Raw genomic sequence first — 115,343 nt, forward strand, 5'->3', positions numbered from 1 at the left:
ATCAGTTAAGACACACCTGGCATGAGGCGTCTTATATATTGGAAGCCAGTTGTATGTTGGTAGCAGATAAGACTTCCCGTTCTTATGCCGCCGAAATCTGGATAGACCGTGTCGGCAAAGGATGCATAGACAGTAAGCGCATAGGTAAAATCTTAGGTTCACATCAACATACCGGCTGGGGACCGCTGAAAAGACTCACCGACCTGATACAGCAACAAATGATGAATGTCAGCCCCCTACACAACCGGGAGCTGGAGAAACTAATCGTGGCAATGCTGGCCGGACTTCCGGAAAAGCCAATCAAAGATTTAAAGAAGTTGTTGGAGATCTATGCGGAACTGTTATCAATCAACCACAGCAAAGCCAAAGATGAACAGGTTTTGCACTTGCTGGACGTTTGGAAAGGAGTTGCCAATCTGAAGAAAGCAGTGGCTAATATCCAATATTAAGAGAGGCGGCTGGAACTACTTAATCTCTTACGTTGTGCCAACATAGTGGCATTACTGTGCCAATACGGTGGCACGACCTGATTACTTAAACAATCAGGATTTAAAAGGTAGCTTATTGGAGCTAAAGCCAAAAAGAAGTATCTTTGGCACACTAAAAACAAAAGGTTGAATGATTATTCTAAAATATAGTTTAGCTATCCTCTGTTTACTGCTGACAGGATGCTCCTTCCTTTCCAGCCAAAAGGAAAAGGAGAGTCCCACCCTGACGGAATACGAACATACGCCGGACGATATGCAATCCGGCAAGGAATGTTCCACCGTCTCACCGCCACCACCAAAGCGAAGCGCAATGGCTCTCTACATGGATTCACTGGGACTCGTCAACGTAACCGATCTGGATAGCAGCCTCGTTGTTAAATTAATGTATACGCAGGCTGATAATTTCACTGGCGAAGTGCTTTACGACAACTTAACGGAAGCCTATCTGCATCCGGATGCGGCATACGCTCTTATAGAAGCGCAAAAAGCCTTGAAAGAGCTACACCCCTCTTATAGTCTTATCATTTACGATGCAGCCCGCCCCATGTCGGTACAAAAGAAAATGTGGAACGTAGTGAAAGGAACGTCCAAATATAAATATGTCTCCAACCCAAACCGTGGAGGCGGACTACACAACTACGGGCTGGCAGTAGATATCAGTATTCAGGACTCTTTAGGGCAGCCTTTGCCTATGGGAACCCAAGTAGACCATTTAGGTGTGGAAGCCCACATCACAGATGAAAACGAACTGGTACATAACGGAAAAATGAGTGAAACAGAACGTCAGAACCGGATATTACTGCGAAAAGTAATGAAAGAAGCCGGATTCCGTGCATTACCCAGTGAGTGGTGGCATTTCAATTTTTGCAGCCGGGACGTAGCCAAACAGAAGTATAAGTTAATACCCTAAACCGGTACCCGGCAAGACCATAACCGGTGCCCGACGATTCATTGTAATATCCTATAACACCATAACGCCATGATACAAATCTCCTCCGAAACTCAACTTTTTATCCGCGAACATTCATCGGACAATGTACGCGCATTGGCTTTACAAGCTAAAAAGTATCCGGATATAGATATGCCGACTGCCATCACCCAAATTGCAGGAAGACAAGTTGCCGCCGAAAAGATTCCCTCATGGCGGGAAATGGAAGAGATATGGTATCCGAAACATCTGTCTCTGGAGCAATGCTCTTCTGAAATCACCGCCCGCTACAAAGCCCGTCTTTCGCAGGGAGATTCACTGACCGACCTCACCGGAGGCTTCGGCATAGACTGTTCTTTTCTTGCCACCGGATTCAAGTCCGCCACCTACGTAGAACGCCAGGAAGAGCTTTGCGAAATAGCGGCACACAACTTCCCCATACTGCATCTAAACCATATAAACGTAAGAAATGAGGATGGAGTAGCCTATCTGCAAACAATGTCCCCCGTAGATTGTATCTTCCTCGACCCTGCCCGCCGCAATGAACACGGCGGAAAAACGGTCTCCATCGCCGACTGCGAACCGAACGTAGCCGAGCTTGAAGATCTTCTGCTTAGCAAAGCCAGCCGGATAATGATAAAACTCTCTCCCATGCTCGATCTTTCATTGGCACTGAAAGAGCTGAAACATACACAGGAAGTTCATATCCTATCCGTCAACAACGAATGTAAGGAACTACTCATCCTACTCGGACAAACATCACCGGCGGAAATCACCATTCATTGTGTAAACCTCTTCACGAAAGGGACTCAAGAAGAACAGCACTTCGTATTCACCCGCGAACAGGAGCAGCGTAGCCAATGTACTTATACCGATTCTTTAGGCGATTACCTTTACGAACCGAATGCATCTCTTCTGAAAGCCGGTGCCTTCCGCAGCATTGCCGCAGCCTACCCCGTCCGGAAACTGCATCCCAACAGTCATCTTTATACCTCCGATACTTTTATTGAAAACTTCCCCGGAAGAATCTTCCGGATTGTCAACCAGTGCAGTTTCAATAAAAAAGAAGTAAAAGAGAATCTGGCAGACCTGAAAAAAGCAAATGTGACTGTCCGCAACTTTCCCGCCACAGTAGCCGAACTTCGCAAACGGCTCCATCTGACAGAGGGAGGAGATACCTACTTATTTGCCAGCACATTAAATAATGGACAAAAAGTTATCATCCGCTGTGAGAAAGTCTGAACTATTTGCTATTTTTGCGAAAAGAAACACAATCTAAACTAATTCAGATGAATCAAACACCCATAAAAGCGATTCTATTATTAATCGTATTCACTCTGTCCTGTCACACTCCACTTTTCTCACAGAGAGATTTTGAGCGACATGAGTTCTCGTTCCATGCCGGCTACGGTGTGATGTTTCATAATCCTCCCACACTAACGTTAAGTACCCACAGCTACCAACGTACACTTGCACAAGGCGTAAGCTGGGATGGACAATACCATTTCCGTCCTCTCAAACGCTTTATCTTCGGAGGAATCTACACCGGATTTTCTTCCAAAGGAAGCCATCCTGAAGGAAAAGACCATTTATGGGTTCATTTCATCGGCACGCAAATCGGAATGTGTAATGCCAATACCAAACATTGGCAAATCCGGGTGACAACCGGTCCCGGCGGAGTCATTCTGCGGAACAACAGCGAGGTATTCGGCAACACACGAAAAGTGAGAGCCTTCACTATCGGTCTCCTCACCAATGCCAATCTTACCTATAAGCTGAATTCCAACCTGGGAGTCAGTTTAGGAGTACAATATATGTATAGTGAGCTACTTAGAATAAGGACTTACTATCACGAAGAAAAGGTTACTGTAAAACTCAATTCAAATGATGATGTCAACCTCACGCGACTAAACATCACTACGGGATTATCCTATTATTTCTAACATCCACTAAAAAAAGCACTATGAAGAAATATATACTCATTCTCTTTTCCATCATCAGCCTCTGGAGCTGTAAAGAAACGGAAGATGAATCGATCGACATCACCGTTTTGCCTTCTGCCACCACTACAGGAGCCAACACATTCGGTTGCCTGATGGACGGCTGGATTTATGTGGGAGGGCGATACCTGAATTGGGGACACTCGTATGTATGGACGTATGATTCATTCCACTATTACACAGAAGAAGACAAACTCTCTGTTAGTGTTTCCGTAAAGCCCGGTATCAATCTATCTTTCACTATTTTATCGCCCCAAGAAGGCAAAGAATCAACGATTACCGATATAGAGTTCGGAAGAGAAGAGCTGGAAGACGGAACAGCTTTCATAAGCCGTTTCGACACAGAAATGAAAATTATCAGTGTCACATTCGGTAACGGCAAACGGCTGACTAACGGACGTTTTGATATTCATTATACGGAACACAACAGTAATACCGGAGCCCAATCCTGATATAATCTGATACAGCCTATGCATTTCCGCAAAATCCATAGTTTCCCAGGATAGAAAACCCGTCAATCACCGGTTCCGGAAGCTGTAATACAAACGTAGCATATTTGTTACGCGTTCTTCAACCAACTGTAAAAAGTAAGAAACGTCAACCCTCTACTTTTGCAGCAAATAATTAACGCACGCTAACATTTATGAAACGATTTTTGAAATTTGTCTCATTTGTTCTTTTGGTCATGAGCACAAGCGGTAACACTTTCGCAGAAGAAAAAGTGAACGTAGTCAAACAAGGCACTATCCGCGGACGCATCGTAGATACTTCCAAACAGACCCTTCCGGGAGCATCCATCTATATCGAAAAGCTACATACCGGGGTGACCAGTGATGTCAACGGTTATTATACTTTCGCCAATCTTACTCCGGGCACATACACCGTAAAAGTAAGCTACGTAGGCTACTCACCCGTTGAAATGAAAATCACCATTCCGGCCGGAAAGACACTCGAAAAAGACGTAATCCTGAATGAAGGACTCGAACTGCAAGAGGTAGTAGTAGGCGGAGCTTTTCAGGGGCAACGCCGCGCCATCAACTCGCAGAAGAACACACTAGGGATCACCAATGTCGTTTCAGCCGATCAGGTGGGTAAATTCCCTGACTCCAATATCGGAGACGCACTGAAGCGTATCAATGGTATTAACGTACAATACGATCAGGGAGAAGCCCGCTTCGGACAAGTACGCGGAACTTCGGCCGATCTTAGTTCTGTAACAATCAACGGCAACCGTCTCCCTTCTGCCGAAGGCGACACACGTAATGTGCAGCTCGACCTTATTCCTGCCGATATGATACAAACCATCGAAGTAAGCAAGGTAGTCACCTCGGATATGGATGGAGATGCCATTGGCGGTTCTATCAATCTGATTACTAAAAGTACTCCTTATAAACGAACCATCAGTGCCACAGCAGGAACCGGATACAACTGGATTAGCCAGAAAGCCCAACTGAACCTGGGTTTCACTTATGGCGACCGCTTCTTCAACGACAAATTGGGAATGATGGCAGCCGTTTCTTATCAAAATGCTCCGGTAGGTTCGGATGATGTAGAATTTGAATACGATGTGAATAAGAAAGGAGAAGTAGTAATGGTAGAAGCACAAAAACGCCAGTACTACGTGACACGTGAACGCCAAAGCTACTCACTGGCTTTCGATTACGAAATAAACCCGAATCACCGACTGACACTGCAAGGCATCTACAACCGCCGTCACGACTGGGAAAACCGCTATCGCGTCACCTACAAAGACCTCGACAAAACAGGACCGGACGATGAAGGCGAAATGCAGCAATCTGCCCAAATAGAGACTAAGGGAGGTACTCCCAACAACAAAAACGCCCGCTTGGAACTGCAACAGACAATGGATTTCAGCCTGGGCGGAGAACATCAGTTCGGCAAACTGTCAATGAACTGGGGAGCTTCTTACGCAGGTGCCAGCGAAGACCGTCCGAACGAAAGATACTTCAATCTGAAACAAGACTTTCTCGGATTTGACATCGTGGATGCAGGCGGCCGTTTTCCGTATGTGACAACCGATGTAAACCTGCACAACGGAGAAGTGGACGGTGAAAGAGGAAAATGGAAAGTGAAAGAACTAACCGAAAGCAACCAGGAAATCTACGAAAAAGACCTGAAGTTCAAAGTAGATTTCGAACTGCCGCTGGCCAACGGAATCTATGGAAACAGCCTGAAATTCGGAGCCAAATATGCATCCAAGACTAAAAATCGCGATGTAACCGTCTACGACTACGCAGACGCCTACAAGGATGCATACAAAACAGCGTATATGGACAACCTCACGAGTGAGATTCGCGACGGCTTCATGCCCGGCAATCAGTATAAAGCCACCGATTTCGTATCCAAAGAATATCTGGGTTCGCTCGACCTGAAAAACATGGAGGGTGAACAGGTGCTCGAAGAATCTTCCGGCAACTATCATGCTAAAGAGAATGTGACTTCCGCTTTTTTCCGCTTCGACCAAAACCTGGGAAAGAAACTAAAAATGATGCTGGGTCTCCGCATGGAAGCCACTCATATCAAATACGACGGCTGGAACTGGATGGTGGATGAAGAGGAAAACGAAACGCTTGAACCGACCGGAGATCATAAAAACAACTATGTCAACTGGCTCCCCAGCGTATTATTGAAATACGATGTGACCGATGATTTCAAAGTTCGCGCCTCTTTCACAGAAACATTGAGCCGCCCCAAATATTCCGCATTAATTCCATGTGTCAATATCAACCGCAGCGACAATGAACTCGTGATGGGTAATTCTGACCTGACTCCCACCCTCTCATACAACTTCGATTTAAGTGCCGATTACTATTTCAAGAGCGTCGGTCTGGTCAGTGCAGGTATCTTCTATAAGAAAATCAACGATTTCATTGTCGATCAGGTGATTGGTGACTATACCTACCAAAACAATGAATACAAGAAGTTCACCCAACCCAAAAACGCAGGTGATGCCGACTTGCTTGGTGTGGAACTGGCTTATCAACGTGATTTCAGCTTCATCGCTCCGGCATTGAAATGCATCGGATTTTACGGTACATACACCTACACTCACACCAAAGTGAACAACTTCAATTTCGAAGGGCGCGAAAATGAGAAAGACCTCTCCTTACCCGGTTCTCCCGAACATACGGCAAACGCCTCACTCTACTTCGAAAAGAAAGGTTTTAACGTACGTCTCTCCTACAACTTTGCATCCAGCTTTATCGACGAAATGGGAGAAGTTGCCGCACTAGACCGTTACTATGATGCCGTGAACTATATGGACCTGAACGCAAGCTATACATTCGGCAAGAAGTTCAAAACAACATTCTACGCAGATGCTACCAACTTATTGAACCAACCATTGCGTTATTATCAGGGCACTAAAGACCGTACCATGCAGTCTGAACACTACGGTGTAAAGATAAACGCCGGCGTAAAAGTGAACTTCTGATGCGAGCCAAACAACGATATTCATTCCTTTAAAAGGAAGCCCCCGTTGGTTTAAAAGGAACAGAGCATTGGTTTAAAAGAAACGTTCTCTTCCTTTTAAACCAACAAGCCAAAAGATTCAGAATAACTATCTATATATAAACAACTAATATACAACAGAATATGAATATGAAAATTAAGAGTTTATTGATTCTCGCATTAGTCTCCGTCTGTACATTCGTTCAGGCACAGTTGACGGACTACTCTATATTTGACAAGAAGTTTAACTTCTACGTAGCGAATGATTTAGGCCGCAACGGATATTACGACCAAAAGCCAATAGCCGAATTAATGGGTACGATGGGCGAAGAGATCGGTCCTGAATTTGTTCTGGCCACCGGAGATGTCCATCACTTCGAAGGAGTTCGCAGCGTGAACGACCCTTTGTGGATGACCAACTACGAATTAATCTACTCCCATCCGGAACTAATGATCGACTGGTTCCCTATCCTGGGAAACCATGAATATCGCGGAAACACGCAAGCCGTATTGGATTACACCCATATCAGCCGCCGCTGGACAATGCCCGCCCGTTATTACACCCAAACATTCGAAGAGAAAGGTGCCACCATCCGCATCGTCTGGATTGACACGACTCCTCTGATTGAGAAATACCGCCAGGAAAGTGATAAATATCCCGATGCCTGCAAACAGGATGTCAACAAGCAACTATCCTGGCTGGAATCTGTGCTTGCCAATGCAAAAGAAGACTGGGTTATCGTAGCCGGACACCATCCCATCTACGCTTATACTCCCAAAGAGGAAAGCGAACGACTGGACATGCAGAAACGGGTTGACACCATCTTACGCAAGCACAAGGTAGATATGTACATCTGCGGACACATCCATAACTTCCAGCATATCCGGGTTCCGGGAAGTGACATCGATTATGTCGTTAACTCCTCCGGCTCACTGGCACGCAAAGTGGAACCTATCGAAGGTACAAAGTTCTGCAGCCCCGAACCGGGTTTCTCTGTCTGCTCTATCGACAAAAAAGAGCTCAACCTTCGTATGATAGATAAAAAAGGGAATATACTTTATACGGTGACCCGAAAGAAATAAATTCTCTTGATGATATAAATTCTACTCTCAGTGAAAAAACACACAACCCGAGGCGTTCCTTTCGCGATGAAAGGGACGCTTCTTTATATAATTACCCTTGAACCTATTTTGTGGGATAATATACGTTTGCAGCCAACCAATAGTCAGCTACTTACTTCATCTTATTAGTGTTCTCCGGATGCGCAATCATCATCGGGACGTAACTCTATGCCTTTTCCGATACATCACCCTGCTCCGCTGTCTTCGCAGGACCGCTGTTTTTCACAGCGCCTTTCTGAATTGTCGATTCATTCCCATCCCGAACTGCCATATAGTGCGGTGACATAATTTCAATGCCGGCCTCATTAAATTTATCCTGAATGTTCTGATGCAAATCCGAATAAATCTGTGCCATCTTATCTGCCTGTTTGATATAAGCATTAATTTGATAGACCGGATACCAGTCGCTCAACGAAGTTTCCAACACAAACGGACGCGGATCATCCACCACTCCGGGAGTGTTCAACGCAGCGTCAATCAGTATCTGATTAACCCGCCGCCAGGGAATATCATAACCGATAGATACTTCCGAGTGAATAATCAGTCCATATTCGCGTGCCGAAGTACTATAGTTTACCGTATGAGACGACATGATAAATGAATTGGGAACAGTCACAACCTCATTTTTAGGAGTCCGGATGCGGGTGACAAGAGGAGTTTTTTCGATGATATCTCCGGTGGTATCATTCAATTTGATCCGGTCGCCCATCTTGAACGGACGCATATAAGTAATCACCAGTCCGGCAATAATATTACCGATAACCGTACTTGATCCGAGCGAAACGATCAATCCGACAAATACCGAAATCCCTTGGAACACACCGGAATCGGAGCCCGGAAGATAAGGATAAATCATCGCAATCATAAATGCATAGAGCAGGAAACGGGCGATATGGAAAGTCGGCATCGCCCAGTCCGGATAGAAGCCGTTGATTTTGAGTCGTCCTGCTTCCACTTCACGTGCCAGATACAAGACGAGACGTACCAAATACTTCACGGCATACCAGATGACGATGATGGTAAACAGTTTGGGCACATAATCGATAATACCCACAAAGATACCGCGAATCGGATTCCATATATAGCCCAACAGTTGATATGCCAGTCCTTCTGTCTGCGGGAAGATGATAAAAATCAACGGTACGGTAAACAGTAGCTGCAATCCCATCAGTATATACCGCCCGATACTGGACAGGAATACTAACAGATTCGCCTGTTTCTGCGCATCCAGCAATTCATATCCCTGGATGGCTACCGGTTTTATCTTCGTGTCTTTCAGGCGCAGGATACGCGCTTTCAGTTTACGGAACAACCAGTTGGTCAAGCGGAACAGGAAATACTGTCCTGTAATTACCAACACAAAATAGAGCACACGCTTTGCCATTCGCCAAAGTCCGTGCTCGGCTTTCATCTCATGCAGTTTGGTAATGACACTCTGCTGTCTTTCCTTAGCTAGCGAATCACGGGAAACTCCTTCCCATAAGGCATCCTGATCGGTAAGAGAAAGCAATACTTTGCTGCCGTACATCAAATCGGAAACTATGTCCGAATGGTCGATAGCCACAGAATCGGGTTGTAGATTGAAGCGTCTTCCTATTTCTTCAATTGCCGCACCGGTCATTTGGGCACGTTGCTGGGGAGTATATCCACCCCGTTTGGTGAAAAGGTAAAATAAGGTATCACCGTCCGCCACTACCGGTATTCCTTTTGTGAACTGCCGCAGGGAGTCGATACGCTGTCGTTGCTGTGCATATTTTACGGAGTCGGCGGTAGCCATCTGGAGTTTCATCTGCTCCATTTCCATCCTCATATTCGCCTCATTGAGCCGGGCTTCTTCCAATGATTTCTGCATATTTACCAGATGGATAGAGTCCGAATCCCGTTTCAAAGGAACATGTCCGCCCGTTATTGTATCTCCGGCAAATATCTTCTTAACCGCCTGTTCCAACTGTGCTTGCGCCCCGATTGCCAGGAAAGAAAAGAACAACACCAGTAACGACCGTTTTATTTTATTTATTTCCATACCTTATATTCCTTGATTATAATTAAGGTTAATCTAACATTTCATTAAAAACAGAGCAAACATACGGATTGTTTTTGACATTACCATTTCCAAATTGATTATCTTTGCCACTAAAAGAGAAAAAAGCATGAATATATTATTACTTATCGGGGGATTAATCCTCATTCTTCTAGGAGCCAACGGATTAACAGACGGTGCCGCCTCGGTAGCCAAGCGTTTTCATATCCCTCCCATCGTGATCGGACTTACCATCGTTGCATTCGGCACTTCTGCCCCGGAACTGACGGTCAGTGTATCTTCTGCCATCAAAGGCAGCGCGGATATTGCCATAGGCAACGTGGTGGGAAGTAACATTTTCAATACGTTGATGATTGTGGGCTGCACGGCCTTATTCGCCCCGATTGTCATCACCCGCAATACACTTAGAAAAGAGATACCACTCTGCATACTTTCTTCTATTGTCTTGCTGATTTGTGCCAATGATGTATTCCTGGATAAAGCTCCGGAGAATATCCTGAACAGAGTAGACGGCTTATTATTGCTTTGTTTTTTTGTTATCTTCATGGGTTACACCTTTGCCATCGCCTCCAAGCCGAGCACAACAGAACAGGCGGGACAGATAGAAGCTCCGACCATAGAAGAGGAGACAGAAATCAAATCACTCCCCTGGTGGAAATCCATTCTTTATATCATCGGAGGTTTGGCTGCCCTCATTTTTGGAGGTCAGTTGTTTGTTGACGGCGCCACAGGCATCGCCCGCAACCTGGGTGTCAGCGAATCGATTATCGGACTGACACTGGTCGCAGGAGGTACTTCCCTTCCTGAACTGGCTACGTCTATCGTTGCCGCATTAAAGAAGAATCCGGAAATTGCCATTGGAAATGTGATCGGTAGTAACCTCTTCAATATATTCTTTGTACTGGGATGTAGCGCCAGCATCACTCCTCTCCGTCTTAGCGGAATTACCAACTTCGACCTGTTTACGTTGGTAGGTTCCGGTATTCTGCTCTGGTTATTCGGGCTGTTCTTTGCCAAAAGAACTATCACGAGAATTGAAGGAGGGATTATGATACTTTGTTATGTGGCGTACACGGTGATATTGATTTATAACACTTGAGAATAATAAAGAGGCTGTGTCAAAACTCTCCTTTCATTCATACTGGTAAATTAAAACTAATCGTTATTTCACCTCAACAGTTGTCAATACGTTAACACCATATTTCCCGTCTTCAGATACCCACCAGGTGGTATTGCCATTCGCACAGCGAAGGGCGTAACGAGGATTATATTTCAACCGTTCCGAACCGTCGGGTATCCACAGACCCAGTCTGTATTCTCCGGCAGGCATTGAGCCTTGTAATTGAAGAGACTGATTTACAGAATGTACCAATGGCGTATATGCCGTGTCTCCCGGTTGGAACGGTTGCCAATCCAACGGGTTGGCTTCCGTCAGGAATTCGGAGACTTTCCCTTTGTCGTCAATCAACACAAAGTAGACAGGATGCTCCCCAAAGACAGTGGCAAAACCTCTGTTTACCAAGCCTAATTTCAGTTGGTTTTCCTTACCAGACTGTAATTTTTCCGGCAGTTGAAGTGACTGCAATTCAATCCGATAGCCAAGATGGTCGCGTATATAATCGAACATATTACGTTGTACCTTCGTTCCGTCCTGCTTCTGAAAATAACTGTCGGATACAGGCATATGATGCTGACGAAGTGAATCTTCCGTTATCATTGTTTTCTTCCACACAATCATGGAGTATTCGGGAGGATTGTTCTCATCAAACCTGTTATTAGGATGCTGCTCTTTATAATTATGGATAATACTCAATGAAGTATAATGCTGGAGAAACAGGCGTCTCGCCGTTTGCATACCATCGATAATCCATCCTGCCGAAGGGCTGTCCGGATCGGCACCTACACTCCAAAATCCCCAGGGAAGTTCACCGTCTACCACCAAATAAGGAGACTCTCTTACAATCTGGTCGAATTTGACAGTTCCTTCGTGCATATCAGCATCCCACCTGTCAGGCCGTATGACAATAAAGTCATCGTGGAACGAGAGTCTTTTATACAGTTCCGGTTTATCTTTCAACAGGTTCTTAAATTCCGGTAATCTCACTTGTACATTTCTCTCTACGGGAACCACCGAAAGCAATTTTTCCAACACGGCTGCTTTTGTTTCTTCCGAGTTCTCCAAACCCTGAATAGAACTATGCCATTCTCCCCATGCACCGATCATTCCGGCTTGCACTACCAAAATCAGGTCTTTATTTTTCTCCAGGAAAGGTTTCAACTGGTCCAAATGTTCCAAAATCTGTTCCCCGGTAGGACCGACGGCGGCTCTCCCCATAAAGTCCCGCTCATAAGCAAAACGCAACACCGCCTTCTTACCCAACTTCTGTAGTTCATCAAAATAGGTTTGCATAGTTTGGAAGTTTTCCTCCGATAGTTTTTCACCTATTAAATAGGTAAGATAGAAATAGCTTTGAGCGAGCGACACACTGTCTGCTACATACTTTTCCGACAGTTCCAACAATTCCGTTGTCGGACGATCTTTCTCGTGCAACACATCTACCGCCGTCTCCAAACGGAATCCTCTTCCGGGATTATAGAGTCCATTTTCACCATGCAGATCATCCACACAAATTCCGCGAAACTCAAGAGTCCGTTGAGAATCACCACAGCCGCTTACCAGCAGGGCCAATAAGGCAGCCATCACACTGCCATACATCCAATTCTTCTTCATAGTAATATTTTGTTTGCAGGCAAATATATAACAAATCAAAACACGGGCACAGATTACAACCCATTTCGCACAGGAAAGTATCAGTTTGGGATAAAAAAAGCAAAAGTATTGATTAATGCTAAGATTGTATTTGTCTCGCAAGTGGAATAACCCTACCTTTGTCACAGCAGTCAGTAACAGTTAACTGACCATTAAAATAATCCTTAAACAGTAAATAATACATGAATAGATTAAATTGGTTCTTCTTACTAATAGTTACCGTTCTGTTGATTCCGACAGAAAAGGCCACCGCAAAAAAGAAAACAGAAAAGTGTGACAGAGAAATATGGTGCGAAGTGATGTACCGGATGGCTGCTCCCGTATTAAGTAATATGAGCGAAGGAGCGCTAAAACAAAATATGCTTGTCGAATTAAGCCCGACATGGGACGGCCGCAACAAAGATGTCACTTATATGGAATGTTTCGGACGACTGATGGCAGGACTGGCTCCCTGGTTGTCACTGCCGGATGATAACACCACAGAGGGAACCCACCGTAAACAGCTCCGCGAATGGGCACTGAAAAGCTACGTCAATGCCGTAGACCCGAAAAGCCCGGACTATCTGTTATGGCGCCAGGAGGGTCAGACACTGGTAGACGCAGCCTATATCGCCGAAAGTTTTCTACGAGGCTATGATGCTCTATGGACGCCATTGGACAGCCTCACCAAACAACGTTACATCAATGAATTCACTCAACTCAGACGAGTTGATCCGTCATATAGCAACTGGTTATTGTTCAGTGCAACTGTCGAATCGTTTCTTCGAAAAGCAGGAGCACCCAGCGACACCTACCGTATCAGTTCTTCCTTACGGAAGATAGAAGAATGGTACGTAGGTGACGGCTGGTATTCGGACGGCCCCAACTTCGCATTCGATTATTACAATAGTTTCGTGATACATCCTATGTATATAGAATCACTGGAAATAATCACCGAAGCCGGCAAACACAAAAATATATGGAATATGCCCGGCTGCGATTATCAGAAAGCAATCACACGGGCACAACGATTCGGCATGATTCTCGAACGGCTTATTTCTCCGGAAGGCACACTGCCTGTTGTCGGACGTTCCATCACTTACCGCACCGGTTCCCTACAAACACTGGCATTACTCGCCTGGCGCAAATGGCTTCCCGAAGAATTGACAAACGGACAAGTACGTGCCGGCATGACTGCTGTTATCGAGCGTATGTTTGGCAACGACCGCAACTTCAATGAAAAAGGTTTTCTAACACTAGGCTTCAATGGTTCACAACCCGGCATCTCCGATTATTACACCAATAACGGCAGCTTATATATGGCGTCACTTGCCTTCCTGCCGTTAGGTCTTCCTGCCGACGATCCCTTTTGGACAGATGCTTCACAGCCCTGGACTTCGAAAAAGGCATGGGATGGAGAGGATTTTCCAAGAGATCATTCTTATCATGAGGAATAATTGATAATCAGCATTATATAATAGTTTCCAGTTGTACAGGAAACTATTATCCATTCACACTGAAAAAACAAATAAAAAGCAATTTGTATAAAAGTATTGGTATATGCTAATATTATATTTGTCTCCTTTTCACAATAGCCCTACCTTTGCTTATCATCAATGATGACGTCTTATTAAACAACGAATAAAACATTAACCATTTAAATAAAAGTATCATGAATAGACAAAACCTTTTAACATTACTCGCTACATTCGCATTACTCTTCAGCTTCACATATTCTTGTAATGCCAAAGGAAAAGACAAGGCCAAACACGTTGTTTTCATTGGTTTAGATGGCTGGGGCGCATATAGCCTACCCAAAGCAGATATGCCTAATGTCAAACAATTAATGGAGAACGGAGCTTATACATTAAAGAAACGTTCCGCACTTCCTTCGTCCAGCGCTATCAACTGGGCCTCCATGTTTATGGGAGCGGGTCCGGAACTGCACGGATACACCGAATGGGGATCCAAAACTCCGGAACTTCCCTCACGAGTATTAAATCAACACGGCATTTTCCCTACTGTATTCCAATTGCTGCGCGACGCCCGCCCGGAAGCAGAAATCGGTTGCCTCTACGAATGGGAAGGTATCAAATATTTAGTGGACACCCTTTCTCTGAACTATCATTATCATGTTGCCGATTGCAACAAAACTCCCAAAGAATTAGGCAATATGGCATCAGCCTATATAAAAGAGAAACATCCGGCCCTTGTTGCCATCTGCTACGACGGCCCCGACCATACCGGACATACTGAAGGACATGATACTCCCGCCTATTATGAAAAACTCAAAGAGTTGGATATATATGTCGGTCAAATTGTCCAGGCTGTAAAAGACGCAGGAATCCTTGATGATACTATTTTTATATTAACTTCCGACCACGGCGGCATTGACAAAGGACACGGCGGCAAGACAATGCAAGAAATGGAAACAGCTTTCATCATTTCCGGCAAGAATATTAAAAAAGGACTTCGTTTTGATGACGTAAGCATGATGCAATATGATGTAGCTTCTACCATAGCATCTATTTTCAATCTCGAACAACCACAAGTCTGGATAGGCAGACCGATGAAGATGGTTTTCAAATAATCACTCTTTTCTCCATACTCATCTTATTTGCTGAAATATAGTCATTATATAAAACATCCAATATTCAATGGACCCAATTTCTATATCGGACTCACGTTAATTTGCTACTTTCATTTTAGAATTCTTTTTTAGGCTATTACATTATGAAATATAAATCGGAATGCCTATATTTGCACATAGCCAAAAATAACGGCCGTTATTATTACCGTGGTGGAATTTAAAAAGAAAGAGCTATGAAATTTTATAATCGAGAGAAAGAATTGCAGAGATTAAATAAAACTAGAGAAGTAGCTTTTAATAATCATTCTCAAATGACTGTCCTTACAGGTCGTAGGCGTATCGGTAAAACAAGTTTAATTTTAAAGTCTTGCGAAAATACACCTACAGTCTATCTCTTTGTAAGCCGGGGAAATGAAACAATGCTTTGCAACCAGTTTGCACAAGTTGCGAGCAGAGAGCTTAATACCTTTATTTCACCGGATATCTCATCATTTTCAAATCTCTTTGAAACACTAATGGGTATAGGACGAAATATGTCCTATAACTTAATTATAGACGAATTTCAAGAGTTCTTTTACATCAATGAAACAATATACAGTCAAATGCAAGACATTTGGGATAGATATAAGGATACTACCCACGTGAATTTAATTGCCAGTGGTTCTGTCTACACCCTTATGCATCGTATTTTCATGGATTATAAAGAGCCCCTTTACGGACGTTGTGATAGCGTAATGAAATTACGACCGTTTGAAACTACTATTCTGAAAGAAATATTATCGGATCATAAACCTAACTACACAAATGAAGACTTACTAGCTTTGTACACGTTTACAGGTGGAGTTCCCAAATATATAGAGAATTTCATCGATAATGGCTGTATGAGTGTTGATGAAATGATTGATTTTATGATGCTCCCAGACTCCATGTTCCAAAACGAAGGAAAGACGCTATTGATTCAAGAGTTTGGAAAAAAATACGGAAATTACTTTGCTATTTTATCAGCAATAGCGAATGGCGACAATACGATTCCAAAACTCAACGACACGACCGGGGAAACAACGGTTACCGGACATTTAAAGCGGTTGGAAGAGGATTATGAATTGATTACAAAGAAACGACCTATTTTTGCAAAAGACGGAACGCAAACTGTCCGTTTTGAGATATCTGATTTGTTTTTGCGCTTTTGGTTTCGTTATTTCACAAAATATAACGATCTCATTGAAACAGGAAACCTTGAACTGTTAGGAAAAATAATAAAAGATGATTACCCAACCTATTCAGGGTTAACGCTTGAAATGTATTTCCGTCAAAAGATGGCTGAAAGTAAAGAATTCCGGAATATCGGTTCCTGGTGGCAGACAAAAAAGGAAAAGATCCCTTGTGAAATTGATTTTGTAGGGATTTATGCAGATGACAAGCATGCATTAGTAGCCGAAGTGAAACGACAACGCAAAAACTTTAAGCCAACAGAATTTAGAGAGAAAGTAGAAACAATCCGTACTAAAATCCTCTCTAAATATGAGATAGACAGTCGTTGCTTAAGTATGGATGATATGTAGTAAATATTTTTTCGCAGGTTATAAAAATTAAAAGAATGGTTTCATTCAAGGTATATTTCAGCAATAATCTTTCAATATACTGAAAGATTATTGCTGAAATATAGTCATTATATAAAAAGTCTACTCACTGAAAAAATGACTCTTCTTAAAAAAAGAATATCTAAACAGTCTGGAAAGGCATTAATTACATCCACCGTTTGAAAAGAATAGAAAAGCGCCGGCATTTACAAGTACAAAAATCTTTTTTATTATTATTTAAATGATTCCCCAATCAAATCGCAACATTTTTCCTTCTTTATCTACCATTTAAAAGGTATAAATTCAAATATTACACATTCCTATCACTGTCTTGTTTTCAATATTTATAATAAACCAGAGGGAAAACAAGCACCTAATAGCCCCTTCACATCTTCCTCACCGAGAAACAATAGCTTCTCCGGTGAGAAACAAATCGATGCACACCGAGGAACACCTCATTGGTTTTAAAGTAATAAGTGCTTTACAAACAGGAAAAAATGCATATTCCGTATAGCTTTATACAATATCAGCTTATATTTTCGTATATACATACAGTTATTTATGCAATATCTTCTATAGTTCATCAATTTTAGCATAATCACTTTTCAACAAAATCTTAAAAATAGCACATTAATAGAGAAAAGATATGCAACTTTCAACTATGGTATCAGCCAAATTCCGGAATTATTAAAACGAGAAAAAGGCACAACCATTTGCTGCCTGCAAACAGCAAATGATTATATACCCAATTTTGAAGATGAAATCGCAGATCCAATGGAACCAAATAGTAAATCAAAGCCATTCATTCTTTATTTCATTTATCTTCTGCCGGAAATTTTTATATATCCCAGAGGGCATTATATAAATCAGGCTTTAATATTCATACCAATAAATTCGTCAATTAATGGTATTTCAGTATCACATTAAAGAAATTATATTGTCTTTTTTACTCATATTTATGCTTTTTGTTAATATTGTATTAGTATTTGATAAAATTATATTTGTCCCTCGTACTAAACCACCCTACCTTTGCTCCCAGATTCAAACAATATAAAATTATATATGCAATGAAAAACAAATTATTTTATCTTATTGGAGTAGCACATCTATTAAGTTACATCAGTAAATAGACTTCCAGTGTAAGCAATGTTGATGGAAAATATTCCCTATTGCCACTCACAATTAACAAAACGAATTATATGTCTAAGAGTTTATAAATCTAATGCAATAAATCATGAGTAAAAAAATTCATTTCTTACTTTTCTTCTTTCTCTGCCTAGCCAGTATTCCATTGGTAGCCCAGAATATTGAAGTTAAAGGAGTCGTAACAGAAGCTACGACTAACGAGCCCTTACCAGGAGTCACAGTAAAAGTTAAAGGAAAAGACACTGGTACAGTTACAAATATGGACGGTAAATATACCGTTAAAGCCAATAAAGGCGATATACTGGTATTCTCTACAATAGGTATGAAAAGTATAGAGCATACAATATCATCTAACGCTCCGATTAATGTCAGTATGGAAGAAGACAATGTGGCTCTCGAACAAGTAGTTGTCATCGGATATGGTACAGCAAAGAAAAGTCACCTTTCCGGAGCTGTAAGTTCAGTAGGCGCAAAAGAACTGAATGGTGCCGTTGCCACAAATGCAGGTACAGCACTCCAAGGTAAAATTGCAGGTGTATCCGTAACAAGTACTAGCGGTGACCCGAATGAAGGAATGACCATTAACGTACGTGGTATCAGTTCTCTCTCTAGCAATGATCCACTTTACGTCATTGACGGTTCTTTCGGAGACCTTAGCATGGTAGATCCATCAGATATTGCTTCCATTGAAGTGTTGAAAGATGCGGCTGCCGCCGCTATTTATGGTTCTCGTGCAGCCGGTGGCGTTGTATTAGTAACTACTAAAAGCGGTCGTAAAGACATGCCTACAAAGCTTGAGGTAAACTTTTTCACAGGTTTCAGCCAGACACCGAAAAAACTGAAAGTATTTAATGGTGAAGAATACAGCCGCTTCGCACGTTATTATAAACTGTCTGCTGATGGTTACGGTAACGAGGTCGGTGCTGTTCCCTTTGTAGGTGAAGGTACTGATTGGCAAGAGGTAATGCTTCGCACCGCAATGACATACAAAGCAAACGCAAACATCAGCGGAGGTTCCAAGACAGGTTCATATAGTGCGTCCGCAAGCTATTTAAATAAGGAAGGAATTCTCCGTAACACTAGCCACGAATCTTATAATATTCGTTTGAAAAGTGACTATTCTTTTCTGGATAATAGGTTGGTTATCGGTGAGTCGCTGATTGTTCGCTTATCTAAAGGAGAAGGAAACATCAATCAAGATACAATGGGAGAAATCTTGCGTTTTCCCTCAGTCGTACCGGTATTTGATCCGACAAACTCTACAGGATGGGGAACTTCGGCCGATATCAATCTTCCGAACCCGTATGCATATTACTCAACGGTGAACAAAAACAATGAGAAAACTCAAATTTTCCTCAACGCTTATTTACAAGCTGAAATAATTAAAGGTTTAAAGTATAAGTTGAATCTCGGACTTAGAAAGGATCATAACAGGAGCCGCACATATACAGGCATTTACGATTTGGGGTCTGCTGGTAAAAACGATGCTCCAGACCTAAATGAGGGATCATCCGATTACGAATCGTGGGTTTTGGAGAATACGTTGAACTATGACAAGGTATTCGGTAAGCATAATATTTCTGCATTGGTTGGTTATTCTGCACAAAAAGACAAGAGCTATGGATTGAACGGTAGCAACACGGATATTCCAGAGTTCATCTACACTATGACAGGTAACGTTAAGACAATGACAGCCTCTAGTTCATTGAAAGAATTAACTCTCGTATCGCTCTTCGGACGTGTGATGTATACTTATGACGACCGCTACCTGTTTTCAGCGTCTATCCGTCGTGACGGTTCTTCACGCTTCCAAAAAAGACATCGATTCGGCAGCTTCCCTTCAGCATCCATCGGGTGGAATATCAATCGTGAAAAATTCTTCAAACCGCTGGAAAATATATTTGACCAATTCAAATTCCGTTTCAGCTATGGTAAACTAGGCAATCAGCAAATGGACAACTACTATCCCACTATTAGCATAGTATCCGATGGCATGAATTACCTTCAAGGAAATAATATATGGTTCGGTCAGTTACCCAACGTTACCGCAGTCTCACCTACCAACCTGACTTGGGAAAGTACGGAAACTTTTAACGTGGGACTTGATTTAAGCATGCTGAACGGTAAATTGACATTGACCGCCGATGCTTATGTAAAAAACACAAATGACGTATTACTACCCGTTCCTGTTTCAGGTTCAGCTGGTATCAGCGGACTTCCTATCCTAAACGCTGGACAAGTACGCAATAAAGGATTTGAACTATCTGTAAACTGGCGCAGCAATATCGGCGATAATTTCAACTATTATATAGGTGCAAACGTCACTACAGAGAAAAATAAAGTAACGAAGATTACGGCTGGAGGCGACGATATGGGTATTTCAGGTTATTCCGCTCACGCCGCTGCCAAAAATGGTATCAACAGATTTGAAAAAGGGCATCCTATGTCTTACTTCTATCTAGTTGAAAGTGATGGAATTTTCCGCACTCAAGAAGAAATTGACAATTACAAGAATAAGGATGGCAGACAAATACAACCGGGTGCACAACCGGGAGACGTTCGTTACAAAGACTGGAATGGTGATGGTATGATTGATGAAAATGACCAACATGATGTAGGTAATCCGTTCCCGGATTTCTCATTCGGTCTACGCATGGGAGGCGAATGGAAAGGATTTGACTTCAATCTTTTCTTTGATGGTATGACTGGTAACAAAATATATAATTATCAACGTTATTGCCTCGAATCTGGCAAGTTCAATGGCAACTACAGCACGAAGTTGGCTAACTCATGGAGACCGGACAATCAGAACACAGACATTCCTCGTTTCTCTAAAACAGATGGGATAGACAATGGCCTAGCCTTTACCGACAGATGGCTGGAAGATGGTTCTTACTTCCGACTGAAAACACTAGATATCGGTTATTCCCTTCCTAAGAGCCTGTTAAAGAAGGTAAAACTGGAAAATGTAAGAATCTATACATCAATGGAAAACCTGTTCACATTAAGTAAATATTCCGGCTATTCCCCTGACCTCGGTGAAAGTGGCAGCGTAGATATCGGAGTGGGTTACAACGTATTCTCAAGAGGAGTAGACCAAGGACGCTATCCACTCCCGCGTACTATCTCATTTGGTATTCAGGTTAGTTTATGATACAATGATAAAATCCACTAATTGAATTAATAACATGAAAAAGAATTGGTTATCATATATATGCATGGCAACTCTCTTATCCGGAGCACTGACTTCATGCAACGAAAATAAATTTCTGGATCTGAAAGATCCTAATCATTTCACGGAAGAAAACTTCTGGAGAAATAAAGCGGATGCAGAAAGCGGTCTTGCCGCTGCTTATTCCCCCATAAAATATCAAATGTACGGTTATTACGGAGCATTTGACGGATGGTTAAATTTAAATAGTCGTGGTGATGATATTTTTACGGTTCTGAATGAAGAACCTTCTATGTGGACCATCGCAACATTTCAAAACTCAACTACTACCGGATATGATCCGTATGGAGCGCTTTATGCTGGTATCCAACGTGCCAATCTTGTAATAAAAAACATCGATAAAATTCCAGCGGCAGGAATTAGTGAGGAAGACCGATCCATGATTAAAGGAGAGGCACTCTTTTTAAGAGGATTCCAATATTTCCTATTAGTTCATAATTATAAAGAAGTTCCTCTACGTTTAATTCCGTCTAACGAAGACGAAAGCAATAAACCCGCGGCTAAAGAAGAACAAATTTGGAAGCAAGCAGAGGATGATTTAAAAAATGCTATAAATAGCAATATTCCCGTCACTCGTTCCGGTGACGAGAAAGGACGTATTGAGAAAGGAGCAGCCATCGCTATGCTTGGAAAAGTATATTTATACCAGCACAAGTATCCAGAAGCAAAAGCTCAACTGGAACTATTGACGAAAGCCCCTTATTATCCAGGACGTTACGACTTAATTGAAAACTTTGCCGAGAATTTTACTACAGCGAATGAGAACAATAAGGAATCTGTTTTCGAATTGCAATATAGTAGTGATGGTGAATTGACATGGGGTAACGAAAGCGGTATCAACCTAGGTAACTCACTTCCAACATTTGTAGGTCCGGTTGCCGCCGGTGGTTGGGCTAAGCTGATGCCTTCCAGCTTTGCCGTCGGCCAGTTTGTGCAAGAAGAACGTCCTGCCGGTTCGGATACGAAGTATGACAAACGCATGTATGCAAGCTTATTTTTCAATCCCGAAGCTATGGGAGATGTAGTGAAGAACGAGAAATGGTATGGAGGAAGCCGTTCTATGGAGCAACTTTGGGATGGCAATAGCGGTAAAATGAGTGGTGGTGCTCCATCTTACAGTCAAGGTGACGGTAAGTTTTTGCTAAAAAAATACACTGCATATTTTGTAAATGCTTCTGATGCTGATATTATGGGTCATAAGGAAGGGAAAGCAAACAATTTACGAGCTATGCGATTCTCAGAAGTGCTGTTAATGTACGCCGAAGCTTGTGCCAAAACAAACGATGTAAACGGGGCAAACACCGCATTGAAGCTCGTTCGCAAAAGAGCAGGATTAGCTGATAAGACATTTGCCCAATCGGACTTGATGTTAGAAATAGAGCACCAATGCTTGCTCGAGTTTTTTGGTGAAGGACATCGTTTTGACGACCTAAAACGCTGGTATACCACTGAAGAGATTAAAAATATTTTCACTGAAAATGAAAAACAGGGAGCAGAATACTTTCAAGAAAAACATAAATATTACCCTATTCCTTCTGGAGAGTTGAACAACAATGATGCCATGGTACAAACTGAACTATGGAGATAATATTTTTACAACCAATTTATACTTAGAATATATGAAGAAGATATACTCATTATTATTTGTAGCATTATTCCTATTCTTAGGATATTCATGTGACGATGGAAGTTTAGACCATAGTGATGTTTTTATCCCGGAACCAGTTGAAGAAAATTTTGACGATGACGGGATTGCACCGGAACCTACAACTACCGCTGTTGTAAGAATGAAAATCGGAGAAGAAAACAAACATCAAGTAATTGATGGCTTCGGCTGTGCCTTCTGCGGGTGGTCACATCGTATTTGGAATACGATGCAGCGTGACGCAGTGATAGAAGACCTGTTTAGTGAAAACGGTTTGGATTTAAATATTTTCCGGGGCGAAATATTCCCGTCTTACGGTAATCCAACTACAGGAGACATTGAATTCAAGATGGATCGCAATTTTATGTTGCAGCCCGATGATCCTTCTATGATTAATAACTACTGGCGAAACTACAATGGTGAAGAGTGCGGAGAACAATGTCAACTTGGCCAAATGTGGTTAGTTGACCTTATAAGTAGAAAATATAAAGATGTCAATTTCTTCTTTTCAGTTTGGTGTCCTCCTATCAAATGGAAAAGCAATAACAAACTTAATGGTGGAAGCCTCAAGTCGGAATATTACGATGAATATGCCCAATATCTATTGGATTTCGTCGATGCATATGAACAAAAATTCGGCATTGACATATATGCATTATCAGGATGGAATGAACCGGACAAACTTGCTAGTTTAGGTGGTTGGGCAACCTGTGCATGGTCTGAAGAAGAAATGGCTAAATTTGTCCTCGAAAAACTTCGTCCAGCGATGGAGAAAAGAGGCCACAGTGATATGAAACTTGTTTATGCAGAAAATGCCCAGTGGAAATGGGCGGTCGATTTTATCAATAATAGTTTAAAAAAATATCCGGAACTGGTAGATCCAAATTTCATTGTAGCCGGTCATGGATATTCTACAAGAGATGAAAATGTCATTCCTTTTGAAGAGGCAGAAAAGCGCAATGTCCACATGTGGCAAACAGAGCTTAGTGATGATAAAGGTCGCCAAGAGACATGGCCGGATGCAATGAAATGGGCTAAAACTTTTCATGCTTATATGGCAAATGCCAATATGAGTGCCTTTGTATGGTGGTCAGGTGCACGTCCTTGCAGCACTACGGGCGAAAACCTAATTCAATTAGAAGAGGCATTACCTAGTACATACTATTACAGAGTTCCACGCTACTATACTTTTGGACAGTTCAGCAAATTTATTGAGCAAAATGCCGTACGTGTAGACGTAGAAGCTATTTCTTCAGAAACAGATAAACTCCCCGAAGACTTGTTGGTTTCTGCTTATGTGAAAGATGACACCTACACTATTGTACTAATCAATTTATCTCAAAAAGAATCATTCTCTACATTGATTGAGATTGAAGGAGTGGAATTCCAAAATATGAGAACATATACTTCCAGTGAATATGTGAAGTGGAAACACAAAAAGATCAATCCGTCTCAAAGCGGTTTACGTTCTATTACCGTTCCCAAATATAGTGTTGTAACTGTGACTGGTAAAATGAAAAACCATGAAGTTGAATAACGAATTATAAATTAGAGAATATCATGAAAAGAAATATAATACACTTAACAGGAATCGCACTTTGTGCAATCGGATTATTTTCCGGTTGTAATGAAGACTTACCTAGTTACACAAGTCTGACTGTGGATGCAGAGACATTGACAATTAATTTAGATGAGACAACCGAAGGGAGTTTTAATATTACTGGGGGCAATAGCGGATACAAAGTGTCTAGTTCAAATGCTGCAGTAGCGACAGCAGTTATTTCGGGCAATGAAGTGATTGTAACAGGTTTGAAATATGGCACTGCAACGTTAACCGTTATCGACTGGACTAAGAATTCGGCAAATGTGAAAGTAGTGGTAGCTCAAGAACAGGAGCTAGCAGTAAAAACAAGTTCCACGACTATGTTCTTTGAAGAACACAAAACGCTCGAAATATATACTGGAAATGGAGGATATAGCATAACATCTTCCAATGAGTCAGTAGCAACAGCAAAAATCAGTGAAGATGGAAAAATAGAAATCACTTCTTCTATCGTTCCGGGGACTGCGATACTAACCGTGAAAGACAGTCACAACAAAACAGCCGAGATTGCTGTGAAAGTAATAAAGAGGCTGGTAGTAGATAATAGTGAAGATATTACTTATCTAATAACAAGCGAACCCGTTACGATTAAAATTTTGGATGGAAATGGTGATTATACCTGCAGTCTCCCAAAATACTCCGAATCTTATATCAAATGTACGGTAGCAGAAAATGGAACAGAAGTTATTATTGAAGGATTGAAAAGAAACTATTTCAATAAAGCAATCACCATCAAGGACAAAGAAGGACAATCCATTGACATTCATATCAAGACTATTGATGAACCTTATTGGGAAAATCCAAGTTATCGTTACTTAATAGCTGGTTCTTATGCTTATCAGTATCCTTCTACAGCAAAAGTTGGTGAAGCTATTTATTCTGAAGAACTTAATATTTCGCTATTAACAATAAAGAGTACAGGAAGTTATGCTTCCGGATTTGCAGTCCAATTTACCGGTAATCTTGAAGAAGGAGTAAAGACCAATGCTGTACTTTATAAAGTTGCTAAAAATGCAGTAGATAAAAATGTTGCCTATTCAATAGAAGACTGTAAAATAGATAAAGTAGAAGATGGCTGGTATTGGGTTAGCTTCTTGGAACCCGGTTACACCGTTCGTTCTTACTTTATCACTAAGCAATAATTTATAAACTTGACATATCCGTTTAAAAGCACCCCCATACTTTTAGAATGATAAAACATAAAAAGAAACTGTTCGTACAACACAGCATGCATTTCATGTCTATCTGCATTGTGAACAGTTTCTTTTTATCTTGTCAAGAAGATGCAAGGGAAATGGACTGCAAATCTTTATCTCTTAATATGTTGAATTGATATGAATAGATACAATAATAGACTTCATATTCTAAAAAAAGAACATGAGTCACTTATCTCACGTAAAAATAAGATGATATTTTCCGAAAATGGAATATTCGAGCGTTATAAATATCCTATCCTGACAGCTGCTCATACTCCTCTGGAATGGCGTTATGATTTGAATCCGGAAACAAATCCATACCTAATGGAACGAATCGGAGTAAATGCCACCATGAATTCGGGAGCTATCAAATGGAATGGAAAGTATCTAATAATAGTACGTGTAGAAGGAAACGACCGAAAATCATTCTTCGCCATTGCCGAAAGTCCGAATGGCATAGACAACTTCCGTTTTTGGGAGTACCCGATACATTTGCCGGACACAGACCCAAGTGAAACAAACGTCTACGACATACGTCTGACGACCCATGAAGATGGCTGGATTTATGGAATCTTCTGTAGCGAGAGTCTTGACCCGAACGCTGCACCAGGCGACCTGTCTTCCGCCATAGCCAAAGCAGGCATCGTGCGTACTAAAGACCTAAAAAGCTGGGAACGGCTGCCAAACCTGATTTCCCAAAGTCAGCAACGCAATGTTGTATTGCATCCGGAATTTGTTAATGGCAAATATGCACTGTACACCCGTCCACAGGATAACTTTATCGACGCCGGCAACGGAGGAGGTATTGGCTGGGCGCTTATAGATGACATTACCCATGCAGAAGTGAAAGAAGAAATCATTATAAACCACCGTCATTACCATACAATAAAAGAGGTAAAGAATGGCGAAGGTCCCCATCCTATCAAAACCCCCAAAGGATGGTTGCACCTCGCCCATGGAGTTCGTGCATGTGCTGCCGGTCTGCGTTATGTACTCTATCTGTATATGACATCTTTGGAAGATCCGACAAAAGTCATTGCCGAACCGGGTGGTTTCTTATTGGCACCTATGGGAGAAGAGAGAATTGGAGATGTCTCCAATGTGCTCTTCTCAAATGGGTGGATTGCAGACGAGGACGGAACAGTGTATATCTATTACGCATCTTCCGATACCCGCATGCACGTAGCAACTTCCACCGTAGACAGGCTGATAGATTATTGTCTTCACACCCCGGCAGACGGTTTACGCTCTGCTGCTTCTGTAGAAAACATTTGCAAGCTCATAGAAGCTAACAAATATGTAATGGCAGAACAGGTTTATTTTTAATGTAATGTGAGCTCAATACTTGAGCAGTATTAGTTGCCCTCCATTGACCAATTCCACGTCAATGGAGGGCTTTTCTATAAAGCAGGACAATAGCTGATACAAAAGTGCGTATTGCAGGTAAAATAGCACTTATCAAAAGTGCGCATTGCAGGGCATAAATAAGAAATTAAATTTGCGTATTGCAGAAGATATCATTAAATTTGCGTATTAATAAGATGATAAATAGAGAATTACATGATATTTAAACGCAAAATGTATAACAAGCTGCTTGCTTGGAAACAACAGGCGGCAGGAACCAAGGCACTTCTGATAGAAGGCGCCCGGCGAATAGGTAAATCCACTCTTGTGGAAGAGTTCGCAAAAAATGAATACCGAAGCTATCTTTTGATGGATTTCAACAAGGTAAGTGACTCGGTTACTTCAGCCTTTAACAATTATATGAATGATCTCGATACCTTTTTCCTGATTCTTTCTTCGGAATATGGTGTAAAACTTTACCCAAAGGAATCCATCATCATATTTGATGAGATACAACAGTTTCCGAAAGCCCGGCAAGCAATAAAGTATCTGGTTGCGGATGGGCGGTTCGACTATATTGAGACAGGCTCGCTCATTTCCATAAAAGAAAATGTACAAGATATAACCATTCCCTCAGAAGAGAGAACACAGCTTATGTACCCCATGGACTTCGAAGAGTTTGCTTGGGCAATGAATGAAGAGCCATTGATAACATATATCCGCCAATGCTTTGACAAAAAGGAACCTTTGGAGCAAGGACTTCACGCCAAAGCTATGTTATTGTTCCGTCAATACATGATTGTGGGCGGTATGCCGAAAAGCCTGTCAGCGTATTTGGAGAACAACCGGAGCTTCGAAATGGCCGATGTGGAAAAAAGGGATATACTGACACTGTATCGGAATGACATAATGAAGATAAGGTCAGGTTACAGGTCGAACGTATTGAGCATCTTTGACCAAATTCCCGCTTTTCTTTCACGTTCGGAAAGACGGGTAGTAATGAATCGTATTGAAAAGGGAGCAAGCTTCCCAAAGTATCATGATACTTTCTTTTGGCTCTCTGATTCAATGATTGCCAATGAATGCTTTAATTGTTCAGATCCTAATGTGGGCCTCTCGCTGAATGAAGACAGAACCTATGTGAAATGCTATATGGGTGATACCGGACTACTTATCAGCCATACATTCGATGAGAATGAAATCTCTGACGGAGAACTTTACCGGGAAATCCTGTTGGGAAAACTGTCGGTGAACGAGGGTATGTTCTACGAGAACGTAATCGCACAGATGCTTGTGGCTGCCGGACACAAGCTTTACTTTTACACCCGATACAATGAAGAAAAGCATCGCAACGACATGGAAATTGATTTTATCCTGTCGAACCAAAGCAAACTAAAATATAAGATTTTTCCGATAGAGGTAAAATCGAATGACAAGTATACTATTCGTTCACTCATCAAATTCAAAGAGAGTTTTCATCAGCGCATAGGAGAATGCTATGTGATTCATCCGAAGAACCTGTACGTAAAGGAAGGAGTAGTGTATCTGCCTGCCTATATGACCTTCTGCTTGTAAAGAGAGAGTATTCCTGCAGGAATTTTCTCTCTTTTTCCTTAAATCCGCAACAGTTATCATGAAGGACGCTTTCATGATAACTGTTGCGGATTTAAGGAAAAAGTATCAGAATGAGTTAAAATAATATTTGTTTCCCTACTACTTTCGCCCTACTTTTGCATCAAATAAAATAAACCTAATCGAAATAACGATATGAAACTACACGAAATCGATATTCTCATCATTTGTGCCTATCTCATCGCCATGATTGTCATCGGACTTATCCTGAAGAAACGGGCTGCCCAAAATATGGATTCTTATTTCCTGGGAGGGAAATCATTGCCATTTTATATGCTCGGACTCTCCAATGCTTCCGGCATGTTTGATATCACAGGAACGATGCTGATGGTATATTGGGCATTTGCCTACGGATTCAAAAGCCTTTGGATTCCCTGGTTGTGGCCAGTATTCAACCAAATCTTTCTAATGGTTTATCTGTCCGTGTGGTTACGTCGTTCCAATGTACTTACCGGAGCGGAATGGATTAAGACACGTTTCGGTAAAGGCAAAGGATCGACTCTTTCACATACGATTGTTATCATCTTTGCATTACTTAGCGTACTCGGTTTTTTAAGTTATGGATTCATAGGTATTGGTAAATTTATGGAGATATTCATCCCCTGGGAAGTAGTATCTCCATTCATTCCTTTCAATGTGCCTGTAGAATATGTTCCTCATGTATATGGTATTTTCTTTACCGCAATCGCTACTTTCTATGTAATGCTCGGAGGAATGTTGAGTATTGTATGGACAGACGTTGTGCAGTTCCTGATTATGACAGTGGCAGGTATCGTAATTGTTGTTATCGGAATGCAAATGGTAGCGCCGGACATGATTCATTCTTTCGTTCCGGCCGGCTGGGACTCTCCTTTCTTCGGATGGACGCTGGATATCGACTGGAGCAGTCGGATGAGCCTCTTGACGGAACGGATGGCGAATGAACCATATAGCCTGATTAGCATCTTCGTCATGATGGCCTTGCTCAAAGGAATATTTATGAGTATGGCAGGACCGGCGCCCAACTATGATATGCAGAAAATTCTATCTTGCAAATCCCCCAAAGAAGCGGCTATGATGAGCGGTTCCGTATCAGTCGTACTATTAATCCCCCGCTACCTGATGATTATGGGATTTGCTCTGCTGGCTATCTACTTCTTTAAAGAAGATGGCGGTCTGACACAAATGGAAGTGACACGAACGGATTTTGAAACTATCCTCCCCCATCTAATCACACGTTATGTGCCTGCAGGATTAGCCGGAATCCTACTAGCCGGACTACTGGCAGCTTTCATGTCGACTTTTGCGTCCACTGTTAATGCCGCACCGGCTTATATCGTGAATGATATTTATCTGAAATATATCAATCCGAAAGCGAGTGTGAAAACACAAATACGCAGTAGCTATATTATTTCTGTCGCAGTAGTAGTTATCAGCACTGTCATCGGATTCTTCCTGAAAGACATCAATGAAATATTCCAATGGATTGTAGGAGCACTCTTCGGAGGATACATCGCGGCCAACGTACTGAAATGGCATTGGTGGCGCTTCAATGGTGAAGGCTATTTCTGGGGAATGACCGCCGGAGTAATAGCAGCCATCGTCATGAAGTTCACTGTTCCCGACGCATGGGTACTCTATTTCTTCCCCGTACTGTTCGGAGTTTCCCTGATAGGATGCATCGCAGGAACCTATAGCGCACCTCCAACAGACGAAGAGACGCTCATCAACTTCTACACCCGTGTACGCCCATGGGGATGGTGGAAGCCGATTGAAGAAAAAGCATTGGCCCGTTACCCTCATATCCAGCCAAACCGCAACTTCAAAAGAGACGCATTCAACGTGGCAATCGGTATTGTGTGGCAATGCAGCCTTACCATTATCCCAATGTATCTTGTGGTCCGCCAACAACTGGGACTCTGGAGCTCTATCGCATTGCTTCTGGTTACGACCTTGATACTAAGAAAGACTTGGTATAAGCCTCTGTGTAAAGAAGAAATCAGGTACAACGAAGAAATAAAACAACTAAAACAAGAGAAGGAATAATTAGCTTAACACACTAAAATTTGAGAACCGACCATGAAAAGACTATCTGTAATTCTGGTATCATTTTTACTATATCTGCCTCTATGCGCTCAATTTAAGGGAACAGTTTCTGTCGACACTAATCAATCGGGCATAGTTGATAAAGGCGATAAGCCGCTGGCGGGAGTTATGGTAACAGATGGATTGAACGTAGTAAAAACAGATAAGAAAGGTCGGTTCTCTTTGCCCGGATTCGAGAAAACAAGATTCATAAGTATTACAACTCCTGCGGGATTTGAAACACAACAATTCTACCTTTCTACCAAAGAGAACAGAAAAAGCTACGATTTTATCTTAACCGAAAGCGAGCGGACAAAACCCAGAAAACATTCTTTCGTGCAAATCACCGACACCGAAGTAACGGGTGGAATGGGGCGTTGGGTAACCGATCTCCAGCAATACATTGACAATGAGAAGCCTGCCTTCCTCATTCACACCGGAGATATCTGCTACGAACCGGGACTCACCATCCACAATCAAGTGGTAAATGCACAAACAATGGATTGTCCTGTTTATTATTGTATCGGTAATCATGACTTAGTGAAAGGCAACTATGGCGAAGAGCTTTACGAATCTCTCTATGGTCCGACATGGTATTCATTTGATATAGGTAACGTTCATTATGTAGTCACTCCAATCGACCACGGAGATAACCCGACCAACTATACCCAAAGAGATGTATACAACTGGCTAAAAAACGATCTTGCTCTCATAAAAAAAGACCAGGCACTTATCCTTTTCAATCACGACTTATTTACTCCAAATGACTCTTTCGTCTTTAAAGCAGATGACGATCATCTGCTTGATTTTCGTTCTTTCAATACCAAAGCCCAAATCTACGGACACATGCATTACAACTATGTCCGCAACCAAAATGGGATTTATACAATCTGTACCGGCACATTGGATAAAGGAGGCATTGACCATTCCCCTTCTTCTTTTAGAGAAATAAAAGTAGACGCAAACGACAATATCACCACCCAACTGCGATATGCTTTCATCGAGCCACAAATCGCAATAGTCTCTCCGATGAATAATCAGACGGCCGCAGCCTGCACCATCACTAAAGATCAGCTTCCTGTTTCCGTCAATACATATTATTCGCAGGCCAAAACGTCTCACGTTTCTTATATCCTAAGCGATTCGGAAAATAATCAAGAAATAGCTAAAGGCGATCTAGCCTCCCGTACAGAATGGAACTGGGGTGGAAACATTCAAATGCCGGCTAATGAAATGGGGAAAAAACTAAATCTCACAGTGACTTCATTCTTCAGCAACGGAAAGAAAGCGACTGCTACCAGCCAGTTTATCTACCAAAAGGACTTCAAATTATCCACTATTGCAGGTGAAGACTGGAATACATTACTTCAAAACGCAGCACACTCCGGCGGAGTCAACAACTCTCAAATCAAGCTCCCCCTGCAATTACAATGGACAGCTAATACAGGCAGTAACATTTTTATGTGTTCTCCCATTATCGCCGGACAGAAAGTATTTATCGCTACCACCGACGATAATGTATCACTGAACACATTTATCTGCGCATTTAATTTTAATTCAGGCAAACTGTTGTGGAAATTCCGTACTGCAAATTCTGTTAAGAACACAATAGCCTATGAAAATGGAATTGTAGTAGCTCAAGATGCCTCCTGCAACCTCTATGCCTTAGACAGTGAATCAGGGAAATTACTCTGGAAACAATCTATTAATTTGGACAGCTATCCCTATCTGACTGAAGGCTTGACAGTAGACAAAGGAGTGGTCTATGCCGGAATCGGCGCCGGACTATCTGCCTACAACCTAAAAACAGGACAAACGATATGGACTAACAAGGACTGGAAACAGCGGGAAGGTTCTACTACAACACTCACTATTGCCGGAGATGTATTAGTCAGCGGAACCCAATGGGGAGGTTTATACGGCAATGATATCCACACAGGAAAGCAACTCTGGAAACTATCTGACAACGGACTTGGCAACCGGGGAGCCTCTCCTGTCTATAAAAACGGGAAATTATGGATTATCTCTTCCAAGAGCTTCTTCACAATAGAGCCACAGACCGGAAAAGTATTGCAACAAAAAGAGTTATCAGCCAATCTGGATGTTACATCCACCCCACTCATCACCGAACAGGAAATCATTTTCGGTACTGCCGACCGGGGAGTTTTCGCATTGGACAAATCTACACTTTTCAATAAATGGAAAGCAGAAACGTCACCTTCACTTGTATATACTGCTCCTTATTCCACCACTCCGCAAGCCGGAGTTGAAACAAGTCCTGTTGCATCACAAGGAATTGTCTACATCGGAGCTTCCGACGGTTATCTATATGCCATCGACCAAACTACAGGAATTATAAAAGATAAACGACACATTGGAGCGCCTATATTTTCAACCGTAGCCGTATCCGGGAATAAGATGATTGTTTGTGGTTTTGCGGGTAATGTTTATTGCTTTTCATCGAAGTAAACTCCCTCTTCACTATCATAATGCATAAACTCAAATGGTACATAAGCACTAAAATTATATAGATACAGTTTTTGCCACCCCACACGTTGTAATTTAAAGATTATCACGTATCTTTGCCTGCTCAAATCATAAATACGAGATATGGCTATTACAATCAAGAAAGTCTCCACAAAGAGAGAACTTAAGAAATTTATCCGTTTCAATTACAGAATGTACAAGGGTAACCCTTACTCTGTGCCTGACCTCTATGACGACATGCTCAACACCTTCAACAAGAAGAAAAACGCAGCATTCGAATTCTGTGAAGCAGATTATTTCCTCGCATACCGGGACGATAAAATAGTAGGACGTGTAGCTGCAATCATCAACAATCAGGCGAACGAGAAGTGGGAATGTAAAAACGTTCGTTTCGGATGGATAGACTTCATCGACGATCCCGAAGTATCATCCGCACTCATCAAAACGGTGGAAGAATGGGGAAAAGAACGAGGCATGACTCACATTGCCGGTCCTCTCGGATTTACTGATTTCGATGCGGAAGGTATGTTAGTTGAAGGATTCGACCAGCTTAGTACCATGGCTACTATCTACAACCACCCATACTATCCTGTACACATGGAAAAGTTAGGCTTCGAGAAAGACGCCGACTGGGTGGAATACAAAATCTACATACCGGATGCCATTCCCGACAAGCATAAACGTATCTCCGAACTGATCCAACGAAAATATAACCTCAAGATAAAGAAATATACTTCCGGAAGAAAAATAGCCAAAGACTACGGACAGAAGATTTTCGAGCTGATGAATGAAGCATACAGTCCTCTTTATGGCTATTCTCCGTTGACACAGCGGCAAATCGACCAATACGTGAAAATGTATCTGCCGATCCTTGACTTACGGATGGTTACACTGATTACTGATGCCAATGACGAACTGGTCTGTGTAGGTATCTCCATGCCATCTCTCGCCGAAGCTTTACAGAAATCACACGGGCGTCTGTTGCCACTCGGATGGTTCTATCTGTTAAAGGCACTATTTATGAAACGCCGTGCCAAAATGCTTGATCTGCTACTCGTTGCAGTGAAACCGGAATATCAAAACAAAGGTGTTAACGCTTTGTTATTTTCCGATTTAATTCCAGTTTATCAAAAATTAGGTTTTATCTTTGCGGAAAGCAACCCCGAACTGGAACTGAACGGAAAAGTTCAGGCACAATGGGATTACTTTGAGACTCAACAACATAAGCGCCGCCGTGCGTTCATTAAAGAAATTAATAATTAAGAATGAAGAATGAAGAATTTGGCTGCGCTACTACTTAATGCCGCATGGCAATTCTTCATTCTTTATTCTTCATTCTTCATTTATAACAGCTATGGAAGAGAACGAATTGATACCTGTAGACAACAACAATGCAGTAGAGTACACTGACGACAACATCCGTCACCTAAGTGACATGGAACATGTACGCACACGCCCCGGTATGTATATCGGAAGGCTGGGCGACGGTGCACATGCCGAAGACGGAATCTATGTCCTCCTGAAAGAAGTAATTGACAACAGTATTGACGAGTTCAAAATGCAAGCCGGTAAGAAAATCGAGATTACCGTTGAAGAAAACCTCCGTGTCAGCGTACGCGACTACGGACGAGGCATCCCGCAGGGAAAACTCATCGAAGCCGTCAGCATGCTGAACACCGGTGGTAAGTACGACAGCAAGGCATTTAAGAAAAGTGTCGGACTAAACGGTGTCGGTGTGAAAGCCGTCAATGCCTTGAGCTCCCGTTTTGAGGTACGCAGTTACCGTGACGGTAAAGTACGTACCGCTATTTTCTCGAAAGGAAACCTGCTGAGTGACAATACGCAAGATACCGAAGAGGAAAACGGAACTTACATCTTCTTCGAACCGGACAATACATTATTCCTGAATTACTGTTTCAAGCCTGAATTTATTGAGACAATGCTACGTAATTACACGTACCTCAATACCGGGCTTGCCATTATCTATAACGGACACCGTATCCTGTCGCGTAATGGTCTGGTAGACCTTTTGAACGACAATATGACGGCAACCGGACTTTACCCGATCATCCACCTGAAAGGGGAAGACATCGAAATCGCCTTCACGCATACCGGACAATACGGAGAAGAATATTACTCCTTCGTCAACGGTCAGCATACCACCCAAGGAGGTACACATCAGAGTGCTTTCAAGGAACACATCGCCCGCACTATCAAGGAGTTCTTCAACAAGAATATGGACTATACCGACATTCGTAACGGACTGGTTGCTGCCATTGCCGTCAATGTGGAAGAGCCTATCTTTGAGAGTCAGACGAAAACGAAGCTGGGTTCTACCAATATGGTTCCCGGCGGAGTGACAGTCAATAAATATGTAGGCGACTTTATCAAACAGGAAGTGGACAACTTCTTGCACAAAAATGCGGATGTAGCCGAAGCGATACAACAAAAGATCCAAGAATCCGAGAAAGAGCGTAAAGCCATTGCAGGTGTAACCAAACTTGCCCGTGAACGTGCAAAGAAGGCAAACCTGCACAACCGCAAATTGCGCGACTGCCGTATTCACCTCAACGACCCGAAAGGAAAAGGACTGGAAGAAGACTCCTGCATCTTTATCACCGAGGGGGACTCTGCAAGTGGTTCCATCACCAAAAGCCGTGATGTGAACACGCAAGCAGTGTTCAGTCTACGTGGTAAACCGCTGAATTCTTTCGGGTTAACCAAGAAAGTGGTCTACGAGAACGAAGAATTTAATCTGCTTCAGGCAGCCCTGAATATAGAAGATGGCTTGGACGGACTACGCTACAACAAAGTCATCGTAGCAACCGATGCCGATGTGGACGGTATGCATATCCGCCTGCTGCTAATTACTTTCTTCCTGCAATTCTTCCCTGACCTTATAAAAAAAGGCCACGTATATATTCTGCAAACGCCTTTGTTCCGTGTACGCAATAAGAAAAAAACAATCTATTGTTATAGTGAAGAAGAGCGTGTCAATGCAATTAACGAACTAAGCCCGAATCCGGAGATCACGCGATTTAAAGGTTTAGGAGAGATTTCACCGGACGAGTTCAAGCATTTCATCGGTAAAGACATGCGTCTGGAGCAAGTTTCTTTACGAAAGACGGACGCAGTGAAAGAACTACTTGAATTCTACATGGGTAAAAATACCATGGAACGACAGAACTTTATTATAGATAATCTGGTTATAGAAGAAGATTTGGCATCATGAGAAAAGCAATATTCCCGGGTACTTTTGACCCCTTCACCATCGGACATTATTCGGTAGTGGAACGTGCACTCACCTTTATGGACGAAATCGTGATAGGAATCGGTATCAATGAGAACAAGAATACATACTTTCCCATTGAGAAAAGAGAGGAAATGATTCGGGAGCTTTACAAGGATGAGCCTCGTATAAAAGTGATGTCCTACGACTGTCTGACCATTGATTTTGCGCAGGAAGTAGGGGCCAGGTTTATTGTCCGCGGTATCCGTACAGTGAAAGATTTCGAGTATGAAGAAACGATTGCGGACATCAACCGCAAACTGGCAGGCATTGAAACCATCCTGCTCTTCACAGAACCGGAACTGACTTGCGTCAGCTCGACGATTGTACGCGAATTATTGACTTATAATAAAGATATCAGCCAGTTTATTCCCAAAGGAATGAGGATAAGTTGAAAGTTGAGAATGGAGAGTTGAGAAGGATGCAGGCGTATCTGTACCCGGTTGTTAATACTCGGCTATTAATATAAAGTAAGATTATGAATAAGATTAAAATATACGTCCTTTTGGCTTGCCTGTGGGCAGTATCAGCCTTACAGGCCCAAAATTTCGGTTCTGAAGCCATGCGCAAGCTACAAATGGCAGAGTTCGCAATCTCCCATTTCTATGTAGACAAAGTAGATGAAGACAAGTTGGTGGAAGAAGCCATCATCAAGATGCTGGCACAACTCGACCCGCACTCTACTTACTCGGACGCAGAAGAAGTGAAGAAAATGAACGAACCTCTTCAAGGTAACTTCGAAGGTATTGGAGTTCAGTTTCAGATGATTGAAGATACCCTGTTAGTAGTGCAACCCGTCAGCAACGGACCTTCCGAAAAAGTCGGCATCCTTGCCGGTGACCGTATTGTTGCGGTCAATGACAGCGCCATTGCCGGAGTGAAAATGAGTACGGAAGATATTATGAAGCGTCTTCGTGGTCCGAAAGGTTCTAAAGTCAACCTGACTATCGTTCGTCGTGGCGTGCAAGATCCTTTATTGTTCACAGTGAAAAGAGATAAAATACCTATCCTTAGCCTCGATGCTTCTTACATGATTCAGCCTAAAACAGGTTATATCCGCATCAACCGCTTCGGAGCAACCACTGCCGAAGAATTCAAGAAAGCAATGACAAGCCTTCAGAAACAAGGTATGAAGGACCTGATTCTCGACCTGCAAGGAAACGGAGGAGGTTACCTGAATGCAGCCATCGACCTTGCCAACGAATTCCTGGGGCAAAAAGAATTGATTGTCTACACGGAAGGACGGACTGCCAAACGCAGTGATTTCTACGCCAAAGGAAACGGAGATTTCCGTAATGGACGCCTTATCATCCTGGTAGATGAATATACGGCTTCCGCCAGCGAAATTGTCAGCGGTGCAGTGCAGGATTGGGATAGAGGAATTATCGTAGGACGCCGTTCTTTCGGCAAAGGATTGGTGCAACGTCCTATCGACCTGCCGGACGGTTCCATGATTCGTTTGACTATTGCGCGCTATTATACTCCATCGGGACGTTCCATCCAGAAACCGTACGACAGTACTGTCGATTACAACAAGGATCTGATAGAACGTTTCAACCACGGTGAACTGATGAATGCTGACAGTATTCACTTCCCGGATTCACTGAAAGTACAAACCAAGAAGCTAGGACGCACTGTTTATGGCGGAGGGGGTATCATGCCGGATTATTTCGTACCTATCGATACTACTCTTTATACGGATTATCACCGTAATCTGGTGGCTAAAGGAGCTGTGATTAAATTCACCATGCAGTTTATCGAAGGGCACCGGAAAGAGTTGAAAAACAAATACAAGAAATTCGAATCGTTTGATGAGAAGTTCGTCGTTGATGATAATATGCTCGCCACTTTAAAAGAAATAGGAGAGAAAGAAGGAGTGAAATTTAATGAAGAACAATATCAGAAGTCGCTCCCTCTCATCAAAACACAGCTTAAAGCACTGATAGCCCGTGACCTTTGGGATATGAACGAATATTTCCGGGTAATGAATACCACCAATGAGAGTATACAAAAGGCGCTGGAGATACTGAATTCGGATGAGTATCAGAAGAAGCTGAAATAAGGTATTCAGTAAACAATCATAAGACATCATTTTTCAGTTCGGTGGACATATATACTCACTATAGTGAAAAAATATCTATCATAAGTATCATTCATTTTGATACTCTTCTCATTATCAAAGAAATAAGTATGACAGATAGCTTTTAAAAAAGGTATCTATCATACTTTTACCAGCAAAAACAGGTTATCTATCATCTACAAAATAGCCGAATAAAGGCCCTATATGCATAAGATAGCTTGTTTTTGTTGAATAGTTTAATTCTCCCCTGCCCTATATCTATCAGATAGAACAAGGCGTATAAATACCTCAAACAAGCAGAGATAGTTTGCTTTTCTCCCTGATATAGTTTATCTTTGTTACCGATATAGTTCATTCTTCATGGCCGTGGCGAATTCCTACCACGGCCGTGGAAAGATACTACCACAGCCATGAAGAGATCTCTCCACGGCCGTGGGAAACTAATGATAAAGGCACCGGAAGACAACTATCCCTATGCCTTAGTCCAAGAATAAAGGCAGGATAACTTATAAAAGCCGCTTGATAACAAACAAACAACAGCTATATAACACCCTCCCCCTAAGTCCGAAGATGATCGATTAGCTTTGCAACAACAGAAAACAATGTCCTTATAGGCTTGCAACGGTAAATTAAAGGTACGTAGTAATGTATAAGGCAAAAAACAAATAAATAATGGCAATACAATTTGAATTGTACAAGACTCCCCGTCCCAAGGATGAGGAAGACAAAGAAGTGTATCACGCACGTGTAGTCAACTTCCAACACATTGACACAGACTATTTGGCAAAAGAAATCCAGATAGCAACTTCTCTAACTGAAGGGGATGTAAAGTCAGTTCTCGAATCCCTAAGTCATTTTATGGGGGATCGTCTTCGGGAAGGACAAAGCGTCCATCTGGATGGCATCGGTTATTTCCAGATAAAGCTGAATAGTCAAGAACCTATCACTTCGCCCAAACTAAAAGCGAATCAGATAAAACTCAAAGCCAATATCAGCTTTAAAGCGGATGCCAAACTAAAAAGGTCAGTCAGTGTTGTTCATGTGGAGCGAAGTAAACTGAAACCCCATTCGGCTGTCCTTTCAAATGACGAGATAGACAAATTGCTGACAAACTACTTCAAGAGCAACCCTGTATTAACCCGTCGCGACTTTCAAGGATTGTGCGGCTTTGCCCCTACCACTGCCGCACGGCAAATCAAACGGCTGAAAGAGGAGGAGAAGAAGTTGAAGAATATCAATACTTATTATAATCCGATTTATGTGCCGATGCCAGGATATTATGGCAAGGCGGAGATAAAGACAGATGAATAAAAGGAACCAACATAATACAGAAATAAAATGAAATCAGAAGAAATAAAAGAGCTATTTAAGCAGTTTGAGAGCATTGTTTGCGAATACAACAAAGTGGAATGTTGGAGTGCGAGAGAACTTTATCCATTGTTAGGATATTCTCAATGGCGTAACTTCCTGTCTATCATATAGAAAGCAAAAGATACATGTAAAAATGCCGGAGAAAATATTGCATACCATTTTGCTGACGTCAGCAAAATGGTTATATTAGGTTCAGGCGCTGAAAGAGAAGTAGATAACATCTTTCTGACCCGTTATGCCTGCTATCTGGTAGCACAAAATGGAGATTCTCGAAAGCAAGAAATTGCCTTTGCTCAAAACTACTTTGCAATACAAACGCGCCGTGCAGAATTAGTAGAGCAACGTTTAATAGAATATGAACGTGTCCAAGCACGTACCAAACTAGCCGAGACAGAGAAACTTCTCTCGGGTGTTTTATATGAAAGAGGAGTTGACAATCAAGGATTCGCCATTATACGTTCCAAAGGAGATAAAGCACTGTTTCACATGGACACCAAAATGCTAAAACGTAAACTTGACGTACCTGATAGTCGACCATTGGCTGATTTTCTTCCGACCATCAGCATAAAAGCCAAAGACTTTGCCGCAGAAATGACCTCTGTGAATGTTCAGCAAAAAGACCTATACGGACAAACTGCCATTGAAAATGAACATGTTGACAATAATGTCGCAGTCAGAGATATGCTTGTTGGTAGAGGCATATTTCCTGAACAAATTCCTGCAAATGAAGATATTGCGGCAGGGGTATTTCTCTAAAGAAAAACGTTTTAACACATTCTTTATAAATCTGATTTATAATAAAGGAGGGGAGGAACCTATTAAAACAGAGCCTGTTAGGCAGCATCTATAAAAAGGATTTACAAGCAGCAGTCGTGCAAACTAAGTCATTCCCTCAATTCTTCAGTCATTGTTTTTAGTAATGACCTGCTGTCACTTAACGGCAAATCCGTAGCTAAATCCCAACTCATCATACCTTTCAGCTTCTGTTCCTTTGCATAACGGGTTTTGATACGAATGTTATCCTGACCGTCAAACACATAAGTATCTCCCTGATAGATCACTTCATTCTGTGCAGGACTCGTAACCAATCCATTCTGTACAAAATTGAAATAAGCCTCTGTCTTCTTTGAATTATCTTTGGTCACCCCATAAAAAGGAACTCCTGCCACCAGTTTTTCCTTCGGAATACCATACTCCAATACCATCTGTATATCCGAACAATATTTCTCTATCGGAAAGCGAACCGGTGAAGGACCATAGCACTGAAGTGAAATAAAATCAACTGCTTCAATAGCTTCCTTACTAATCTTATAACAAACAGGATGCAGAGATACACTGAAAAGATACTTGTCTCCCAACACTTCACGCATCTTCAGGATAGCCAAACTATAATCTTTATATTCTTTCTCATTTTCCGCCCACTCAAAATCAAGATCAATGCCATCCAGTTTATTCTTTTCCAGTACAGTCTTTATGTTCTTTGCAAACGTCGTACGAGCGGCCTCATCGGCCACCATCGCTTTCCATTCGCCACTGGAAGCACCCAAACGTATTTTCACTTTTGTACCTTTTACTTTTGCACGAACCGATTTAATCAAACCTTCCCAAGTGGTCACCCCTTTTCCCTGAAATACACGTGGATTCTCAAATGACAATGATCCGTCTTTATTAGGATGAACATTCAAGAAAATAAGGTCGTTACTTGCCCGCAAGCTTTCTGTAGAAATACGACCACGGTTGTAAAAATTACCCCGCACATAAGAACTGACCATATAGTCTTGTTGTGCAAACAATGATAATCCAACAAACACAAAAAGGAAGAATACAATTTTTCTTAGCATTAGCATAATGATTGATAATTAAAACGTTTAGATCGCAAAAATACGCATATCAAAAGCAAACAGATGTTCAAAAACAACTATAATACTTCCAAAAATCAACATAAAGTTTTCTATTCAGAAATTTAAAACAGATAAATATTGAATTCTTTAACATCATCCAAAGGGATAAGAATAATATTTGCAGGTTTCTACTAAAACATAAATAAAAGAAAGAGTTCCATTTTCCGCAAAAAAAGCCTATCTTTGTTCCGTTAAGATAATAAATCACGCATAAAACTCATGCCAGGAGATTCATTTTGCATACAATATACCAACTGTACGGGATGTCCAAAAAATGTTGAGAATATCCTTGTATATAGAAACTTACCTAAAGGAGAGCATATCCCCAAGGATAAGTGTACGCAGAATTGTATGCTTTTTATGATAAAGGGCGAATTACTTATCAATAGCGAAGAGCATCCCGGAATAACGTTACGCGAGAGACAAATTGTTTTGCAAGCTATTGGCTCCAAGGTCGAAATACTGGCACTGACAGATGTTGAATACGTTGTCTACTGGTTCAACGAACTGCCTTTGCTTTGCGAAGACCGATATAGGGAAATGATGGAACAGGCGGAAGCTCCTTTGACCTACACTCCACTGATTATGAGCGAAAGGCTTTACCACCTTGTCACCAGTATGCCCGAATTCCTCGCTGAGGAAAACCCTTGCAGCAAGTATATCGACTTAAAATGCAAAGAACTGGTTTTCTTGATTACCAACTTTTATCCGCTGCCCCAACTGAGTTCATTCTTCTATCCGATCAGCACTTATACGGAAAGTTTCCACTATTTCGTCATGCAGAATTACAGCAAGGTGAAGAACGTGGAAGAATTTGCGCATCTGGGAGGATATACGACCACTACTTTCCGCCGACTATTCAAAAACCTCTATGGTGTGCCCGTATACGAATGGATACTGGAAAAGAAACGGGAAGGAATCCTGGAAGACCTACAGCACACCAAAATGCGAATCACTGAAATCTGTAACAGATACGGATTCGACTCCCTGTCGCATTTCGCCCACTTTTGTAAAGACTCTTTCGGAGATACCCCACGCGCTTTACGCAAGAAAGCAGCCGGCGGTGAGAAAATCGGGAAAGTACAATAAACAGCCTCATCCTACTAATGTGCCAATCAGTTGCACCATGCGCGCATACTGGCTGGCATATTGATACATTAGCGCATTGATTCATTATTAAAGAATTATTTCTTTAATTCCTTGCTCAATCAATCTATTTCCCCTATTTTTGCAGTCTGTAAGAGGTGTAAAACGTCGAAATTTTAGTTCTAACAATTAAATAATTTAAATTCAATCATTTATGTGGTTAAGTAATTCATCTGTAGGAAGGAAAGTGGTGATGAGCGTTACCGGTATCGCCCTTGTCCTGTTTCTAACATTTCACATGGCGATGAACTTGGTTGCAATCATCTCGGCTGATGGTTACAACATGATTTGTGAGTTCCTGGGAGCAAACTGGTATGCGTTAGTGGCTACCGCAGGACTAGCCGCTCTTTTTGTGATTCACATCATCTACGCATTCTGGCTGACAATGCAGAATCGCAAAGCGCGTGGTAGCGAACGCTATGCAGTGGTTGACAAACCAAAAACTGTAGAATGGGCATCTCAAAACATGTTGGTGCTGGGTCTGATCGTTATCGTAGGTCTTGGTTTGCACCTCTTCAACTTCTGGGCAAAAATGCAGTTGCCGGAACTGATGCACAACATGGGCATGCACGCTGATACACTGACGCTGGCTTATGCCGCTAACGGTGCTTATCACATCCAGCAGACTTTCTCTAGCCCGGTTTACGTAGTTCTTTACCTCGTTTGGCTGTTTGCTTTGTGGTTCCACCTGACTCACGGTTTCTGGAGCTCTATGCAATCACTGGGATGGAACAACAAAGTATGGATCAATCGTTGGAAATGTATTTCTAACATCTATTCTACGATTGTTGTACTCGGTTTCGCACTGGTAGTAGTGGTATTCTTCGTGAAAACACTGATTTGTGGCGGTGCTTGCTAAATAGTAAATTGTAAATGATTAAATTGTAAATAATATTATGATCAAGATAGATTCAAAAATTCCAGAAGGCCCGGTGGCTGAGAAATGGACCAACTATAAAGCTCACCAGAAATTGGTGAACCCCGCTAATAAACGTCGTTTGGACATCATCGTTGTGGGTACGGGTCTGGCAGGTGCTTCTGCCGCTGCTTCACTTGGTGAAATGGGTTTCAGAGTATTCAATTTCTGTATTCAGGATTCTCCCCGTCGTGCACACTCTATCGCTGCACAGGGTGGTATCAATGCTGCAAAGAATTATCAAAATGACGGTGACTCCGTTTACCGTCTGTTCTACGATACTGTAAAAGGTGGCGACTATCGTGCCCGTGAAGCTAACGTATATCGTCTGGCTGAAGTGTCTAACGCTATCATCGACCAATGTGTAGCGCAAGGTGTTCCTTTCGCTCGCGAATATGGCGGTACACTGGATAACCGTTCTTTCGGTGGCGCACAGGTATCCCGTACTTTCTACGCTAAAGGCCAGACTGGTCAGCAGTTGCTGCTGGGTGCTTACTCTGCATTGAGCCGTCAGGTAAACGTAGGTACTGTTAAACTGTATACCCGCTACGAAATGCAGGATGTTGTCATCGTTGACGGACGTGCCCGCGGTATCATCGCAAAAAATCTTGTAACAGGCGAATTGGAACGTTTCGCCGCTCACGCTGTAGTAATCGCTACTGGTGGTTATGGTAACGCTTACTTCCTGTCTACTAACGCTATGGGTTGTAACTGTACAGCTGCTATCTCTTGCTACCGCAAGGGTGCTGTATTCGCAAATCCTGCATACGTTCAGATTCACCCGACTTGTATTCCGGTACATGGCGACAAGCAGTCTAAGCTGACTTTGATGTCTGAATCTCTCCGTAACGACGGTCGTATCTGGGTTCCGAAGAAGAAAGAAGATGCTGTAAAACTCCAGAAAGGCGAAATCAAAGGAAGTGATATTCCGGAAGAAGACCGCGACTATTATTTGGAACGCCGCTATCCGGCATTCGGTAACCTGGTTCCGCGTGACGTTGCCAGCCGTGCCGCTAAAGAACGTTGCGACGCTGGTTTCGGTGTAAACAACACAGGTTTGGCCGTATTCCTCGACTTCTCTGAAGCTATCAACCGTTTGGGTATCGACGTTGTTCTTCAACGTTATGGTAACCTCTTCGATATGTACGAAGAAATCACTGACGTTAATCCGGGCGAACTGGCTAAAGAAATCAGTGGTGTGAAATATTATAACCCGATGATGATTTATCCGGCTATCCACTATACAATGGGTGGTATCTGGGTAGACTACGAACTGCAAACCACTATCAAGGGTCTGTTCGCTATCGGTGAATGTAACTTCTCCGACCACGGTGCAAACCGCCTCGGTGCTTCTGCATTGATGCAAGGTTTGGCTGACGGTTACTTCGTATTGCCTTACACTATCCAGAACTATCTGGCAGACCAGATCACTGTTCCTCGTTTCTCTACCGATCTTCCTGAATTCGCTGAAGCTGAAAAAGCTGTTCAAGCTAAGATCGACAAGTTCATGAGCATCCAGGGTAAAGAATCTGTTGATTCTATCCACAAGAAACTGGGTCATGTCATGTGGGAATATGTAGGTATGGGACGTACGGCAGAAGGCCTGAAGAAAGGTATCGCCGAACTGAAAGAAATCCGCAAGGAATTCGAAACGAACTTGTTTATCCCCGGTTCTAAGGAAGGTATGAACGTAGAGCTTGACAAAGCAATCCGTCTGTACGACTTCATCACTATGGGTGAGCTTGTTGCTTACGACGCATTGAACCGTAACGAAAGTTGTGGTGGTCACTTCCGTGAAGAATACCAGACTGAAGAAGGAGAAGCAAAACGTGATGACGAAAACTTCTTCTATGTAGCATGCTGGGAATATCAAGGTGATGATGAAAAGGCTCCGGTATTGCACAAAGAACCGCTGGTATACGAAGCTATCAAGGTTCAGACTCGTAACTACAAGAGCTAATCGGTGAAGTTAAACATTTAAAAGAATTAGAAGAAAATGGATAAAAATATATCATTTACACTGAAGGTATGGCGCCAAGCTGGTCCGAAAGCTAAAGGTGCTTTTGAAACCTACCAAATGAAAGATATCCCCGGTGATACTTCCTTCCTCGAAATGCTGGATATTCTGAACGAACAGCTCATCAGCGAAAGAAAAGAACCGGTAGTATTCGATCATGACTGCCGCGAAGGTATCTGCGGTATGTGTTCTCTTTACATCAACGGACACCCGCACGGTCCTGCAACAGGTGCTACTACTTGCCAGATCTATATGCGTCGTTTCAACGACGGTGACACCATCACTGTTGAACCTTGGCGCTCGGCTGGTTTCCCTGTCATCAAAGACTTGATGGTAGACCGTACTGCATACGACAAGATTATGCAAGCTGGTGGTTATGTAAGCGTACGCACAGGTGCTCCGCAGGATGCTAACGCTATCCTGATCGCGAAACCTATCGCTGACGAAGCTATGGATGCTGCTTCTTGTATCGGTTGCGGTGCTTGTGTAGCTGCATGTAAGAATGGTTCTGCTATGTTGTTCGTTTCTGCCAAAGTCAGCCAGTTGAACTTGCTGCCGCAAGGTAAACCGGAAGCTTTGCGTCGTGCAAAAGCTATGTTGTCAAAGATGGATGAACTGGGATTCGGTAACTGTACAAACACTCGTGCTTGTGAAGCTGAATGTCCGAAGAATATTTCTATCAGCAACATCGCTCGCTTGAACCGCGACTTCATCATCGCAAAATTAAAAGACTAGAAATTGCTAGATTTCAATAGCGAGAGCTTAATTTGATTAATGACAGAATCCCCTGCCGGCTAGTCCGACAGGGGATTTCTTTATGTATGAGTAGACCACAATTATTATTAATACGGATCAGTAACATGAACTTTTAATTCATAAGTTTCACCGATTTCACCTTATAGCCAAAACTGTTATGAATGAGAGAATTACGGGTGAAAGCGAGGATTGAAATAAGGTAAAATCATTCGTTACCGCGTAAGCGTCTCCGCGATTCTATATTGCTGTCCGTTTTTAGCTCTCATATCTTTGCGAGGTATAAAAATGAAGCATTATGGATTTAGAAAATAGATTTAGAAGAACTTGGAAACGTTTCCAAGAAGTCTTAAAAACAGACTACAATTGTTCTTTAGCGGATGTTTGCCGCGAGCAGCATACCACTTTTGGAGGTATGAGTTCCTGGATGTCCCGACGGGGCTATAGCGTTAAACAAGCTAAGGCAGATGTGGTTCGTGATTATTATGGCGGCGTTGAGCCGTCCCCACTGAGCACTACCTCTCCTGCGTTCACTCAAATAGCACCCGCCATGTCGTCGGAAGAAGAGTTTAGTCTTGCCGGGATCACAATCACGTTTAACAGTGGAACCACCATTTCGGTCAAACGGGCCACACTCGGTGGTGTTATTAAAATGTTGCTCGATTACGAAAGAAAGGAGGGAGATCCATGTATTCTCTAACATCAGCCAATCGATACTATCTGTACCAGGGCTTTGTTCGTATGAACCTTGGCATCGACGGTTTATTCAAAATTATACGCTTGGAAATGAAGGACTTGTCTCCCGTTTCCGGAGATATATTTTTATTCTTTGGCAAAAACCGACAAAGTGTAAAAATACTGCGTTGGGATGGCGATGGCTTTCTTCTGTACTACAAGCGCCTCGAGGGTGGAAGTTTTGAGTTACCAACATTTAACCCCCATACAGGCAATTACGAGATTTCTTATCAGGTTTTGTCTTTTATCTTAAATGGAGTGTCATTGAAGTCTGTACGGTTGCGAAAACGTTTCAGGATTTAATATAATATGTTGATTGTTAATTATTTGTACTAAGTATATCATCCGATTTATTTGGTCAACTCGTTGATTTTTTATATCTTTATACCATGAAAAAGGATGAGATCATAGAGTTATTGAAGGAACAGATCAAGAGATTACGAGATGACAACAACAGACTCTTGGGGCAAGTAGATGCTTTGATAAAAGAGGTTTCTTCCCTTAAAGAAGCACTCCTTCAAAAAGGCGAATCTCTTAGCAAACAACAGCGCCTTGCTAAGGGGCTCGCCAAACTTGTATCCAACACATCCGAACAGCAACAAGCTCCCCAACCTGCCATGTCCGAAGAAGAGCGGCAGAAGAGAGAAGCTGAAAAAGCAGATAAGCGTAAAGCCAGAAAGAACAATGGTGCCAAACGTGACATGCATTATGAGATGGAGGAAGAAGAACATGTCGTTTATCCTGATGATCCCGATTTTGACATCAATAAAGCCCGGTTGTTTACTACCGCTCCCAGAATATGCGTCCGCTATGAATGTGTACCCATGCGCTTCATCAAGCACGTCTACAAGATACACACCTATACGCAAGACGGTCGCCTGTTTGAGGGAAAAACCCCGGTCGCGGCTTTCTTAAATTCCAGCTATGACGGCTCATTTATTGCCGGATTGATGGAATTACGTTATATACAATCGCTACCTGTTGAAAGAATCATCAACTACTTCGAAGGTCATGGCTTTACGCTGAAGAAACCTACGGCTCATAAGTTGATAGAAAAAGCCTCAGGCCTCTTCGAAAATCTTTATAAGTGTATCCGGCAGACAGCTTTGAGTGATCCTTATAAGGCAGCCGACGAAACCTATTACAAAATACTCGTCCCGGAAAAGAACAGTAAGGGAAAAGGAGTTAGAAAGGGATACCTTTGGGTGGTTGTCGGCATAAACACCAGGATGATATACCTGCTCTATGATGACGGCTCCCGGTCTGAAAGAGTTATTCTTAACGAATTAGGCAGTTGCAAAGGTATCATACAAAGCGATGGCTACTCACCTTACCGGAAGCTCGAAAGCGATGCTTATCCCAATATCACACGCATCCCGTGCTTGCAACATATAAAACGGAAATTTATAGATTGCGGTGAGAATGACCCGGATGCAAAAAGAATCGTGGAGCTGATAAACACTCTTTATCAAAACGAGCATAAGCATAAAGTTGGGGTTGATGGATGGACAGTAGAACAGAATCTTATGCATCGAAAAAAGTATGCGCCGGACATACTCGGAGAAATAAAAGATGTGTTTGATGAAATAGAAGAGCGGGGGGATTTATTACCAAAGAGCGAACTACAAGAAGCTATCACCTATCTTCGCAATGAGTGGAATGCAGTGGTGGACATCTTTAATTATGGTGACACTTACCTGGACAACAATATAGTTGAACGGATGAACCGGTACATATCCTTATCAAGAAAAAACTCATTGTTCTTCGGCAGCCATAAGGGAGCCGAACGAGGCGCCATACTCTACACGATAGCACTCACCTGTAGGATGCATAAAGTGAATCTATTTGAGTATCTCACGGATGTGATAAACAGAACAGCTGAATGGCAACCAAACACACCACTTGAAAAATACAGGGAACTGCTTCCTGACAGATGGGAAAAGGCTAATGGATAAAAAGGGAGCATTAGCCTTTTTATTTTAGCAAACTATATAGAATCGCGGAGACGCTTACGTTACCGCTTTCACCTGTCTTATTAAAATATCCCTTGAGCTAAAACAATTATCATTATAGCTAATCCGGATATGCTTATAGCAAATCCGCTTTCAGGTGTTAATGAGTGAACTGTGCGGATGTAATACTTTGGCCGCCAAGTCTTAACACCTTAGTTCTCATGTGTTAATACTTGAGTTGTTGCATCTATATATCCAGCATCTTGAAGCTATATATCCAACACCTTGGATCTATATGTCCAACAGTCGGTATGAATAAACTCAATAGGTGAAACCGGGAAGGTTCAGTTTCACCTGAATTTCTCCCTTGCTTTCACCCGCTGTTACCTTATTCATCGGCATTTAGAGAATTGGGTGAAACCGGTGAACCGCAGTTATTTTACATAGTTGCATTTATGAAATGTCTTGCCTACGTAAATTACGTGGAGAGGCACCAAAAGATTTCTTGCAGAAATTAGAAAAATGGGGTAAAGATTCAAAACCATATTTATAGCATATCTCCGAGATGCTACATTTAGAGTTATTCAAATCGTCCAGAATGCCCTCTTTACGTCTCGCCAGCATCCATTCATAAACAGGTTCATGAAAGACGTTATTGAAGATACGACGGAATGTACTAAGGGTATATCCACCCAATTGTGCCAGTTCTTCCACAGTCTTTACTTTCTTATAGTTTTGAATAATGAAATATTGGAAACTGTTTACATATTTAGAGAGTGGATGCACCAAGCTCGAAAGATCATAATCGGAATAATAGTATCCCAATACAAACGCCAATTCTTTTCGTTTCAGAGATAGCAAATCCCGACAGACTTTATCCCCTTTCAGATAAGTGATAGACCCATTGAGGAAATATTGCAGTTCTGGAATTATTTTTAATGGAGTATAAATAAGTGGAGGAGATACTTCCTTCATGATATGATTGAAACGGAAATCACAAAACAGTTCGGGCTGGATAAAACGATAATAAATGCACTCACATTCAGTCATAGCAAGCATCTCAAACATAGAACCAATGGCCTGAAGGATAAATTCACCTTCCTTAAGCATTGTCCCCGCATATTCCTTACTATTGACCAGTATTTCTCCCTTCATCAAAAAAAGGATAAGATTTTCTTCACACTTTTGAGCCGGTTTATGAAAACCACGCTGATAAATCACATGAGTAATGGCATTACTCACCGCTTTTGGACATATTTGACAATCCCAGGTTCCTTGACAAATAGATGGCATACGCTGACTGTGTTTGTTTTTGTTTATGCTGCCAGCAAAAATATATGAAATCTTTCATATTGCCATAAAAAAAAAGAGAAAAGTGAAAAAGAGGTTAGATAAGAGATACTCACTTGAACATCTTGAAGCCTAGTTTTTCTGATTTGAAAAACTAGGCTTCAAGATTCTTAAATTAAGATATGTTCAAGCATTCTACATTCCTATGCAACTAGTTATTACACTGCAGGAGCCACAGGATCTTTTTCCTGATTATCCTCATCAGCCCATTTATCTACATCAGTAACATCCCACCCAATAGTTGCAGCATCATTTGTTAGAGACAATGTATAACGTATACTTTTACCTACTCCCCATATAGCATCCTTCAAATCAACTTCTTTAGGAGTAGCTCCTGTTGTATACACTTCATCACCATTCTTATCAGTAACATTATAGCTTACTAACATTTTCCTTGTTGTCAATGTTTGAGGCAATAACATTAAAGATTCAGTACCAATATTTTTACTCGTTGTTCCCTGAACTGCATTATTTGTAGTAGTAATATCATCCAAAGGATAAATATATGTTGCAGATCCCTCCAAAGAAGTCCAAACATTATCAGCATATTTATATGTTCCTTTATCATTCACTCCATTTATTTCTATTTTAGATACAGTATATGTTAACTTATCATCAAGCTTTGATTTTATAGCAAATTGAATCTGTGTAAGTACATGTGAGAACGTGAAATTAACACTCAAATCTGCTTTTGTCTTATCCGTAACTTTAGCCACAAGCAAATCTTCCTGATTAGGTGCCGTATCAGCAATTTGATAATTAACCAATGTAGGATACTGATCTGTATCAGTAGCTGTTAGTGTTAATGACCGAGAAGAAGAATATGCAAAAAATTGGATTTTTCCCTGAGAAGGCCAGTAATATGCATTATTAGATGTCCATTTATTGTCACCCGAATTCCATGAAACAGGTTCATTCTCCATTATCGACTTATTTAAAGTTCCAGTTCCAACAACAGCATCACCTGTATTATATGCATAAACATGAAAACCTTGAGTTTTTAATTCATCGAGCTTCATCTCCGTGGCTCTTGTAGCATTACTGACTATGCTCTCAAAGTTTATGACTGCATTCTGTCCAGCATTCTCAAATTCTTCATTCTGTGAGCAACCCGTAATTGCCAAAGCAGCTGTAACTGCCAATAAAATCTTCTTCATAACTGTATTTTTTTAAGTTTATAATATTGTTATATTTTGTTTATAGCTTCTATTTCAATTCACGGGTAACTCAACATTATCTTCGGGTCCCCATCCATCAACATTGCCGCCCATTCCTCCACCTCCATCAGGATTCGGTGGTGTTTCCGGCTTATCAACCTCAATCTTATCATCAGGCGGTAACTCAATCTCCGGTGGTGGGGTTGGTTTTCCATCTTCCCCTGTTCCAGCATTTTCAAGTGTACCTATTATTTCAGTAACATCAATTGTTGCTTCCTGAACTGTATTATCTGTTTTGATAAATTTCAATATTAATATTATAGCATCTTTCTCACTAGAAGTTTCTCTCTCTGATGTTGACATTCGCGTCGGCATTGTCATTTCCTTTACTTGTTTGAAAGCGGTGAAAGATGCCGTTACCTTATTGTCTCCCTTCCTTACCTCAAAGTAGATAGGTTGTGAGCTACATACTCCACGACCTTTGCCTATACAGTAACAATCGGATAATCCATCAATGCTTCCTACCACTGTTGCAACATACTCCAAACCTTTAGCCTCTACTGCAAAAGAATATTTCTTCACCACAGATTCCAACTTCCAGTCTAAGCGAAGCACTTCTTCACTCTTCTCTATTTCCAGCTCATCTATATTCAACACATACAATGAATCCGGTGACCAAACCATCTTTTCCGTTCCTTCAATCCCTAAACCATTACAGTTTCCCGTATAGGCTTCTATCGTTTCATAAGACTCTTCGCCCCTGATTCGTATAGATTCCGTGTTATAGTTGTAGACTACTACCGAATACCTCCCCGGAGGAACTTTCATTTCTCCACCTCGTACCGAAAGGTATTTATCTACTTTCCTGCCATCTCCGTTCTTCGGATAAAAAATCACCCGAACTCCCTCCGGCAGTTGATCTGTCACTCCATCCCAATCCAGCTTTATATCTACCCCACTTACGGGATAATCATCCAATATATCGCGACGGCTACATCCAGTTAGCATCAGCAGCGAGGACAAAAGCACAAGAAACCCATATCTTGTATTTCGCATTACGCCCTCCTATTTCTTTGTTGTTATCAACCATACCAAAGAAACTTTCGCCTTGGTAGGACCAATAAAGTTATAACGCCCACTATTTGTCCATATAATATCTCCCTCATAAGGAGTATATTTTTTATATTCTGTTGTCAAATACCCTATGCCAAGACTGAATTCAAGGGAAAAATGCCGTGCCAATTGCCGTGCATATCCATAAGTCACTCCCGCAGCTCCGTAATACTTACCTTGATAGCCGTCTCCACGCAGCTGGAAGTCATATATCCCGCCTTCAGCATAAAGTCCGATAAAATGTCCGGTCAATCGGTCGCGTTTCTGACGGTTTCCCAGCCAACAACGTCCTTCCATCCCTCCCGAAAGGAGCTGATAGCAGAAATCATGTTTGCTATTCAGCCACCACGGACATTTATATTCAGTATTCAAAGACCACCTCTTGCCTATCGGAATTTCCACTTCTATATTTGGCGCCAATGCCAAATCATATAACAGATTATTCTTCACTGCAAGTACAGTTTGGCTTTTCACCGGCCCTTCTGCCTCCGATATATCGACCTCACAGGCCTGTTTTTCTTCACTTTCTCCCACAGGCTTATCAGGTTGATCTTTCGGAAGCGCCTCTTCCTGCTTTGAAACAAACAACCCGGAGACAGAAGATACCGGTTCAAAAGCCTCTTTACCTAATTTCGAAGTTTCTCCGACAATCGTAATAACCGATCTTCGCAGCTCCGGAAAGATATTGCGAACAATGTATCGGTAAGCAATTCCCCGATTCAATTTTCGCAACAGTTGTTCCCGTTTATTGACATCATTCTTATGATAATCAATCAATATCAGCACTTCTTCCCGATCTGGCAAGTTGGAGTCGGATGCCACCAACTTACGAAACTCCGACCAATCCTCTCCCTCTGAAAAAAAATGAATCTTATCAACACTAACATCCGAATTATACCGTTGTAAGAATTCCTTTATCGAATCATTTCTCCGAGCAGCCAAACTTCTATTATAAGATTCATCACCATCAGGAGAAACAAAAGTTTTCACATTCAGCGCTGTTATATATTTCGTATTCAAATTTCCGAGAAGCAAAGAATCTAAAATTGTAATTGCCTGATTATTATCTTTATAACTAAGATCCACCTTCGCTTCATTCGCATCAAAATATATCACTGCCCGCCGGATTGTATCATTCGCAACAGCGAAAAATGGAATCGAAGCATACCCACTTTCTGGAAGGCTTAATAAAGCCATAAGAATAGTCAATATATAGATACCATGTTTCATTGTCGTTCGTTTCTGATGACAAATATAGAAGTTAGAAAACAAATCGAATCATACTTTTAGAACAAAAACAAAGGCATGAAAGGTTCTGTGAAACGATTGGAACGATTTTGCAAGTTTGGGTAACTAAAGTCAGTCATAAATAAAAAAAGATACACAGATTATCGACTATAAATCGATTCTCTGTGTATCTACTAGTCAAAAGCTTGTCTTGTCAGTCAACAACTATTGGGAAAACTATAGTTTCGACCTATTTGTAGATAATCAGTTTAGGTTTATGGCAAGAGTTGTAGTGGTCATCAAGTATTGCCCCATTTGAGAAAATGATGTGCTCATCCTTGAATGTACCATATCCTTCGTGAGCGTGACCGAACAAATGATAATGTGGCTTTACCTCGTAAACCTTGTTTCGAAGTAATACATTTCCCCAGTGAATTCCTGCTGATTCATCAAGTATCATGATAGGAGGTTCATGGGTAATGAGCACGTCAACATCATTTGATATCAAAGTCTCAGGATGGTTATATGCCAAACCAAAGAACTTAATACCATCAATCTCACATTCACAATCTTGAAGGAAGTATACATTGTTAGGCAAATCTTCAATGCCTTCAGCCTCCCAAAGGCAGAGGTCATGATTACCAGTTATGAAGATTTTGTGAGGATAGGATAATTCGATGAACCAGTTGAGAAAGTTAAGCACTTCTCCCTCTGTACCATTGTCCGTAAAATCGCCACAGTGTACAATGACATCAGCAGCTGGAAGATCGGTCAACTGCCGATGCTGATTATGTGTATCAGAAATTTGAAGTATTTTCATTTTACAGAAATATGAATGTCATGTATGTCAACATCACCTTCGTCGAATATAAAGTATGAAGAAATTCCACTAATGCTATCATATCGTGAGTTCTCATCTTTATGTATAGGTATGACTCCAATACGAGGATGAACAGTTTGACAGACTTCTTTTAATGTTTCAACATCAGCGTGTCCACTTGTGTGAACACCATCCATTGTTCCATCTAATATTCTATCGCCAAACAGATTACGGATATTTATAACATCGCTGTTTGTGTAGTCTTTACCCTCTTTTGCATAGCCACTCCACATAGAATATATCAACCACGGTTTTTCATCATTATATATATCGAGCATTCCCTTAAGCAAATAGCCACTACTCATTCGAATTGGCATTAAGAACCCTTCCTTCTGTAGCTTGTTTCTAACATTGACAGTTCTATAATTGATTAGCTTGAAAGCATTAAACTGGAATAAATCAGATTTGCATCCTGCATATTTCGTGAATACATTAAGGACCCTATTTTGATACTCATCAACTAAGAATATACGTCCAGTCTTTTTACACGCCGCATGGAATGTTGCAAGCCGGTCAAGGTCAGTTGACGAACACAAGGCAAAGACATACTTGTGTTCACGCAATGCCTTTATAATATTCTTCTGTATTTCGCTCTCTGAAATCACACATTCTTGACTTCTTCCTAACATTGTTCCTTCTGTTATAAGTATGTCAACTTCTCCCACATTCTTCTTCAAAGTAGGAAAAAGACCTTTGCCAATATAGCCATGTCTGCGAAAATCTCCTGTGTGCAATATCTTCTTTCCCTCACATTCTATTAAGAACATATATGCATCAAAAGCAGAATGACTAACAAAATAGGGAGTAACGAAAATCTTCCCTTTCTTACTGACATCAATACGTTTTGCCGCACAATAGGTTTCCATACGCTCTATTGCTTCAATCTGTTTGGAGTAATCTCCGTGCCCCCTCAAAGCGTCATATTTGCAGAGCATAACTTCTTTTGCTCCTACTCCTATATATTGAAGGACATTTGTTGGTATCAGATGGTGCAAACCAACATGATCACTATGATAATGTGTATAGAATACGGCATCAGCATTTCCTATGATTGATTTTACTTGTTCTTCTGTCAGTTCTTCTTTTTTGCAACCAGGAAGATTGCTACCGAAGTCTATAAGAATTTTACAATTCTCAGTCGATATTTCTGTAATACAACCACCTATCTGGTCAGCCCCACGATGAATAATAAGATTCATTCTGCTTCTAATTTTTCTGATGTAACGAGAGTACCCTCCTCGCGTATGTATGTGTATGCTTTCATTTCCGGCAAAAATAAATCACGAATAAATCTATATCTTTCGCAGATTGTTTCAGATAGTCTATTGTCTTCTCCTACAATTACACACGGTATTATTCTTCCGGAAAGCTTTAATGGTATTTTATTTTTGTAACTGGAATCGATAAGTCCATAATCTATTTTTTGCTCGATCATTGCTTTTATTCGTTGGTACAACTTATCATCTTCTCTAGCTAATTTTTGAAACTGTAGATAGTAATATGAAGTTTGAATGGGCGACAATGCAGTCTTAGCAGGATCATTTTGTTTAAGTTCCATTATCAATATATCTCCATTAGTATTTAGACCAAGGAAGTCAAATTCACCATACTCAGGTTTTATTTCTTCAGGGAGTGTTCCATTGTACGTCTTTCTTAATTGTTCAATTTTCAATGTTTGTTGGTCTACGATTTCCTTATTCCATTCATCTTTTATGTCTTTTGTTTTAAAACCGATAACTAGTTCCTTGTCAAAAAGAATAAAATCATCAGTATCTTTAACTTCGAACGTATAACGACGTCCTATTAATGTCTGATAAAATCCTTCATTGCGAACTCCTTTTGTATCCTCATAGTATCTTTTGAATTTTTCCGTGGAAGCGATTTTCGTTAAATATGTGTCAAACTGATCCGGTGTTGGATTTCTAAAAAAATCTGGTTGCATTAATTCTTTGTAAGCCTCGGCTACATCACATAATTCATTAACTTTACCCGAATGACTACGAAAGGTTAGTATACGTCCAGTACCTCTATATATAGAAAACCAAGAACGATTAGTTTTAGGATCATTTCCAGTCTGGAAATCTAAACAATTATGTGATTTAACATAACTGATGATCCAAGGAAACCGCTCGTTTATTTGGGTTAGCAACTTTTCATCCATTTTCCTATCGTAATAGGTTGTTCTTATTGTGTAATTATTAACCATTTTCAATTTCTCCATTTTAGAGTTTATAACTGTGTATTATTGATCTCTGCTAAGACTCTGCACGCCATTATTTTTCTATTTATATCTATTTATGGCAGCAAAAAGTCGTTTTCTAATTTCTTCACGCAGCCCTATTGGTTCCATAACTTCGATCTTTTCCCCCATAGCAAGTAACTGACTTGTTAGCTCTGGAGTTAAGCAAAGTTGGTATTCAAAGTCGCTGTACTCTTTGTGTTCTGTCCTTATCTCTTGTTGAGAGAAATGCAGTGGCAGAGAACGCATATACTCCACATGAACACCGAATGCCCGAACAACTACTTTCTGTGGCTTCAATTTGTCATTGACAAATATGCCAACTGTATGAGCATAATATTCTTCTGCATCAAAATCATTGGGGAGTATAAATGAGTCATCTGTCAATTCCATTTCCAAAGTACGATCAAGGGCAATATTCCTTATTCCTTCCTGCTCTTTGAGATAACCGACTACATACCAACGCTGATGGTAAACCTTCATAGCGTATGGCTGCAAGTGAAATATTGACTGATGACCATTGAAAGGTTTATAATCAATCTTCAATTCCTTTTTTCGTTGCATTGCATCTATGACTGTTTGGAGATATTCAGTTCCTTCAGGAATTTCCTCAAACAAAATTCGATCTTTCATGTTGCGCCCTGCTTCTATCATATTAGACACAGTGAAGGAGTTAAGCAACCACTGACGAGTCTTGTCATTTTTCAGTTGACTGGAAGAAGAAATATAATACTCATAGCTGGAGGTATCACATTCGACCTCTACACCAAAAAGTTCTGCAATAGCTTCTCTATGCATGTGGAATGTACGTAATGCAAGCGGTCTACCATCACCGAGACAACTATCTTTCCATCGACAGCTTATCTCTTCAAAAGTTAATCTGCGATGCTGAAGCAGCGTGTTGAGCAACCAGATATAGCGGTTGAAGGTTTTACTTATCATTTTCTAAACTTCCGTGATTTTCAAAATATTATTACTATTTTCTATTATTCAATTGCTTAAACCCTTTTTGTATATCTCATCTAATTGTTTTTCCTACTTTAGATATCTTGATAGCATGTTTTATAGGGTAGAATTCATAATCTTATTTAGTACAAAGTTAACTTTTTTGTATGCAAAAATACTGCATACCACCTAAATATATTAATTTATAGCAATTTTTTTTATGTGTGCAACGTTTCTGCATACTTCACCATTATTTTTGCACACTCATTTTAACATTCTATTCGTCATGGCATACAAAAAAAATCCAAAGAAAAAAGATGCTCTCAATATAAAGAGAGCTGTAGAATCTCTGCGTTTCCAAATTGATTGGGGTTTAAAACTACTTGGCGCAAAGAAAGGAGATCTATTTCATCAATTAGCAAAAGTAGAGGTTGATCTCATCTCAGAGCTCAACCTCACCCAAGATATTCTTGCTATCAAGAGCCTCGTGGATGGAGTGAAACAGAATTTACAGATAGAACCTACACCCGAAAGTGGAGACTTCACCCATAGTATCGTTGCTCTCGCTCTTGGCATTGCCTCAATTAGCCACCTTAACAACATAAGTTTACCAGAATCATGGAGAGACCAGATAGAGAAAAAGTTGCTTACAATCTATTATCCAGAAAAGCTGCGTAACAAAATCGTAGATTGGGCAAAAGCGAACGGTTACAGCACCTCCAATTACCTTGGCCGTCCAATCGTGAAATTCAACCAATTATACTTAATTATAGAAAGAACAAGATAAATCAGCCTTTTTTGCTCTGATCTTCGCATTTTTTACAAAATACGCTCATTCCATATTAAACATTCCATTCTACTACCGATAAATATCCATCCAGTTACAACAAATAAGAACTTTCATGATCATCTTTACATTGAATTTATACGCAAAAGAAAGGGGCTGTCTAACAAATCCCTAAAACTGGAAATCACCTCTGTCAGAGTTCAAACTCTGACAGAGATGAAATCGTTAAAAAGAGACTTGTTAGACAGTCCCCTAAAATCTTTATTAGGTGTAGCTTATGCCCTAACTTTTATAAAAGGCTTACGCAAAAATATCACTCCGTAAAATATAACCGATCACATCTCCCTTATGCACATTAGCACCTTGCTGCGCACATACTTCCACCACTCGTCCGGTAAATCCGGTCAGAATCTTTTCATATTCTCCCCACGGGGTAGAAAGATAACAAAAGACTTCGTCATGCTGATATTTACGTCCGATGAATGGAGCAATGGATGGTCCCTCTACGGAAACTTCCCAAAGTACCTGTCCGTTATCAGGAGCAATGACCGGGTCCGCCTTGGCACGCTTCAATTTCTTAATTTCCTCTTCCGAATATCCGTTCTTTGCCATTGCCGCATCTTTAGCATGTTGTAACTCTTCCTCAAAACGCTTTTTGGCAACCCCGGACTTATAATCACGATACTGGCGATCGTGCATGGCCAGTTCGAAAAGTTCCTCGTCATCCTCTCCATATTCCCAGCCATTTTCATCCATTTCCTTTCGATATTCATCCAAAGCATCCGGATAATTCAACTGCGGGTCGGTATCGACAAATTCATATCCTTTAGATTTCGCCAACTCTACAATCTCCGGTGCGAGCTTACCCGGAAGACGGCCACTTTTACCCAGAATCATATCCCAAGTATGGTTATCTATCATTGTCCAGCGATCTTCCCCTTTTACCTGCTGCATAAGATTCATTAATGCAACATTCTTCACATACTGGCTGAAAGGAGTCACCAAAGGAGGATACCCCAGCTTAGGCCATACATATTCCACTTCATCAAAAAGCATCACAAGCAAATCATCCAGACTAAGTTCCGGCTCATTCTTACTCCTTAATATCATATTGATACCGGAATGTACTCCTTTCAAGTCTGCCATCATGGAACCCATCATACCACCCGGCAAACCACACTTCAGTAGAAGTGAAGACATGTATTTATTGGTAGGATCCATAAAATAACCCAGAAAATCATCAATGAATTCTTGCGTCATAGCACGAGCTTTCATATATGCTTTCATATTTATGTCGGGAACCTGGAAACCTAAATCTTTCAACATAGCCTGCACAGAGATTACGTCCGGATGCACTTTGCCCCAAGACATCGGTTCCATAGCCACATCAATGATGTCCGCACCATTTTCGCAAACCTCAAGGATAGAAGCCATAGACAATCCCGGTCCGCTATGACCATGATATTGAATCAATATATCCGGATGTTTCTCCTTGATAGTTCTGACCAATTCTCCTAACATACCCGGACGACCGATACCCGCCATATCCTTCAAGCATATTTCAGGTGCACCGGCCTCAATCAGTTGATCGGCAATTCGGGCATAATACTCAACAGTGTGTACGGGAGAATAGGTGATACAAAGAGTTGCCTGCGGAATCATACCTGCTTCCAGAGCATATTTAATAGAAGGAATGATATTTCTTGTTTCGTTCAGTCCACAGAAAATGCGTGTGATGTCCACACCTTGCGCATGCTTGACTTTATACATCAACTTACGCACGTCTGCCGGAACCGGATACATGCGCAACGCATTCAATCCGCGATCGAGCATATGCGTTTGAATACCCGCTTCTCTAAAAGGTGCGGTAAAAGCACGGACGGCCTTATTGGGATTTTCGCCGTACAACAGATTCACTTGCTCAAAAGCACCGCCATTCGTTTCAACTCTGGCAAAACAGCCCATCTCAATAATCAAAGGAGCGATACGAACAAGCTGATCAACCCGAGGTTGATATTTACCGGAAGATTGCCACATGTCCCGATAAACAAGACTGAATTTAATTTCCTTTTTCATCATAGCCAATAATAAGTGATTTTTTCTTCGGTTAACTTCACATATACAAATATAAAGGTTTAAACTGACATATAGTCAAACAAGCACCTTAAAAAATAGATATAAAGAGATGTTTAATATCATAATGAAAGAAAGCCACCTCTAAATAGATCCATTTACTATAAATAACAAATCAAATTGTTTTATGTTCGCATTTATTCTTTTAAGAATACTAACAAGTCTATTAGTAACAACATTGTTAGTAACAAACTTGTTAGTATTTCAAAGAATCACTATATTTGCCCAATAAGAATAATAAAGAATAGTTATGGAAAAGCCGTTTGTTTTTGGTGTAGCCACTTCCGGAGATAACTTTACAGATCGCGAAAAAGAGACTCAACGTTTACTCCTAAACTTTGCACATGGTGTAAATACAGTGCTTATTTCTCCTAGAAGATGGGGAAAAACATCACTAGTTAAGAAAGTAGCCCAGCTATCACAAGATAGCAAGAGAAAAGTGGTCTACATAGACATTTTTTCCTGTCGCACCGAAAATGAGTTTTATCGTCTCTTTGCCACTTCTATCTTAAAACAAACTTCTTCCAAATGGGAGGAATGGATAGAGAATACTAAACAATTCCTCTCACACATCAATCCCAAAATCTCTATCGGAGCAGATCCGATGAACGATTTCTCTATATCATTCGAGTACAACATGCAAAATAATACGGAGAATGACATCTTACAGTTACCCGAAAAAATTGCAATAGAGAAAGGAATACAGATAGTCATTTGCATTGATGAGTTCCAACAAATTTCGGATTTCGAAGATTCCAAAACGTTTCAGAAAAAGCTACGTAGCGTATGGCAATTACAACAACATGTCTCATATTGTCTTTTCGGAAGTAAAAAGCATTTAATGAACGAACTCTTTGAAAAGAAGAATTTACCATTCTATAAATTTGGAGATGCTATCTATCTCGCAAAAATAGAAACAAAATACTGGATTGAATATATATGCAAACGATTTGAAAATACAGGAAAACACATTTCTCCCGAACTTGCAGAAGAAATCTGCCGCCTTGTAGACAACCATTCGTCTTATGTACAGCAACTTTCCTGGCTACTTTGGATACGTACCATTAATACGGCAACCACAGAACAACTTTCTTATGCATTGGAAGACCTACTCGACCAAAACAATATTCTATTCCAAAGTGAAACAGAAAACCTTTCTGCCTATCAAATGAATTTTCTAAAAGCAATTGTTGATGGAATACACACTAAATTCAGCAGCAAAGAAGTCATTTCAAAATACAATTTAGGAACATCGGCCAATATTGTCCGCTTAAAAAATGCATTACTACAAAAGGAGCTCATAGAGACAAATGGAAAAGAGATAGTTCTTGCAGATCCAGTATTTGGAGTATGGTTTAAAAAAGAAATGCTTTACTGACATATATACAATAAAAGATGCACAGATTGCCGATCATAAATCGATTCTCTGTGCATCACTACTACTCTAAAGACACTTTTAAGACAAAACTAACTAAATTATGGAAGAATATATAATACCGCGCAGAAAACGTATCCCATACGGCATGATGAACTTCGCAGTAATCCGCCGCGACGACTGTTACTATGTGGACAAAATCCGGTTTATCCCCATGATAGAAGAGGCAGACAAGTTTTTCTTCTTTATTCGCCCGTGCCGTTTCGGCAAAAGTCTTACAGTAAATATGTTGCAACATTATTATGATATACTTGCCAAGAATAAGTTCGATGCCCTGTTTGACGACCTTTACATCGGAAAACACCCTACCCCCTGACCGGAACAGGTATTTGGTGCTGTATCTCAACTTCTCCGGAATAGTCGGTGAACTGCACAACTACCGAAAGAGGCTGGATGCGCATTGTGGCACCACCTTTGAGAACTTCTGCAAAATATATGCCGACTATCTGCCACAAGATACGGTGGACGAATTGATAGAAATAATAAAACCCTGGTATGACAACTACTGCTTTACGGAAGAATGTTATGGCGAAACCACCATGCACAACTCAAATATGGTGCTCTACTTCGTCAAGAATTATATTCAACGAGGCAAAGCACCCAGGGATCACCAACCCCGACAACTTTGTGAGCCTGCTCTATTATTTCGGCATGCTTACTATCAGTGGTATGTATGAAGGAAAGACTAAACTTACCATCCCCAATCAGGTAGTCCGCGAACAAATCTACACCTATCTGCTGAGTACTTATGACGAAGCCGATCTCAGTTTCAGCGGTTACGAGAAGAACGAACTGCCAGCACCCTTGCCTACCACGCTAACTGGAAAGCCTATTTCGGTTATATTGCCGACTGCCTGAAACGTTACACTTCCCAACGCGACAAACAGAAAGGTGAACTTTTTGTCCACGGCTTTACGCTTGCCATGACGGCACAGAACCGCTTCTACCGTCCCATTTCCGAACAGGATACACAGGCAGGATATGTCGATATTTTCCTCTGTCCGCTACTGGATATCTATTCTGGCATGAAGCACAGCTACATTGTAGAACTGAAATACGCCAAATATAAAGACCCCGAAAGCCGTGTGGAAGAACTGCGTCTGGAAGGGATTACACAAGCTAACCGCTATGCAGAAACCGAGACGGTGAAGAATGCGGTCGATGCCACACAACTTCATAAGATTGTGGTGGTGTATAAGGGAATGGATATGCCGGTATGTGAAGAAATTTAGGCTCACCCGATAATCATTGGGGGTATGCATAAATCTTAGCCAGTCTAAAGAGGAAGAATTTCTCATCCACTACTCCTCTTAATGCGGTTCTGAATTGTTTGATTTTCGCATTAAAGGATTCAGCCGCCGCATTAGAGGATCTTTTATTATAAAAGTTAAGAATATCATCATAATGTTCATAGAAGGTTGCTGCAATTACATTGAAAGCATGAAAGCCTGCCTCTTCCACTTTATTATACCATTTAGCCATACTCAATCTTGCCGCATCTTTGATTGTATTTTTGGCAAGAATCATTCTGAGTGAATGACATAATCCATACGCCTGTCCCAATTCCGGATATTCCTTAAAAAGAATTTTGGCTCTTTGTTTTTGTGCTGGGGTCCATTTTTCGGAGGATTTAAACAGCAGATAGCGGCTTCTTGCCAACAGTTCTTTCTTTGAATCTCCATTTTCATATCTCATAGGCACATATGATTCCCCTTTCTGCTTTGCTTCTTCCATCTCATCATTGGCTTCCTGGATTGCGTCCCAGCGGAGTTTGATACGCATTTCCTGCACTGCATCGCAAGCTAATTTCTGGATGTGGAACCGGTCTATTACACGAGATGCCTTGCGGAAACAGAAGCGGACTATTTTACGCATTGAGTCCGATAAATCAAGTGTCACTTCTTCTACACTGTCCAACAGGTGTTCGGGAATATGGCGTAAAGCCGCTATGACCGTCTCTGACTTCGTCCCTGCAACAATGGCGACAAGGCACATCTCACGACCATGCCTGTCCCTGTTGGTTACTATTGTATAAAGGTCGCCATTCGACAGGGAAGTCTCGTCAATAGCCAGATTAGGTCCAATGTTCTCAGGAAAGACAAGCCACTCTTCCGCATGGCTCAACTCTTCCCAATTACGATAACCGCTTAGCACATCCTTGTATTGCTTCTCAAAGGTAGATGCGTCAATATGATAGAAATCATCAAGCGTACGGCAGGTCACCGGGGATGTGTCCATACGTTTCTTTTAAAAAAGCCGCAAACTCCTTGGAGTAGCAGGTGCCTTCGGCGGCTATTTTAAGAGGTAGAATAAAACTCTTGCCGGTACGAATATCAACCCATTTACGGCGTCGGAGCAAAAGGATTACTTTGTGGTCGCGGATGGGGAAATCGGTGATGGAAACCGCAGGAATAAAACCTTTGGATTCAAAGTGAACATCATTACGTAAAGTATCGTACATCTTTTCATCAAGATGAATGTTAATCTCGGTATCGGTACTTTCTACCTTAGTTATATCAAACGAGGAAAGGACTTCGCTTGGTAGTACTATTTGAGCTAAAGATATTAATGCTGCTTCTGTCATATTACAAAAGTAATCACTTTAAAGAAAGCTACAAATAGTTACCCCCAAGAAATTTCGGGTGAGCCGAAATTTAAAGCAAACTCAGCAATAAAGCTATACAGAATCTCGAACATCACTGGGAATGGAAGCATATTGTGCCCGTTAACAGTGAAAATCCGTAAAAGAATTCAAAAGAGAAACAAATACAACAAAATTATTTGGAAAGGGCAAGAAGAAGGCTTATATTTGTCATGTGATTTTTTTCATAGTATTAGATTTAAGGTTAACAAAGGTTGGAGCAAGGCGTTGCTCCTTTTTTTATGTCTTATTCCCTGCCGCCAACAGCTTCCCGAACAAATTCAGAATCCCCACTACACTCTCTTTATCAGATACAGGTATCCGAATACTAGTCCGACCTGTCTCCTTATCTTCCTCTACAATAGAATCAACCAATCTCTGAGTAGCTTCTGGCGAACTAAGCGTACGTGCCAGTCCGCTAAGGAAAGAAAATCCCTGCTGAAGCAATTGCTCCGGATTATTATCTGCCGCAGATACAGAAGACTTCTTTTCCGTACTCACCTCTGTTACTCCTTCTTCAGGTGTTTCTTCCTCAAGCAATGCCAATGAATCCGTGTCCGTCGTTTGCAAAACAGCCGTTTCCTCCACAACTTTCTCTTCATTATCATTCAAATCAATACTGCAGCCCGCCATACGATTATGCGCTCCGTCCACTTCTTCAGACGGTTCGGCCACCACCTTGAGACTATCCATCATCTTGTCGAACTTGCTGTTTTCCAAGAAGATGGTATCTTCACCATTATCAAGGATACCCTCAAAAAGAGAAGTTTTGAAGTTGAGGGTAGACAACATCCTCTCTTCAATAGTCTGGCTGGCAACAAGATTGATAACCTGGATATTCTTTTTCTGACCGATACGATAAATACGGGCAATACGCTGCTCGAGAACGGCCGGATTCCAAGGCAAATCGAGATTGATAAGTATAGACGCAACTTGCAGATTCAGCCCTGTACTTCCGGCATCAGTTGACAGAAAGACGCGGCTTTCCGGCAGTTCGGTAAAGTTATCCGTCAGATTTTTACGGGCTTCGGAAGGAATCCCCCCATGAAGATACTCATACCGGACACCTAAAACGTCCAGTTCTTTCGCTATCAGACGAGTCATCCTCTCCCATTGGCTGAAAATAACCACCTTCTCATCTCCACTCTCAAAGACATTCCTGAGAATATTCAGCGTTTCCTCCACCTTCGTATCATAACGGGTTTTCTGGTCAAGAATATAAGTGCTGTCGCAAAGCATACGCATCTGGCTAAGCATCAACAATAGCCGCTTCCGGTCTTTCTCACTCAGGAAACGGGTTTTCGTCCATTTGAATACTAGTTGCGACACGATAGACTGATATTCATCATGCATATTCCTCTGTTGCTCAGTCATCGGCACAAACAGAACTTTATCCATCCGCCCGGGCAACTGGAGAGCTACATCTTTTTTCCGGCGGCGAATCAGTACGTTCTTCATCTGCTCGCCAATGGCATTCAGATTCTTGTAAGAAACCACCTTACCCGTATCCGACCGGACAACAGTCTGGTCAAGAAACTGATAATAAGGTCCCAAACAAAACTGGTCGACAAACTGCATGATGGAATAAAGTTCCTCCAACTTATTCTCCAATGGAGTACCGGATAAAATAACCGAATAATCCGACTCAATATGACGGGCTGCTTTGGATATTTGAGTATTCCAGTTCTTCAGACGCTGCACTTCATCCATGATAAGGAAATCAGTATGAAGAGACTTCAAGATTTTAATATCATTGCACACACTGTTGTAAGACACTATCTTATAAAATTCTTCCGCTCCATATAGCACTTTCCTGGTCAGGTGATTTCCTTCTACCACAATAGCCTTGGCATCGGTAAAACGCTCTATTTCCTTTTTCCATTGATATTTCAATGATGTAGGGCATATAATCAGAGCGGAAGATATAAACTGATGCTTCCTCATCAGTTCAGCCGTTCCAATAGCCTGGATAGTTTTGCCCAGTCCCATTTCATCCGCGATGATAGATTTTCCGGCACGAAAAGCAAAACGGATTCCTTCTTTCTGATAAGGGTAAAGTTTTGTTTTCAGCAATGTGTCCAATGCTGTGTCCGAAGCATAGTCCGGTAGCAATTGCGACCGCCGCCGCAAATCACGCTGTTCAAGTATAAATCCCAGTGCGTCGGGATACCAACGGAATGTGTTATTCAGGCGGGTAGCAGCCCTCAAGAATTCAGTTATCGAGTCAATGGCGGCAGGGCGCATCACTCCGTCGGGAGTAAAATAAGGACTTGCCAGTTTGCGGAACTCCTCCTCATTGTCCGTACCGATTCGCAAGCAAACTTTACGCTCTCCCTGATAAGACAGGTATACGGAAGAATACGGTGGCGTGACACGGCAAACTTTACGTCTTTTCTCTCTAATCCATAGTTTGACTCCTTCCAAATGTTTGCAAGTACCCAATTGGCTTGCCTTAAAATCCATACACGAACAATAATTCCAAGGACTCTGATGTCCTCTATATACCACATTATATTCATTGCCGGATGTAGGATTTATCACCGTATAATAACCGGGATATTCTTTTTTGTCTCTCTCAAATATTACAAACTTCTCTTTCATTGCCGCCTGCCTCCGCAAAGCAATCTGCCAGTCTTGCAAAGTCATATTGTCCGGTCGATAATGATAAGAAACTTTATTCACTGTGCTTTTCGTCTTTTTATCTGCTTTTGTCTTTTTTGCCATGCTCATTGTACCTTCGAAATTTTGCCAAAAATACGAAAAGGTTTCTGTTTCTCCACAATATAAAGTATACAAATTATCAGGAAATTACTATAATAACTGGTACATTCCCCCTACCAACACACGAACTACACCTTTCATTTCAAGCTCGAAAAGAATCGTATTCATTTTCTGCACGGGAATATCCGCTTCAACTACTAATGTATTAATCTGTAAATCGCCTCGTTTCTCAAGAATTTCAATAACCTTTTGCTCCTCTTCAGACAAATCAAGAAAAAGACTACGCTGCACATTTGCCACTTTTGCCGAATGAGCACTAACCTCCCAGCCCATAGCCTTCACAAAATCTTCGGCTGATAATAACAAAGAAGCTCTGTTTTCTCTGATTAACAGGTTGCATCCTTTTGAATATTCATCATTCACGCGACCGGGGAAAGCGAAACAGTCGCGATGATAACCTTCGGCAAGTTCGGCTGTAATCAGTGAACCGCCTTTCTCTGCTGATTCAATGACAATTGTAGCATCACACACACCGGCGACAATACGGTTACGGCTGACAAAGTTATGCCGGTCGGGATTGGTGCCGGACAGAAATTCGGTCAGTAATCCCCCTTTTTCAAGCATGTCAACAGCTGTTTTCCGGTGGACATGAGGATAAATACGATCCAGCCCATGAGCTAAAACACCTACTGTAGGTAATTCATTGGCCAAAGCTTCACGATGCGCATGAATATCGATTCCATAAGCAAGACCGCTGACTACAAGCACTTCAGGACAAAGTGCTTTCAGATCCCGCAGAAAAGAGGCGCAGATTTGTGTCCCATAATCAGTAGCATTACGGGTTCCTACCATATTCAGGATATGAAGGGAATTTAGATCGGCATTTCCTTTAAAGAAAAGAACGACAGGGGCATCTTCACATTCCCGCAAACGGGAAGGATAAGCCTCATCATGAAAAGACAGACAAGAGATCCGATTCTTCCGGATAAATTCATATTCTTGTTCGGCGCGGAGCACAGCTTGCGGACAATCCAATGCCTCTATCACCCGTTGACTTACTTCTGGAATACGTTCCGGTATTTCTTTGCGCAGACGGAAGACATCAACGGCATTACCCATTCCATCTATCAAATGTTTTGCTCCTATGTGCCCGATACCGGGCACCATTGTCAGAGCAATACTATAAATTTGTTCTTCTTCCGAGCTGTTCATTTCAGGTAGGGCGCAAAGACATTATCGAACAATTCGCTGTCACTTAAACGTCCGTTTACCACACATACCGTCTCAACAGTGGATTTCACTACTACTTTATTATCATTCTTACGGAAGATATCCTGATAAAACACATATTTGATACCTTCCTTTTTCATATATAGTTTCGAGACAAACTCATCTCCGCTTTTCAATGGAGTCTTGAATGCCATACTAATACGTGCCACTACCGGATCGACTCCTTGCTCATGAAGTGCAGCAAAACTGACACCCACCGAAGTCAGAAACTCGTGGCGGGTATGTTCCAGATAGTGCTGATAATTGGCATTATTGACAATACCTTGAAGGTCACATTCGTAATCGCGAACCTTCATTTCCAATTCATAGATATAGTTCATTTAAATTGAGAATTAAAAGTTGAGAAATAACAGTTAGCCTCTTTTTTGCTCAATGTCGAGTCCTTTGAACTTCCTCAATTCTTCGGTCGATACCAGTTTATACAGCTTGTCACTGGGACGTATCTTATCCGATTTCATGGAGAAATGCTGTCCCTTCTTCACTGTTTGCACAGATTCCAAGTCAACACGAGCTTCTTCCAAAGTCATAAATAGGGCACCGGTAGTCGGCCCTGTAATGAGAAGCTTATCGCCTACACTTACTTCAGCCGCTTCTACCAGGAATTCGGAAACTCCGATATTAGAGAAGTATTTGATACCTTTACCTACATAAATCTTACGTTCCGTAGCTGCCGAACCATAATTCCTGGTCCATTCGCCCAAACGCTGTCCCAAGTAATATCCATCCCAGAAGCCACGGTTGAATACGGTTTTCAGGCGTTCATCCCAAGCCGCAATCTTTTCATCGGTGAATGTTCCATCCAAATAAGCCTTGATAGCTTCTTTGTAACATTCAACCACCGTACGTACATATTCAGGTCCACGGGCACGGCCTTCAATCTTGAATACACGTACACCGGCATCCAACATTTTATTCATAAAATGGATGGTCTTCAAGTCTTTGGGAGACATGATATATTCGTTATCAATATCCAGTTCCACATCCGTTTCCTTATCACGAACCGTGTAAGAACGACGACATACCTGCATACAAGCACCGCGATTGGCCGAATGATTCATCTCATGTAAAGAGAGATAGCATTTACCCGATACTGCCATACAAAGCGCGCCGTGGCAGAACATTTCGATACGAAGTTGTTCACCGCTCGGACCACAGATATGTTCTTCCTGTATCTGACGATAAATCTCGGCCACCTGTTCCAGATTCAACTCACGGGCCAATACTACCACATCTGCAAATTGCGCGTAGAATTTCAAAGACTCCGCATTGGAGATATTCAACTGGGTGGAAAGATGTACCTCCTGCCCTATCTGACGGGCATAATTCATCACTGCCACATCAGCTGCAATTACCGCAGAAATTCCCGCTTCCTTGGCCGCATCGACAATGGTATGCATCAGAGGGATATCTTTATCATAGATAATCGTATTGACCGTCAGGTAGCTCTTCATCCCGTACTCGTCACACGTACGGGCTATTTCCCGCAAATCATCAATCGTAAATGTATTAGCCGAACGGGCACGCATATTCAGGTTTTCTATACCGAAATAGATAGAATCGGCACCTGCCTGAATGGCCGCAGCAAGAGATTCGCGCGAACCCACAGGAGCCATTATTTCAAAATCTTTTATATTCATTTTACTGTCCAATAATCATTAATATGATAGAAGTGTGCAAAGGTACGAATTTATCCGTATTTTTGCAGAGAATAAAGCAGAAAGAAGAAATGGAAAATAAGAAACCAATCGTACTCAACAATCTGGAAGAGTGGGATTTCACCGACTATATAGACTCGTTGATACAAAAAGAGGAAGCTGTAGATTTGGAATTCAAGATTGCCAAAGATGGTCTTCCCAACAGTTTATGGGACACTTATTCTTCTTTTGCCAATACAGATGGAGGAGTTATTATACTTGGTGTGAAAGAGTATAAACAGCAATTCATTATTGAAGGACTGACAAAAGAACAAATCAGCCAGTACAAAAAAGACTTTTGGAATCAGATTAATAATCCGGATTGTGTAAATGAGAATCTGCTTTCTGATAACGACCTGTATGAAGGTTGTTATAAAGGAAAAAATCTGCTCCTCATTTATGTTCCTCGTGCAACCCGTATACAACGTCCTATCTACAGAACAAGAAATCCTTTTGGCGGACATACATTTAAACGTAACCATGAAGGCGATTATAAATGTACAGATGCTGAAGTGAAACGCTTGATTGCAGATTCGGACGAAAACCACCCACGTGATTCCAGAATCCTGTGCAATTATTCCATAGAAGATATTGATAAGGAAACCCTGACACAATACAGGCAACTATTTGCCAATCTGAAACCATCTCATCCATGGCTTAGCCTGAATGACCTGGAATTTCTGACAAAATTGGAAGCGTATCGTAAAGACCGGCATACTAAAGAGGAAGGTTTCACTTTAGCCGGAATACTTATGTTCGGCAAAACAGAAAGTATCACAGATCCTGAATGCGCTCCTAATTATTTTCCAGATTATAGGGAACATTTAGGAGCAGACGATTCTATCAGATGGTCAGATCGTATCTGCCCGGACGGAACTTGGGAAGCAAATCTCTTCCAATTTTATCGCAAAGTATACCCTAAACTGACTGTCATACTCCCTAAACCTTTCCAAATAAGAAATGGTATACGAATTGATGAGACTCCCACACATATTGCAATACGTGAAGCATTTATCAACACACTTATTCATTGTGATTTCTCGGAAGAAGGAAACATTGTTGTTGAACAGTGGGTAGATAAATACCGCTTCAAGAATCCCGGAACAATGTTGGTCAGCAAAACACAATATTATTCAGGGGGAGACAGCGTATGCCGTAATAAAGCATTACAAAAAATGTTCATGCTAATCGGTTTCTCGGAGAAAGCTGGTAGCGGTGTAAATAAGATTATAAAAGGTTGGAGAGAAGCTAACTGGCAAAAACCGTATGTTGAAGAATTGAACCGTCCGGACAAGGTGGAACTAACTTTACCTATGATAAGTTTATTACCGGATGATGCTGTAATCAAACTAAAAGAACTATTTGATGGAAAGATTGAAAAACTAACCCAAGATGAGTTAACGGCTTTGGTTACTTGTTATAGTGAAAATGAGATTAATAACACTCAACTACAATACGTTGTTCCTCAACATCGTTCAGATATCACAAAGATGCTAAAAAAACTCTGTAATGAAGGATTTTTGATTGCAGAAGGAAATGGCAGAGGAACGAAATACCATATTAATGAATCTGAGGGAAAGTTTGAAACTTTGGAAGATAAGGTTGAAAGTTCAGAGAATAATATGGAAAGCTCGGAAAGTAATATGGAGAGCTCGGAAAGTAATATGGAGAGTCTGAAGAGTAACATGGAGAGTCTGAAGAGTAACATGGAGAGTTCAAAGCAAAATAAACAAAGAATGACTTTTGAAGAATTGCAAGCACTCATCATTTCGCTATCACAAGACTATATTAGTATTGAAGAAATAGCAACAAAAGTTCATAAAACACTTAAATATCTTATCAATTTTATTATCCCCAGAATGCTTCAAAACGGTACAATAGAGAGACTATACCCCGGAATTCCCAACCATCCGAAACAGAAATATAAAGCAACCAATAAAAACTTTAATAAGCAGTAATATTATATATGAAAATAGCCCATATAGATTTAGGAAAACACCCCATCTTACTTGCCCCGATGGAGGATGTAACCGATCCGGCTTTCCGCCTGATATGCAAGAAATTCGGAGCAGACATGGTGTACACCGAGTTTGTATCGAGTGACGCACTGATACGCGCTGTCAGCAAGACTGCGCAGAAACTAAGTATCAGCGATGCAGAACGTCCTGTCGCCATCCAGATATACGGGAAAGATACAGAGACAATGGTGGAAGCTGCCAAGATTGTAGAGCAGGCACAACCTGACATTCTGGATATAAACTTCGGATGTCCGGTGAAAAGAGTCGCCGGAAAAGGTGCAGGAGCAGGTATGCTACAAAATATCCCCAAGATGCTGGAGATCACCCGTGCTGTCGTAGATGCGGTGAAAATACCCGTAACAGTGAAGACTCGTTTGGGATGGGATGCAAACAATAAAGTAATTGTAGAATTAGCGGAACAATTGCAAGATTGTGGCATAGCCGCATTGACTATACATGGCCGTACCCGCGCACAAATGTATACCGGAGAGGCGGATTGGACACTGATAGGCGAAGTGAAGAATAATCCGAGAATGCATATTCCCATTATCGGCAATGGAGACGTGACCAGTCCTCAACGCTGTAAGGAGTGTTTTGACCGTTATGGAGTAGATGCTGTGATGATCGGTCGCGCCAGCTTCGGTCGTCCATGGATATTCAAGGAAGTAAAACACTATTTAGAGACAGGTGAAGAATTACCTCCACTTAGTTTTGAATGGTGTATGGAAGTACTTCGTCAGGAAGTGGTAGACAGCGTTAATCTGCTCGATGAGCGTAGAGGTATTTTGCATGTACGCCGTCATCTGGCCGCAAGCCCTCTATTCAAGGGAATCCCTAACTTCCGCAACACACGTATTGCGATGTTACGGGCAGAAACAAAAGAAGAGCTTTTCCGGATATTTGATGAAATCACTTCCCAACGCAAAGAAAATCCGGAAATTTAAATCAGCACCTATTATATCTATTCTTCAGGAACTTGTACTTGTTCCTGAAGAATAACATGATCTAATTAAAACGTCAAGGTCTTTGGTTTCTATTTAAACATCGGCTGCGCAAACCACTTTTTGAACATCCAGGTTACGACTACATACAATAGGAATGCAGAGAAGAAACCAACAATGGCATCAATCACATAATGCGCCTGAATATATACGGTAGCCCCACAGAGCAACATATAGAAAGGTATAAGACAGGCAAACAACTTCTTGCTGCCACGCCAAGCCATAATCATCAGAATAGTAGAAATGCCTACATGCGAACTGGGGAATGCCGCCGTAGGACGTTCACCCACTTGCTGCGAGCCTTCCACCAAACTATAAAAAAATCCGTGCTGATAGCCCGGTCCGGGAAGCAACTCCTGATTATAATTGAAATAATCACCAATAGCAGGGAAAATACCTTTAGATACATTATCAATACCAATGGCAGGAAAATAGAATTGAGGGCCTGCAACAGGAACGAATATATAAATCAGATAGTAAATAAAGAAAGAAGTGACAAGCACAAAAGACATCTTCTCGAACCACTCAAATTTATAAATGAAATAGAATAGAGCCACAATCAGCATCATCGGATAATAAAAGAAATATCCCATATTGAATGCCTCGCTGACTATAAGATGTGGAAACGTATGGCAGAACCAAATAGCAGGCTGACCATTGAAAATAAACTGTTCGGCAGTTGCAAATACATGATCTAAATTCGGAAAGAAACGATTGAACTCGAAAGTATCCGGATACCAGTAAGACAGCAGACTCATCTGAATAACAATACGCACAAACGCCGAAAATTTACAGGGAGCAAGACGATAAAGATACATCAATAAAAAAGTCATTGCCGCGATCATAGCCCTATCCAGCAACATGTGCCATGGATGATCCATCCGCTGAAACAGGAACAGAATCAATATGGAAGTCAACAGATTATAAATCAATGTAATCTTTTCCACAGCAAACAACCCTTTCCGGGTTTCTATGCGCTTAAATAAGTCTAAAGCCATCCTTCATTTTTATACCAGGCAATGGTTTCCCGAACTCCCTTTTCCAAATCATATTCGGGCACATACCCCAGTTCATCCATTACCGGGGTTATATCGCATTGCCAGTTGCGTTGTTTCATTATCTTATATTTATCCGAATTCAGGGTACTGCTCCTCCCGGAACGTGTAGCAATGAATTCAGCGAACAAAGATATAACTTTTAGCACAATTAATGGACATTTCAAGTGAAGAACAAACGGATTACCCAATTCTTTTTGTATCAGATCCGAAAAGGCACGACTTTTATAAACTTTCCCGTCTGTCAAGAAATACGCCTTACGAACTACTTTTTTCTCTATTCCCAGGAAAATAGCCTGCACAATGTCTTTCACATACACAAAAGTCAAATCCTGACGACGGAAACCGACCGAGAAATCAACGTGTTTCTGGATAGACTTTGCCATCAGATAGTAATCAGCTTCACGAGGTCCATAGACTCCTGTAGGACGATAAATGACATAAGGGAAACCGGGCATACTCTGAATATACAACTCCGCTTTCAGCTTGCTCAGTCCATAAGCAGTATTGGGTACCGGAGGGTCGTCCGCTTTTATCGGAGTATAGTCCTTCTCACGTACAGGTCCGAACACACTCAATGTACTGATATAGATAAACTGTTTCGGAACCATATTCAGCTCCTTCAACGTATCGATAAAATATTTGGTCTGAAGATAATTCACATAGTCAAAAGAGTGCTTGTCGGGGCACTTTGTAACACCGGCGCAATGAATGATATAATCAAATTTGTTGTAAGTGCCTTTATGCCCGGAGAGTTGGGCACGAAGTTTATTAGGGTGCGCAAAATCCAGTTCCAGAAAGTGGATTTTCCGGTTTTTCAAATACCGCTTGCTACTCGTAGAACGAATCCCGGCCCACACACCAAACTTTCGCTTCAACGCTTCCTCCACGATGAAACTGCCGATAAAACCACTCGCGCCTGTAATTAAAATACTCTCCATTATTACTTTTCAGGTCCTACATGAATATTAATTGAAAAAATATGATGCCACAAAGATACGATAAATATAAAATAAAAGCCATTTTGCTTTTCTCAATTATTATTTGTTTATTTGCAACGCGATTTATTTACTATTCAACACTTTTAAAGCACGTGGAAGATAAGGCCGATTTTGATTTTCTTTTTAAAGAGTACTATCCTCAACTTTATTATTATGCATTTCACCTGATTAATAATATGGAGGCTAGCAAGGATATCGTAAGCGACGCCTTCGAATTTATTTGGGCCAATTATGCAAAAATAGATAAAGCCACGGCTAAATCTTATCTATACGTTTACGTTCGCAACAAAAGCATTGACTTCCTACGACATCAGAATACACATGAACAGTATGTACAAATCTATTCCGAATTGACCAAAAGTTATGTTGAAACGGAATATCTGGAGCAGGATGAAAGAATGATGCATATCAGCAAGGCAATGGAAAAACTGACTCCACATACCAGGCATATTTTAGAAGAATGTTATATTCAACGCAAGAAATATCAGGAAGTGGCAGAAGAGTTAAATATCAGTGTCAGTGCAGTCAGGAAGCATATTGTGAAAGCATTACAGGTGATACGTGAAGAATGTGCAAAAAAATCATAAATCAGGTATCTTTATTTTATGATTAAACGTAATATAAACAAGTATGATACAGTCAAACAGTGATGAATAAAGATATTGACAATATAAACAATACAGATGAATCTGTAAAGAAGGCGCTCGACATCATGGAGAGTTCTTCAGATATAAACGACGAACAGCTGCAGGAGATGCTTAAAGATAAAGAAATCCTGCAAGCTTGTCGCGACATCATGGATAGTAGTCTTTTCCTACAACAAAAAGGAGGAATAGAACTTCCCAATGTAGAAATGGAATTGGAGCGATTCAAGAAAAAACAACATTCAACACGAATGCGTTCCAATCTCTGGAAAACAACTATCGGAATAGCCGCCATGATTACCGTTCTATTCGGGAGTTACTACTTAATTAATAGCCTGACAACCCCTGCACTAGAACCAATCACTGTATTCACTGCTGATACTACTCCCCAACATATTGTTTTGCAAAAAGATGACGGAGAAAAAATTGTGTTAGACGAACCGCAGTCAAACAATCAAGTCGTGCCTAAAACCGCCATCGCAAAGTCTGAAAAGAAAGAGCTGGATTATAGGCAAGTCATCTCAACAACTACACAGACACACGTACTTACCGTGCCACGAGGTGAAAGTTTCAAAGTGGTATTATGTGACGGCACAGAAGTCTGGCTGAATGCCAATAGTAATTTTGTTTACCCTACAGCCTTTATTGGCAACGAGCGTATCGTTACTTTAGAAGGCGAAGCTTATTTCAAGGTAGCCAAAGACGCCAAGCGTCCCTTTATTGTAAAAACCGAGACAGTCCAAACCCGCGTTCTCGGTACGGAATTCAATATACGTAGCTATACTCCCGAAGATACCCATGTAGTACTTATTAACGGGAAAGTAGAAGTAAGTAACACAAAAGGAGGATCATATACCCGACTATATCCGGGAGAAGACGCACACCTGCAATCTGATGGAAATTTCGTTCTAACAGAAGTAGACTTAGACTCTTACGTTTATTGGAAAGACGGCTATTTCTATTTTGACAATATTACATTGAAAGATATTATGCAAAACTTAGGACGCTGGTACAATGTAAACATAGAATTCAGAAACAAAGAAGCAATGACATATAAAATGCACTTCATATCCGATCGCACTAAAGATTTAGAGCACACAATCTCATTGCTTAACAGAATGAAAAAAGTCACTGTCACCTTGCAAGGCAATACGCTTACCATAGACTAGGTTTTTATTGCATAAGTATAACAAATCTATGCAAGAAACAACAAAATATCACTTTTATTAAAAAATAAATCGCAAAAGGGGTATCCATTTTCTTTTCTCGTACGCATTAGTTATATAAACATATCCAAATAGTGTTATTAAAAACAAACGTATGAGAAATAATTGGAACTTATTTATTGTGTGTTTTCTATGCGTATTGTGCTTCCAGCCTTACCAAGTTAATGCTCAAACGCAATCACAAAAGAAAATCACGATTGAGATTAGCAACGAACGATTGCCGTCCGTACTTAAACGTCTGGAAAAACTCTCCGGCTACAAAATCCTATTTACGTATGACGATGTCAAGAAATTCACCGTTTCCGGCTCTGTCAAAGATAAGAGTATAGAGCAGACTCTCGATATTATCTTAGCCAATAAGCCACTAGAATACCATATTGAAGATCAATTTATCACAATTACTTCCAAAGGTCCTTCCAAACAAGCGAAAGTATTCAATGTAAAAGGAGTGGTAATTTCCGGTGATGACGGACAGCCTCTCATCGGTGCAACTGTTGTCATCAAGGGAAGCAAGTCCGGTGTATTAACAGACATAGACGGAAAGTTTTCGATAGAAAATGTATCCAATAAATCCCTGTTACAATTTTCTTATATAGGAATGAAGCCACAAGATCTGACTCCTACCCCAACTATGAATGTTACATTAATGCCTGATGTACAAACTTTATCAGAAGTAGTAGTAACAGGTATGCAAAAAATGGATAAACGCCTGTTTACAGGAGCAACCAAACAATTGTCCGCAGATGAAGTGAAACTAGATGGTTTGCCTGATATCAGCCGTGGACTTGAAGGACGCGCCGCAGGCGTATCTGTACAAAATGTTTCCGGCACGTTTGGTACTGCCCCGAAAATTCGGGTACGCGGTGCCACATCTATTTTCGGTAGTTCAAAGCCATTATGGGTAGTAGATGGAGTCATCATGGAGGATGCTATTGACGTAGGTCCGGATGACTTATCTTCAGGAGATGCAGAGACGCTAATCAGTTCAGCCATTGCCGGGTTGAATTCAGATGATATCGAGAGCTTTCAAATATTGAAAGACGGATCAGCAACCTCTATCTATGGCGCACGAGCCATGGCAGGGGTTATTGTAGTAACAACCAAGAAGGGAAAAGCCGGCGTTAGCAAAATGAGCTATACCGGTGAATTTACAACCCGTATGATTCCCAGTTATAAAGAATTCAACATTATGAATTCGCAGGAACAAATGGGAATCTACAAAGAGATGGAGCAGAAAGGATGGCTTAATAACAGCGATACTTACCGTGCCAAAGATAGTGGTGTATATGGACGTATGTATCAATTAATCAATCAATATAACCCGGTTACAGGACAATTCGGACTTGCCAACACGCCGGAAGCACGTAATGCTTACCTGCGCGAAGCGGAAATGAGAAATACCGACTGGTTCAATACCTTATTTTCCAACAACGTTACACAAAACCATTCGGTCAGCATCACTTCCGGAACTGAAAAGTCTTCATTCTATGCTTCATTAAGTGCGATGTCAGATCCGGGATGGTATAAACAAAGTGAAGTAAAACGTTATACTGCTAATTTAAATACAACATATAATATATATAAGAATTTATCTATAAACCTGATCTCCAGTGCTTCCTACCGTAAACAGAAAGCCCCCGGGACACTAAGTTCAGAGGTTAATGCAGCAAGTGGAGAAGTTACCCGTCAGTTTGACATCAATCCCTATTCGTATGCACTAAATACATCACGTGCATTAGATCCAACAGTTGACTATACAGCCAACTATGCACCGTTCAATATCCTCCATGAATTGGATAACAATTATATGGATTTGAATGTAGCTGATGTTAAGTTTCAAGGAGAAATAAAATGGAAAGCACTTCCGGAGTTAGAACTAAGTGCATTAGGAGCAGTCAGATATCAGGCTTCTTCACAAGAACACAATATCAAAGATCACTCGAATCAGGCAACCGCTTATCGCACAGGAATGGACGACGCTACCATTCGTGACGAAAACAACTTATTGTATACCAATCCGGATAATCCGTATGCTTTGCCTATCAGTATACTACCGGAAGGAGGTATTTACCAGCGTAAGGACTATCGTATGTTGGGGGTAGACTTCCGTGCCACAGCATCCTGGAATCATTTATTTGCAGAAAAGCATATAACCAATCTTTTCGCCGGTATGGAAGTAAATGATTTGAAACGTATGCAAAATTATTTTCAAGGATGGGGAATGCAATATACAATGGGTGAAATACCATCGTATGTATATGAATTCTTCAAGAAGGGCATTGAATCCGGTGAAAGCTATTATGGATTAAACCATACAACAACAAGAAGTGTAGCAGGCTTTGCCAACGCAACTTATTCTTATGATGGACGTTATACAGTAAACGGAACATTCCGCTATGAAGGCACCAATCGCATGGGAAAAAGCCGTTCTTCCCGCTGGCTTCCTACATGGAATATGTCAGGAGCATGGAATGTACATGAAGAAAATTTCTTCAAGACATTCAGCTCCGTACTGTCACACTTAACATTCAAAGCATCCTACTCTTTAACAGCCGATAGAGGACCGGAATATGTGACCAACTCACATGCCATAATCACTAGTTATTCACCATTTCGTCCTTTCACCAGCGGACAGGAAACAGGACTTTATGTATCTGATCCTGAAAACAGTGAATTAACCTACGAAAAAAAGCATGAGTTGAACATCGGTGCCGACATGGGATTCTTAGACAACCGGATCAATTTTTCGATCGACTGGTATAAACGCAACAACTATGACCTGATTGGTATTACCCCGACACAAGGAGTAGGCGGTTCTATCTACAAATATGCCAATATAGCTTCCATGAAATCACATGGTATCGAGTTCACCATCTCAAGTAAGAATATCCAGTCGAAAAACTTTTCATGGCATACAGACTTCATCTTTTCCAAAGCAAAAAATAAAGTTACAGAACTGAATGCCCGTTCCAGCGTAATGGATTTAGTTTCAGGTTACGGTTTTGCCCGTCAGGGTTACCCGGTACGTGGTTTGTTTTCCATTCCATTTGTCGGCCTAAATTCAAATGGTATCCCGATGTATAATATCAATGGAAAAATAACCAGTACCGATATTGATTTTCAGACACGTGACAACATAGACTACCTAAAATATGAAGGTCCTACTGATCCTACCATAACAGGAAGTTTTGGTAATATTTTCACTTATAAAGCATTCAAACTGAATGTATTCATCACCTATTCATTTGGTAATGTAGTACGTTTGAATCCATGTTTCAGCTATCAATACAGTGACTTATCTTCTATGCCACGCGAATTCAAGAATCGCTGGACAGTGCCAGGTGATGAGAAACGCACGAATATCCCCGCTATTATCTCGAAACGCCAATATGAAGATAATAAAGATTTAATGTATGCATATAATGCCTACAATTATTCTACAGAACGAATTGCCAAGGGAGACTTTATCCGTATGAAGGAAATATCCTTGTCCTATGACTTCCCCCAATCATGGATTGCACCAGCAAAGATATCTAATTTATCTTTGAAACTTCAGGCTACCAATTTATTCCTGATTTATGCAGATAAAAAACTCAACGGACAGGACCCGGAATTCTTCAATACCGGTGGAGTAGCTTCCCCTGTACCTCGTCAGTTTACATTGACTCTTAGATTAGGATTTTAACCATTCAGATAATTATAAAAATGATGAAATACAGAAACGTCTTATATACAACACTCATTTCAGCTCTATGTCTGGAAACAACTTCCTGTAGTGATTTTTTAGATGAAATGCCGGATAACCGAACTGAATTGACTACTGAAGAAAGTATTACTAAAGTTCTGGTATCTGCATATCCTATGACTACCAACTGTCACATAGGAGAATTTTACAGTGACAATATTGATGAAAATAGCAGAGCATACAGCTATCTTTTCCGATTAAACGAACATTTGTACCGTTGGCAACAAACGACTGAAGAAAATCAGGACTCTCCCCATGCTCTATGGAATGACTGTTATAACTCGATTGCATCAGCCAACCAAGCCTTGGCGGCTATTGAGCAGATGGGAAATCCTCAATCATTATCAGCCCAAAAAGGCGAAGCTTTGATATGCCGTGCATACAATCATTTTGTATTAGCTACCACATTCTGCAAAGCGTATGGTACAAATGGAGACAAAGACTTGGGTATACCTTACATAAAAGAACCGGAAACATCTGTAAATCCACAATACTCACGCGGAACAGTTGCTGAAGTATACGAAAATATTGCAGCCGATTTAGAAGAAGGACTGCCTTTAATTGATGACAATATTTACTCACGGGTAAAATATCATTTTAATAAGAAGGCCGCTTATGCATTTGCAGCCCGCTTTTATCTATATTATACACAACCGGATTTTTCCAACTGTCAGAAAGTTATCAATTATGCCAATATAGTACTCGGTAATAATGCGTCCCAATATTTACGTGACTGGGCTGCATTAGGAGCTTTATCTCCCAACAAGAATATACAGCCGAACGCTTATGTAGATGCAGATAACCGTGCCAATCTAATGGTAATATCAGCAGCTTCATATTGGCCATTGGTTTCCGATCCGGGTTATGCCAACTGCGAAAGGTATTGCATGAACAATATTACTGCTTCGGAAAGTTGTAAATCCGAAGGTCCATGGGGAGATCAGTCAAGTTATCATCAGATCCCATTTTCACCCGGTGGCTCTATAAAGAACGGATTCCGCCGCTTAGTTATCTATCAGCAATTCACGTCGGGCAACAGTTGGATCGGCTACATGCTGTATCCTGCTTTTACCACCGACGAAGCATTGCTTTGCCGAGCTGAAGCCTACACGTTACTAAAACGTTATGACGAAGCTGCCGCTGATATAGATGCCTGGCAGAAAGCCTTTACAAAAAACACCCAAACTTTGACCAAGGAGACAATCAATGATTTTTATGCCCGACTAAAATATTACACACCGGAAGCTCCGACAGTAAAAAAGGAATTGCATCCGGATTTTGTAGTAGAAAAAGGAATGCAGGAGAATCTAATACATTGTATTCTACATGCAAGACGTCTGCTAACCTTAGAAGAGGGGCTTAGATGGCAAGATATAAAACGCTATGGTATTATAATCTACCGCCGCTATTATGAAGGTTATACCTTGGTGAATATCACCGACAAGATGGACACGAATGACCCCAGACGTGCAATTCAGCTACCGGCCAGTGTCATTACAGCAGGTATGCAACCAAATCCAAGAAATGACTAAATAACTTTAGGAGGAAAAAAATATGAAGAAATACATCATATACAGTTTAATCATGACATTGACCTGTGGACTGGGTGCTTGCAACAATGACGAAGACGTAGACAAAGCAAACAGCATTTTCTCCACAGAAGAAGTAGATCGTAGCCCATTCGACAAGTGGATATTAGGCAATTATACCCATCCATACAACATTGCATTAAAATATCGCATGGAAGATAACGAGAGCGACATGACACACATATTAGCACCTGCCGAATACAAAAAGTCTGTGGTACTGGCTAAAATTATCAAACATGTGTGGCTGGAAGCATACGATGAAGCAACAGGCAATCCGAACTTCTTACGCCAATATATTCCTAAGACAATCCACTTTATCGGTTCCCCCGCCTATGAAGACAATGGAACTATGGTATTAGGAACAGCTGAAGGCGGCATGAAAATTACATTATACAATGTAAATGACATCAATCCCGACCAAATAGATATTAACCTGTTAAACGACTACTATTTCCAGACAATGCACCATGAGTTCGCACATATTCTGCATCAAACTAAAAACTATGATCCGGCCTTTGACCGTATTACGGAAAATGCCTACATCGGTAGCGACTGGTATATGGTGGGAGCCGACCGCAATGCATGGCAACAAGGATTTGTCACTCCTTATGCAATGAGTGAATCACGTGAAGATTTTGTGGAGAACATCGCAGTGTATGTCACAAATACCAAAGACTACTGGAATAACATGCTGCAAAATGCCGGTGAAAACGGCCGTACACTCATAAAGCAGAAATTCGAAATAGTCTATAGTTATATGGAACAAACCTGGGGAATCAATCTGGACGAATTACGCGAGATTGTTCTACGACGCCAGGATGACATAGCAAACGGCTATGTAGACTTAAGTATTATTGAATAAAATATGAAAATTATGAAGAAATATCTATCCATATACACACTTCTGGCATTGGCCTGCATTGTTTTGCAATCTTGTCTTTTCTCCGAAGAAGAAATATTCGACGAATCATCTGCCAATAGAGCCACAGCCGATGTAATCAAATGCCAGGAGATTCTTAAAGATGTGCCGAACGGCTGGAAACTGGAATATTACATAGGAAGCAACTATTCTGCAGGTGCAGTCACTTTACTAATGAAATTTGACGGGAAGCAGGTAGAAATGGCTTCGGAAACAGGCGCAGAAAGCTATAAACCGGGAACTATAATAACCTCTCTGTATCAAGTAAAATCGGAACAAAGCACAATGCTCACTTTCGATTCATACAACCCACTAATCCATATGTTTTCAGGTCCTTTAGGCCTGAACATGAACCTAGGAGGGGATTACGAGTTTATTATAATGAGCGCAACTCCCGACAAAGTAATTCTGCAAGGAAAAAAACACAAAAACATAATGGAGATGACGCCTATGCCCAAAGATATACCATGGCGTATTCAGATTGAAGATATCATTAACATTGAGAAAGATGCTTTTCTAAATACATACCGCATGGAGAAAGGCGGACAAGTACTGAATTACTTTATACGCAACAATGGCACAATGGCTACATTCTCCGCTTACAGCGCCGATTATAGTAGTGCAAGAAGTTTACCCTATATCTACACAGAAAAAGGATTAAAGTTACAATCCCCGTACAATGTCAACGGACTTGAAGTCCAAAACTTCAAATGGGATAGAAAGTCCAGACTATTTGTTTGTACCGACGCAGGAGCAACTGACATCGTACTTAAAGAATATTATCCCGAAAACTATCTACAATATGAAGACTATATCGGTACCTACACTGCAACGATTGACGATTATGACGAAGGGCCAACTTCGCAATCTGTAACCATCTCTCCTAAAGTCAGAGGAGAAAGTTATACACTGAAAAGTATTGGCGGATTCAACTTCACCCTCCAGTATGACAAAGCCAGCGGAAAACTAGTTTTAGATTCACAAAGTATAAGTTCGACTTCTTCATCGTCTTATTACTTTGCGTGCGCGGCAGGTGTGGAAGGCTATGCCCACACAGAATTAAGTCTGCCATCACGCCTACGCAACGGATTGATAAATGTGACGACAAACAGCAACCCTTTCACTTTTTACTTTGCGGATAAAGCAAGCCAGGAAATTACATCATTGATAATCTGGGCTTATTCATCTGATGAATATTCAACCTCCGGACTAATGGGTTACTGGAGCTGGTACAACTCAATCTTAATGGTAAAAGAAAACGAAAGTAATTAATACGATTATGAGAAAGCTTTTTAATATATTCTTATTTGTACTTTGCATCGTAGCAATAGCGGGATGCAATGATACGGAAAGCAGCGAATCCAAGTTAGAAATCAAAGCTGTAAATACTAATTTCCAAGCTACCGGCGGAAAAGGATACATACAACTTCAGTCAACAGGAAATATAACAGCAGATGTTGACGTCGATTGGTGTGTGCTGAAAGAAGTAAATCCTAATGAAGTGGTATTCGAAGTAAAAGAAAATACCGGGTACTCCGGTAGAAATGCTTTATTGACAATCAGTAACGGAGTAGAGACAGAAGCATTCAACATCAATCAATCCGGAGCTGTTTTCATCTTCGGCAAAGACGAATGGATGCTCCGTACCGACAATAAAGCAGCTACTCTGCCAATAAAACTACAAAGTTCTTTCGATTATACAATAGACATACCCGCAGAAGCTCAAGAATGGTTGTCATTTGAACAGAATGCGAAGGGAATAAATTTCAAGGTAAAAGAAAATACCTCCGGAAGAATGAGAGGAGCTATTGTCAATGTGGCAGCAAAAGACAGATCGGCTTCTTATCAGGTAATACAATATGATGTTGACGAGCTTACCGGAACATGGCAAGGTATGTTTTCAGACGGGCAAATGAATTACGGTTTGAAAGATGTCACCATTGAGAAACAGGAAGACGGAACATACCTGCTTTCAAACATTCTAACCGGATTGCCTTACAAACTGAAAGCAAAAGCCATAGACAATTGCCTGGCTTTTGGGGCCGGTCAAAACCTAGGAGTCTTCGAGGACAATTTATATCTCTCATTCGAAATTCTTAGCTCTGACCTATATTATGTAAAAGATCCTTCTGTAACAATCTCATTAGGCCCCGTAATGTTAACAGACGGAACATTCGTTTTCGCTTTTTCCGGAATAAAAGAAAGTGATCCTTTCGGTTTTGTTTTCCGGGTATATGAAGATGCAAAACTACAGAAAGTTATAGACAATCTGTCCATTTTTATTAATTGTATTCTATTTAAAGAAGACATAATCCAATAACATATGAAAAAGATACTATTAACTAGCTTTATCGTGGCATTAGGATTACTTGGTGCAAGCTGTAAAGATGACAACAGCACCGCAAGCGGAGGAGGAGAAATACTTCCGGACCAACAGGTAAGCTGTGAGATATTTATGCCAACTGATGGCGCAACCGTTATTATGTCAGACAAACTGATTATCAGAGGAGAAGGGACTACAAACTATGGTAAAATCATTTCTGCAGAACTGAAAGTCGGGGAAGAGATTATCACTGACATCACTTCAGTTCCATTCTATTATGAGTATACCTTCTCCAAAGATGCCGAACCGGGAGAACTGAAAATTGAGTTAGCAGTTAAAGGAGATCACGAAGGTAGTGCCTTGGCAACTATTACAGTGACAACAGAACAAGGAAACAGGCCTGCTCCCCCTCAATATGGAGAAGTGCTAACCGATACCCGTGATGGAAATACATACAAAACCGTACAACTTGCAGACCAGTTATGGATGGCAGAAAATTTACGCTATCTACCAGAGCAACAGTTTGATGTGTCCTCAACCGAACCAAGATATTACGTAATGTTTGATAATGATGCAAAAACAGAACTTGGAAAAGGTTTCCTGAATGCATATGGAGCCTATTACAACCTACCTGCTGCTCTACAAAACGAAACGGCTTTAGGTCCCGATGAAACACGTATAATAAAAGGAGTTTGTCCTGATGGATGGCATATTCCTTCTCAAAAAGAATGGCAAAAATTATCTCAATATGTATTAGATTCCGGAATGGCAGCAATTATGAATGATGGTCAAGTAGATGAAACAGCCCTAGCAAAGGCTCTAGCTTCAACAACGATGTGGATGATGCCGGAATACACAGAAATAGAACCACAGCCAACCTGGGTTGGAGTTGAGATGGAAAAGAATAATGCAACCTTATTCAATGGTCTGCCTATAGGTTTCCGTGCTTGTGCAGGCGACGAAGATTGGATGCATTCAGCCTACAGTGCGGGTTGGTGGAGTTCGACAGCGGGAGTACAAATGGGACCAGAATTTGGTATTACCGTACGTATGTGGTCAGACCTCCACACATTTGTAACCAATGCAGAATTTAATCCGGGAGTAGGACTCCCCGTTCGTTGTATCAAAGATTAACCATATATTATTACTCACTAAATAAAAATACAATTATGAAGAAGTTAGGATTCCTTTTATTTTTAGTCTTAGGACTAACGGCTTGCGGTGATGACAACAATGATCCCGCTCCAGAACAACATGTAACATGTGCCATATCTTCTCCTACTGAAGGAGCAACGATAGACATAGCTGAAAAGGTGACAATCAAAGGAGAAGCAACTGTTGACATTGGTCAAATATCGAATGTTACTCTTAAAATCGGAGACAAACAAATTTCAGAAGTAACTTCTGTTCCATTTAGTTATGAATACACATTCGAAGCCAGTCAAGCCGTAGGAGCACTAAAAATTGAACTGACCGTCAAAGGCGATCAAGGTGCCATGGCGACAAGTGAAGTAAATGTCACACTAAAAAAGACCGAACCAACCCCAGAACCGGAAGAAGGAAAGATGATTGACCCACGGGATAATCATGAATACAAAATTGTTACAATTGGTGAACAAATATGGATGGCAGAGAACTTGGCTTATTTACCATCAGTTAGCAAACCGGAAGATGCCGCTACCAGTGATGGAGATCCGCTCTATTTTGTTTTCAACTATGATGGCAAAGATGTAAATGCAGCTAAAGCCACGAAAGAATACAAGACATACGGAGTCTTGTATAATTGGTATGCCGCTATGAACCAAAAGAACGCAACCGGTGGAAATGCGGATGCCATACCAAGTGGTATTCAAGGAATCTGTCCTAACGGATGGCATCTACCCAGCAAAGCAGAGTGGAAAAAACTAGAAAATTTTGTTGCAGATGAATTAGCACCAGTTGAAGGTAATGTATGGACAGATGATGAAGGAAATAAATACTCCGATAAAGACTGTAAAAACGTCTGGTCAGCATTGACAGGAAAACTGGATGCTGACGGTTGGGGAGAATCCGGCATGATAGATGAAAATCCTGATCTCGCTAAAGGTCCACGTGACACCTATGGCTTTAATGTTATACCTGCCGGACAATGTTATCAGAGCGGAAGTTTTGAAATGCCTAAGTCACAGAGTAGAACAGACTTTTGGAGCACAGACCAAGCTACTTACGGAGCAGGAACTGTATATTTCAGTAATATGAGTTATGGGTTAGGTTATTCTTCTGATAAAGGAGGAATACAAGTAAAACGTGGCCTTTCAGTACGTTGCGTAAAAGATTAACTATATTGTAGATAAACATTTATCAATTAGTTCATTACAGAATTAATAAATTCTCTCTTAAAGATAAGGGAAGTATGTCGAGAGATATGCTTCCCTTTTAATATATCTTTTTACACCTAGTTACCAACTCACTCAAACATATAATTAGTCGATATCCAATATCACGAAATAAAACAAATTCTGAATGTTCTTCCATTTTATTATATATCTTTGTAACTAGATATTTTAAAAGACTACATTATGGCAAAAAAGAAAGAAAAGAAAGAGAAAAAGGCCGGCAAGAGAATGAGTAAGAAAGAGCTGGCAGCACTATTAATAGACTTTTTCCATGCCAAATCCAGCGAGACCTTGAGTATGAAATATATATTTTCGGAACTGCGTCTCACTACCCATCCGCAAAAAATGTTATGCGTCGATATATTACATGACCTTTTAGCTGACGATTATATCAGTGAAATAGAAAAAGGAAAGTTCCGCCTGAACAGTCACGGAACGGAGATGACAGGTACTTTCCAACGGAAGAGCAACGGTAAGAACTCGTTTATTCCTGAAGAAGGGGGCGACCCGATATTCGTGGCCGAACGTAATTCCGCACATGCGATGAATAACGATAAGGTAAAGATAACCTTCTATGCCAAACGGAAGAACAGAGAAGCCGAAGGAGAAGTCATCGAAATACTGGAACGCGCCAACGATACATTCGTCGGCACACTGGAAGTAGCTAAGTCATACGCATTTCTGGTGACAGAGAACCGTACATTAGCCAATGATATTTTCATCCCAAAAGATAAGCTGAAAGGCGGAAAGACCGGAGATAAAGCCATTGTGAAAGTAACCGAATGGCCGGACAAGGCAAAGAATCCTATCGGACAAGTAATAGATATATTAGGTCAGGCTGGCGACAACACCACAGAGATGCACGCAATTCTTGCGGAGTTCGGTCTGCCGTATGTATATCCGAAAGCAGTAGAGACAGCAGCAGATAAGATTCCTGCCGAGATTTCAGCAGAAGAGATTGCCAAACGCGAAGATTTCCGTAAGGTAACAACTTTCACCATCGACCCGAAAGATGCCAAAGACTTTGACGACGCACTTTCCATCCGCAAGCTAAAGGACGGATTGTGGGAAGTAGGTGTACACATTGCCGACGTGACACATTACGTAAAAGAAGGCAGCATCATCGACAAGGAAGCAGAAAAGCGGGCAACTTCCGTTTATCTGGTAGACCGTACCATCCCGATGCTTCCCGAACGGTTGTGTAACTTCATTTGTTCACTCCGCCCGAACGAAGAAAAACTAGCTTTCTCCGTTATCTTCGATATTACGGAAAAAGGAGAAGTCAGAGACTCACGCATCGTACATACGGTTATCAACTCCGACCGTCGCTTCACCTACGAAGAGGCACAACAAATCATAGAAACAAAAGAAGGAGACTTCAAAGAAGAAGTACTCACATTAGATACGATTGCCAAAGCACTGCGCGAAAAACGCTTCTCTGCAGGAGCTATCAACTTCGACCGCTACGAAGTGAAGTTCGAAATTGACGAAAAAGGAAAACCAATCAGCGTTTACTTCAAGGAGTCAAAAGATGCCAATAAACTAGTGGAAGAATTCATGTTGCTCGCTAACAAGACCGTAGCAGAAAAGATAGGATGTGTGCCGAAGAACAAGAAAGCCAAAGTGCTTCCTTACCGTATCCACGACCTACCCGATCCGGAGAAGTTGGAGAACTTGTCACAGTTCATCGCACGCTTCGGCTACAAAGTGCGTACAAGCGGAACGAAGACGGATATTTCAAAATCCATCAACCACTTGCTGGACGACATACACGGAAAGAAAGAAGAGAACCTGATAGAAACCGTATCCATCCGCGCCATGCAGAAAGCACGTTACTCAACCCATAACATCGGTCACTACGGACTAGCTTTCGAATATTACACTCACTTTACTTCTCCCATCCGCCGTTTCCCGGACATGATGGTACACCGTTTGGTGACGAAGTATATGGACGGAGGACGTAGCGTATCCGAAGCCAAGTACGAAGACCTCTGCGACCACAGCTCGAACATGGAACAAATTGCAGCCAATGCCGAACGTGCTTCCATCAAATATAAACAGGTGGAATTTATGAGCGAACGTCTGGGGCAGATTTACGACGGTGTAATCTCCGGCGTAACCGAGTGGGGACTTTATGTAGAACTGAACGAAAACAAATGTGAAGGTCTGGTCCCTGTTCGTGATCTGGATGATGACTACTACGAATTCGACGAGAAGAACTATTGTCTTCGCGGACGCCGCAAAAATAAAATATACAGTTTGGGAGACGCTATTACTGTTCGGGTAGCTCGTGCCAATCTGGAAAAGAAACAATTGGATTTTGAATTAATAGAAAAGTAAAAGTTTGAATATTCAAGCAAACTGAAAAGCTCATTCAACCCCTGATAACATTAGTACAGAAATACGATTGATTAGATAAATCTGTGAAAGTAACGAGAAAAAAGTTCGCATAGATTTGTGTAATCAGTCGTAAGTCTGTACTTTAGCGTATCATTTTGATTATTCTTACTATTATAACATTCATATATCCATGAAGACTGTCATTATCGAAGACAAACAACGAATCGAGTCCATTATTCTGCATTGCGATGCCTGTTTTGTGGGCATTACAGATTTAGAAGGTAATCCCTATGTAGTTCCCATGAACTTCGGTTATGAAAATGGTATCATATATCTGCATTCAGGTCCCGAAGGCAGCAAGTTAGAGATGTTGGAACATAATAATAATGTATGCATCACTTTCAGCCTTGGACATAAACTTGTCTACCAACACGAAAAGGTAGCCTGCAGTTACAGTATGCGTTCCGAAAGCGCGATGTGTCGGGGACAAGTAGAATTCATCGAAGAGATAGACGATAAACGTCGTGCACTGGATATTATCATGCGTCATTATACAGACAACGCATTCAGCTATTCCGATCCTGCCGTACGTAACGTAAAAGTGTGGAAAGTAGCTGTCCGGCAGATGACAGGAAAAGTATTCGGTCTGCGAGCCAACGAAAAGCCATAAAACAGTTTCCGGCTTTCGGCTAATGAATTTAACTTCATGTGCCACACCCGTTTAAGAAACGAATTCAGCATTCAAGAAGCATGACGGAGTATCTACAAGCAAATTTCTCTAAACAAAAGTTTAGAACACTTTTACCCTCACACCCTCATCCTCTGCTTGTATCTCTTTATTCATCGGCATTACAGGTGTGAGGGTAAAGGTGATAGTAAGTGAGGGTAGGCAGTTACCCTCACCCTGTTTCATTCTAAATGTTGTCCTACTTCCTTGTATTACGTAGGAAGTGCAACCGGTATATATCTATTATCCCTTCATTATCCATCCGTTAAACCACCGATATAGTTAATTCACCACAGCCGTGGGGAGATCTTCCCACAGCTGTGGTAACTTCTCTTCACGGCCGTGAAGAGAAGTCGTCACGGCCGTGGGAAGCTAACTATATCGGTAGTCTGATGCAAGAAGAGCGGTAACTTAATACAATAATAAAGGGGAGATAAGGTATTCTTCCCTGCTTCATAATATCCATTCTCCCTATACACCAGTACCAAGACAGCCGTTTATAACATGATTATTAGGAAGATTTACTGAATATTCCTTCTAATTTCACACCCCTATTCTGTTGGGATTTTCTAAAGAAACTTTATCTTTGTAATGTCAACAATTAAAAGAATATGGTTCGTTTTAATCTTGTTATCACCTTACTACTAATGATAAATATGGCTGTCAAAGCCGAACTGACCAACCGGATGTTCGATGTCAGGCATGTAGGCTATGCAGAAGGCCTTAGTAGTCAACGTGTTTTTTCGATTGTCGAGGATGGAGACGGTGCGATGTGGATTGCTACAAAAACCGGAATAGACAGATACAACGGTCATACGGTAAAGAACTATGATTTACCGGGCAGTTTCTATTATGGCGATCTTGCCGGACGCAGGCTTTACTTATTGTACGACGCACAACAAGGACTGTTTGCCTACGACCATACCGGACGAATTTACCGATACTCCACCATCCTGGATCATTTTGAGCAAGTCCTCCACCTGGGACAATTGATTCAGGAAGAAGTCATCTTGAACAAACTCTGTTTGGATAGTGACGGAACCTGGTGGATGGGGGCGGATAAAGGACTATACAAGCAAGAAGCGGACCATCGTATAGTTGCCGTACTGAAAGGACAATATGTCAACGACATCGCATTTGCCGGCGAGTCGCTTTTTGTGGGTACTTCTAACGGAGTCTGGCAACTGTCACACGCCTTGCCGGATAGGAAACGCCAACTGCTTGAGGGGTGGAATGTACAAACATTGTTCTGCGACAAACCGAAAAAAGAACTCTGGATAGGCACATTTGGCAGCGGTTTGTCTGTGATGAACCTCGACACTTCCAAAGTGCTTGCGCTGGAGGGACAAGGGAGCACGTTCCTTCATCCGATACGGGCAATTACAGACTATGATGTACATACCATACTCATAGGCGTAGACGGTGGCGGTGTGTATGCGATAGACAAGGACACTAAGAAAGCCCGTTTACTGATGAACACCAAAGATGACACAGATACTTACCTGCGCGGAAACGGCGTATATGCCGTAACCAGAGACGACCAGGGCAACATCTGGATAGGTAGTTATACGGGAGGTGTATCCGTGGCTATCCTGCTGAAATATCCCATTTCGATATTAGCACACGAAAAGGGAAATACCCATTCTCTCATCAGCAACAACGTAAATGATATCGAAGAAAACCCGGATGGCAACCAATGGTTCGCTACTGATGATGGAATCAGCATCCGAAACACCCTGTCAGGCACCTGGAAACACGTGCTGAAAGAAATCGTAACCATTTCTCTTTGCACATCCGGAAATGGGAACGTATGGGTAGGAACGTACGGAGACGGAGTGTATCTACTGGATAACAACGGACGCGTGTTACGCCATCTCACCAAGCAACAAGGGCAATTGACTACCAATTATATCTTCTCCGTCAGACAAGACATGGAGGGAGACTTATGGATAGGAGGTCTGGACGGATGCCTGATCATGTTTGAAAAAGAAAAAGGCAGCAGACGGTCTTTCGACGTGAATTGGGTACAATCCATTGAACCTATCGACCGAAACCGGGTAGCGGTGGCTACCGTCAATGGTTTCTTCCTGGTGGACAAACATACAGGGAATATACAGCACTATGCCAATTCCCAGGAATTTCACAATCAGAATGTCAGTGCTTATATCATCTCTATGCTGTTCAATGACGACGGAACCGTGTGGCTGGGAACCGAAGGGGGAGGATTGAATCTATATGACATGAAAAACCGGACGGTAAAGACTTTCACTGTTCAAGAGGGATTGCCGTCCAACGATATATATAGTTTGCAGCGAGACGACAAGAAACGCTTGTGGGTCAGCACCGGAAAAGGAATTGCCTTGATAGACAGCCTGCGCGTGTCGAACCTCAACTATGCGGGCAATATAGACAAGGAATATAACAAATCCTCATTTGCCCGGTTGATGAACGGCGAGTTCGTGTATGGCAGCACGGATGGCGCTGTCTTTATCATGCCACTCGACATTTCAACCGTAGACTACTGGACGCTCCTGCGTTTCACAGGGCTGACAGTTGATTATCAAAACGTCCAGGAAGAAGAATCGTTGAAACCTGCCATCCATGATATGCTTGCCGACCGTGCGGTACGGCTCGGCTATAAATACAACTCGTTTACCGTTTCTTTTGAATCTATCAACTATCGTTTCCAGCGCGATATTGTCTATCAGCATATTTTAGAAGGGTATGACAATGACTGGAGCAAACCGTCTGCCGAGGGCAAGGCATCCTACACCAAGGTATCGCCGGGCACTTATCTTTTTAAGGTGCGCAGCCTGCGGCGCAGCGACGGAAAGACTATCTCCGAAAGCACCTTAGAAGTGAAAGTGAGCCAGCCATGGTGGAACTCGTGGTGGGCTTGGACTATTTACCTATTTATAATAGGCTTCGTTTTCTATTTCATCCTGCGCTATAAGAGCAACCAGCTCCAAAAGAAATACGACGAAGACAAAATACGTTTCTTTATCGACACGGCACACGACATTCGCACGCCGGTAACGCTTATCATGGCACCGCTGGAGGATTTGAACCGGGAACAGGATCTCTCGGACAAAGCCCGTTATTACCTGAATCTGGCTCATGAAAGTACCCGGAAACTCCATTCGCTCATTACACAGTTGCTCGAATTTGAAAAGGTAGACGCCCACAAGCCATCCTCTTCATCGGTTCCGCTTTGTCTGAATGAAGTTTTGCTGAAAGAAGTCTCCGTCTTCCGGTCTTTTTGCGAGAAGAAGCAGTTGACACTGAATCTGACCCAACCCGACGAATCCGTTTTCGTTTCGGCCGACAAACACCTGATAGAGATGTTACTCGACAATCTTCTTTCCAATGCCTGCAAATACACCATGCCCCAGGGAGAAATCAGTCTGGATTTGAAAGCCACGAAACGCAAAGCCATCCTTTCGTTGAAAGATAACGGAATAGGCATACCGAAGAAAGCGAAGAAGCACATCTTCTCCGATATTTACAGAGCCGAAAATGCCCGGCAGTCACAGGAAGAAGGAACCGGATTCGGACTGTTGCAGGTGCAACGCATTGTAAAGATGCTGCATGGAAAAATCACTTTCTGTTCCGAAGAGGGCAAGGGAACTACTTTCATCGTAACATTGCCACGAACCACCACCGTAGCCGAACCCGTGTCGCACGAATCATCCCTCGAACACCTTGCCGGCACATCGAATAATAATAGCCACGAAACGGATAAAATGAAAGATCCGGACGACCGGAATACATTGCTCATTGTAGAAGACCACGAAACTCTCCGTCACTACCTCCGCCAAACCTTTGAACACCTCTATCGAGTGATTGATGTTGCCGACGGACACGAAGCTATCGCCTGTCTCGCCAATGAATATCCGGACATCATCCTCTCCGACGTCATGATGCCCGGCATACGGGGTGACGAGCTTTGCAGAATGGTCAAGGAAAATCCTGACACATCAGGTATTCCCGTCGTTCTGCTGACGGCAAAGGCTAACCACGAAGCAATAGTGGAAGGATTGAAGAAAGGCGCGGATGATTATATCCCCAAACCATTCAGTACAGAGATACTGAAATTGAAAGTACAAGGATTGATTGACAATCGAAACAGGCAACGGCAGTTTTTCATGCGGCAAGCCATCGCTCAAGTAGAGGCGGGCGGCAAACGTGACGACAATGAAAGCAATGAAAACAATGAAAGTATCGACAACAAAAACGTAACGACAGCAAGCGAAACAATGGCCGAGGGCGACCGCCGGTTTATCATGCAAGCTACCCGGTTTGTTCTTGAACATTTGGATGAACCCGATTTCAACATCAATCTCTTGTGCCATGAAATGGCAATGAGCCGGACACTATTCTACAGTCGCCTTAAATCACTGACGGGAAAAGGACCGCAAGAGTTTATCCGTATCATCCGGCTACAAAAAGCTGCCGAACTGCTGAAAGAAGGTAAAAGCGTAACCGATGTCGCCGCCGAAACCGGATTTGTCAACACGAAGTATTTCAGTTCATTGTTCAAGAAACAATTCGGGATGCAGCCAAGTAAATATAGTGGGAAGTAGACAAGCATTCATGTTCGGTTTTGAATTAAAATTAGCTCGTTTCCGGTACAGTAATGCACTGTTTCAGCCTATTCTGACAAGGGTATATTCTCACTGCAATGAGAAAAAGTTCTCATTGTAATGAGTATTTCTTCTCATACCTATGAGTATTTTTTCTCATAGTGATAAGTATACTTGAGAATGTTTACGGAAGTTTTTTTGAATTATAATTATATGAGTTTACCTCATTTCCGTACCGTTCTTAATTAAATGGGAATTTTGCAGTTAAATGAGAAATTATCGGTTAAATGGGAATTTTGCAGTTAGGCTGAAAGCCTTACAATTATATATTTATTGGGGTGCCCTGAAAGGGCTTAATTATATAGCGTAGGGCAACGCCCTACGAAAAAAACACACCAGCCACAAGCCCTGAAAGGGCGGAACCGTATACAATTATGCCCTTTCAGGGCGCAAATTCAGATTGTCGTTTTTACGTAGGGCGTTGCCCTACGCTATATAATTAAGCCCTTTCAGGGCACTCCGCAAAATTATCATTTACCTCATTCTTGTACAGCAATAATCTTCGAAAAAGAATGGGTAAGATAACGTCCGTTCGATAAAAATCAGCAGATTTGTCAGCAATCAAACCTAATATGTCAGCAATCTGACCATCGTTTCAGCCGGATATTAGCATCTTTGCACCAAGCTTTACAAGTATAAAGCACATATTACGTTTAACCTTTAAAATGCTAAAACGATGAAAAAAGTAGCACTATTCCTATTTTTATCCGTTTGCTTCGCGCAACAATCCTGTTCGTCGGATTCTGTTGGAACGGAACCGGAGGAAAATCCACAAGACATTCTTTTTAAAGACGATTTCAACTTTTTCGACGAAAAAGTATGGACGAAAGAAACTCATGAACCCGGTTGGACCAATCAAGAGCTACAGGCATACGATGCTGCTCATGTGTCCGTTGGAAAGGACGGGGATAAATCGGTTCTGATTCTTACCGCCGAACGCAAAGGGAATAAAATCTACTCCGGCAGGATCAATTCAAAAGGGAAAAAGAGTTTCAAGTATCGCAAGATAGAAGCAAGCATCAAGCTTCCCAAGACTAACGGCGGACTGTGGCCTGCGTTCTGGATGATGGGAGATAACGACAAAGAATGGCCGGCATGCGGAGAGATCGACATTATGGAAATGGGAGAACAGAGCGGAATGGCTGCGGGCGATTCGGAAAAACAAGTGAACACCGCCATTCACTATGGCCCTAGCGCAGCGGCTCACGAACAGCAATACTACAAAGCCAATGTTGCCAACAGCCTGCAAGACGGCAATTATCACACCTACTCTCTGGATTGGGATGAAAACAACCTGACAATATCCGTCGACAACGTCAAGTTTCATACGTTCGACATTAGCTCGAACACATACTTTCATGACAACTTCTACATCCTGTTCAACCTCGCCGTGGGAGGTGCGTTTACAGGAATTACCGATATTAATAAACTGACGGGCCTGAAAGACGGTCAGAAAGTGAATATGTACATCGACTGGGTGAAAATATTATAGGAATCTTAAATATACATGCTATGAATATGGAAAAATGTAAGTATCTACTGTTTTGCGGAACACTCGCCCTTTGGATGGCGGGAAGTTTCCAGCAAGTGTATGCAGCAACGGAACCAAGTTCTCAGGCTATTCAACAACAAAGCAACAAGGTAACCGGAAAAGTGAGCGATGCCACAGGTCCCATCATTGGGGCTTCCGTAGTGGAGAAAGGAACTGCCAACGGAACGATTACCGATCTGGATGGAAATTTCAGTTTGAATGTAAAAGCGGGAGCTACGCTCGTTGTCAGCTACGTGGGTTATAAATCCGAAGAAGTAAAAGCGGGAAGAGGTCCTTTGAACATCACCTTGAAAGAGGATGCCAAAGCATTGGATGAAGTGGTAGTCACCGCCCTTGGCATCAAGAGAGAGCGCAAAGCGTTGGGCTACGGCATTGATGAAGTGAAAGGTGAAGCCTTGACCAAAGCGAAAGAGACGAATCTTATCAACTCCATGGCAGGACGTGTGCCGGGCTTGGTAGTCAGCCAGACCGCCGGTGGTCCTTCCGGTTCTACGCGCGTTATTCTGCGAGGCAGTACCGAAATGACCGGCAATAACCAACCTCTTTATGTAGTGGACGGCGTACCTTTGGACAACACTAATTTCGGCAGTGCCGGCACAAACGGAGGCTTCGACTTGGGCGACGGTATTTCGAGCATCAATGCCGATGACGTAGAAAACATGTCGGTATTGAAAGGCCCTGCGGCATCCGCACTTTATGGTAGCCGTGCCAGCCACGGTGTTATCTTGATTACAACCAAGCGAGCCAACAAGGATAAAATCAGCGTGGAATATAACGGAACACTGACTTTCGATACCCAACTTGCCAAATGGGACGAAGTTCAACAGATATACGGTATGGGAAGCAATGGTACTTATAGCTATGATGCCATATCCAACACAAACAAAAGTTGGGGCCCAAAAGCGGACGGTTCAAACATGCTGAAGTATTTCGACGGCGTGGAACGCCCTTTCCTCATTGTCCCCGACAATACGTCCAACTTCTTCCGCACGGGTATCACCGCCACCAACTCCGCCATCATAGGTGTGAACAGCGGAAAAACCGGAATTCGCTTTACCTATACGGACATGCGCAATAAAGACATTGTTCCCCAAACGCACATGAGCCGTGACATTTTCAACCTGCGCGCCAATACGTCTGCAGGAAAGGTAGACTTGGATTTCAGCGTCAACTATACACGGGAAGACGTGAAGAACCGTCCGGCTCTGGGCGACAGCAAGTCCAATATCGGTAAAAACCTGATGACCCTTGCCACCACCTACGACCAGGAATGGTTGCAAACCTATCAGACTGCCGACGGCGAATATTCCAACTGGAACGGTATGGATCCCTACAACGTGAATCCGTATTGGGATATCTATAAGAACTTCAATAAATCCAAAAAAGATTTGTTCCGCATGAACGGCAAGGCCGTATGGAACATCGACCCACATCTGAAACTTCAAGCAACATTGGGCGCCGAACTCAACTGGTTCACGTTCGATGATTACAAAGCACCTACCACTCCCGGATTCGAAGCCGGAAGACTTCAAAACAGTGCTTTCCGCAACCGCATGTACAACTTTGAAGTGTTGGCTCTCTACAACAACCATTGGGGTGATTTCGATTTCAACGCTACGTTAGGCGGCAATGTATATAAGGTGAACAACCAGACCACCGTTACCACCGCTCAAGACATGAAGATACGCGATGTCCCTTCATTGACGAGCTTCAACGAGATCAGTGTAGTGCCCGGCAGTTACCGCAAGCAGATTAATTCGGTTTACGGAGCAGTGAACGTGGGATGGAAACACATGCTTTACCTCGATGCTACGTTGCGTGGCGACCAATCGTCTACCCTTCCCACTGGCAACAACATGTATATGTATCCTTCTTTCTCCGGTAGCTTTGTATTCTCCGAGCTGACAAAACTGGGCGACCTCCTGCCTTACGGAAAGTTACGTATGTCATGGGCCCAAGTAGGTAGCGATACCGATCCTTATCAATTGGGACTCGTCTATACGAAATCCAAATATGCTTATCCCGGATATACCATCGGATATATCGATAACGGAACCATCCCCAACAAAAACTTGAAACCAACCAAAACAAACTCCGTGGAAATGGGATTGGAATTGAAATTCCTGAAGAACCGTATCGGACTGGATTTCACCTACTATTCTCAAATCAGTAAAAACCAAATTATGGGAATGGCAAGTTCCTGGACAACCGGTTATAACTATCGCTTGATTAATGCCGGCAAGATAGAAAACAAAGGTATTGAAATTGCCCTTAGCACACGACCGATTCAAACACGCGATTTTTCCTGGGACATTAATCTGAACTTCTCCAAAAACAGCAACAAGGTAAAAGAACTGGATGGCGAATCGGATATGTTTGAACTGGAAAAAGCATCTTGGCTCGACGTTCAGGTGGCCGCTAAGGTAGGCGAGAACTTTGGTTCTATTGTAGGCCCGGACTTCCAACGGAACGAAAAGGGAGATATTCTGATTGACCCGCAAACCGGTCTGCCGCAATATGACAAGAGCAACCACGTATTGGGTAATGCCTCTTGGGACTGGACAGGTGGATTGCTTACCAACTTTACCTACAAGAATCTTTCGCTGGTAGCGGTATTTGATGTGAAAGTAGGCGCCGACCTCTATTCTATGTCTGCCCGTGCTGCTTACGAATCGGGTAAAAGTCCGGAGACATTGGCAGGACGCGACGCCTGGTATCGCTCGGAAGAAGAAAGATTGGCAGCCGGCATTGCGAAAGGAGCCGATAACTGGAAGCCGACAGGCGGATTCGTTGCTCCAGGTGTCATCGACAACGGTGATGGAACGTATCGCCCCAACGACATCTACATCAATCCGGAAGACTACTGGATGAGCGTTTGCCGTAATGCACCTTCTATGTTTATTTACGACAACTCATACGTAAAATGCCGTGAGCTGACGTTGAGTTATAATGTACCCAAATCCTGGCTGAAGAATGTAGTAAGCGGACTGACCGTTTCGTTCGTTGCCCGCAATCCGTTCATCGTATGGAAGAATATCCCGAATATCGACCCGGATTCCAACTACAACAATACCACCGGTATGGGACTTGAATACGGTTCGTTGCCTTCACGCAGAAGCTATGGTTTTAATGTAAATGTGAAATTCTAAAAAGATATATCATGAGACAATCTAAATACATCACAATCATCACGATGGCATGTGCCCTGTTTTTCGCTTCTTGCAGCGATGAATACATGGAAAACATGAATACCGACCCTTCCAAGGCCGCTACCATCGACCCGAATGCGCAGCTCACCACTGCCCAACTGCAAACGTACGGAGACCTTAGTATGATGGAAATCTACCGTAACTACCATTATGCATTCACCCAACAACTGATGGGATGTTGGAACACCACCAACTACGGCGGACGCCATACGCTAGACAATAATGAAATGAGCCGTATCTGGACATCGTTCTACACTCAATCCCTGAAGAATATCATTGATGCTCAATATCGCACAGCCGAAGATGCAGAGAAAGTGAACATCAACTCTGTGCTCCGCATTTATCGGGTTTATCTTATGTCTATCATCACCGACACTTACGGAGACGCTCCTTTCAGTGAAGCCGGCCTGGGATTCCTCGAAGGAAAGTTCAATCCGAAGTATGACAAACAGGAAGATATTTACAACGCTTTCTTTCTGGAGCTGGAAGATGCCGTCAATAAAATCGATCCGACCAAAGATAAAGTGACAGGTGACCTCATCTATGCCGGTGACGTAACTAAATGGCAACAACTGGCAAACTCGCTTCGCCTACGTTTTGCCATGCGAATCTCCAATGTCAATCCTACAAAGGCACAAACGGAATTTGAAAATGCTTTGGTTGCCAATGGGGGTGTGATAACGGACGCCTCAAGCGATGCGCTCATCAAATACATGACAATCGCATTTAGTTTCGGACAAGAAGCTTACTCTGATTATCGCGGAAATTCATTGTCACAGTTATTGTTCGGCAACGACCCCGCTAATAATCCAAGTTACCTCTGCTCCACTTTCTTTAATCAGCTACGCCAATCCGGTGACCCTCGTACATTCAAAATTTCCCGTTGTTATTATGACGGGCTGATGAGTGCCACCAGTCCCGACAATCGTGTCGACATCACCCAGGAGATGATTGAAAAAGGGATTGATTTCAGTCCGCGCAACCCGGGTGCCTACTCGTGGGAGCCATGGCCTACAGGATACGACAGCGATATTTGTAAGGAATTAGCCGTTAACAACCCTTCTGTTACAGCAACCATGGCTCGTGAAGTGGAACCCAAACTTGCCAATAATTTCCTAAAAAGCGACAATCCGGGCGTAGTGATGACCTCTGCAGAAGTGAAGTTCCTGATGGCAGAAGCTACTGTGAAAAAATGGAATGTCGGCAGTGTGTCGGCAGAAGATCTTTACAAGCAAGGAGTGCGTGCAGCTATGGATTTCCTGACAGACAACTACGGTTGCACGGCTACTACTGATGCAGAGTTTGATGCATTCATTCAAGGTAGAGGGACGTTCGGACATACGGACAATCAGAAACTTGAAGCTATCAATACACAGGCCTGGATTCTTCACTTCACCAATCCTGCCGAATGTTGGGCAAACGTGCGTCGTTCCGGTTATCCGAAGTTGAAATCACCGGCAGAATATGGGTTCGGACAATATCTCACCGGTGGAACGGAAATTCCGGTACGTCTCTGCTATCCTGTATTGGAATCTTCCTATAATAAGAAAAGCTACAATGAAGCCATCGAGCGCATGGGAGGAACAGATAATTGGCACAGCCTTCTGTGGTGGGATACTGAAAACTAACTATTAAACAATCATCCATTATGAAAAAGATATATATTGCACTATTTGCCCTACTCGCTGTAGGCTCCACATTTACTGCATGCACCGAGGAAGAGCCGTTCGCTACGGTGACGGAAAATGATGATCCGCATATCCTTGCCCCGGTATTCCCTGACAGAACGAACGGCCAATTGGCTACATTCGCCAACATCAGCCGGGATGCGAACTTATCCATCGCGCTGACCGTGACTCCGAAAGATTACACCACAGTAACCTGGTTCATTGATGGGCAGGAAGTGGAATCGGGTACCGACTCCGACAAAGAAATCAACCGTAGTCTGAAAGCCGGTACGTATAATTTGAAAATAGAAGTAGAAACTGTGAAAGGGAAGAAGACTTCCCGTGAAGGATTAGTGGTGGTCAATCCGTTGGCTGATGACCCTCAATCTAAAGAAGTAGCCTTTGAGAGAATTGTATCTCCCGGTAAGACTGCCCGTTTATATGGCAGTAATTTACAGAACGTAACAGCCATCCTCTTGGGAGGAAACACAATCACCGATCCTACTTATGTTGAATCGGAAGACGAGAACTATCTGGAATACATCGTTCCGACAGGCGTAAGCGAAGGCGATTACCGTATCGTTCTGCAAGATGCCGCCGGCAATGAATATGGAGCCGACATGGTGAAAGTGACCAATGCTTCTCTTGTCATTTCGGGGGCTAACCGGGCTACTGCCAACGTGGACTGGACCATTTCCGGTATCAATCTTGAAAACATCGCTTCTCTAACTATCGGCGGACAGACGGTGTCTCAATTCAGCTATCAATCTTCTACGGAAGTTACGCTGACTTGTCCGGATTTGTCTGATGGAAGCTATACGCTGACAGGCAAAACCCGTAGCGGAGAGGCTGTGCAGTTCTTAAACGATAATGCTACGACTACCGAGCAGACTGTTATTATATCTACTGAAATAACGCTTTGGTCAGGACATCATTACGTTTCATGGGATATGCCGGAAGGTGATCCCAACAGAACTTTTAATTTGATTCCGATGGATGCGTTTACCGGTATTACAGCCGGATCGACACTAAAAGTTGTCTACTCCATAGAACCTACTGCCGAATATCATCAGATGCGACTTGCTACCGGCAATTGGTCGTACTTCACAGACCCGATAAACTTCTCGGAAAACGGTGAATACGCACTGACACTGACCCAAGACATGCTGAATATGATTCAAGCTGAAAACGGATTCATCTGTGTAGGACATGGCTATTATGTAGATTTGGTAACCGTGAAATAATGTTCCTAAGTAAGTTTAAAAATCATTCATACCATAAGTATCTGTCATTCTTCGGGTTAAATCCATCTGAATGACAGATTACATAAACGATGCTACTTAAAAACAAATCATAATGAAACTAAGAAATATTATATTAATGACCGCATCTATCGCAATGACTGCCTGTTCCAAACAGGCAGTTCCCACTGCCATTCCTGAAGACGCAAAAATAGAACAACAAGTGGAAGAGCTTCTATCAAAAATGGATCTTGACGCCAAGATAGGGCAAATGACCGAGCTTGCTATTGATGTATTAGGAGAGACGATAAATGGAGAATTCCAATTGGACGAGGCAAAACTCCACAAAGCGATTGCTGAATACAAGGTAGGTTCGTTTCTCAATGCTCCCGGCCCGGTAGCACAAAACCCTGAAAAGTGGAACGAGATTATCGGTCGAATACAAGAACTGTCGATGACGGAGATTGGTATTCCATGTATCTACGGCCTGGATCAGAATCATGGTACTACCTATACATTGGGCGGCACGCTCTTTCCTCAAAATATCAATATGGGTGCTGCCTTCAATCCGGATTTGACATACGAAGCGGCACGTGTAACAGCTTATGAGACAAGGGCTAGCAATTGTCCCTGGACATACTCCCCCACCGTCGATATGGCACGTGATCCCCGTTGGCCACGTGTATGGGAAAATTATGGAGAAGACTGTTTAGTCAATGCCATTATGGGCAGCACTGCTGTCCGAGGCTTCCAAGGAGATGATCCTAACCATATTCCCGCCGACCGAATCGCCACCTCCGTGAAACATTACATGGGATACAGCATGCCACGTACCGGTAAAGACCGCACACCGGCTTATATATCGGTTTCCGAACTGCGTGAGAAATGTTTTGCACCGTTCAAGGCTTGTGTGGAAGCAGGTGCACTGACTATAATGGTCAACAGTGGTTCCATCAACGGAAAGCCTGTGCACGCCGACCGCGAACTCCTTACACAATGGCTGAAAGAAGACTTAGGATGGGACGGAATGTTAATCACCGACTGGGCGGACATCAACAATCTTTATACCCGCGAACATGTGGCGGCGGACAAGAAAGAAGCCATCGAAATAGCAATCAATGCAGGTATAGACATGGCTATGGAACCGTATGATCTCAATTATTGTACACTACTAAAAGAGTTAGTGCAAGAGAAGAAAATACCCATGAGCCGTATTGACGATGCCGTCCGCCGGGTGCTTAGACTTAAATTCCGTCTGGGTCTGTTCGATCATCCGAACACTTTATTGAAAGATTATCCTCTCTTCGGCAGCAAGGAGCATGCACTTATCGCACTTCATGCAGCCGAAGAATCGGAAATATTGCTAAAAAATAAAGATAATATTCTTCCGCTTCCTCAAGGAAAAAAGATATTGGTAACCGGTCCGAACGCCAACTCCATGCGTTGCTTGAACGGCGGTTGGAGCTATTCGTGGCAAGGACATCTGACCGATAGATTTGCCGACAAATATAACACCATTTACGAAGCAATCTGCAACAAATTCGGAGCCGATCATGTCCGTTTGGAACAAGGCGTAACCTACAAACCCGAAGGGGCTTACATGGAAGAAAATGAACCGGAGATTGAGAAAGCTGTGACCGCCGCCCGCAACGTGGATATTATTATCGCCTGCATCGGTGAAAATTCGTATTGCGAAACACCCGGTAATCTTTCAGAACTTGCTATCTCCGCCAACCAAAGCAAACTGGTAAAGGCACTTTCCGCTACGGGAAAACCGATCATCCTGATACTCAATGAGGGTCGTCCCCGCATTATCAACGACTTGGAGCCATTGGCTGATGCTATTATTGACATTCTATTACCCGGAAACTATGGTGGTGATGCATTAGCGAACATTCTGGCAGGAGACGTGAACCCCAGTGCCAAGATGCCTTACACATATCCGCGACACGAAGCAGCACTGACTACCTACGATTATCGGGTGAGTGAAGAGATGGACAAAATGGAAGGAGCTTATGACTACAATGCAGTAGTCTCCGTTCAATGGCCTTTCGGATACGGATTGAGCTACACCACTTTCGAATACAGCAACTTCCAAACGGACAAATCTTCGTTTACCACAGGAGATGATTTGCACTTTTCCATAGACGTAACCAATACCGGTAAATATGCCGGAAAAGAAGTTGTCATGCTATTCAGCAGTGATCTTGTGGCCTCGCTTACTCCCGAAAACCGCCGGTTACGAGCCTTCAAAAAGGTGGAACTGCAACCGGGCGAAACCCAAACTGTCACTCTATCCGTCAAAGGCAGTGACTTGGCTTTTGTCAATTCCGACGGGCAATGGGTACTGGAACAAGGAGATTTCCGTATGCAATGCGGAAATCAAGTATTGACTATTACTTATAAGTAGGTATTTATAAATAAATGCGCATTATTAATGCATACACTCCCGACAATAACTCTATGAGACACTGCGTTACTTTGTGGTGAACTCAAATTATCATCTAACCGGCTGAACAGCCTCAAACGGCTGTTCAACCAAACTTAAACAACCGCTCCTCTTGATCCAAACGACCGTATGTCTACAACAAAAAGACAAACGTTTGAGTCCAAAGGAGCGGTTGTTTTTATCTGGAGGAAAGCGGCATTATTACAAAGGATATTCCTCAAAAGCATACAAAATGGTAGATAAATAACGTTCGCCTGTATCGGGTAATAATGCAACAATCATTTTCCCGGCATTTTCCGGTCGCTTCGCCAGTTCCGTAGCAGCATATACAGCCGCTCCTGAAGATATGCCTACCAACAAACCTTCCTGTTTGGCTAATTCACGACTCGTACGAATGGCATCGTCATTCTGCACCTGAATAATCTCATCTACGATAGAAGCCTTGTACGTTTTAGGAACAAACCCTGCACCGATTCCCTGAATCTTATGCGGACCTGGTTTACCTCCCGATAGTACCGGAGAATCAGAAGGTTCTACTGCCACAATCTTTATACTCGGATCACGCATCTTCAGCGCTTCACCTACACCGCTAACTGTCCCGCCAGTACCTACTCCGGCCACAAAGATATCGACTTTCCCCTCGGTATCTCTCCATATTTCCAGACCAGTAGTCCGTAAATGCATGGCGGGGTTAGCAGGATTCTCAAATTGTTGTAAGATGACAGCTCCCGGAGTGACCGCTTTCAGTTCTTCAGCTTTGGCAATGGCTCCTTTCATACCATCTGCACCAGGAGTCAATACTAATTCCGCACCTAAAGCTTTCAGAAGATTACGCCGTTCGATACTCATGGTATCGGGCATCGTCAGAATCAGTTTATAGCCTTTAGCTGCCGAAACAAAAGCCAATCCCACGCCGGTATTCCCGCTGGTCGGTTCAATGATAGTCGCTCCGGGATGCAAAATTCCTTTCGTTTCTGCATCCTCAATCATAGCCAATGCTATGCGGTCCTTCACGCTTCCTGCCGGATTGAAAGATTCAATCTTTACAATCAGACGAGCTTTCAGGTCGTTACTTGTATTATAGTTACTAAGTTCCAATAACGGAGTATTACCTACCAAATCCGTCAATTTTCTTGCTATCTTTTCCATATATATCTGTTTTAAATTTCTCTTGTTTTAATATATGACAAAGATAGTGCGGATTCTGTTCAGGGTAAATACCATATATGTGGTAAATTCATACCACATATATCTGACTTCTTGCCAGAACAATATATCATTTGAATCTCTTCACATAATCTGCAATCAGACAACATGCCGGGCCGAGTACCTGACCATGATCGAATCCTTGCATTTCATACAAAGTCACCTTCTTGTTACCTATACTTTTCAAGACAGCTTCTAACAACGCATTTTCTTCATATCTTGCCGCCATCTCCAAATGTTTATCTCCCGTAATCAACACGAGAGGAGCAGTTTCCTTGCGGGCCTTATTTACCGGAGCATACTCATCAACCACCGGAATACCGTCAGGCAAACCGCGTTCCTTACGAATAGTGAAATGTGTCACCGTCTGACCACTCACCGGAAGATAAGCAGCTACACTATCGGCATCTGCTCCGTATGCTGCCATGTACTTTTTATCCATTGCCAGAATCAACGAAAGATAACCTCCCGCAGAATGACCGGAAACAAAAATATGATCCTTACGACCACCATACTTTTCAATATTCTTGAAAACCCATGCCACAGCTTCAGCCGCATCTTCGATGTAAGCCGGATTCTTTGCTTTCGGACTCAAACGGTAATTCACCGCCACTACTGCAAACCCTTGTTCTCTCAATTCTTTGTGAATAAATTTATTTCCACCTTCCATACCACCTCCATGAAACCAGACGATAGTTGAGAAATCCTTCTTGTTTTCAGGATAATAAATATCCAGTTTACAACGTTCCAGACGATAGATGTCCGTTTCGGAACCGGAGATATAAGATATATCTTTGTTTGTGTGATAAGCATTTTGTGCTTGAGCAATGCAAGCACAAAGTAAAAAGAGAAGAAAGCAAATCTTTTTCATGATCTTATTTATTTCAGTATTTCGTATTCTTTCCAATATATGACTATCCATATTTCTAATAAAATGCAATATTACGAAATCTTGATAAGAATAAAAAACGAAATATTTATTACGATACACCCATCCGGAAATTACTTAGTAAAAAAACAAAGATTTGTATAACATCAGATACATAACAAACAAAAAACATGTGGAAGATACACATAAACGAAGAATAGTGAAAATATATTAATATTACACTCTTTATTACAGCATTATCTTAAAAAATATCTTTATTTACATACACTATTCTTCCAGCTGTGCTGAATATAGTAATGATAATTATTTTTCATGGACAATAATGAACTAATAAGTGCAATTAGAGATAGCTCTGAAAGAGCTTTCCAAATAGTATTCAATAAATATTACCAGGGATTAGTACGCTTTGCCTGTTCATATACTGAAAATTCGGATGCAGCTGAAAATATTGTCCAGGATTCATTTGTTGTATTGTGGGAAAAGCGGGAAATACTGGAAGAAGATTCAAATCTCCATGCATTACTTGTACAGATAGTAAAATTAAAAGTATGGAACTATATTGAGAAACAACGTAGAAGAGTACTAGTAGAAAAAAGTTTATACGATAACGCAGTGCGGGAAATGAATCTTAAACTCTATACACTGGATTCCATTAACACAACTTCCTTGTATATCGAAGACATAAAAAAGATAATTGAGGAAACCCTAACCGAATTGCCGGAACTGACACAAATTATTTTCCGGATGAGCCGGGAAGAATACTTATCCAACAAAGAAATAGCACAAAGGGTAAATTTATCCGAAAAAAGCATCGAATTCCATATCTCAAAGGCAATCAAGCAATTACGTTTATCTTTATCCCCATATCTAAGATTTCTTCTATTTTTCTAAAAAAAATATCTTCTTTTTTTAGGGGAACATTGTTTTCGCAAAATATATATATGTTAGGTACTAATATACATATATTATGAATGATAATAAAATATTTAAATACATCTTGGGACATGCGACCCGGGAAGAAAAAGAAGAATTCCTGAACTGGATCGATGAATCGGATGATAATAAGCAATATTACAAGAAGATTCGTAAGGTGTGGGACATGTCTCTTATTACAGCAGATTATGTAGACAATCCGTACGAAACTGATTTTGAGATTATCAGAAAAAGGACTATTGGTAAAAACAAACATGAATCATTCAAGCACAGGAAATTACAGCATACTCTTGAAACAATAGGTAAAATAGCAGCAGTTGCTATAGTAGCAGTACTCCTTTCTTATTTCTATTTTTCAACAAGTATGGAGAGAAATCCTGTGAGTTACAACACAATTGAAATTCCTGTAGGCAATCAAGCTAAAATAACTCTGCCAGACGGTTCTGTTGCATGGCTTAATTCGGGAACAACGCTAAAATACCCAGAGCAATTCACCGGCAAGGACAGAACAGTGCAATTAAACGGAGAAGGTTGGTTTGATATAACAAAAAATAAGGAGAAGCCTTTTATTGTAAAGACCCCGCTACACTCTATCAGGGTTTTAGGAACAACGTTCAATGTATATGCTTATGAAGAAAGCAATCATTTTGAAACGACCTTGTTCGAAGGATCTATTATTCTAAATAATAACGAAAAAGACATCCTTAAGATGAAACCCGGACAGCAAGCTATATATGATAAAACAACACAGAAAATGACTGTTTATAACAATAAGGAAATAAAAAACGCCTCATCATGGATATCAGGATATAATTCATTTTATAAGACCCCATTTAACCAGATGCTGGAGCGCTTAGGACAATATTACAACAAAGAGATTATTATTAAAAGATCGGAAATTGCAACCTATGAGTGTACCGGGAAATTCAAGGTGAGTGACTCACTTGAACATATTCTTGATGTAGTAAAAACTACAAAACCTTTCAAATATGAGATAAGCGAACACCAGATAATTATTTATTAATTTTAAAACCTTTTTGCCTATGAAATAATGCCAAACAAAAAAATGAAAGCGGAAAGATGCTGCAACATCTTTCCGCGAGCAAATTATTGAATCAAATCTTGAAAAATTTAAAACAATGAAACAAAGTTATGAAAAAACTTAGACTAATACCAGTTTTCACCAAACAAAAACACTTTCTTCAATTCATTTTATTTATGAAACTATTTATAACCTTTCTTCTGTTAAACACATTCTCCCTTTATGCGATAGATACATACTCACAATCTACAAGGGTAAGTATGCATTTTAATAAAGTGAAGATATCAGAAATATTAAATGACATAGAAACTAAAACCGATTATCTTTTCTTCTACAATCATAAAGATATAAAATCGGACACAAAAGTTTCTATTAATGTTGAAAATAAACCTATATCTGCTATTTTGGACGAAATATTTCAAAACACAGATGTAAAATATTCGATGCTAAATAATCACATCGTTTTATTTGCCGATAATTCTGCCGATAAAAATATGAAATCCCAATCATCCGAACAAACAAGTATTCGAGTTACAGGTACGGTAAGGGATACAAATGGCGAACCATTAGTCGGAGCTAACATAAGTATTAAAGACACAACGATCGGAACAATAACCGATATAGATGGAAACTATTCTATCAACGCTCCAAATGAACAATCTGTATTGCTTTTTTCTATGATTGGATTTATCTCCCAAGAAATAAAAGCAGGAGATCGCAAAAAACTATCATCTGTCACTTTACAAGAGGATCTACAATTACTTGATGAAGTTGTTGTCGTCGGTTACACAACAATCAAAGCAAAAAGAGTAACAGGTGCGATTTCTGATATTAGAAATAAGGAATTAATGCAATCAACAGCAACTAAAACGACAAGTGCATTAATGGGGAAAATTGCAGGGGTTGCAACCCGTCAAGCATCCGGAGGACCTGGAGCAGGCGCAAATATTGAAATTCGAAATTTAGGTACACCTCTTTTTATTATTGATGGCATACAAAAAGATCAGGGGCAATTTGATAATCTGGATCCTACTGACATCGAGTCCGTTACCGTGCTCAAAGATGCGTCAGCAAGTATTTACGGAATCCAAGCATCTAATGGAGTAATTTTAGTTACCACCAAGAGCGGAACATATAAAACATCAAATGCTCTAAACATATCTTTTCGTCAAGGATGGCAAAATTTTACACAATTCCCTGAAATGATGAATGCTGCTCAATGGGTAGATATGCGAGTGGAACAAGATATGAATCTTTATGGCCAAACGAGCTGGACAAGAGAAGAGTATGACAAATGGCAGGCAGGAACTGAACCCGGTTATCAAAGCTTTGACTGGAAAAAATTCATCGTTAGAAAAAATGCTCCTCAATCACACTTTAACATTAATTCTTCCGGTGGTTCCGAAAAAACCAAGTATTATTTGAGTTTCAGCATAACCAATCAGGATGGGATGTTTGATTCTTCCGACTTCAGCAGATATAATATTCAGTCAAATATTGAATCCGAGATAGTAAAAGGATTAAAAGTTGGAATGAATATTAATGGACGGATCGAGCAATTCAAAAGCGTAGCTACAACCGTGGACAGAGATGACCAATATATTTTTAGTGAGGCTATTTTTAGAAACCGCCCGACAGAAAGACCCTATGCAAATGACAATCCCCTATATCCTGCTGATAATGGATCACGAGGGTATGTGAATACGGCAGTTTATACAGGTGCAAATGCCAATCCGGGACATTTAACTGATAAATGGCGTATCATTCAGGGAAATATGAAATTAAGCTATGATTTTTCTTCTATCAAAGCTCTATCTGGGCTTACTGCTACGGCTTTGGCTTCATATTACTATGCGGATAATACTTATGAAAGACAGCAAAAAGATTTTAAACTTTATACTTATGATAAAACTACGGATACCTATACACATACCGGAGGAAGTTATGACAAGAAAAAGAAAAACAGCTTCAACAGCGTTGAGGAATTAATGTTTCGTGTTCAATTAAATTATATCCGTGAATTTAACAAACATGCGATAAATGCTTTCGTAGTAGGTGAAGCTACCGAGAGAAAGAATCCGACTTTCAGTGTAGATTCAAAGCCTACATCAAACAGTTTGCCATTAGTTCGATCAAGCGAATTTACTAATTTAGGTAATGGATATTCAGAAACTTCCCGAGCTGGCTTTTTAGGGATGGTAAATTATGTATTTGATGATAAATACATAATTGAAGTCTCTGGTCGTTACGATGGCTCTTACAAATTTGCCAAAGGAAATCGTTGGGGCTTTTTCCCTTCAGTATTAATGGCATATCGTATTGGCAACGAGAAATTCTGGAAAGATGCAGCTTGGGGGAAAACCATAAACGACCTCAAGATCCGTGCCAGTTATGGAAAAATGGGAGATGATAATGTTGACGCCTTTCTTTTCTTTGATGGTTATAATGCATACAACGGCAGTTATGTGATGGAGGATAATAAAGTAACCATTGGCTTTGCACCCCGGAAAATGCCATCCACTACTTTATCATGGATCAAAACCTCACTTTTTAATGTTGGAGTCGACTTTGGCCTTTTCAATAGTAAAATTACAGGATCTTTTGATTACTTTGTCAGAAACAGAGACGGATTACCGGCTTCGAAAAATGACATTGTACTGCCGAGCGAAGTTGGCTTTGACATGCCTATGTATAATCTGAATGGCGATAAAAATATAGGTTGGGACGCTTCCCTTAAATACAATGGAAGCTATAAGGATCTATCGTATCAAATAGGAGGAAATGTAAGTTTTAGCCGGAGAAAGACCACTAAAGTGTACAACCCAATCTTTTCTACATCATTGAATTATTACAGGGACAATACCGCAAACCGTTGGGAAGGAGGTTTCTGGGGTTACGAAAGTGCCGGACAATTTACCAGCCAGGAACAAATAAATAACTGGAAGATAGACAATGATGGTAAAGGAAACCGAACGATGCGACCGGGCGATATTATTTATAAAGATTTGAATAATGACGGTCGAATCACCGACTTGGATATGAGAAAAATAGGTTATTCAGGTGGGTTACCTCTTTTAAACTACGGTATAAGTATTAATGCCAGCTGGAAAGGTTTTGACATTAATATGTTATGGCAAGGAGCAGGCAAATATCAATATTACAGAGAATGGGAAGTACAAAAACCGGCACCGGGCGATGGCAACAGTGCAGCCATGTTTGCCGACCGTTGGCATAGAGAAGATCCATTCGATCCGAATAGTGCCTGGATACCCGGAAAATATCCGAGTACTGGTTCATGGGCTTCGGGGCAAAACAACAACTATGACAGAGCATCTGATTTTTGGTTGACAAATATCGTTTATCTACGTTTAAAAGAATTAGAGCTGGGGTATACGATTCCTCAACAGATAACCCAAAAAGCTGGTATCAAACGGTTCAGGGTATATTTTAGTGGTACAAACCTGATAACATTCGACAATATCGACATTGTAGATCCGGAGATTGACATTGCTAATGGCGTCACATATCCGCCAACCAAATTAGTGAGTATTGGCTTTAATGCTACATTTTAATTTTGATCAGAAAATAAATTAATATTCATTGAATATGAGAAAAAATATAATATATCGGAGTCTATTAGTATTAATAACTGTTGCACTATTTTCGTGTGAGGACTGGTTGGACAAGCATCCTTACGATGTGGTAAGTTCAGATGAGGTATGGACAGATATAACCACAGCAGAAGGAGTTTTGGCAAATTTATATGACCGTTTAAATACCAGCCCTTTTGATAAAGCTAATATGCAATTGACGGATGAAGCAATGTGGTCCGGTGACCGTGCAGGGCTAAATGATATGCAAAACATACCAGGCAATCAATTCGAATATTGGGATTATACGTATATACGTGATTTAAATCTTTTTATTGAAAAAGCCCAGGCATCTTCGTTAGATGCAAAAAAACAATTGGAAGGAGAAGGCCGGTTTCTACGGGCATATACTTACTTCGAAATGGTTAAACGATTCGGAGGCGTACCATTGGTCATTAAATCGTATGTATATAATGAAAATACGCCTATTGAAGATTACCAACCTGTTAGAGAAACAGAAGCCGGAATTTATGATTTTATTGCATCCGAGATTGATGATATTGTATCCCAGTCCATGTTGCCCGAAACAAAAAATTTCAGAAGGGCTAACAAATGGAGTGCATTAGCCCTAAAAAGCCGTGCAATGCTTTATGCTGGCAGCATAGCAAAATACAATAGCCAAATGGCCGACCCTGTTACTTTGCCCAATGGAGAAGTTGGAATACCTGCCAATCAAGCTCAAAAATATTATCAAGCGTCATGGGATGCAGGTTTAGCTATTATTAAAAGCGAATTATATTCTACTTCTACAGACTACTTTGCTATTTTTGATAAAAAAAGCAATGATGCAATGATAATGGCACGCGATT

The 115,343-nt window shown here is 41.6% G+C and carries 78 protein-coding genes and 2 pseudogenes (2 of these 80 cut by a window edge); 58 read left to right on the forward strand and 22 right to left on the reverse strand.

The genetic code is table 11. The features are described from left to right. From HMPREF9009_RS02615 to HMPREF9009_RS02645, 7 genes are all read left to right on the forward strand, one after another. Positions 1 to 449, forward strand: the 3' portion of a protein-coding gene (locus HMPREF9009_RS02615; protein ID WP_008023348.1) for a DUF6493 family protein. 2,455 nt of this gene lie to the left of the window's left edge; only the last 449 of its 2,904 coding nucleotides appear in the window; the start codon falls outside the window, past its left edge; it ends in the stop codon at positions 447 to 449. Positions 450 to 618: 169 nt separating this feature from the next. Then, positions 619 to 1,398, forward strand: a complete 780-nt coding sequence (locus HMPREF9009_RS02620; protein WP_008023349.1) for a M15 family metallopeptidase — start codon at positions 619 to 621, stop codon at positions 1,396 to 1,398. Between the two features lie 69 nt (positions 1,399 to 1,467). After that, positions 1,468 to 2,658, forward strand: a complete 1,191-nt coding sequence (locus tag HMPREF9009_RS02625) for a class I SAM-dependent methyltransferase (protein WP_008023350.1) — start codon at positions 1,468 to 1,470, stop codon at positions 2,656 to 2,658. Between the two features lie 47 nt (positions 2,659 to 2,705). Further along, a complete protein-coding gene (locus tag HMPREF9009_RS02630; protein ID WP_004317090.1) occupies positions 2,706 to 3,359 on the forward strand; it encodes a hypothetical protein in 654 nt (217 codons plus the stop codon). A gap of 20 nt (positions 3,360 to 3,379) precedes the next feature. Continuing rightward, a complete protein-coding gene (locus HMPREF9009_RS02635) occupies positions 3,380 to 3,868 on the forward strand; it encodes a Riean_0653 family protein (protein WP_004317088.1) in 489 nt (162 codons plus the stop codon). 191 nt (positions 3,869 to 4,059) lie between these two features. Then, a complete protein-coding gene (locus tag HMPREF9009_RS02640) occupies positions 4,060 to 6,870 on the forward strand; it encodes a TonB-dependent receptor (RefSeq protein WP_049701379.1) in 2,811 nt (936 codons plus the stop codon). Between the two features lie 167 nt (positions 6,871 to 7,037). Further along, the gene (locus HMPREF9009_RS02645) at positions 7,038 to 7,970 is read left to right on the forward strand and encodes a metallophosphoesterase (protein WP_004317085.1); all 933 of its coding nucleotides are present in this window, start codon (positions 7,038 to 7,040) and stop codon (positions 7,968 to 7,970) included. 205 nt (positions 7,971 to 8,175) lie between these two features. Here HMPREF9009_RS02645 and HMPREF9009_RS02650 read toward each other — a convergent pair whose 3' ends face one another. Then, a complete protein-coding gene (locus HMPREF9009_RS02650) occupies positions 8,176 to 10,032 on the reverse strand; it encodes a mechanosensitive ion channel family protein (protein WP_008023353.1) in 1,857 nt (618 codons plus the stop codon). A 127-nt stretch (positions 10,033 to 10,159) separates the two neighbouring features. Here HMPREF9009_RS02650 and HMPREF9009_RS02655 point away from each other — a divergent pair, with 127 nt between their 5' ends. Next, the gene (locus HMPREF9009_RS02655; protein ID WP_049701380.1) at positions 10,160 to 11,149 is read left to right on the forward strand and encodes a calcium/sodium antiporter; all 990 of its coding nucleotides are present in this window, start codon (positions 10,160 to 10,162) and stop codon (positions 11,147 to 11,149) included. A gap of 63 nt (positions 11,150 to 11,212) precedes the next feature. Here HMPREF9009_RS02655 and HMPREF9009_RS02660 read toward each other — a convergent pair whose 3' ends face one another. Then, positions 11,213 to 12,781, reverse strand: coding sequence for a DUF4832 domain-containing protein (locus HMPREF9009_RS02660; RefSeq protein WP_032811926.1), 1,569 nt, complete (start codon positions 12,779 to 12,781; stop codon positions 11,213 to 11,215). A gap of 221 nt (positions 12,782 to 13,002) precedes the next feature. Here HMPREF9009_RS02660 and HMPREF9009_RS02665 point away from each other — a divergent pair, with 221 nt between their 5' ends. From HMPREF9009_RS02665 to dinD, 17 genes and pseudogenes are all read left to right on the forward strand, one after another. Further along, entirely contained in the window at positions 13,003 to 14,256 is a 1,254-nt protein-coding gene (locus HMPREF9009_RS02665) for a DUF2264 domain-containing protein (protein WP_008023356.1), read from the forward strand. Between the two features lie 215 nt (positions 14,257 to 14,471). Beyond that, positions 14,472 to 15,389, forward strand: coding sequence for an alkaline phosphatase (locus tag HMPREF9009_RS02670; RefSeq protein WP_008023359.1), 918 nt, complete (start codon positions 14,472 to 14,474; stop codon positions 15,387 to 15,389). 233 nt (positions 15,390 to 15,622) lie between these two features. Further along, a complete protein-coding gene (locus HMPREF9009_RS02675) occupies positions 15,623 to 16,951 on the forward strand; it encodes an ATP-binding protein (protein ID WP_008023361.1) in 1,329 nt (442 codons plus the stop codon). Between the two features lie 1,252 nt (positions 16,952 to 18,203). After that, positions 18,204 to 21,269 (forward strand): SusC/RagA family TonB-linked outer membrane protein, encoded by a 3,066-nt coding sequence (locus HMPREF9009_RS02680; protein WP_008023366.1) that lies wholly within the window; start codon positions 18,204 to 18,206, stop codon positions 21,267 to 21,269. A gap of 34 nt (positions 21,270 to 21,303) precedes the next feature. Next, complete coding sequence (locus HMPREF9009_RS02685) at positions 21,304 to 22,935, forward strand: RagB/SusD family nutrient uptake outer membrane protein (protein WP_008023368.1); 1,632 nt, start codon at positions 21,304 to 21,306, stop codon at positions 22,933 to 22,935. Between the two features lie 31 nt (positions 22,936 to 22,966). After that, a complete protein-coding gene (locus HMPREF9009_RS02690; RefSeq protein ID WP_008023369.1) occupies positions 22,967 to 24,529 on the forward strand; it encodes a glycoside hydrolase in 1,563 nt (520 codons plus the stop codon). Between the two features lie 23 nt (positions 24,530 to 24,552). Then, a complete protein-coding gene (locus HMPREF9009_RS02695; RefSeq protein WP_008023371.1) occupies positions 24,553 to 25,737 on the forward strand; it encodes a hypothetical protein in 1,185 nt (394 codons plus the stop codon). Between the two features lie 192 nt (positions 25,738 to 25,929). Beyond that, positions 25,930 to 27,117 (forward strand): glycoside hydrolase family 130 protein, encoded by a 1,188-nt coding sequence (locus tag HMPREF9009_RS02700; RefSeq protein ID WP_008023373.1) that lies wholly within the window; start codon positions 25,930 to 25,932, stop codon positions 27,115 to 27,117. Positions 27,118 to 27,351: 234 nt separating this feature from the next. Beyond that, positions 27,352 to 28,710 carry an ATP-binding protein gene (locus HMPREF9009_RS02705; RefSeq protein WP_008023375.1) on the forward strand — a complete coding sequence of 453 codons (1,359 nt, stop codon included), beginning with the start codon at positions 27,352 to 27,354 and terminating at the stop codon, positions 28,708 to 28,710. A 192-nt stretch (positions 28,711 to 28,902) separates the two neighbouring features. Further along, positions 28,903 to 30,792, forward strand: coding sequence for a sodium:solute symporter family protein (locus HMPREF9009_RS02710; RefSeq protein WP_008023376.1), 1,890 nt, complete (start codon positions 28,903 to 28,905; stop codon positions 30,790 to 30,792). 33 nt (positions 30,793 to 30,825) lie between these two features. Continuing rightward, positions 30,826 to 33,300: an outer membrane protein assembly factor BamB family protein gene (locus tag HMPREF9009_RS02715; RefSeq protein ID WP_008023378.1), complete on the forward strand. Its 2,475-nt coding sequence runs from the start codon at positions 30,826 to 30,828 to the stop codon at positions 33,298 to 33,300. A gap of 141 nt (positions 33,301 to 33,441) precedes the next feature. After that, positions 33,442 to 34,581 (forward strand): GNAT family N-acetyltransferase, encoded by a 1,140-nt coding sequence (locus HMPREF9009_RS02720; protein ID WP_008023379.1) that lies wholly within the window; start codon positions 33,442 to 33,444, stop codon positions 34,579 to 34,581. Between the two features lie 91 nt (positions 34,582 to 34,672). Beyond that, complete coding sequence (locus tag HMPREF9009_RS02725) at positions 34,673 to 36,550, forward strand: DNA topoisomerase IV subunit B (protein WP_008023381.1); 1,878 nt, start codon at positions 34,673 to 34,675, stop codon at positions 36,548 to 36,550. Next, complete coding sequence (coaD, locus tag HMPREF9009_RS02730; protein ID WP_004311084.1) at positions 36,547 to 37,002, forward strand: pantetheine-phosphate adenylyltransferase; 456 nt, start codon at positions 36,547 to 36,549, stop codon at positions 37,000 to 37,002. The genes HMPREF9009_RS02725 and coaD overlap by 4 nt, the downstream gene beginning before the upstream one ends. Positions 37,003 to 37,085: 83 nt before the next feature. Next, positions 37,086 to 38,669, forward strand: a complete 1,584-nt coding sequence (locus HMPREF9009_RS02735; RefSeq protein WP_008023384.1) for a S41 family peptidase — start codon at positions 37,086 to 37,088, stop codon at positions 38,667 to 38,669. 690 nt (positions 38,670 to 39,359) lie between these two features. Then, on the forward strand, positions 39,360 to 39,998 hold the full coding sequence (locus HMPREF9009_RS02740) for an HU family DNA-binding protein (protein ID WP_008023386.1): 639 nt from the start codon (positions 39,360 to 39,362) through the stop codon (positions 39,996 to 39,998). 27 nt (positions 39,999 to 40,025) lie between these two features. Then, positions 40,026 to 40,814: pseudogene (dinD, locus tag HMPREF9009_RS02745) on the forward strand (DNA damage-inducible protein D). Between the two features lie 128 nt (positions 40,815 to 40,942). On the opposite strand, the gene HMPREF9009_RS02750 reads toward dinD, so the two are convergent. Beyond that, complete coding sequence (locus tag HMPREF9009_RS02750; protein ID WP_008023391.1) at positions 40,943 to 41,905, reverse strand: glycoside hydrolase family 18 protein; 963 nt, start codon at positions 41,903 to 41,905, stop codon at positions 40,943 to 40,945. 273 nt (positions 41,906 to 42,178) lie between these two features. Here HMPREF9009_RS02750 and HMPREF9009_RS02755 point away from each other — a divergent pair, with 273 nt between their 5' ends. From HMPREF9009_RS02755 to tnpC, 7 genes are all read left to right on the forward strand, one after another. Continuing rightward, the gene (locus tag HMPREF9009_RS02755; protein WP_008023393.1) at positions 42,179 to 43,048 is read left to right on the forward strand and encodes a helix-turn-helix domain-containing protein; all 870 of its coding nucleotides are present in this window, start codon (positions 42,179 to 42,181) and stop codon (positions 43,046 to 43,048) included. 211 nt (positions 43,049 to 43,259) lie between these two features. Further along, positions 43,260 to 43,964, forward strand: coding sequence for a succinate dehydrogenase/fumarate reductase cytochrome b subunit (locus HMPREF9009_RS02760; protein ID WP_004298481.1), 705 nt, complete (start codon positions 43,260 to 43,262; stop codon positions 43,962 to 43,964). Positions 43,965 to 44,001: 37 nt separating this feature from the next. Continuing rightward, positions 44,002 to 45,981, forward strand: a complete 1,980-nt coding sequence (locus HMPREF9009_RS02765) for a fumarate reductase/succinate dehydrogenase flavoprotein subunit (RefSeq protein WP_004298483.1) — start codon at positions 44,002 to 44,004, stop codon at positions 45,979 to 45,981. A 36-nt stretch (positions 45,982 to 46,017) separates the two neighbouring features. Next, the gene (locus tag HMPREF9009_RS02770; RefSeq protein WP_004298485.1) at positions 46,018 to 46,773 is read left to right on the forward strand and encodes a succinate dehydrogenase/fumarate reductase iron-sulfur subunit; all 756 of its coding nucleotides are present in this window, start codon (positions 46,018 to 46,020) and stop codon (positions 46,771 to 46,773) included. 316 nt (positions 46,774 to 47,089) lie between these two features. Further along, a complete protein-coding gene (locus HMPREF9009_RS02775; RefSeq protein ID WP_008023395.1) occupies positions 47,090 to 47,491 on the forward strand; it encodes a hypothetical protein in 402 nt (133 codons plus the stop codon). Then, a complete protein-coding gene (gene tnpB / locus HMPREF9009_RS02780) occupies positions 47,479 to 47,829 on the forward strand; it encodes an IS66 family insertion sequence element accessory protein TnpB (RefSeq protein ID WP_008023397.1) in 351 nt (116 codons plus the stop codon). Before HMPREF9009_RS02775 ends, tnpB begins: the two co-directional genes overlap by 13 nt. Positions 47,830 to 47,915: 86 nt before the next feature. Beyond that, positions 47,916 to 49,481 (forward strand): IS66 family transposase, encoded by a 1,566-nt coding sequence (tnpC, locus tag HMPREF9009_RS02785; RefSeq protein WP_008023400.1) that lies wholly within the window; start codon positions 47,916 to 47,918, stop codon positions 49,479 to 49,481. 450 nt (positions 49,482 to 49,931) lie between these two features. On the opposite strand, the gene HMPREF9009_RS02790 is transcribed toward tnpC, so the two are convergent. The 8 genes from HMPREF9009_RS02790 to HMPREF9009_RS02825 all read right to left on the reverse strand — a co-directional run bounded on the left by HMPREF9009_RS02790 (position 49,932) and on the right by HMPREF9009_RS02825 (position 58,386). After that, positions 49,932 to 50,771, reverse strand: coding sequence for a helix-turn-helix domain-containing protein (locus HMPREF9009_RS02790; RefSeq protein WP_008023401.1), 840 nt, complete (start codon positions 50,769 to 50,771; stop codon positions 49,932 to 49,934). Between the two features lie 215 nt (positions 50,772 to 50,986). Continuing rightward, positions 50,987 to 51,985: a fimbrillin family protein gene (locus tag HMPREF9009_RS02795; protein WP_008023403.1), complete on the reverse strand. Its 999-nt coding sequence runs from the start codon at positions 51,983 to 51,985 to the stop codon at positions 50,987 to 50,989. A gap of 54 nt (positions 51,986 to 52,039) precedes the next feature. Beyond that, positions 52,040 to 53,041 (reverse strand): DUF5119 domain-containing protein, encoded by a 1,002-nt coding sequence (locus tag HMPREF9009_RS02800; protein WP_008023405.1) that lies wholly within the window; start codon positions 53,039 to 53,041, stop codon positions 52,040 to 52,042. Positions 53,042 to 53,050: 9 nt separating this feature from the next. Further along, positions 53,051 to 54,328, reverse strand: coding sequence for a DUF3575 domain-containing protein (locus tag HMPREF9009_RS02805; RefSeq protein ID WP_049701381.1), 1,278 nt, complete (start codon positions 54,326 to 54,328; stop codon positions 53,051 to 53,053). A 247-nt stretch (positions 54,329 to 54,575) separates the two neighbouring features. Beyond that, positions 54,576 to 55,145 carry a metallophosphatase domain-containing protein gene (locus tag HMPREF9009_RS02810; RefSeq protein ID WP_008023408.1) on the reverse strand — a complete coding sequence of 190 codons (570 nt, stop codon included), beginning with the start codon at positions 55,143 to 55,145 and terminating at the stop codon, positions 54,576 to 54,578. Continuing rightward, positions 55,142 to 56,404: an MBL fold metallo-hydrolase gene (locus HMPREF9009_RS02815; protein WP_008023411.1), complete on the reverse strand. Its 1,263-nt coding sequence runs from the start codon at positions 56,402 to 56,404 to the stop codon at positions 55,142 to 55,144. Before HMPREF9009_RS02815 ends, HMPREF9009_RS02810 begins: the two co-directional genes overlap by 4 nt. Then, the gene (locus tag HMPREF9009_RS02820) at positions 56,401 to 57,426 is read right to left on the reverse strand and encodes a hypothetical protein (protein ID WP_032811928.1); all 1,026 of its coding nucleotides are present in this window, start codon (positions 57,424 to 57,426) and stop codon (positions 56,401 to 56,403) included. Before HMPREF9009_RS02820 ends, HMPREF9009_RS02815 begins: the two co-directional genes overlap by 4 nt. 60 nt (positions 57,427 to 57,486) lie before the next feature. Continuing rightward, positions 57,487 to 58,386: a helix-turn-helix transcriptional regulator gene (locus HMPREF9009_RS02825; protein WP_008023415.1), complete on the reverse strand. Its 900-nt coding sequence runs from the start codon at positions 58,384 to 58,386 to the stop codon at positions 57,487 to 57,489. A gap of 289 nt (positions 58,387 to 58,675) precedes the next feature. Between HMPREF9009_RS02825 and HMPREF9009_RS02830 the strand changes: the two genes are divergently transcribed. Beyond that, positions 58,676 to 59,176 carry a hypothetical protein gene (locus tag HMPREF9009_RS02830; RefSeq protein WP_008023417.1) on the forward strand — a complete coding sequence of 167 codons (501 nt, stop codon included), beginning with the start codon at positions 58,676 to 58,678 and terminating at the stop codon, positions 59,174 to 59,176. A gap of 300 nt (positions 59,177 to 59,476) precedes the next feature. Here the strand turns inward: HMPREF9009_RS02830 and HMPREF9009_RS02835 are convergent, their stop codons facing one another. Beyond that, positions 59,477 to 61,252, reverse strand: a complete 1,776-nt coding sequence (locus HMPREF9009_RS02835; RefSeq protein WP_032811991.1) for an oxaloacetate decarboxylase — start codon at positions 61,250 to 61,252, stop codon at positions 59,477 to 59,479. Between the two features lie 307 nt (positions 61,253 to 61,559). On the opposite strand from HMPREF9009_RS02835, the gene HMPREF9009_RS02840 reads away from it, so the two are divergent. Together HMPREF9009_RS02840 and HMPREF9009_RS24955 are read left to right on the forward strand one after the other, a co-directional pair. Continuing rightward, on the forward strand, positions 61,560 to 62,687 hold the full coding sequence (locus HMPREF9009_RS02840; protein ID WP_004317037.1) for an AAA family ATPase: 1,128 nt from the start codon (positions 61,560 to 61,562) through the stop codon (positions 62,685 to 62,687). A 145-nt stretch (positions 62,688 to 62,832) separates the two neighbouring features. Beyond that, a pseudogene (locus tag HMPREF9009_RS24955) lies at positions 62,833 to 63,976 on the forward strand (AAA family ATPase). A 13-nt stretch (positions 63,977 to 63,989) separates the two neighbouring features. Here the strand turns inward: HMPREF9009_RS24955 and HMPREF9009_RS02860 are convergent. The 6 genes from HMPREF9009_RS02860 to HMPREF9009_RS02885 form a co-directional block, all read right to left on the reverse strand. Next, positions 63,990 to 64,982: an ISAon1 family transposase gene (locus HMPREF9009_RS02860; RefSeq protein WP_008023421.1), complete on the reverse strand. Its 993-nt coding sequence runs from the start codon at positions 64,980 to 64,982 to the stop codon at positions 63,990 to 63,992. After that, positions 64,948 to 65,328 (reverse strand): ISAon1 family transposase N-terminal region protein, encoded by a 381-nt coding sequence (locus HMPREF9009_RS02865; RefSeq protein ID WP_008023423.1) that lies wholly within the window; start codon positions 65,326 to 65,328, stop codon positions 64,948 to 64,950. The genes HMPREF9009_RS02860 and HMPREF9009_RS02865 overlap by 35 nt, the downstream gene beginning before the upstream one ends. Before the next feature lie 297 nt (positions 65,329 to 65,625). Beyond that, positions 65,626 to 68,109 (reverse strand): DEAD/DEAH box helicase, encoded by a 2,484-nt coding sequence (locus HMPREF9009_RS02870; protein WP_008016071.1) that lies wholly within the window; start codon positions 68,107 to 68,109, stop codon positions 65,626 to 65,628. A gap of 87 nt (positions 68,110 to 68,196) precedes the next feature. Then, on the reverse strand, positions 68,197 to 69,318 hold the full coding sequence (gene dprA, locus HMPREF9009_RS02875) for a DNA-processing protein DprA (RefSeq protein ID WP_004317027.1): 1,122 nt from the start codon (positions 69,316 to 69,318) through the stop codon (positions 68,197 to 68,199). After that, positions 69,315 to 69,716: an acyl-CoA thioesterase gene (locus tag HMPREF9009_RS02880; protein ID WP_007757582.1), complete on the reverse strand. Its 402-nt coding sequence runs from the start codon at positions 69,714 to 69,716 to the stop codon at positions 69,315 to 69,317. Before HMPREF9009_RS02880 ends, dprA begins: the two co-directional genes overlap by 4 nt. A 33-nt stretch (positions 69,717 to 69,749) precedes the next feature. Next, a complete protein-coding gene (locus HMPREF9009_RS02885) occupies positions 69,750 to 71,033 on the reverse strand; it encodes a peptidase U32 family protein (RefSeq protein WP_049701382.1) in 1,284 nt (427 codons plus the stop codon). A gap of 23 nt (positions 71,034 to 71,056) precedes the next feature. Between HMPREF9009_RS02885 and HMPREF9009_RS02890 the strand changes: the two genes are divergently transcribed. After that, positions 71,057 to 73,048 carry an RNA-binding domain-containing protein gene (locus tag HMPREF9009_RS02890; RefSeq protein ID WP_049701383.1) on the forward strand — a complete coding sequence of 664 codons (1,992 nt, stop codon included), beginning with the start codon at positions 71,057 to 71,059 and terminating at the stop codon, positions 73,046 to 73,048. Positions 73,049 to 73,056: 8 nt separating this feature from the next. Beyond that, complete coding sequence (dusB, locus tag HMPREF9009_RS02895) at positions 73,057 to 74,052, forward strand: tRNA dihydrouridine synthase DusB (RefSeq protein WP_008023431.1); 996 nt, start codon at positions 73,057 to 73,059, stop codon at positions 74,050 to 74,052. Between the two features lie 89 nt (positions 74,053 to 74,141). Here dusB and HMPREF9009_RS02900 read toward each other — a convergent pair whose 3' ends face one another. Both HMPREF9009_RS02900 and HMPREF9009_RS02905 read right to left on the reverse strand, forming a co-directional pair. Continuing rightward, complete coding sequence (locus HMPREF9009_RS02900) at positions 74,142 to 75,107, reverse strand: phosphatase PAP2 family protein (protein ID WP_049701384.1); 966 nt, start codon at positions 75,105 to 75,107, stop codon at positions 74,142 to 74,144. Continuing rightward, the gene (locus tag HMPREF9009_RS02905; RefSeq protein WP_008023433.1) at positions 75,098 to 76,105 is read right to left on the reverse strand and encodes an NAD-dependent epimerase/dehydratase family protein; all 1,008 of its coding nucleotides are present in this window, start codon (positions 76,103 to 76,105) and stop codon (positions 75,098 to 75,100) included. Before HMPREF9009_RS02905 ends, HMPREF9009_RS02900 begins: the two co-directional genes overlap by 10 nt. Positions 76,106 to 76,149: 44 nt before the next feature. Between HMPREF9009_RS02905 and HMPREF9009_RS02910 the strand changes: the two genes are divergently transcribed. The 17 genes from HMPREF9009_RS02910 (at position 76,150) to HMPREF9009_RS02990 (ending at position 106,775) form a co-directional block, all read left to right on the forward strand. After that, entirely contained in the window at positions 76,150 to 76,752 is a 603-nt protein-coding gene (locus HMPREF9009_RS02910; RefSeq protein WP_081354123.1) for an RNA polymerase sigma-70 factor, read from the forward strand. Positions 76,753 to 76,814: 62 nt separating this feature from the next. After that, entirely contained in the window at positions 76,815 to 77,978 is a 1,164-nt protein-coding gene (locus HMPREF9009_RS02915) for a FecR family protein (RefSeq protein ID WP_049701385.1), read from the forward strand. Positions 77,979 to 78,129: 151 nt separating this feature from the next. Continuing rightward, positions 78,130 to 81,720 carry a SusC/RagA family TonB-linked outer membrane protein gene (locus tag HMPREF9009_RS02920; protein ID WP_049701386.1) on the forward strand — a complete coding sequence of 1,197 codons (3,591 nt, stop codon included), beginning with the start codon at positions 78,130 to 78,132 and terminating at the stop codon, positions 81,718 to 81,720. 23 nt (positions 81,721 to 81,743) lie between these two features. Further along, positions 81,744 to 83,312, forward strand: coding sequence for a RagB/SusD family nutrient uptake outer membrane protein (locus tag HMPREF9009_RS02925; protein ID WP_049701387.1), 1,569 nt, complete (start codon positions 81,744 to 81,746; stop codon positions 83,310 to 83,312). A gap of 22 nt (positions 83,313 to 83,334) precedes the next feature. Next, on the forward strand, positions 83,335 to 84,231 hold the full coding sequence (locus HMPREF9009_RS02930) for a zinc-binding metallopeptidase (protein WP_049701388.1): 897 nt from the start codon (positions 83,335 to 83,337) through the stop codon (positions 84,229 to 84,231). A gap of 12 nt (positions 84,232 to 84,243) precedes the next feature. Continuing rightward, positions 84,244 to 85,560: a DUF4302 domain-containing protein gene (locus HMPREF9009_RS02935; protein ID WP_049702221.1), complete on the forward strand. Its 1,317-nt coding sequence runs from the start codon at positions 84,244 to 84,246 to the stop codon at positions 85,558 to 85,560. Positions 85,561 to 85,567: 7 nt separating this feature from the next. Then, the gene (locus HMPREF9009_RS02940; protein WP_049701389.1) at positions 85,568 to 86,608 is read left to right on the forward strand and encodes a BACON domain-containing protein; all 1,041 of its coding nucleotides are present in this window, start codon (positions 85,568 to 85,570) and stop codon (positions 86,606 to 86,608) included. Between the two features lie 3 nt (positions 86,609 to 86,611). After that, positions 86,612 to 87,745: a fibrobacter succinogenes major paralogous domain-containing protein gene (locus tag HMPREF9009_RS02945; protein ID WP_049701390.1), complete on the forward strand. Its 1,134-nt coding sequence runs from the start codon at positions 86,612 to 86,614 to the stop codon at positions 87,743 to 87,745. Positions 87,746 to 87,780: 35 nt separating this feature from the next. Continuing rightward, positions 87,781 to 88,929 carry an FISUMP domain-containing protein gene (locus HMPREF9009_RS02950; protein ID WP_049701391.1) on the forward strand — a complete coding sequence of 383 codons (1,149 nt, stop codon included), beginning with the start codon at positions 87,781 to 87,783 and terminating at the stop codon, positions 88,927 to 88,929. Positions 88,930 to 89,169: 240 nt separating this feature from the next. After that, complete coding sequence (rnr, locus tag HMPREF9009_RS02955) at positions 89,170 to 91,326, forward strand: ribonuclease R (RefSeq protein WP_008643914.1); 2,157 nt, start codon at positions 89,170 to 89,172, stop codon at positions 91,324 to 91,326. Between the two features lie 190 nt (positions 91,327 to 91,516). Further along, positions 91,517 to 91,996 (forward strand): pyridoxamine 5'-phosphate oxidase family protein, encoded by a 480-nt coding sequence (locus tag HMPREF9009_RS02960; RefSeq protein ID WP_004317010.1) that lies wholly within the window; start codon positions 91,517 to 91,519, stop codon positions 91,994 to 91,996. 668 nt (positions 91,997 to 92,664) lie between these two features. Further along, positions 92,665 to 96,636, forward strand: coding sequence for a hybrid sensor histidine kinase/response regulator transcription factor (locus HMPREF9009_RS02965; RefSeq protein ID WP_049701392.1), 3,972 nt, complete (start codon positions 92,665 to 92,667; stop codon positions 96,634 to 96,636). Positions 96,637 to 97,372: 736 nt separating this feature from the next. Further along, positions 97,373 to 98,188, forward strand: coding sequence for a glycoside hydrolase family 16 protein (locus HMPREF9009_RS02970; protein WP_049701393.1), 816 nt, complete (start codon positions 97,373 to 97,375; stop codon positions 98,186 to 98,188). 20 nt (positions 98,189 to 98,208) lie between these two features. Further along, a complete protein-coding gene (locus tag HMPREF9009_RS02975; protein WP_049701394.1) occupies positions 98,209 to 101,397 on the forward strand; it encodes a SusC/RagA family TonB-linked outer membrane protein in 3,189 nt (1,062 codons plus the stop codon). A gap of 11 nt (positions 101,398 to 101,408) precedes the next feature. Beyond that, positions 101,409 to 103,085 (forward strand): SusD/RagB family nutrient-binding outer membrane lipoprotein, encoded by a 1,677-nt coding sequence (locus HMPREF9009_RS02980; protein ID WP_049701395.1) that lies wholly within the window; start codon positions 101,409 to 101,411, stop codon positions 103,083 to 103,085. Between the two features lie 20 nt (positions 103,086 to 103,105). Beyond that, on the forward strand, positions 103,106 to 104,368 hold the full coding sequence (locus tag HMPREF9009_RS02985; RefSeq protein WP_049701396.1) for a hypothetical protein: 1,263 nt from the start codon (positions 103,106 to 103,108) through the stop codon (positions 104,366 to 104,368). A 112-nt stretch (positions 104,369 to 104,480) separates the two neighbouring features. After that, positions 104,481 to 106,775 (forward strand): glycoside hydrolase family 3 N-terminal domain-containing protein, encoded by a 2,295-nt coding sequence (locus HMPREF9009_RS02990; RefSeq protein WP_049701397.1) that lies wholly within the window; start codon positions 104,481 to 104,483, stop codon positions 106,773 to 106,775. Between the two features lie 240 nt (positions 106,776 to 107,015). On the opposite strand, the gene cysK is transcribed toward HMPREF9009_RS02990, so the two are convergent. Together cysK and HMPREF9009_RS03000 are read right to left on the reverse strand one after the other, a co-directional pair. After that, complete coding sequence (gene cysK, locus HMPREF9009_RS02995; protein WP_004317446.1) at positions 107,016 to 107,963, reverse strand: cysteine synthase A; 948 nt, start codon at positions 107,961 to 107,963, stop codon at positions 107,016 to 107,018. 127 nt (positions 107,964 to 108,090) lie between these two features. Continuing rightward, the gene (locus HMPREF9009_RS03000; RefSeq protein ID WP_032811930.1) at positions 108,091 to 108,891 is read right to left on the reverse strand and encodes an alpha/beta hydrolase; all 801 of its coding nucleotides are present in this window, start codon (positions 108,889 to 108,891) and stop codon (positions 108,091 to 108,093) included. 330 nt (positions 108,892 to 109,221) lie between these two features. Between HMPREF9009_RS03000 and HMPREF9009_RS03005 the strand changes: the two genes are divergently transcribed. The 4 genes from HMPREF9009_RS03005 to HMPREF9009_RS03020 all read left to right on the forward strand — a co-directional run. Beyond that, positions 109,222 to 109,800, forward strand: coding sequence for an RNA polymerase sigma-70 factor (locus tag HMPREF9009_RS03005; protein WP_008023465.1), 579 nt, complete (start codon positions 109,222 to 109,224; stop codon positions 109,798 to 109,800). Between the two features lie 76 nt (positions 109,801 to 109,876). After that, positions 109,877 to 110,866, forward strand: a complete 990-nt coding sequence (locus tag HMPREF9009_RS03010; protein ID WP_008023466.1) for a FecR family protein — start codon at positions 109,877 to 109,879, stop codon at positions 110,864 to 110,866. Between the two features lie 128 nt (positions 110,867 to 110,994). Continuing rightward, positions 110,995 to 114,456, forward strand: a complete 3,462-nt coding sequence (locus HMPREF9009_RS03015) for a TonB-dependent receptor (RefSeq protein WP_083444138.1) — start codon at positions 110,995 to 110,997, stop codon at positions 114,454 to 114,456. Between the two features lie 34 nt (positions 114,457 to 114,490). Continuing rightward, a protein-coding gene (locus tag HMPREF9009_RS03020) for a RagB/SusD family nutrient uptake outer membrane protein (RefSeq protein ID WP_083444139.1) crosses the window boundary here: on the forward strand, positions 114,491 to 115,343 show its start. The gene runs 929 nt beyond the window's last position; only the first 853 of its 1,782 coding nucleotides appear in the window; it begins with the start codon at positions 114,491 to 114,493; its stop codon lies off the right edge, out of view.

Origin of the sequence: Bacteroides sp. 3_1_13 (genome assembly GCF_001185845.1) — a bacterium.
In the GTDB taxonomy this organism is placed as follows: domain Bacteria; phylum Bacteroidota; class Bacteroidia; order Bacteroidales; family Bacteroidaceae; genus Bacteroides; species Bacteroides xylanisolvens.

What these genes read in the sequence shown, in the direction of transcription:
- HMPREF9009_RS02620 (WP_008023349.1), top strand. Translation starts at nt 619, where the DNA reads ATGATTATTCTAAAATATAGTTTAGCTATCCTCTGTTTACTGCTGACA.
- HMPREF9009_RS02625 (WP_008023350.1), top strand. Translation starts at nt 1,468, where the DNA reads ATGATACAAATCTCCTCCGAAACTCAACTTTTTATCCGCGAACATTCA.
- HMPREF9009_RS02630 (WP_004317090.1), top strand. Translation starts at nt 2,706, where the DNA reads ATGAATCAAACACCCATAAAAGCGATTCTATTATTAATCGTATTCACT.
- HMPREF9009_RS02635 (WP_004317088.1), top strand. Translation starts at nt 3,380, where the DNA reads ATGAAGAAATATATACTCATTCTCTTTTCCATCATCAGCCTCTGGAGC.
- HMPREF9009_RS02640 (WP_049701379.1), top strand. Translation starts at nt 4,060, where the DNA reads ATGAAACGATTTTTGAAATTTGTCTCATTTGTTCTTTTGGTCATGAGC.
- HMPREF9009_RS02645 (WP_004317085.1), top strand. Translation starts at nt 7,038, where the DNA reads ATGAAAATTAAGAGTTTATTGATTCTCGCATTAGTCTCCGTCTGTACA.
- HMPREF9009_RS02650 (WP_008023353.1), bottom strand. Translation starts at nt 10,032, where the DNA reads ATGGAAATAAATAAAATAAAACGGTCGTTACTGGTGTTGTTCTTTTCT.
- HMPREF9009_RS02655 (WP_049701380.1), top strand. Translation starts at nt 10,160, where the DNA reads ATGAATATATTATTACTTATCGGGGGATTAATCCTCATTCTTCTAGGA.
- HMPREF9009_RS02660 (WP_032811926.1), bottom strand. Translation starts at nt 12,781, where the DNA reads ATGAAGAAGAATTGGATGTATGGCAGTGTGATGGCTGCCTTATTGGCC.
- HMPREF9009_RS02665 (WP_008023356.1), top strand. Translation starts at nt 13,003, where the DNA reads ATGAATAGATTAAATTGGTTCTTCTTACTAATAGTTACCGTTCTGTTG.
- HMPREF9009_RS02670 (WP_008023359.1), top strand. Translation starts at nt 14,472, where the DNA reads ATGAATAGACAAAACCTTTTAACATTACTCGCTACATTCGCATTACTC.
- HMPREF9009_RS02675 (WP_008023361.1), top strand. Translation starts at nt 15,623, where the DNA reads ATGAAATTTTATAATCGAGAGAAAGAATTGCAGAGATTAAATAAAACT.
- HMPREF9009_RS02680 (WP_008023366.1), top strand. Translation starts at nt 18,204, where the DNA reads ATGAGTAAAAAAATTCATTTCTTACTTTTCTTCTTTCTCTGCCTAGCC.
- HMPREF9009_RS02685 (WP_008023368.1), top strand. Translation starts at nt 21,304, where the DNA reads ATGAAAAAGAATTGGTTATCATATATATGCATGGCAACTCTCTTATCC.
- HMPREF9009_RS02690 (WP_008023369.1), top strand. Translation starts at nt 22,967, where the DNA reads ATGAAGAAGATATACTCATTATTATTTGTAGCATTATTCCTATTCTTA.
- HMPREF9009_RS02695 (WP_008023371.1), top strand. Translation starts at nt 24,553, where the DNA reads ATGAAAAGAAATATAATACACTTAACAGGAATCGCACTTTGTGCAATC.
- HMPREF9009_RS02700 (WP_008023373.1), top strand. Translation starts at nt 25,930, where the DNA reads ATGAATAGATACAATAATAGACTTCATATTCTAAAAAAAGAACATGAG.
- HMPREF9009_RS02705 (WP_008023375.1), top strand. Translation starts at nt 27,352, where the DNA reads ATGATATTTAAACGCAAAATGTATAACAAGCTGCTTGCTTGGAAACAA.
- HMPREF9009_RS02710 (WP_008023376.1), top strand. Translation starts at nt 28,903, where the DNA reads ATGAAACTACACGAAATCGATATTCTCATCATTTGTGCCTATCTCATC.
- HMPREF9009_RS02715 (WP_008023378.1), top strand. Translation starts at nt 30,826, where the DNA reads ATGAAAAGACTATCTGTAATTCTGGTATCATTTTTACTATATCTGCCT.
- HMPREF9009_RS02720 (WP_008023379.1), top strand. Translation starts at nt 33,442, where the DNA reads ATGGCTATTACAATCAAGAAAGTCTCCACAAAGAGAGAACTTAAGAAA.
- HMPREF9009_RS02725 (WP_008023381.1), top strand. Translation starts at nt 34,673, where the DNA reads ATGGAAGAGAACGAATTGATACCTGTAGACAACAACAATGCAGTAGAG.
- coaD (WP_004311084.1), top strand. Translation starts at nt 36,547, where the DNA reads ATGAGAAAAGCAATATTCCCGGGTACTTTTGACCCCTTCACCATCGGA.
- HMPREF9009_RS02735 (WP_008023384.1), top strand. Translation starts at nt 37,086, where the DNA reads ATGAATAAGATTAAAATATACGTCCTTTTGGCTTGCCTGTGGGCAGTA.
- HMPREF9009_RS02740 (WP_008023386.1), top strand. Translation starts at nt 39,360, where the DNA reads ATGGCAATACAATTTGAATTGTACAAGACTCCCCGTCCCAAGGATGAG.
- HMPREF9009_RS02750 (WP_008023391.1), bottom strand. Translation starts at nt 41,905, where the DNA reads ATGCTAATGCTAAGAAAAATTGTATTCTTCCTTTTTGTGTTTGTTGGA.
- HMPREF9009_RS02755 (WP_008023393.1), top strand. Translation starts at nt 42,179, where the DNA reads ATGCCAGGAGATTCATTTTGCATACAATATACCAACTGTACGGGATGT.
- HMPREF9009_RS02760 (WP_004298481.1), top strand. Translation starts at nt 43,260, where the DNA reads ATGTGGTTAAGTAATTCATCTGTAGGAAGGAAAGTGGTGATGAGCGTT.
- HMPREF9009_RS02765 (WP_004298483.1), top strand. Translation starts at nt 44,002, where the DNA reads ATGATCAAGATAGATTCAAAAATTCCAGAAGGCCCGGTGGCTGAGAAA.
- HMPREF9009_RS02770 (WP_004298485.1), top strand. Translation starts at nt 46,018, where the DNA reads ATGGATAAAAATATATCATTTACACTGAAGGTATGGCGCCAAGCTGGT.
- HMPREF9009_RS02775 (WP_008023395.1), top strand. Translation starts at nt 47,090, where the DNA reads ATGGATTTAGAAAATAGATTTAGAAGAACTTGGAAACGTTTCCAAGAA.
- tnpB (WP_008023397.1), top strand. Translation starts at nt 47,479, where the DNA reads ATGTATTCTCTAACATCAGCCAATCGATACTATCTGTACCAGGGCTTT.
- tnpC (WP_008023400.1), top strand. Translation starts at nt 47,916, where the DNA reads ATGAAAAAGGATGAGATCATAGAGTTATTGAAGGAACAGATCAAGAGA.
- HMPREF9009_RS02790 (WP_008023401.1), bottom strand. Translation starts at nt 50,771, where the DNA reads ATGCCATCTATTTGTCAAGGAACCTGGGATTGTCAAATATGTCCAAAA.
- HMPREF9009_RS02795 (WP_008023403.1), bottom strand. Translation starts at nt 51,985, where the DNA reads ATGAAGAAGATTTTATTGGCAGTTACAGCTGCTTTGGCAATTACGGGT.
- HMPREF9009_RS02800 (WP_008023405.1), bottom strand. Translation starts at nt 53,041, where the DNA reads ATGCGAAATACAAGATATGGGTTTCTTGTGCTTTTGTCCTCGCTGCTG.
- HMPREF9009_RS02805 (WP_049701381.1), bottom strand. Translation starts at nt 54,328, where the DNA reads ATGAAACATGGTATCTATATATTGACTATTCTTATGGCTTTATTAAGC.
- HMPREF9009_RS02810 (WP_008023408.1), bottom strand. Translation starts at nt 55,145, where the DNA reads ATGAAAATACTTCAAATTTCTGATACACATAATCAGCATCGGCAGTTG.
- HMPREF9009_RS02815 (WP_008023411.1), bottom strand. Translation starts at nt 56,404, where the DNA reads ATGAATCTTATTATTCATCGTGGGGCTGACCAGATAGGTGGTTGTATT.
- HMPREF9009_RS02820 (WP_032811928.1), bottom strand. Translation starts at nt 57,426, where the DNA reads ATGGAGAAATTGAAAATGGTTAATAATTACACAATAAGAACAACCTAT.
- HMPREF9009_RS02825 (WP_008023415.1), bottom strand. Translation starts at nt 58,386, where the DNA reads ATGATAAGTAAAACCTTCAACCGCTATATCTGGTTGCTCAACACGCTG.
- HMPREF9009_RS02830 (WP_008023417.1), top strand. Translation starts at nt 58,676, where the DNA reads ATGGCATACAAAAAAAATCCAAAGAAAAAAGATGCTCTCAATATAAAG.
- HMPREF9009_RS02835 (WP_032811991.1), bottom strand. Translation starts at nt 61,252, where the DNA reads ATGAAAAAGGAAATTAAATTCAGTCTTGTTTATCGGGACATGTGGCAA.
- HMPREF9009_RS02840 (WP_004317037.1), top strand. Translation starts at nt 61,560, where the DNA reads ATGGAAAAGCCGTTTGTTTTTGGTGTAGCCACTTCCGGAGATAACTTT.
- HMPREF9009_RS02860 (WP_008023421.1), bottom strand. Translation starts at nt 64,982, where the DNA reads ATGGACACATCCCCGGTGACCTGCCGTACGCTTGATGATTTCTATCAT.
- HMPREF9009_RS02865 (WP_008023423.1), bottom strand. Translation starts at nt 65,328, where the DNA reads ATGACAGAAGCAGCATTAATATCTTTAGCTCAAATAGTACTACCAAGC.
- HMPREF9009_RS02870 (WP_008016071.1), bottom strand. Translation starts at nt 68,109, where the DNA reads ATGGCAAAAAAGACAAAAGCAGATAAAAAGACGAAAAGCACAGTGAAT.
- dprA (WP_004317027.1), bottom strand. Translation starts at nt 69,318, where the DNA reads ATGAACAGCTCGGAAGAAGAACAAATTTATAGTATTGCTCTGACAATG.
- HMPREF9009_RS02880 (WP_007757582.1), bottom strand. Translation starts at nt 69,716, where the DNA reads ATGAACTATATCTATGAATTGGAAATGAAGGTTCGCGATTACGAATGT.
- HMPREF9009_RS02885 (WP_049701382.1), bottom strand. Translation starts at nt 71,033, where the DNA reads ATGAATATAAAAGATTTTGAAATAATGGCTCCTGTGGGTTCGCGCGAA.
- HMPREF9009_RS02890 (WP_049701383.1), top strand. Translation starts at nt 71,057, where the DNA reads ATGATAGAAGTGTGCAAAGGTACGAATTTATCCGTATTTTTGCAGAGA.
- dusB (WP_008023431.1), top strand. Translation starts at nt 73,057, where the DNA reads ATGAAAATAGCCCATATAGATTTAGGAAAACACCCCATCTTACTTGCC.
- HMPREF9009_RS02900 (WP_049701384.1), bottom strand. Translation starts at nt 75,107, where the DNA reads ATGGCTTTAGACTTATTTAAGCGCATAGAAACCCGGAAAGGGTTGTTT.
- HMPREF9009_RS02905 (WP_008023433.1), bottom strand. Translation starts at nt 76,105, where the DNA reads ATGGAGAGTATTTTAATTACAGGCGCGAGTGGTTTTATCGGCAGTTTC.
- HMPREF9009_RS02910 (WP_081354123.1), top strand. Translation starts at nt 76,150, where the DNA reads ATGCCACAAAGATACGATAAATATAAAATAAAAGCCATTTTGCTTTTC.
- HMPREF9009_RS02915 (WP_049701385.1), top strand. Translation starts at nt 76,815, where the DNA reads ATGAATAAAGATATTGACAATATAAACAATACAGATGAATCTGTAAAG.
- HMPREF9009_RS02920 (WP_049701386.1), top strand. Translation starts at nt 78,130, where the DNA reads ATGAGAAATAATTGGAACTTATTTATTGTGTGTTTTCTATGCGTATTG.
- HMPREF9009_RS02925 (WP_049701387.1), top strand. Translation starts at nt 81,744, where the DNA reads ATGAAATACAGAAACGTCTTATATACAACACTCATTTCAGCTCTATGT.
- HMPREF9009_RS02930 (WP_049701388.1), top strand. Translation starts at nt 83,335, where the DNA reads ATGAAGAAATACATCATATACAGTTTAATCATGACATTGACCTGTGGA.
- HMPREF9009_RS02935 (WP_049702221.1), top strand. Translation starts at nt 84,244, where the DNA reads ATGAAGAAATATCTATCCATATACACACTTCTGGCATTGGCCTGCATT.
- HMPREF9009_RS02940 (WP_049701389.1), top strand. Translation starts at nt 85,568, where the DNA reads ATGAGAAAGCTTTTTAATATATTCTTATTTGTACTTTGCATCGTAGCA.
- HMPREF9009_RS02945 (WP_049701390.1), top strand. Translation starts at nt 86,612, where the DNA reads ATGAAAAAGATACTATTAACTAGCTTTATCGTGGCATTAGGATTACTT.
- HMPREF9009_RS02950 (WP_049701391.1), top strand. Translation starts at nt 87,781, where the DNA reads ATGAAGAAGTTAGGATTCCTTTTATTTTTAGTCTTAGGACTAACGGCT.
- rnr (WP_008643914.1), top strand. Translation starts at nt 89,170, where the DNA reads ATGGCAAAAAAGAAAGAAAAGAAAGAGAAAAAGGCCGGCAAGAGAATG.
- HMPREF9009_RS02960 (WP_004317010.1), top strand. Translation starts at nt 91,517, where the DNA reads ATGAAGACTGTCATTATCGAAGACAAACAACGAATCGAGTCCATTATT.
- HMPREF9009_RS02965 (WP_049701392.1), top strand. Translation starts at nt 92,665, where the DNA reads ATGGTTCGTTTTAATCTTGTTATCACCTTACTACTAATGATAAATATG.
- HMPREF9009_RS02970 (WP_049701393.1), top strand. Translation starts at nt 97,373, where the DNA reads ATGAAAAAAGTAGCACTATTCCTATTTTTATCCGTTTGCTTCGCGCAA.
- HMPREF9009_RS02975 (WP_049701394.1), top strand. Translation starts at nt 98,209, where the DNA reads ATGAATATGGAAAAATGTAAGTATCTACTGTTTTGCGGAACACTCGCC.
- HMPREF9009_RS02980 (WP_049701395.1), top strand. Translation starts at nt 101,409, where the DNA reads ATGAGACAATCTAAATACATCACAATCATCACGATGGCATGTGCCCTG.
- HMPREF9009_RS02985 (WP_049701396.1), top strand. Translation starts at nt 103,106, where the DNA reads ATGAAAAAGATATATATTGCACTATTTGCCCTACTCGCTGTAGGCTCC.
- HMPREF9009_RS02990 (WP_049701397.1), top strand. Translation starts at nt 104,481, where the DNA reads ATGAAACTAAGAAATATTATATTAATGACCGCATCTATCGCAATGACT.
- cysK (WP_004317446.1), bottom strand. Translation starts at nt 107,963, where the DNA reads ATGGAAAAGATAGCAAGAAAATTGACGGATTTGGTAGGTAATACTCCG.
- HMPREF9009_RS03000 (WP_032811930.1), bottom strand. Translation starts at nt 108,891, where the DNA reads ATGAAAAAGATTTGCTTTCTTCTCTTTTTACTTTGTGCTTGCATTGCT.
- HMPREF9009_RS03005 (WP_008023465.1), top strand. Translation starts at nt 109,222, where the DNA reads ATGGACAATAATGAACTAATAAGTGCAATTAGAGATAGCTCTGAAAGA.
- HMPREF9009_RS03010 (WP_008023466.1), top strand. Translation starts at nt 109,877, where the DNA reads ATGAATGATAATAAAATATTTAAATACATCTTGGGACATGCGACCCGG.
- HMPREF9009_RS03015 (WP_083444138.1), top strand. Translation starts at nt 110,995, where the DNA reads ATGAAAAAACTTAGACTAATACCAGTTTTCACCAAACAAAAACACTTT.